Here is an 88,204-nt window from a genome sequence, read left to right as displayed (position 1 = left end):
CGACCGCGAACCCCTTCAACTGGCGCTTCGGACGCATCGCGCTCCACGACCTCCTCCAACGCATCGACCGACGCGACGAGGCCGCAGCCTGAACCCCCGACGAACTAACGAACATGACCACTAGCTCACGGCTGTCGGCAGTCCCAGCCGTTCGGATCCGGAAACGGCATTGCGGGCGGCTACCGCCAGCAGGCCGGTGTCCGAGGCGATGGGCATGAATCGGAAACCGAGCGCGACCATCTTTTCGGACAGATCGAGCTCTCCCGTGTAGATACCCGGGACGACTCCGGCCGCGAGGCACCGGCGTGCTATGTCAGCCAGGATCCCGTGCGGTCCCTCGCCGGTCAGCTCCTCCAGTGTCATTCCCAGGCTCAGGGACAGGTCATAGGGTCCTACAAAAATGCCATCCGGTCCCGTGGCGAGGATCTCGTCCAGGTTGGCCACGCCGTCGGCTGTTTCAATCATCAGGATGCACAACGTGTCCTCCTCCGGGTGGCCGGGGACCGGGTGAGGGTACCGGGGGCTGCGACGGGTCGGACCATAGCTTCGCTTCCCGCGCGGGGGAAAGCGGCAGGCGGCGATGAGTGAGGCTGCCGATGCCGCGTCCTCCACGGTCGGGAAGATGATGCCTCCGGCTCCCGCGTCGAGGACACGCCCAACAGTCCCCATGTCGTGGCTGGGAACTCGGACCATGGACGGTACGGAAAACAGGTGCGCGGCTTCGATCAGCGCCTGCATTTCGTGGGTTTCCGGGCCGCCATGCTGGCCATCGACGCAAATCCAGTCGAAGCCCTCAGCCGCCAGAGTGTCCACGACGGCTGGATCGCGGAAGCTGATCCATGCACCGGGATGGGTCTTGCCGTCGTTGAGGATCAGACGCGGTGTCGGCAGGCCGCTATCCCGTTCACTTTCACCGTAAATCTTCATTTCTTCGTTCTCCTTGTTGCCAAAGTTGTTTGGGACCCGTTATGCGATTCGCACGGAAGGGCACCCTGCCGGCGTAAGCCCGGACAGGGCACCCTTCCGTTCACGTAAACCGGGGAGCAGCCGCGGCGCTACTTCACTGCCGCCTTGCTCGGCGCGGATGCTTCGCCCAGGCTCATGCCCATGGTTTCAGGTGCCAGGTACTGGGAGATGACGGCGCCCAGAACGCAAATTCCGGCAGCCATGACCATGGTGAAGCCGATCCCCAGGCCTGAGACCGACATTGGCAGGAGGAACGTTCCTGCGGCAGCACCGATGCGGGAGACTGCGGTGCCGAAGCCGACGCCAGCCCCGCGGATTTCTGTGGGGAAGACCTCGCCGGGGTACACGCCGGTCAGTGCGGTGGAGATGGCGTTGAAGAAGGAGAAGGTGATGAAGCAGACGAGGATGACGATCGGCGAGACATGCGAAAACAGGCCGATGACCACCAGCGAGACGGCAGCGATCCACATCGGCGGGATGGACAGCTTGCGGCGTCCGACCCGTTCGATAAGGAACATGGCAGCCAGGGAGCCGGCCACAACAACGCCGTTGAGCAACAGCGCGCCGCTCAGGCCGTCTTCGACGCCCAGGCTTTCGAGCACGATCGGGGCGAAGGTGGCGATGGCGAAGTACGGGGTGACGTTGCAGACCCAGAACATGCAGACGAAGATCGTGGAGTTGCGGTACTGGGGGGAAAACAGCTTGCGGAAGCTGGTTTTCCCGCGCTTTTCGTTGGTCATTTCCAGGACATCGGACTCCTCCATGTACTCCTTGGCAATGGCAAGGCCTTCCTCGATGCGTCCCTTGCTCATCAGCCATCTCGGAGACTCGGGTGTGCCGAGCCGGAGCAGGAAGACGATAAGGGAAGGAACCGTGCTCATGCCCAGGATGACGCGCCAGTCAGCGCTAAGTGCCGAGGCCATCCAGTACCCCAGTGCGTAGGAGCCGAGGTAGCCGATGTACCACGCGACCTCCTGGAATGCCAGGAGCTTGCCCCGAAGTTTGGCCGGGGAGAATTCGGCCAGCAGAGGCCATCCGATGGCGTAGTCCGCACCGATGGCCATGCCCATCACGAGCCGGATCACAAACAGCTGCCACGCCTCTGCGACGAAGAACTGCGCTGCTGAGCCGACCAGGAAGATGGCCAGGTCCACGATGAACATCGGCTTGCGGCCGATCTTGTCGGCCATGTAGCCACCGATCGGTCCGCCAAAGAAAATGCCGATCAGGGCAGAGGCGCCAATCAGCCCCTGCCACACAAAGGACAGCTCCAAATCAGCGGTCAAAGCCGGCATGACCAGACCAATCCCCCCAAGGATGAAGCCGTCGATGAACATGCCGCCGGCGATGATCGCGCTGAGCCTGTACAGGAACCGCCTCTTTCGCGGGTCATGTCCCACAGGCGACTGGAGCGATGGTCCGGAGACCGGTTTAACGGATGAATTCACGATGGACTTCCTTGTTCTCGTGCTTAGCGAACTGATGAATGCCGGCCCTGAGTGCACGGCGGGGGAATATGCGGCACCCGATGGGGCCGGGGAGAACGTTCACCTATCGAACGTGGTGATCAAAAATATGGCATGCGCCACATGCGGTGTCAATACCCGTCCGCATATTTCGGCACGGCCGGCGCACCTCTTGACAGTGAGCTGGATTACAATCTAAATTGAACGCAGTGTTCAAAAAATGAACGTTCCAACGAAGTTGTCGCTCTGTCCGGCACGAGTCCAAGGAAGCACCGCTGCCATGAAAAATGAACCTCTGAGCCTTTTCGCCTTCGACGTCTTCGCCCCGTCCCACCTCACATCCGGGTCATGGCGCGCCGAGGGCGACCAGGGCTCCCGCTACACCGACCTGCACTACTGGACTGGTGTTGCGCAAATGCTGGAGAATGCCGGTTTTGACGGGATCTTCTTCGCCGACAACCTCGGTTACCACGATGTGTACGAAGGCAAGGGCGACGAAGCCCTGCGGGACGCAGCCCAGTTTCCGATCAACGACCCGACCCTGCTGATCAGCGGCATGGCGGCCGTAACCAAGCACCTGACCTTCGGCGTGACGTGCTCGGCGACGTACGAGCCGCCCTACATGCTGGCGCGCCGCTTCAGCACGCTGGACCACCTCACCGCCGGCCGGGTCGGCTGGAACATCGTGACCTCATATTCAGAAGCCGCCGCCCGCAACCTCGGCAAGCAGCAGCAGCTGAGCCCCGCTGAGCGGTATGACCTGGCCGATGAGTACATGGAGGTCGTCTACAAGCTCTGGGAAGGCTCCTTCGAAGAGGACGCCGTCGTCCGGGACGCCGAGTCGGCAACCTATGTGGACCCCACCAAGGTGCACCCGATCAACCATGCCGGCCAGCACTTCACCGTGCCCGGCTTCCACCTGTGCGAGCCTTCCCCCCAGCGCACGCCCGTGCTGTTCCAGGCGGGCTCGTCCTCCAGGGGCATGGAATTCGGCGGCAAGCATGCCGAAGCCGTCTTCATCCAGAGCACCTCCGTGGAGGGGGCCAAGCGCACCGTTGCCAAGGTCCGCCAGTCCGTGGCGGACGCCGGCCGCGACCCACGGGACGTCAAGGTGGTCATCCTGCTCACCGTGGTGGTCGCCCCCACCGACGAAGAGGCACAGGCCAAGTACCGGAGGGCCGTGGAGAACGCGCCGGTCGAAGGATGCCTCGCGCGGTTCAGCGGCTGGACCGGCATCGACATGTCGGAATACGACCTGGACGTTCCCTTGAGGTCTGTCGGAACGAAGGCGGGGCAGTCGATGGTGGACATGTTCTCCAAAGCGGACCCGGACCGGGACTGGACCCCGCGCCAGATCGCGGAATTCCTTGCCGTTGGCGGCAGCGGGTCCACCATCATCGGCTCCCCCGAAACGGTCGCCACAGAACTGCGCCGCTGGCGCGACGAGGCCGACGTCGACGGAATCAACCTCAGCTACACGACCAAGCCGGGCGGCTGGGAAGAGTTCATCGAACTGGCCCTGCCCGAGCTGCGCGCCCAGGGGATTGTTGCCCCTGCACGCGCCGAGGGCCAGGAACCGGTAACGCTGCGCGAAAAGCTCTTCCCGGGCCACAAGTACACGCTGGACTCCCACCCCGCCACGGAACACCGCGCCAAGCACCTCAGCGAAGCCACCCGCTGACCGCCGGCCAACCAAGAATTCAACGGAGATACCCATGACTGAACAGACAGACGTAGTCGTCATCGGCGCCGGCGTTGCCGGCCTCATCACCGCCCGTGAGCTCGGCAACCGCGGCCACAACGTGGTTGTCCTGGAAGCCCGCGACCGTCTTGGCGGCCGCTTGTGGACCGATCGCCGCTTGGGCCAGAACCTGGAGATCGGCGGCAACTGGCTTCACTGGACTCAGCCTCATGTCTGGGCCGAGGTCACCCGCTACGGCCTCGAGGTCTCCCGCGGCCCGCGCTCGGAGGAGACGTTCTGGCTCGCCGGCAACGAGGTCCGCCGGGGCAACCTGGACGACTTCATGGCGCTGATCGATCCCGGCATGACCCGGCTGTTGGAAGACACCATGAAGTGGCTCCCCCGACCGGATGCACCGCTGACGGTGGAGAACCTGGCCGAGGTCGACCAGTACAACCTGCAGGAAATGCTGGACAAGCTGGACCTCTCCGAGGACGAGCGGAACGCGAACGAGGCAGCCTGGGTGGGCCACTTCAACGCTCGCCTGGACCAGTGCGCTTATCTCAACGCCCTGCGCTGGACCGCCGCGTCATCCGGCCATTGGCACCTGATGCACGAGGCCTCGGCGATCTTCCGTCTGAAGAACGGCAATGACACGCTGCCTAAGGCGATCGCCGAGGACGCCAACGCTGAGATCCGCCTCGACGCCCCGGTGACCGCCGTCCGCCACAACAGCGGGGGAGCCACCATCACCTACGGCGACGGCCAGGAAATCCACGCCAAGAAGGTCGTCATCACCCTGCCGCAGAACATCCTGCACAAGCTCGATGTCCAGCCCGCCCTGTCTGACGGCAAGCTCGCCGTCAGCCGGGAAAAGACCGCCTCCCAGGGCGTCAAGGCATGGATCCGCGTCAAGGGACCCATCAAGCCGTTCTTCGCCTACTCCGCCCAGGACAAGCCGCTGTCCGTGATCCGCACGGAATTCGTCGGAGCGGACGACGCCGTGCTGGTCGGCTTCGGTGCCGATGCGACCCGCATCGACGTCACCGACATCGAGCAGGTCCAGGAAGCCATCAAGGTGTGGCGCGACGACCTTGAAGTCCTCGAGGTCGCCGGCCACCACTGGATGTCCGACCCCTACGCCGAGGAGACCTGGCAGATCCAGCGTCCCGGCCAGCTCACCAAGTACCACCGGGAACAGCAGGCCAGCGAAGGCGCACTGCATTTCGCCAGCAGCGACATCGCCAACATCTGGGCCGGATTCTTCGACGGCGCCATCGAAAGCGGCCTGCGCGCCGGCCGCAACATCCACGCAGAGCTCCAGGAACAGCCATGAGCGCCCCCGCCCTCGAAGCCCGACCGATCGCCCCGGAGCACTACCGTGCAGTCATGCGGCACCTGCCCACCGGCGTCGCTGCGATCTGCTCCAGCAACCCGGTCACCGGCATCCACAACGCCATGATCGTGGGAACGTTCGCCTCGCTGTCCATGGAGCCGGCCCTGGTGACATTCAGCGTCACGCACGCGTCCACCAGCTGGCCGGAGATCGCAGAGTCCGAGCGCTTCAGCGTCAGCCTGCTCGCAGAAGGCCAGCAGCAGGTCAGCCGCGCACTCTCGGCCAAAGGCTCTGACTAGCTCAGCACGGTGAACTGGTCGGAGTCCCCCTGGGGTACCCCGCATATTCAGGGCTCGCTGGCCTGGTTCGACTGCCGGATCGAGCAGCAGATAGTCGCAGGGGACCACATGATCGTCATCGCCAGTGTCCTGGAGATGACTCCCGGTGAGGGCAACCCCCTCATCTTCCACGGTGGCCGTTTTGGAGGCTTCACCGAGCGCGGCGCCACGCCGTCCCTCTAGGAATCGATCAAGGAAGATTGACATGGATATCACCCCAGCCACAGCCTCAACACCCCCAACGGACATCACTCCCGCCTACTACCGCCAGGTCCTCGGAAAGCTTCCCACCGGCGTCGTCGCCATCACGGGCATCAACGACGACGACGAAAAACTCGGCTTGGTGGTCGGCACCTTCCAGTCACTGTCGCTGGAACCGCCGCTGGTCATGTTCTGCGTCGACAAATCCTCCTCGACCTGGCCGAAGCTGCGCAAACTCCAGAACTTCACCGCGAACATCCTCTCGGACGATCAGATCACCATCTGCCGCTCGCTTTCCCGCAAGGGACCGCGGAAGTTCGAGGACCTTCCTTACACTTCAGGCCCCCTCGGCACTCCCCACCTGGACGGTGCGACCGCCTACATCGACTGCGTCGTCACCGCAGAGGTCGTGGTCGGCGATCACTACATGGTGGTCGGAGCAGTGATCAACATGGAAGAAGGCAGCGGCGACGCCCTGCTGTTCCGGGGCGGCAAGTTCGGCCAGTACCAGCCCATCGTGATTCCGGTCCCGGAAGAAGTAAGGAGCGCATCATGAGCACCACAAGGGAAACAATCCTCAATGCGTGGAACGGGGCATGGGGGGACGGGGACCTGTCCGCGTTCGAAGCACTGCTCGCACCCGGCTACGTCCGCCACTCCAAGTCCGGCAGCGAAGACTACACCCAGCTGCGGAAAACCATCGAGGCCACCCATGAGGCCTTCCCGGATACCACCACCGAAATCCTGCACATCGTCGAGGACGGTAAAACCGCCGCGATCCATTGGCAGACGCACGGCACCCACCAGGGCAGCTTCATGGACGTGCCCGCCACCGGCCGCAGCGTCACGGTCACCGGAGCCTCCTTCCTGCGCTTCGATGACGGGAAGATCGCCGAGGAGTGGGTCGTTTGGGACCCCCGGGAACTTCTTTCCGCACTTGGCATCTGGCACCTGGGCGCCGGCAACTGAACCAAACCCGCAACTGGCAGCGGCCGGGCCACGCCTCGCCGCTTGCCGCCCACTTTCAACACGTCCAGGAGACGCAGCAATGACACTTACCGGATACTCCCTGATCGCAGGGGCACATGTAGCCGGGCCCAATGGCTCGACCTTCGGCACCAACCCGGCCACCAACGAAACACTGGAACCGCCCTACACCCTGATCAATGACGAGCAACTCAAGTCGGCAACCGAGGCGGCCACCGACGCGTTCGAATCTTTCAGCACCCTGGAGCCCGAGCGCCACGCCCGGTTCCTGGAAACCATCGCTGAGAACATCGAGGCCATTGGCGAGGAACTGATCGTGCGGGCCTCGACTGAAACCGGTCTGGGAGTGGAACGACTCCGTGGCGAACGCGCCCGCACCATCGGCCAGTTGCGTCTTTTCGCCGATGTTGTCCGGAAGGGCGATTTCCTCGGCGTCCGTGTCGACCCCGCATTGCCGGACAGGGCCCCGCTCCCCCGCGCGGACATCAGGCTGCGCCAGATCCCGCTGGGACCGGTGGCTGTTTTCGGTGCCAGCAACTTCCCGCTGGCGTTTTCCGTCGCAGGCGGTGACACGGCCTCGGCCCTTGCCGCGGGCTGCCCCGTGATCGTCAAGGCGCACAACGCCCATCCCGGCACGGCGGAGCTTGTGGGCCAGGCCGTGGCGAAGGCCGTCCGCGACCTTGACCTGCATCCCGGCGTGTTCTCCCTCGTGTACGGCTCCGGTTCCAGCATCGGCCAGGCGCTCGTCGCCGACCCCGCCATCAAGGCGGTCGGCTTCACCGGGTCCCGGGCCGGCGGCACCGCTTTGATGCGCACCGCCGCGGCCCGCCTGGAACCCATCCCGGTCTACGCCGAAATGTCCTCCATCAACCCGGTCTATGTCCTTCCCGGAGCCCTGACCGGCGACGTCGAGGCCCTCGCCGGTCAATACGTCACCTCCGTCACCGGCAGCTCGGGCCAGCTGTGCACCTCACCGGGGCTGGTGTTTGTCCCTGTCGGCGAGGCCGGTGACCGTTTCGCCGACGCCGTCGCCCGGAGCATCAGCGGAAACGCCGGCCAGACCATGCTCACGCAGGACATCGCCGCATCCTGGGAACAAGGCTTCAACTCCGTCAGGGCGGTCGCCGACGTCGATTTGATCGGCCGCGGCCAGGCAGGTCCCACTGCAAACGCCCCCGCACCGGCCGTCTTCGGCTCTAACCTCGACGTCTTCGCGAACAACCATGTCCTGCACGAAGAGATTTTCGGCGCAGCCAGCCTCATCGTGCGGTACAAGAACGTGGAGGACCTGATTGACGCCACGAGCAAGCTGGAAGGGCAGCTGACAGCCTCCCTCCACGTGACCGGCGAGGACTACGCCGCCGCCGCGGCACTCATCCCGGTCTTGGAACGGAAGGTGGGCAGGGTCATCATCAACGGATGGCCCACCGGAGTCGAGGTCGGTCACGCAATGGTCCACGGCGGCCCGTCCCCGGCCACCTCCGACTCGCGCACCACCTCGGTCGGCACCCTGGCGATCGACCGGTTCCTGCGGCCTGTCTCCTACCAGAACTTTCCTGAGGAGCTGCTTCCGGCACCCCTGCGGGACGCAAACCCGTGGAAGGTAAACCGGCTGGTCGACGGTCACGCCGAAATCCACCAGGACTGAATCGCAGTCTCCAAACTTCCGGCCCCGGGCATGCCTCGCAACAAGGATTCGTCTCGTCCGGGGCCGGAGATCCATATCAGCAACAGAAGGAACTCCATCTCATGTCTACCATCACTCTCGAAGTCGTTGCGGGCAGCCTCCGCAACGCCAGGCTCCAGGGCCGACCCATCTCGGCACCGACTGAGACCTGGCCTGACTTGGACGCGGACGCAGCGTTTGAAGTGCAGAAGATCAACGTCGCCGATGCAATCGCCAACGGCGACCGCCTCGTCGGCTACAAGCTCGGGAACATTGCCAAAGTCATGCAGGACGCCTTTGGTCTCGACCAGCCGGACTACGGGCATTTGCTTGCCAGCACCTTCGAATACGAGGGGACGACCCTGGAGCGGGATAACTTCATCGAACCCTTCGTGGAACTCGAGCCCGCCTTCGTGCTGGGCAAGCACCTCGGCGGCCGCAACACCACCATCGCCGACGTCATCAACGCCATCGACTACGCTATGCCGGCCATCGAATCATCGACTCCCGCGTCAAGGATTGGGCGATCGGCCTTCCTGACACGCTGGCCGATAACGGTTCCACGGGCGCCATCATTCTTGGCGGAACCCCGCGGCGCGTCACCGATCTGAACCTGCGCGACACCCGCGGCGTTCTGCGGTTCAATGACCGGGAAGTCATCTCGGGAACAACCCGAAACATCCTCGGCAATCCCTTCGCCGCCGTCGCCTGGGTGGTCAACCGGCTCGCCGAGTATGACGTCGAGTTCGAACCAGGACATGTCATCCTTCCCGGCAGCTGCCTGCAAGCCGTCCCCATGCACGAAGCCGGCCGCTGGTCGGGGACCTTCGAAGGCTGGGGCACCGTCGAATTCGACGTCTCGGCGGCCCACTGAACAAAGGCCCACTGAACTAAAAGGACTACGCATGCGCCTAGCCAACATCTCCAGCCGGTTGACCCTGGTCACGCCGGACGGCGAACTTGTCGACGTTTCCGAGGCAACCGGCGGGCGGTTCAGCCCACAAATCCAGGAATGCTACGAACGCCCGATAGGTCCGTTCCTGGTTACGCCCGACGAGTTTGAAGACCCCAACAGCATCGAACTGGGCTGCGCCATCAATGGCGAGGAAGTCCAAAAAGGCAACACCTCGGACATGGTCTTTTCCGTGCCAGAGATCATCGCGCGCTTATCCAGCGTTACACCGCTCCTGCCTGGAGACGTCATTTTCACCGGAGCTCCTCCCGGAGTAGGAGTCGGCCGCGTGCCCCAGCGCTTCCTCGCCCCGGGGGACGAACTGGTCACGTATGCGCGTGGGGTAGGCGAAATGCACCATCGGCTTCAGAAAGCACCGAACTGAACATCGTTCACCAAGGGCGCCCAGCCCACGAAGGAGTCCCATCATGCCCTATGCCATGCAGATCGCCCGCGCGGGTGGCCCGGAAGTGTTCGAACGGGTTGACGTTGCGCGTCCGGTGCCCGGACCAGGGCAGTTGTTGCTGCGCGTGGCTGCGGCAGGGCTGAACTTTATCGAAACGTACCAGCGCTCGGGCGTCTATGCCGTCGACTACCCCCTCGTCCCGGGGGTCGAGGCAGCCGGAACGGTTGAGGAGATCGGCGCCGGAGTCACCGGCTTCGCCCCGGGCGACCGGGTGGCCACGACGGAGGGCACCGGGAGCTACGCGGAGTACATGGTGCTCGACGCCGACAAGGCGCTCCCGGTGCCTGACAGCGTCTCCGACGACGTCGCCGCGGCCCTGCCGGCGCAGGGCATCACTGCCCATTACCTGATCAATTCCAGCTACCGGGTCCAGCCCGGCGACACTGTCCTGACCTATGCCGGGGCCGGTGGCGTGGGACTGTTGCTGATTCAGCTGCTCAAGCTACGCGGCGCCACGGTGATCACCACGACGTCGACCCCCGAAAAGGCGGAACTGGCCAGGGAAGGCGGCGCCGACCACGTCCTGGACTACAACGAGGTCCCCGGCCGCGTCCGCGAGCTGACCGGCGGCCGTGGCGTCGACGTCGTCTATGACGGCATCGGCAAGGACACCTTCGAAGGTTCCTTGGACGCGCTGCGCGTCCGCGGCACGCTGGTACTCTTCGGCGGCGCTTCGGGGCAGGTGCCGCTGTTCGACCTGCAGCAGCTCAACGCCCACGGTTCCCTGACCGTCACCCGCCCCAAGATCGATGACTTCCTGCTCGACGCCGATGAGCGGCGCTGGCGCTCTCAGGAACTGTGCGGGCTGGTCGCCGACGGAACGCTCAAGGTCAGCATCGGTGCCCGTTATCCGCTGGAACAGGCCGGTGAAGCTCACGCTGCCATGGAGTCGCGGGGGACAACCGGCAAAATCCTCCTGCTCCCCCGCGGCCGCTGACAGCCTCGTCTAGATGGAACTAGGGGCCAGGAACGTACGACGGCGGAACGTCCCGCCGTCGTCGGGCTATCCTTCCGCGCTGCCCGCCGGGACCGCCGGCGCCTCACCGGCCGCGGCCTCAGCCCCGCCCGTCTCGTCAGACGCTTCGGGTGGTTCCGGCTTGTAGACCCACGCCACCAGCACCACCGAGATGATCATCAGCAGGAACCACGAGACCAGCTTGTCGAGCGAGACCATGTGCCAGCCGTTCAGCTGGCTGGGGTAGAGCCAGGCCCCGGACCAGGTGGCGATGTTCTCGGCAATCCAGATGAACAGCGCCACCAGCAGGAACGCCAGGACCAGCGGCATCCGGAACTGCCGGCGGAACACCCGGAAGTGCATCACGCACCGGGCGAATATGACCGCGACGGCGGCCAGCAGGACCCAGCGGACGTCGAGGACATAGTGGTGGGTGAAGAAGTTCAGGTAGATTCCGGCGGCCACGATCGCCGTGATCCAGCGCCGCGGATAGGCCGCGAATCGCAGGTCGAAGAGCCGGTAGACGCGCACCATGTAGGAGCCCACCGCCGCGTACATGAACCCGCTGAAGAGCGGTACCGCCCCGATGCGCAGGAATCCCTCGGCCTCGTACGTCCACGACCCGACGTCGGTCTTGAACAGCTCCATCACGGTCCCAACCAGGTGGAAGAGGACAATCACCCGGAGCTCCTGCACGGTTTCCAGCCTCGTGGCAACCATCAGGATCTGGATCACGACGGCGGCGAGGGTCAGGAAATCGTTCCTGGCCAGTGCGGCGTCATCCGGATACCAGAGCCGCGCCGCCAGGATCACGGCGAGGAGCGCGGCGCCAAAGATGCACGCCCAGGCCTGCTTCAGACCGAAGACGGCGAACTCCACGAGCTTCGAACGGATGCCGCTGGCGGGGGCATTGTCCAGGAGCCGGTGTGCACGCTCGTCGATACGGTGCTCTACGGACGTGAAGCTGCGCATTGGTACCCCGTTCCCCCGCCACGAGTGGCAATGTGTTTTCCCTGCCCGCGGCAGACCGCATGGTGTGGCCGAGCCGGTGGCGCGCAATCCACGGTAGCCCAAGACAACCGACGACGGCGGGACCTCCCGCCGTCGTCGGTTTCCGTTTTGAAAGGTGCCCCGAAGGGCGGCCTGCGGCTAGGTTGCGGCTTCCGCCTCCGCCAGTCTGATCATGCGCAGTTCGTCCGTCACCGCACGGGACGGCCAGTGGTCCTTCGCCAGTTGCCTTACCCGGCTCTGATCTGCCGCCGGGAAAAGCCTGTCGAGCACTCCTGCGGCCTGAAGCAGGGCGATCAGTGCCGTGGTCCTGGAATCGGACAGCGAACCGCCGAGTGCGGCTTGGATCTTCTGGAGGAGCGCCGCTTCCGGGGCGTGGTCCTTCTCCGGGTACCGCGTGGACCTGAACAGACCGAGGTGTTTTTCGCCGACATGCTCCACGATGCCCAGTGACGCCATCCCCTCGTAGACACGCTGTACTTCGACGCGGCTCTCCAGCATGGAGACCCACCGCTTGGGAGTGTGTGGCCGTGATTTTTCACGGATGAGGTCCAGCTGGTGCTGGAAGTCCGGCTGCGGGGCGGTGCCGGTGGCCCTGACGTGCTTCCCCTGCAGCCCGATTGCACCGAGCAGGTCCAGCTCGGCCAGTGTTGCCCCTGCCAAAGTGGTCCTGAGTACGTACGCCGGCACGTAAGGTTCCCCGTCCTTGTCGTTCGTTGCCAGAAGGAGGAAAGCCTGGGGAAGGTTCAGCTCTTCGGCCTTCGGTGTCGCAGCGTTCATACCTTCATGGTGGCGCAGTTAAGCAGCCACCACAACGGCGATTTCGGGGCGTCAGGAGCCGTGCCGAGGTGAACAAGTTGAGGATTTACGAGCCTGACACCCAACCCTCTTTCCGCAAACGAAATTGCATAGTACATTTGATGCAATCAGCCTTGCAGAGTGATCTACGTTACAGAAGAGGTCCGGACTTGAACACCAACGCTGTCGATCTTGAAGCTAACGCGGCAGGCGCCAACGCCGCCGGGAACGGTTCCCATGCGTGGCTCGGTGACGCACTTCCGGACGTTCCGCTGTCCAAGGCCCAGAGCCGGGTGGTCGATGTCATCGCCCGCAACCCGCAGCTCTCCTCGTACGCCGACATCGCCGAGATTGCCCAGCGCGCCGACGTCAACAACTCCACAGTGGTCCGCGCGGCGCAGCACCTGGGCTACCGCGGCTGGCCGGACCTCCAGCGGGAACTGCGCTCCCGCTACCTCGTGATGATCTCCACCGAGGACACCCTGACCGAGCACGGCGAACACCGCAGTCCCCTCCATGACGCGCTCAACCACGACATCGAGAACCTCCGCCTGACGCTGGACTCCAATACCGCCGACGACGCCGAGGCCGCCATCGCGGCCATGGCCGCCGCCAAGTCCATCACCGTCGTGGGGCTGGGTTCCTTCGCCGGCCCCGCCAGCGTGATGGCGCACCTGGGCTCAACGATGGGATACCCCATCACGCTCGAGAACCGCGGCGGCGTCCACCTCGCCTCCAGCACCAACACCCTCGGGGAGGGGGACGTCCTGGTGGTCATCAACATGTGGCGTTCCATACGGCAGATCATTGTCACGGCCGAGGCCGCAAAGCAGGCAGGCGCCAAGGTCATTGCCATCAGCGACATGCGCCGCGGCCGACTGGCAGCTGCCGCCGACCACCTCCTGGTGGTGGCCTCGGAAGGGATCTCCTTCTTCCAATCCGTCACCGCCGCAAACTCGCTGGTCTACGGCCTGCTCGCAGGAATGGAGGCAGCACACCCCGAACGCAGCCGTGCCGCCATCCGCCGCACCCAGCAGTTGTGGAAAGACCTGGACATCTACCTCGACTGACCTCCAACCCTCTGACCCGTCCCTAACCACTGAGCTTCCCCAGGAGTACTTCATGAACACCAGCACCGACCGCCGCATAGCCGTCATAGGCCTCGGCGCCATGGGCGGAGCGATGGCCGCGACCCTCCGTCGGGCAGGCTGGGCTGTCACCGGCTTCGACCCCTCCGAGGCAGCCAGGGCCGCCTCGGAAGAAGCGGGAATCGCCACCACGGCCAACATTGAGGATCTGGCCGGGACTCCTTACGCGGTGCTCTCCCTGCCCGCCGCCAGCGTCGTCGAAGCCACGGTGCCCCGGCTTCTGGCTGCTCCGGGAACCGTCGCGATCATTGACACCACCACCTCCGAACCGGCCACCAGCAAACTCATGGCCTCCCTTGCCGAGGCGCAGGGGGCAGCCTTCGTGGACGCTCCGGTCTCCGGCGGCCGCGACGGCGCGGCGACGGGAACACTGAGCGCCTTCGTGGGAGCGACCGGCGCGGCACTTGCCGCGGCGGAGCCCGTCCTGCTCGCGCTCACCGGCGGCAAGTACAGCCACATCGGCGGCCCCGGCAGCGGAAACGTGGTCAAGCTCCTCAACAACGTCCTGGCGGCGGCCAACCTGGTCTCGGTGGGCGAAGCCCTCGGCGTCGCCAAGGCCTACGGCATCGATCCCGCCAAGGCGGCGGCGAGCATCAGCGAGGCCTCCGGCGGCAGCAAGGTCTCCGCGAACATGTACCCCAACTGGGTGCTCTCCGGCACCCACGATTCAGGCTTCTCCCTGGGCCTCATGGCACGGGATGCCGCCCTCGCCGTGGAGGTCGCCGCACAAATCGGCGAAAACCCGGCCCTGCTGGCAGTCGTGGCCAGCCAGTGGCAGGAAGCCCTGGCCGTACTCGGACCGCGTGCGGACTTCACCGAAATCGCCAGGACCGTCGCCCCGGCCATCACCCCTGCCGGCGCACCCAACACCACAGTACCCAACAGCACGGCACCCAACAGCACAGCCGTCGCCTAAGCACCCAGCCATAAAGGAACACCATTGAGCATCACAACAGCACCCACCTCCTCCTCAGCAGCTACCGCCCGAGCGATCCTGGACGCAGCGTTCCCGGCCGGCCTCGGCGCCTTCCTTGACGGCCGGACCGTTCCCGGCAGCGGCGAGAGCATCACGCTCACCGCAGCGGCCACCGGCGAACCTTTTGCCACCTACGCCGACCCCGGAGCCGAGGGCGCCAACGCCATCCTGGATAGCTCGACGGCGGGGGCAGCGGCCTGGGGCGAGATGAACGGATTCGAACGGGCAGCAATCCTGCGCAACGTCAGCCGCGTCGTGGAAGCCCACGCAGAGGAACTTGCCATCCTCGAGTCGGCCACCACCGGAAAGCCCATCCGCGACGCCCGCGTTGAAGCTGCAAAAGTGGCTGAAATGTTCGGCTACTACGCCGGCTGGGCGGACAAGCTGACAGGGCAGACCATTCCCGTTCCCGGGGCGTGGCACACCTACACTGAGCGCGTTCCCTGGGGCGTCGTCGTCGCCATCACGCCGTGGAACGCTCCCCTGTTCACGGCGGGCTGGAATTCCGCCGCACCGCTGGCCGCCGGCAATGCCGTGATCATCAAGCCCAGCGAATTCACCCCGGCCTCGTCGGTCCGGCTCGCCCAGCTGGCCCACGAAGCAGGACTGCCGGCCGGCGTGTTCAACGTCGCGGCGGGACTGGGCCAGACCGTGGGCGCCGCGCTCACCACCGACCGGCGCGTCGGAAAGATCAGCTTCATCGGATCCGTCCCCACCGGGCGCCGGGTGGCAGTCGCGGCTGCGCAGGCCGGGATTCCCGCCCTGCTGGAACTCGGCGGCAAAAGCGCGAACATTGTGTTCGCCGACGCCGACCTTGACCGCGCCGCCGACGGCGCGATCTCGGCCATCTTCTCCGGCGCGGGGCAGTCATGCGTCGCCGGATCACGGCTCCTGGTGGAGCGGAGCGTGCACGCCAAGTTCGTTGAGCTGGTCGCCGACCGGGCCGCGCGGCTGCGTGTCGGCGACCCGCTCAGCGCGGACACCGAAGTGGGCCCGATCATCACGGCCCAGCAGTTCGCCACCGTCACCTCCCTCATCGAGGCCGGACTGCACGACGGCGGCCGCCGGGTCACGGAGGCGACGCTGCCGGACGCCCTCGCCGGGTCCGCACTGGCCGGCGGGCACTGGGTCATGCCCACCCTGCTCGACGGCGTGACGCCCGACAACCGCCTCGAAACCACGGAGGTTTTCGGCCCTGTGGTGGGCGCGGACGCGTTCGACACGGAAGCGGAGGCCATCGCCCGCGCCAACAACACCAACTTCGGCCTGGCCGGAGCCGTGTGGACCTCCGATGTCTCCCGCGCCCACCACATTGCCCGCGAGGTGAAGGCCGGCACGTTCTGGATCAACTCCTACAAGACCATCCACGTGGCAGTTCCGTTCGGCGGCTTCGGCGATTCCGGCCACGGCCGCTCCTCCGGTCCTGGTGTCCTGGACGAGTACACGCAGACGAAGGCCATCTGGGTGCCCACCCGCGCGGCAGGCTCTCCCTTCCCGTCGCTGTCCTACTAGGAGGAGCAGATACTCATGGAACTGACAGAGACAACACCCGCCATGGCTACCCTCCGCGCCGCCCTGGCCGAGGGCGTCGCGGAATGGAGGCCGCGGGTCCAGGCCATGGCGCACGAGATCCACGCCAGCAAGGAAGTCTCCTTCGAGGAGGTCCGCTCGTCCGAAGCGGCAGCAGCGCTGCTGGCCGACGGCGGCTTCGAGGTGGAACACGGCACCGGCGGACTTTCCACGGCGTTCACCGCGAGCGCCGGCAGCGGCGAACTGACGGTGGCCCTGTGCGTGGAATACGACGCGCTCCCCGACATCGGGCACGCGTGCGGGCACAACCTGATCGCGGGGGCCTCCGTCGCCGCCGCCCTTGCCCTGCGGCCCCACGTGGACCAGCTGGGCATCACGCTGAAGGCCATCGGAACGCCCGCCGAGGAACACGGCGGCGGCAAGTCGCTTCTTCTGGAACGCGGGGCTTTCGACGGCGTCGGCCTCGCCCTCATGGTCCATCCCGTCCAGGACGGCGTGACGTACAACCCTGCCGGCACCAGTGCCCAGGCCGTGGGCCGGTACAAGGCGACGTTCACCGGAAAGGCCGCACATGCGGCGGCGGCCCCGCATCTCGCTGTCAATGCCGCGGACGCGGCGGTGCTGAGCCAGGTCGCCGTCGGGCTCCTGCGCCAGCAGATCCCCGGCGACCACCGCGTGGCCCTTTACGTCGCCGAGGCCGGGCACGCCACGAACATCATTCCGGAACGGGCGGTGGTCGAGTTCGAGTGCCGGGCCTTCACCTTGGGGGAATATGAGGCGTTGCTCGAGCGCGTCCGGCGCTGTTTCGAAGGGGCCGCACTGGCCACCGGAACAACGCTGACCGTCGAGGCAACAGAACCCCTCTACGAACCGCTGCTCCAGGACAACGCCCTGGCCGCGCACTGGACCGAGGCAATGGATGCGTTCGGCAAGGACACCTCGCCGTCGGCAGGCATCACCGGCGGCTCCACCGACATGGGCAACATCTCCCAGGTCATTCCCACCCTGCATCCCTGGCTCAGCATCCCGGGTGCGGACGTAGCGATCCACTCGCATGCGTTCGCAGCAGTTGCAGATTCCCCGGAGGCTTACGGGGTGATGTTCGAGGCAGCCACCGCGCTGACCTGGACCATCGCCGCCGCGGCCGCCAGCCCCACCGAAAGAGCACGCTTCATCAAAGCGGCATACCGCCGTCGGACTTTCACCCAGGAAGGCACATCATGAGTACCAGCACCACAACACCGCGGATCGACAAAGCTGGTGCCCGGCTGACGCTTCCGGTCGCCGCGTTGGCGTTCGTCATTGCCGTCGCGGTCCAGCTCATCGGCCAGGCCAAGATCGATCTCGGCATCGGGGCAATCGTCATCTTCCCCATGGTCTGGGGCCTCATCCTGGGACTGTTGGTGTCCATCCAGAAGTTCAAGCCCCTGGGCCTGGATCTGCAAAGGGTCGCCGCCGCCCTGGTGGGTGTGGCCGTTCTGCTCCTGGTGGCCAGGCTGGCGTTCAACATCGGCCCCAGCCTCCCCAGCCTGATCAAGGCCGGCCCGGCCCTGCTGTTGCAGGAAGTGGGCCACCTGCTGGGCACCATCGCGCTGGCCCTCCCGCTGGCTGTTCTGCTCCGGATGGGAAAGGCAACCGTGGGGGCCACGTTCTCCCTTGACCGGGAGCCGTCGTTCGCCATGGTTTCCGAAAAGTACGGTCCCGATTCGGATCAGTACCGGGGCGTCCTGGCCATGTACGTCTTCGGAACCCTTTTCGGCGCGGTGTTCATCACGCTGCTGACCTCCCTCGTGGCCAACTGGAAGATCTTCGACCCGCTGGCCCTGGCCATGGGCGCAGGCGTGGGATCCGGCTCCATGATGGCGGCGTCCTCGGCCAGCATCATCGCGGCCTACCCCGGCGATCAAGAGGCCGTCCTGGGCATGGCGGCAGTCTCCAACCTGATCACCACCATCCTCGGCGTCTACGTCGGAATCTACATCGCCCTGCCGCTGGCGGACCGCTTCTACCGGATCCTCACCCGCAGGCGGACGCGCGAAGCTGCAGCCGTCACAGCGGGGGCTCCCGCAGAGCGCGGCCCGGCTGACATCGAGCGGGAAGCGGCCCAGGCCGAAGAAAACCGGCGGTTCCGCGAGCGGGTCGCAGAATCCTCGGCAGCCATCAGGCTCCCGCTGTGGCTGTCCCTGTCAGTTCTTACGGTCCTCGGCATCGGCACCGCCTCGGTGGCGGCCAAGGGGTTCAGCCTGTCGATAGTCGCCGGGTACGGAATCATGCTCGTCCTGGTCCTGGTCAGCATCGCCCTGGCCAAGCTCACCAAGATCATCTCGGCGATCGTCTACATCACCACCATCGGCGCCTACATCTCCAGCCCCTGGTTCTTCGGCGCGGCAGCGCTCACAGGGGTCATCAAGTCGGTCGACTTCCTCTCAATCGCCACCGTCATGCTGACGCTTGCGGGCCTGTCCCTGGGCAAGGACATCCCGCTGCTAAAAAACATCGGCTGGAAAATCATCCCTGTGGGCCTGGTTGCCATCACGGCATCCTTCCTGCTCTCCACCGTGATCGCGGAGTTCGCCCTGGGTCTATGGCACTAGCGCTCAGGCACTAGCTCGCAGCATCGGCGGGCGTTTTCGCCGCAGCGGTGACACGACGGCGGGACTTTCCCGCCGTCGTCCGCTTGCGTTTTGGTTCCGCGGGGTCACCAGGTGGTGGCCTCCGAACGCGCGGCGAGCCATCGCCCGCTCTTGCGGATGAAGTCCATGGTGAGCTGCAGCGGCCAGCTGGCCCGGGACCCGTAGACCGCCGCGTCCGTGACGATCCTCCCGACGAGCCGGGCGGTGTCACCGTCCACGTGAAGGGACACGTTCCTCTCCTGGGCGTCGTGGTAGACAAACTGCCCGGCCCGCATCTGGGCCAACCACTCCTGCTTGGCCTGGAGGTAGCCCGTCATGTGCGTAAGCGTGAAGTCCTCCGTGAGCAGCTCACCGAGCACGTCGGCGTCGCCGTCCACCATGGCCCGCAGCTGGGCCCGGTAGTTGTCGAGGATTTCCGCCCGGTCCTGCTCCTCTGCATCGCTGGTCATGGCATGCCTTTTCCCTTGTCCATGCCATCAACGCTATGAGCCCCTGCCCCGCCACGGGAGGGCCTGCCGTTACCTGTCAGGGGCCTTGGGGCCGCAGCGCTGCTTGCCTGGGGGAGCGCTGCGATCGGGCGAGACTCGGCAATCGGGCAATTAGTCCATTCGATGTACAATCAGTAGTCCGGCCACGCGCGTGCCAGAATTTCCCGTTTGCCTACTGAAAGAGTTCCTGTGAGTCACCGCAACGACCATGTGGCTTCCCAAACTCGGGAGCCGGACGCGATTCGTGTTGCAGCCGGAGCCGACCGGACCACCACAGCAGTGGAGCGGCCGGCGCGTGATCCCGAGGGACCAACCCGTGCGGCCAGCAAAGACGCAACGGTGGCGGTCTTGCTCGGGCTCCTGGCCGGGCTACTTGGCCTAGTCCCTTGGCTGGTCACCGGCGCGCGCCTGCCGCTGCTGAACTTATGGGGCTCGCAGGTATGGCCGGGACAGATGCCGCTTGCTCTCCTGCCGCTGAGCCAATACGAGAGCACCACGCTTGTGGCCCTCATGACGACGGGCGGGGCGGCCGCCGGCCTGGCCGTCCGGTGCTGGCCCTCCCCGCGACGGCGCCTGGTTATGTGGTGCGCAGCGGGCGGTGTGCTCGCGGTGCAGGTCACGGCGACGATTCAGGCGTTCACGGTGGTGGGCGGCGGCCTGGCTGCCGGGCCGAGATCAATTCTGTACGTGGGCGGCCTGCTGGCCGGAGTGGTAGCCGCAATGGTTGCAGGAATGGTGGCGCTGTTGCTCCTCGCGGCAAAATCCAGGGCTCTGGCGGCCCTGGGTGTGGGCGTCATGGCGGTGCCGTTTGTGTCCTGGGCGGCCGCCGGAGTCACCCACCTGGCAGGGGTGGGCGGCGTCTCCCCGCTGGTCTCTATGCTGTGGCGCTGTTTACCGGCAGTGCTGGTGGGTGTCGCACTGGCGTGGTGCGGACTTCGGCCCGCTGTCCGGGCGCTGGTGTGGCTGGTAGACCTTGCCATGCTCTGGGTGGTTCCGGCGATGTTCACGGCGGTCAGAAGCGTGCTGGGCACACGCGTGCTCGGAGGAGATCTGCAGGAGATGACTGCGATGGGCAAGCAGGTCTTCATGGGAGCGCTCGGGCCAGCTGGCGGGACGGGACCCACAATATTGCTGGCGCTGGCAATCGCCCTGGTGGGGACATTCGTCCGTGCAGCGGCCCTGAACCAATGGCGCGCAAGGTGAGCGCAGTTGCCAGGGCCGGACTCTCGGTTGTCCTTGCCGCCGGCTTGTTCCTGGCAGGCTGCGCCGCTCCGGGGAACCGTGACGCGAGCGTCGGCCACGGGCGGCTGCGTTCGCGGGAGCGTAGGTCTCGATGGGACCGTGCAGGTGGTCGCTGGCGGATACATCAGGGACGGCGGCTGCCTTGCGATGAACGGACATTGAGCCCGTGCTGTTGCCCCACCATCGATAGCCGGGCCGCCCACTACTATTCCAGGTGGCGCTCAGGTCTCCTATGGTCGATGAATGACAACATCACTCGACGCCCTCCCCAAGATCGGGGCACCGGCAACGCGCGCCCTGACCCAGGCCGGTTATACATCGCTCCAAGGGCTCGCAGGCGTCCCCCGTACGGAACTATCCAGGCTGCACGGCGTCGGCCCGAAGGCGATCCGCATCATCTAGGACGCGCTGCAGGAACACGGCCTCGCGCTGAAGTGAACCCGCCGGATGCAGGTGTTCCTACCCGCAGGCGATGGTGTGCTGCCCCTGCGGGAAGGATAGTTTTGTGGCATGACGGCTAGCTACAGGTACGACGTCGAGGTGCTGCACCTTCTCGTGTCGCCGGCGCACGCTTACTTTGGCCGCGCCCGGGAGGGTGCGGCGGACGTCCCCACGACCGATGCCGACCGGGTCGAGCTGGTGGCCGGCAAGGGCATCGTCGGCGACCGGTTCTTCGGCAAGGCCGCGCATATGGATGCCGCCGTCACTGTGTTCGCGATCGAGGCGCTCGAAGCCATGGCCGCGGAGCTGGGCGCGGCACCCTTCGACCCGCTGATGACGCGGCGCAATGTGGTCCTCAGAGGAGCCCACCTGGCTCCGCTGATCGGGAATGACTTCGTGCTCGAATCGCGCGGTGACCTGGTGCGGCTGAAGGCCGGGCGGCCCGCCCACCCCTGCGCCTGGATGGACCAGATGCTCGCCCCGGGCGCCCACAAGGCCATGCGCGGGCGGGGCGGTGTTCGCTGCCAGCCACTCTCGAACGGCATGTTGCACCGCGGGCCGGCCGTGCTGATCAGCCCGGTGCCGCTCGACCCCGGGCGCGCAGGCGAATCCACCCTGCTGCGGCCGTCCCGGCTGCCGTAGTGAGGCGGCAGGCCGCCACAGAGAACGCACGGCCGACGGCGGGACCTCCGCCGTCGTTCGCTTTGCGTTGGCGAAACGGACGCACGGTTCCGCCGGAACGCCCGCCGCGTGGGACGCTGGAGTCATGAGCGGAACAGCACCGTCTGCGCCCGGAGAGCCGGGCCCGGCGGACTCACACCTCGTGGTCGACGCGGCCAACGTGGTCGGGTCCCGCCCGGACGGCTGGTGGCGCGACCGCAGGAAGGCTGCACAGAAGCTCATTGACGGCCTTTCACAGCTGGCGCAGCAGGGCATCGCTTCGGAAGCGGGGGCAGGTGGGGAACGCGCCTGGCCGGACATCGTCGTCGTGACCGAGGGGCAGGCCAACGGCGCCGCCGATCCTCAGGGCCGGGTACGGGTCGTGGCTGCCGAGCGGGACGGCGACCAGGCGATAGTTGATACGGTCCGCGAGCTGATGAGCGGCAACGCGTCGGTGCAGGTGGTGACCGCCGACCGCGGACTCCGGAGCCGCGTCGAGGAACTCGGCGCCGCCGTCGTGGGGCCAAGCTGGTTACGGGCACACCTTCCGCCGGACTGACGGAGCGTTCGAACGGATGCCGCTTGGGCGAGAATGGGCTCCATGACTCGGTATGTGATCACCCCGGACACGGCACTGCGGCTCGCCCGGGACCAGACCCTGATCGGCGACGGGTGCCAGCTTGTCGCCCCGACGCTTCTCCGTTCGCAGGTCCTGTCGCTCCTTTACCAGGCGGTGCGCCGCGGCGAGTTATCGAAAGTGGATGCCTCCCGGCAGCTCGACTACGTGCGGGCCCTGCGCATCAGGCTGCTCGGAGACCTGGTCCTCCAAAGCGTCGCCTGGAAGGTGGCCGACCAGCTTGGCTGGCCGGACACCCTCGACGCCGAATACGTCGCCCTGACCCAGCTGCAAGCCGATGCCCTCATCACCCTGGACGGGCAGCTCGCCCTGGCGGCCCAAGGCCTGGTCACTGTTGCACCGATCGAAGCGCTGTACTGATCCGTCTGCGCTGAGTGTCAGGGATAGTCGCCGCCCGGGCCGGGCAATCAGTATCCATAGGATATTGACTGCCAAATGATGACTGTCATAAGAACAAGGGCCGTGAGGGCGACCGCCCATGTTTCCCGGCGCAACCGCGCACCGGTCCGTTCCCGGTTTGAAGACCGGCGAAATTTCCCGCTACGCGTCGATCTCGACTTGCGCATAATCCTCCCGGTGGAACATTCGACGTTCACGCCAGCCATCCGGGTCCGCACTCGCGGACCCGGATGGAACTTCCTAGCGCAAAATGACGGTGCGGTTGCCGAGGAGCAGGATTCTGCCCTCGCAATGCCAGCGGACGGCATTGCGGAGGGCGGCGCATTCGGCGTCCCGGCCCACTGCCACGAGGTCATCGGCGGTGTACGTGTGGTCCACATCGATGACCTGCTGCGAAATGATCGGGCCCTCATCGAGCTCGGCGTTGACGTAGTGCGCCGTGGCGCCCACGGTTTTTACACCCCGTTCGTAGGCCTGGTGGTAGGGCTTGGCACCCTTGAAGCTCGGCAGGAACGAGTGATGGATGTTGATGGTCCGTCCTGTCAGCCTGGCCGACAGCCCGTCACTCAGGACCTGCATGTAGCGGGCCAACACCACCAGTTCCACGTCGAACGCGTCGACGAGTTCCAGGAGCCGGGCTTCGGCGTCGGGCTTTGTGTCCTTCGTGACCGGCAGGTGGAAGAACGGGATGCCGTGCCATTGGACCAGCCCCTCCTGGTCGCGGTGGTTCGACACCACGGCGACGATCTCCACCGGGATGTCGCCCGTGCGTGCCCTGAAGAGCAGGTCATTGAGGCAGTGGCCCATTTTGGACACCATGACCAGGACGCGGCGTTTGCGGCCGTGCGGTTCCAACTGCCAGTTCATCTGCCACTGCTCCGCCAACGGCGTGAAGTTCCGGCGCAGCTCCTCCGTGCTGACGGACTCCTGCGCCGCGGACTCCCGTGCCGAGGGCTGCCGTGCTGCGGAGAAGTGGACCCGCATGAAGAAGTGCCCCTGCGCCTTGTCGCCGTACTGTTTGATGTCGATGATGTCGCAGCCGTGGCTGAGCAGGAATCCCGAGACCGCGTGGACGATGCCCGGAGCCTCGGCACAGTCGACGGTCAGGACATGCTCCACCGTGGCCGCAGGTTCCTCCGAATTCCGGACGGGACTGTTCAGGGTCTGCGCGGCGCTCGTCTGTGCCGCGATCACTTCTTCACGTCTCCGAATTCCCGAGCGACGGATGACTCCTCTTGCGCCATGTCCTGGGTGAGTTCGACCTGGAACGTTGCATAACGGGCCAGGTGCGCGGGGCGCCGGCGCAGCACGAGCCAGGCGGCGCCGAGCAGGACGAACCAGACCGGCGTGACCAGCAGCGCCGTCAGGGTGTCCGGCTGTGTGGTCAGTGCCCAGAGCACGAAGGCGAAGAACGCGAAGACCACCCAGACCATGGGGACCCCGCCTGGCATCCGGTACTTGGATGCCTCGTGCAGGTGCGGGCGGCGCCTGCGGAAGGCCAGGTAGCTGGCCATGATGATGGACCACACGAAAACGAAGCAGACAGCCGACACGGTGGTCACCATGTCGAAGGCCTTGCCGATGTCCTGTCCCGCGTACATCAGCACCACGCCGGAGAGCAGGAGGACGCAGGACAGGAACAGGGCATTCTGCGGGACCTTGCGGCGCGACAGGGCGCCGAAGACGGACGGAGCGTCACCCTCCTGGGCCAGACCGTACACCATGCGCGAGGTCGAGTAGATTCCGGAGTTGGCCGAGGACATGGCCGAGCTGAGCACTACCAGGTTCACCACGGTGGCGGCGGCGCCCAGGCCTGCCAGGGAGAACATGGCGATGAACGGGCTGTGGCCCGCCTGGAACTGGGTCCAGGGGGTGACGGACATCAGGATGATGAGGGCGCCCACGTAGAAGAGCAGCACACGGATGGGGATGGAGTTGATGGCCTTGGGCAGATTCTTCTCCGGGTCCTTGGCCTCTGCGGCCGTGGTGCCCACCAGTTCAATGCCCACAAAGGCGAAGACTGCGATCTGGAAACCGGCCACGAATCCCATGAACTCGTTCGGGAAGAAACCGCCGTGGCTCCACAGATTCGTGAAGGTGGCCGGTCCGGCGTCGGACTGGAACCCGCTGAAAATCATGAACAGGCCTACCACGATCAGTGCCGCGATGGCGATGATCTTGATCAGAGCAAACCAGAACTCCGTCTCGCCGAACGCCTTCACCGTGGTGAGGTTCAGGAGCAGGAGAATGGCCACGGTGGCCAGGCCCGGGATCCACAGCGGCAGCCCCGGCCAGAGTTCCTTGGAGTACCCGGCAATGGCGATGACATCCGCGATTCCCGTGATCACCCAGCAGAACCAGTAGGTCCAGCCGGTGAAGAACCCGGCCCAGGGACCAAGGAGGTCCGCCGCGAAATCGCTGAAGGATTTGTAGTTCAGGTTGCTCAGCAGCAGTTCGCCCATGGCCCGCATGACGAAGAACAGCATGAAGCCGATGATCATGTAGACGAAGATGACGGAGGGCCCTGCCGCGGATATGGTTTTGCCCGAGCCCATGAACAGTCCGGTGCCGATTGCGCCGCCAATTGCGATCAGCTGGATGTGCCGGTTGCTGAGCTGCCGCTCAAGATGCGGCGTTTGCTGGGAAGTTACGGTTTCAGTTGTCACGTGCTGCTCCTCGAATCAATGCTTGCTGGAGTGCTGCTGGTGCTGGCGCCTGACCCGGCCCGCCGGGAACCGAATCAAGGCTGTTGAAGCTGTAGAGATGAATGCCCGCGATGTCGCCGGGCTGGCTTTCCAGCCCGGTCACCAGGCTGTGCGGCTGGTAGCTGTCGCCACTCAGGAGTTTGCGGGCCAGCGGACCCTTGCGGCTCAGGAACTTCAAAGAACTTCCGACGCCGATCTGCGTCGCCAGGGAGACCAGCTTGGTCCGCGGAACGGACCCCGCCACCCCGGCCCAGACGGGCAGCTGCACGCCTTCGCGGCGCAGGAGCGCCGCGTAATCAAGGATTTTCTGCGCGGAGAAGCACATCTGCGTGACAACGTGAGAAGCCAGGTGCTGCTTGGCCAGCAGGGAGTCCAGCACGTCCACGGGGCCAATGGAGGGGTGGCCCTCCGGGTAGCCCGCGACGCCTGCCCGCATCATTCCGCCGGAGTACTGCGCGATGTCTTCCAGCACCGGAAGGGCGGACTCGTACGGGCCGGCCGGCTGCTTCCGGTCTCCGCCGATCACGAACACTTCGCCGATGCCGGCAACGTCGCAGTCGCGGAGGATTCCGGTGAGGTCGGCACGGCTATGCAGGCTCCGCGCCGCGAGATGCGGGATCACTTTGTAGCCCAGCACGCTCAGCTCCACCGCGGCGCGCATGGTCCGCTCGATGCCGTGATGGGGCAGGCACGTTACGGTGAGCGTTGTGGCCAAGGGCACCAGGGCCTTGACCCGCTCAACGATTCCCTCCGAAGGGATGATTTCAATTCTGATGGGGAACATCATTGGTCCTCTCTGAACATCAGGGTGGGTCTGCGAAGTCAGGCAGTGGCCGCGAGCAGTGAGCTGGCTTCCTGTCGGGTGCTGCCGGAGCTTTCGATGTGCGCCAGTTCGGCCGGGATTTCCCAGCCCTTCTTGCGCATGGCGGTGGCCCAGAGCCGGCCGGCACGGTACGAGGACCGCACGAGCGGGCCGCTCATCACGCCGAGGAAGCCGATCTCGTCCGCTTCCTGCTGCAGGTCCACGAATTCCTGCGGCTTGACCCAGCGGTCCACCGGGAGGTGGCGTTCGGACGGGCGCAGGTACTGGGTGATGGTGATCAGGTCACAGCCGGCCTGGTGCAGGTCCCGCAGGGCCTCGGAGATTTCCTCGCGGGTTTCGCCCATGCCCAGGATCAGGTTGGACTTGGTGACCATGCCCAGGTTCCGGCCCTGGGTGATGACATCCAGCGAGCGGTCGTAGTGGAAGGCGGGGCGGATGCGCTTGAAGATCCGCGGCACGGTCTCGACGTTGTGGGCGAAGACCTCGGGCTTGGAGTCGCAGATCGCCTGGATGTGTTCGGGCTTGCCGGAGAAGTCCGGGATCAGGAGTTCGACGCCGGTGCCCGGGTTCAGTTCGTGGATCTTGCGGACCGTTTCGGCGTAGAGCCAGACGCCCTCGTCGGCGAGGTCGTCCCGGGCCACGCCGGTGACGGTGGCGTAGCGCAGCTGCATCGCCTGGACGGAGCGGGCCACCTTGGTGGGTTCGAACATGTCCACCGGGGAGGGCTTGCCGGTGTCGATCTGGCAGAAGTCGCAGCGACGGGTGCATTCGGAGCCGCCGATCAGGAACGTGGCTTCCTTGTCTTCCCAGCATTCGAAGATGTTGGGGCAGCCGGCCTCCTCACACACGGTGTGGAGGCCCTCCTTTTTGACGAGGTTCTTGAGCTGGACGAACTCCGGGCCCATCTGGACCTTGGCCTTGATCCATTCCGGCTTGCGCTCCACCGGGGTGGCCGCATTGCGCTGCTCGATACGCAGCATCTTCCGGCCTTCTGGTGCCAGTGTCATTGTTCTCTTTCCTTCGTGCGGCGCCGGTAGTCCGGCAGTTGTTGGTGCTGGAGCGGACCTGCCGGTCAGCACTCCACGACGTTGACGGCGAGGCCGCCCATGGCGGTTTCCTTGTATTTGGAGCTCATGTCCTTGCCCGTCTCGCGCATGGTCACGATGACCTCGTCAAGGGAGACCCGGTGCGAGCCGTCGCCCCAGAGGGCCATCTTGGCGGCGTTGATGGCCTTCGCGGCGGCGATGGCATTGCGTTCGATGCAGGGCACCTGGACCAGCCCGCCGATCGGATCGCAGGTCAGGCCCAGGTTGTGCTCCATCGCGATTTCCGCGGCGTTCTCCACCTGCGCCGGCGTGCCGCCCATGACCTCGGCCAGGCCGGCGGCCGCCATCGACGACGCCGACCCCACCTCGCCCTGGCAGCCCACCTCGGCCCCGGAGATGGAGGCCTGTTCCTTGTAGAGGACCCCGATGGCGCCGGCGGTGAGCAGGAACTTCACCACGACGTCATCGCGGTCCTGCTGGGTCGCCTGGTCCATGCCGGGCGCGAAGTGCAGCGCGTAGTAGAGCACGGCAGGGATGATGCCCGCGGCGCCGTTCGTGGGGGCGGTCACCACCCTGCCGCCGGAGGCGTTCTCCTCGTTCACGGCCAGGGCGATCAGGTTCACCCATTCCTGCCAGTACTTCGGGTCCCGGTAGTCGGGATCATGGTCCCGGCTCTCCTTCAGCAGCCGTTCGTGCCAGTCCGGCGCACGACGGCGGACCTTCAGCCCGCCGGGCAGCAGGCCTTCACGCTTGAGGCTGGTTTCCACGCAGCCCTCCATCACCGAGTAGATGTGCAGCAGGCCCTCGCGGATCTCCTCCTCGGTGCGGCTGTCTTCTTCATTGATCCGCATGACATCGCTGATGCCCAGCGACGTGTTCTGGCAGTGCTTGAGCAGCTCCGCCGCGGTCCGGAACGGCAACGGCAGTTCCTTCTTGGACGCCTCAAGTTCCAGCTGAGCCGCGTCCTCCTCACCTTCACGCACGATGAAGCCGCCGCCCACCGAGAAAAAGGTGGCACTGTGCAGCACTTCGCCGTCGGAGTCGGAGACGGTGAAGGTCATGCCGTTGGTGTGCCGCGGCAGGACGGTCAGCGGGCGCAGGATCATGTCCTTCACGCCGTAGGGCAGGGGAACACCGTTCCCATCGCCAGCACCGGCGAGCTGCAGCGTTCCGGTCTCGGCGATGGCCGCGAGCCGCTCCTCCACCTCGTCAGGCAGGATCAGCTCGGGGTGGAAGCCCTCCAGGCCGAGCAGGATGGCCGTCATGGTGCCGTGGCCGTGCCCGGTCGCCGCCAGCGAGCCGTACAGGTCCACCCGCAGCGCCGCCACCCTCGCCAGCTGTCCGAAGGACTTGAGCTCCTCGGCGAACACCGCGGCAGCCCGCATCGGACCTACCGTGTGCGAACTGGACGGTCCTATTCCGATGGAAAAAAGGTCAAAGACTCCAACAGCCATTGCAATTCCTTACTTGGTAAGTGGACGGGCGGGGAGGTAGTCGGGATGGGTGGCGCCTGGCCGGATTCCTCCGCGTGCTCGGTCGCGAAGACGCCCGCTGACCGGACGTGACGCTCCCTTAGACGCACGCTTCCGGAACCCGCCCAGCCACCGCTGCCCCGTCACCAAGGCGACGGCCCCGCCGAGGGGCTGACAGGCCGCGGTTTTCGAAAGCGTGCGTCAAAGCGAGGTACGAGCAGCACGCGTGAAAACTGGGGCCTGCCGGACCCGGAGCCAGCTCCGTTGGAAGTCAGGCGAGGTTCGCCACGGCCGGGTAGAGCGGGTGGGCTTCGGCGAGGGCCTCGACCCGGGAGCGCAGGCCCGACAGGTCGGTGCCGGGCTCGGCTATCAGGGCCTCGGCAATGATGTCCGCGACCTCCGCGAAGGCGGCCTCGCCGAACCCTCGGGTCGCCAGCGCCGGGGTGCCGATCCGCAGCCCCGAGGTTACCATCGGCGGGCGCGGATCGAACGGCACCGCGTTGCGGTTGACGGTGATGTCGATTTCCGCGAGGCGGTCCTCGGCCTGCTGGCCGTCGAGCTCGCAGTCGCGCAGGTCCACGAGCACCAGGTGCACGTCGGTGCCGCCGGAGATCACGTTGATGCCCTTGGCGGTGACGTCCGGCTGGACCAGCCGCTCGGCCAGGATCCGGGCACCGGCCAGGACGCGCTCCTGGCGCTCCCGGAACTCCTCCGAGGCCGCGATCTTGAAGGCCACGGCCTTGCCCGCGATCACGTGCTCCAGCGGCCCGCCCTGCTGGCCCGGGAACACCGCCGAGTTGATCTTCTTGGCGATATCGGCGTCGTTGGACAGGATGATCCCGCCGCGCGGACCCGCCAAGGTCTTGTGCGTCGTGGACGTGGTCACGTGCGCGTGCGGCACCGGGGAAGGGTGCAGCCCGGCGGCAACAAGCCCGGCGAAGTGCGCCATGTCCACCATCAGGTACGCGCCCACGGAGTCGGCGATCCGGCGGAACTCGGCGAAGTCCAGCTGGCGTGCGTAGGCGGACCAGCCGGCCACGATCAGGGCCGGCTTGTGCTCCTGGGCGAGGCGCTCCACCTCGGCCATGTCGATCCGGTGGTCCTCCTCGCGGACCTGGTAGGGGATGACGTTGTACAGCCGGCCGGAGAAGTTAATCCGCATCCCGTGCGTGAGGTGGCCGCCGTGCGCCAGGTTCAGGCCCATGATGGTGTCACCGGGTTTGATCAGCGCGTGCATCACCGAGGCGTTCGCCTGCGCGCCCGAGTGCGGCTGGACGTTCGCGTACTCGGCGCCGAACAGGGCCTTCACCCGGTCGATCGCGAGCTGCTCGATCACGTCAACGTGCTCGCAGCCGCCGTAGTACCGCTTGCCCGGGTAGCCCTCGGCGTACTTGTTGGTCAGCACCGAACCCTGCGCCTGCATCACGGCAACCGCGGTGTGGTTCTCTGACGCAATCATCTCCAGCCCGGTGCGCTGGCGGGTCAGTTCGTCGTCGATCTTGGCCGCGATCTCCGGATCCAGCGCGGACAACTCCGCGTCCAGGGACGGGGAAACGACCTGCTCAAAAGCGGCAGCGACCGCTCCCGTTGCCGGGCTCACAGCTCGCCGCCGTTGGTTGCCGCGTACTCTTCAGCGGACATCAGCGGGCCTTCTTCGGTCACGGCCACCTTGAACAGCCAGCCGGCGCCGTAGGGATCGCTGTTGATCAGCGCCGGATCCGAAACAACCTCATCATTGATCTCGACAACCTCGCCCGTCACCGGTGCGTACAGGTCCGAAACGGACTTGGTGGACTCCACCTCGCCGCAGGTCTCCCCCGCCGTGACGGTCGAACCGACCTCGGGCAGGTCAACATACACGATGTCGCCCAAGGCATCGGCAGCCACTGCGGAGATACCAATCCCCACAGGCCCCGCCCCGTCAGCAGCAACCCACTCGTGCTCTGCGGAGTACTTCAGTTCAGCAACTACTTTGCTCATGTTTTTTCCTTACGTTTGAAATCTTTGGTTCCGTACAGCGACAGGAAACCGAATTCCTCCGTCAAAGCGACGAAGGAGCAGCACGCGTGAAAACTGGGGCCAGCCGATCCCGGAGTCGGGAACCGCTGACAGTCCAGGGACTACTTTTGGCGCTTGTAGAACGGCAGTGCGACGACTTCGAAGGGCTCCGCCTTGCCGCGGAGGTCGATGTCCAGGGCGGTGCCGGGCTCGGTGAACTCGACGTCGACATAGGCCATGGCGATCGGGTAACCCAGAGTCGGGCTGGGCTGTCCCGAGGTCACTTCGCCAACAACGTTGCCGTCCTTGAGGACCGGGTAGTGCCCGCGGCCGGCCCGGCGGCCCAGGCCCTTGAGGCCGACCAGCTTGCGTCCGGTGGTGGAGCCGGCGCCGGCTGTCTTGAGCTCGCTCAGGGCAGCCTTGCCGATGAAGTCCGATTCCTTGGCGAGCGAGACAACCGGGCCCAGGCCTGCGGCGTAGGGGTTGCCTTCGCGGGAGAGCTCGTTGCCGTAGAGCGGCATGCCGGCTTCCAGGCGGAGCGAGTCGCGGCAGGCCAGGCCGGCGGGGATGAGCCCGTGGCCGGCACCCGTTTCCAGCAATGCCTCCCACAGGCCAGCTGCGTCCTCGTTGGGAACGTAGATCTCGAAGCCATCCTCGCCGGTGTACCCGGTGCGTGCCAGCAGCAGCTCCTGACCGTTGATTTCGACCTCAACCGCGGCGTAGTACTTGAGCTCCGTGACCAGCGAGTGCTGTTCGGCGGGGACCAGCGTCAGCAGGATGGCCTCGGCGTTCGGGCCCTGGACTGCGATCAGGGACGTCTGGGCGGACACATCCTCGACGGTGACGTCGAAGCCGCCTTCTTTTCCGGAACGGGCCCGCTCGGCCAGTGCCGCGGCCACCACCACGGCGTTGCCGGCGTTGGGGACCACCAGGTACGTGTCGTCGGCCCGGCGGTAGGAGATCAGGTCATCGATGATGCCGCCGTCTTCCTGACAGATCAGCGAGTACTTGGCCTTGCCGACGGCGACCGCCGACAGCTTGCCTGCCAGGGCATAGTCCAGGAATGCTGCGGCGTCCGGGCCGGTGACCCAGACTTCGCCCATGTGGGAGAGGTCGAACAGGCCGGAGGCGTTGCGCACGGCGTGGTGCTCGGACAGCTCCGAAGCGTACTTCAGCGGCATCTGCCAGCCGCCGAAGTCGGTGAAGGAGGCGCCGGCTTTCTTGTGCTCTTCGTAGAGAGCGGTGTAGTTCTCAGTCATCACGGAATCCTTAGTTTTCGAATTCGGAAAGGGGAGGGCAGGAGCAGACCAGGTTGCGGTCCCCAGCGGCGCCGTCGATGCGGCCGACGGGCGGGAAGTACTTGTCCTGCCGCAGCGTGTGCACCGGGAAGGCGGCCTGCTCGCGCGGGTAGGCACGGTCCCAGTCGGAAGAGACAACGGCGGCGGCCGTGTGGGGTGCGTTGCGCAACGGGGACTTCTCCACAGTGAACTCGCCGTTGGCCACCTCGTCGATCTCCTGGCGGATGGTGATCATCGCTTCGATGAAGCGGTCGATCTCCGCGAGGTCCTCGGACTCGGTGGGCTCCACCATGAGCGTGCCGGCCACCGGGAATGCCAGTGTGGGCGCGTGGAAGCCGAAGTCGATGAGGCGCTTTGCCACGTCCTCGGCGGTGACTCCGGTCCTGGCGGTCAGTTCGCGCAGGTCCAGGATGCATTCGTGCGCCACCAGCCCGCTCTCCCCCGTGTAGAGAACCGGGAAGTGCTCGTCCAGCCGCGCGGCAACGTAGTTCGCCGCGAGCAATGCCGACTTGGTGGCTTCGGTCAGGCCCTGCCCGCCCATCAGCTTCACGTAGGCCCAGGAAATCGGCAGCACGCCGGCAGAGCCGAAGCGCGAAGCGGAGATCGCAACGCCGTGCCCGGCCTCATGCGCGGCCTTGTTGGCATCGCCCGGCATGAACGGCGCCAGGTGCGCTTTAGCAGCAACCGGACCGACGCCGGGTCCGCCGCCGCCGTGCGGGATGCAGAAGGTTTTGTGCAGGTTCAGGTGGGACACGTCGCCGCCGAACTTGCCCGGCTGCGCCAGGCCGACGAGGGCGTTGAGGTTGGCGCCGTCAACGTAGACCTGTCCGCCCGCGGCGTGGATCGCGTCGCAGACCTCGCGGACATCGGCGTCGTACACACCGTGCGTGGACGGGTAGGTGATCATGATCGCCGAGAGGACGTCCTTGTGGGCTTCGATCTTGGCCTGCAGGTCCGCGTGGTCGATGGTGCCGTCAGCGGCGGTGGCCACGACAACGACCTTCATGCCGGCCAGAACGGCGGAGGCCGCGTTGGTGCCGTGCGCCGAGGCCGGGATGAGGCAGACGTTGCGCTGCTGGTCGCCGCGGGAATGGTGGTAGCCGCGGATGGCCAGGAGGCCGGCCAGTTCGCCCTGGGAGCCGGCGTTCGGCTGGATGGACACCTGGTCGTAGCCGGTGATTTCGGCGAGGTCAGCTTCCAGGCCGCCGATCAGTTCACGCCAGCCGTCGGTCTGCGAATCCGGCGCGAACGGGTGGATGGAGGCGAACTCCGGCCAGGAGATGGCTTCCATCTCGGCCGTGGCGTTCAGCTTCATGGTGCAGGAGCCCAGCGGGATCATGGTGCGGTCCAGGGCGAGGTCGCGGTCCGAGAGCTTGCGGATGTAGCGCAGCAGCTGAGTCTCGGAGCGGTGCGTGTTGAACACCGGGTGCTGCAGGAAATCTGAGGAACGCAGCACAGCCTCGGGCAGTTCGAATCCCTTGGCCTCCACAACCGGACCGGCGCCAAAGGCGACGACCACCGCGGAGAGGACCTCCGCCGTCGTGGTCTCATCGACTGACACGCCAACCGTGTCCGCATCGATGAAACGCAGGTTGATGCCCCGGGCCTCGGCGGCGGTGATGACCTTCCGGGCCTTGCCGGGCACGCGGACCGTGACGGTGTCGAAGAAGGACTCGCTCACCAGCTCCCGGCCAGCGACCTTGAGCGTGGCGGCGAGGGCCCGGGCGTTGTTGTGGACGGTCTCGGCGATGGCCTTCAGGCCGTCGGGGCCGTGGTAGACCGCGTACATCGAGGAGACGATGGCCAGCAGCGCCTGCGCGGTGCAGATGTTGGACGTGGCCTTTTCGCGGCGGATGTGCTGCTCGCGGGTCTGCAGGGCCAGACGGTAGGCAGGGACGCCGGCGTTGTCCTTGGAAACGCCGACGATGCGGCCCGGGAGCGTGCGTTCCATGCCTTCGCGCACGGCCATGTAGGCCGCGTGCGGGCCGCCGAAGAACAGCGGCACGCCCAGGCGCTGTGTGGAGCCGACGGCGACGTCGGCGCCCTGCTCGCCCGGAGGGGTGATCAGGGTCAGGGCCAGGAGGTCCGCTGCCACGGTGACCAGGGCGCCCCGGTCTTTCGCCTCTGCGATGACGGCAGACTGGTCCCAGACCCGGCCGGAAACGCCCGGCTGCTGGAGGACGACGCCGTTGATGTCGCCGTCGGGCAGGCCCTGGGACAGGTCCGCAACCTCAACTTCGAAGCCAAGGGCTTCGGCGCGGCCCTGCACGATGGCGATAGTCTGCGGGAGGCAGTCGGCGTCGAGGACGGTCTTGCCGTCGCGGGCCGTCTTATTCTTGTTGGCGCGGCGCATCAAGAGCACGGCCTCGGCGACGGCGGTGGCTTCGTCGAGGAGGGACGCATTGGCGACCGGAAGGGCCGTCAGGTCCTGGACCATGGTCTGGAAGTTCAGCAGCGCCTCGAGCCGGCCCTGGGAAATCTCGGGCTGGTAGGGAGTGTAGGCCGTGTACCAGGCGGGGGCTTCGAGGATGTTGCGGCGGATCACCGGCGGCGTCACGGTGTCGTAGTAGCCCTGGCCGATCATCTGCACGGCCGTCCGGTTCTTGGAGGCCAGCCTGCGCAGCTCGGCGAGCACCTCAACTTCGCTGAGGGCGTTGTCCAGGCTGAGCGGCTTTTCCTGGCGGATGGAAGCGGGCACTGCGTTGTCAACGAGGCCATCTACGCTGTCGTAGCCGACGGCCTTGAGCATGGTGTCGATGTCTGTTTGGCGGCGGGCGCCGATATGGCGGTCTGCGAATGCGGACGGGGACGACTGGATCGTCATTGAGGAACTCCATAATTCAGGTGGCACCGAGGTGCCACGATGATTCGGGTTCCTCCCCGCTCTGTATTGGACCTGAGAGTTTCCGCTTTGCCTGCTCTTGAGCAGCGCGCCACTTGCACCGTCGGTGAGCCCGGTTTCCCGGACTGCTTTCCAGAGTTGCCTTGCCGCGGCGGTACGTGGGCCTGAGAGATTCCTGGGGAGGATTTGCTCCTACGGCGCCTGCTGAACGTACCGGCAGGACTCTCCCGCCGCAGATCATAAGCCGTGCCACTGGTGGGTGACACGGCTCACAGATTATCCCTTCCCCGGGCCGAATGCAAAATTTGCGTCACACGAGAGCGTTCTTTTCCCCCAGCAGGAGGACACGGCGGCCTCCGCCGTGTCCTCCGATTAGCCGACCTGCACGCTTTGGAATTGGCTATTGTCACGCAAGCAGGCAGTTAGTAGTCTTCGGCCAACCGGACTTTCGGCCGCATCAGGCGGCGCCCGGAACGGCGCCGCCGTCAGGGGCTTTGCCCCGTCCATTAAGGCGCCCGGTCACCGCACTGGCCGGCAATGCGGAACACAGGACGCCACGCTTCCATTCAAGGGAGAACCCGATGTTAGGCACCAGAAGCCGCCTCGCCGCGGCCGCTCTTGCCGCCGCCCTCGTGTCCATCGCCGCACCCGCGCAAGCAGCCCCCGCCACGCTCGTGAGCGCGGGGCCGGGAATCCTCGTGGCCGACGGCGCCGCGGTGGATGTTCCCGTCACTTTCGTGTGCGACACCGACCCAGCCCTGATCATCGCAATACCGGTAGTCCAACTCACCCAAAGAGTCAGCGACGGGCGGATCGCCGGCGGCGGCGGAAACGCTCAGCTCAGCTGCACCAAGAAGGCCCAAACAGTCACCATTCGAGTGGTTCCAAATGCGATGGCGTTCAACGCGGGCGCCACCGCAGCTTCGGTCTTTCTGCAAACCTGCAGCGCGCAATTCCAGTGCTCCGCCGTCATTATCAACACCGAAATAGTGCTCGCCAAACCAGCCGACGCCGGGCTTCCGCCCCAAACATAAAACCTAGGAACTGGCCGTCCCGGCCAATTCGTCCTGCCTTCTCGGTTCGTGCTGACGGCCAGTGGAAAGTTCCAGGTCGCGGACGATCCCGTCCACCAGCGATGCCGGATCACCGAGGATGTCCGCGAGAACGTGGGCCTCCTCCGGTCCCAGCGGTTCGAGCGTGGCCAGCTGGGAAGCGAGCAGGCTGCTGGGCATGTACTCGTGCGCCCTGCTGCTCAGCCGGGCGGAGATGGTCGCTGCCTCGCCGGAAAGATGGACGAACACGAGGTCCGGCGCGAAGCTGCGCAGCAGGTCGCGGTAGCTGCGTTTGAGCGCCGAGCAGGCGATGATGCCGGCGCCGGCGCCGCCGGGCGGCGTTGCCAGGGCAGCTCCGATTTCGGCGAGCCATGGCGCCCGGTCATCGTCGTCCAGCGGGATGCCGGCGGCCATCTTGGCCTTGTTGGCGGGCGGATGAAAGTCGTCCCCGTCGAAGAAGGGGACGCCCAGACGCTCCCCCAGCAGGGCGCCGATGGTGGACTTTCCGCAGCCGGATACCCCCATGACAACCAGGGGCGGCAGATTCGTGATCATGATGTTCTTCCTTGAATAGTTCTTGCCGCCTGCGGCGATGCGTGCGGCGTCGGAGGCACTTCCGCTTAGCCGAAGCTCAGCAGCACCTTCCCGGATTCGGCGGAGTTGCGGGCGACGCCGAAGGCTTCGAGCGCTTCTTCCACCGGGTACTCGTGGGTGATGACCGGTTCGATGTGGAGGGTGCCGTCGGCCAGGGCGGCGATGACGTCGTCGATTTCGTCGTTGAAGCGGAAGGAGCCCTTGAGGTCGAGTTCCCGGGTGATGGCCAGGGAGATCAGGACCGGCTGCGGGCCGGTGGGCAGCAGGCCCACCATCACCACGGTCCCGCCCCGGGCGGCGCCCTGGATCGCGGAGGCCAGGCCGTGGTGGCTTCCGGAGGACTCGATCACCACGTCGGCCTCGACGGCGGCGATCGCCTCCGCGTCGTCGGCCGTCAGCACCTCATCCGCTCCTACCGCGGAAGCGATCTCGAGCGGTTTGGCGTGCATGTCGACGGCGACGATCCGGGCCGCCCCGGCCCGCTTCAGCACCGCCACGGCCAGCGCGCCGATGGGTCCGCTGCCGATCACCAGGGCGGTCTTGCCCGCGACGTCACCGGCCCGTGCCACGGCGTGCCAGGCCACACTGGCGGGTTCGATCAGCGCGGCCGTGCGCAGGTCAAGGTTCTCCGGCAGCGCCCGGAGCATCCGCACCGGCAGGTTCACGTACCGGCTGAAGGCGCCGTCGGTGCGCGGGAACCGGGCAGCACTGCCCAGGTAGGTGCAGCCGGGCGAGAGGTTGGGCCGGTCCGCCGGATACCGCGCCGCGCCCGGCCCCGGCGTCGCCGGGTGGACCGCGACGGCGGTCCCCGCGGCGGGACCGGTGCCGTCCGCCGCGGGCCGGACCCGTCGCCATCACCGGAAGCGTGGGCAGCGGCCAGAAGGTCGCCGCCAGCGCAGCCAACACCGTCAAGCGCGTGCACCTGGAACTGGGCGGCAAAGCACCCGTCGTCGTGTTCGACGACGCCGATCTGGAAGCCGCCGCCAAGGGCGTCCGCTCCGCCGGGTTCTGGAACGGCGGACAGGAATGCGGCTCGGCATGCCGTGTCCTCGTCCACGAATCGGTCGCAAAGCAGTTCACCGAACTGCTCGTGCGTGAGGTCAGCGAGATCTCCGTCGGCACCCCCGGCACGGGCGACGACGTCGAAATCGGTTCCATGATCTCCAAAGCCCACTCCCAGAGGGTCCTGGCCGCACTGGACGACGTCCGCAAGGACGGCCTGACGATCGCCGTCGGAGGCAACGCCATAGAGGGACCGGGCTACTTCATCGAACCCACCGTCGTAACCGACGTACCTGCCGGAGCCGCGATCACGAGCACGGAGATCTTCGGCCCGGTCGTGTCCGTGGAGACCTTCAGCACCGACGAGGAGGCCATCACCCGAGCCAACGAAACCCCCTACGAACTCGCCGCCTCGGTGTGGACCACGAACTCCGCCCGCTCACTCTCCGCTCCCCGCCGGCTTGACTTCGGCACCGTCTGGGTCAACTCGCACCTCGTCATTGCCAACGAAATGCCCTGGGGCGGCTTCAAGGGCTCCGGCTACGGCCGGGACCTCTCCGTCTATGCCCTGGAGGACTTCTCCCGCACCAAACACGTCATGTACAACCACGGCTGAGGCTCTTTTCACTATTCCGGCCGCTGCCGGTCATGCACCCCGGATTTCCGGGGTGCATGGTCATTTTGTCGATGCGGTCACCGACGACGGGAAAATCCTCTGGCTGCGGCCCCCTGCACAGGAAGGGTTCAAGCAGCCGGGAGCCGTGAAACCGGCCGGCCTAACCGCCGAGGAACCGCAGCAGGAACGGGACGGTGGCCTGCATCGTCCGGAGATCCCCGCCGCTGGCGGCCTGCTCGCCGAGGTAATCGCCGTGGCCGCCGGGGACGATCAGCAGGCGGGCCCCCGGGATGGCGCCGGCCATCCGCGCGGCATATCCGGCGGTGACAACGTCGCGGTCGGCGCTCACCACCAGCGTGGGTGCTGTGATGGTGCCCAGCTCGTCGTCGGACCATCCGGGGAAGTCCAGGATGCGCTGCCGGTCCAGTTCGAAGAGCCGCTCCAGGTGGCCGGGTTCGGGGTTGAGCCGGCGGTCGGCGTCCTTGTAGGTGTCGGGCATGTCATCGAGGGTGGCCTTCGCCATGCCGTCCCAGAACTCGTCCGGCACGGCATCGCGGCTGGCAAAGGTGGAGGCGGCGATGAGGCGCCGGACAAGGGCCGGACGCCCGAGTGCCAGCGCGATGGCCGTGTGGCCGCCGGCGCTGAATCCCAGCACATCCACGGTTTGCACGTTGAGCTGGTCCAAGACAGCGATGATGTCGCCGGCGGAATCCTCGGCCGTGAGGGCGAGGCTAGTGGGCTGGGTGTGGCCGTGGCCCTCCTCCTCGACGGCAATCACCTGGCGCTGTTCGGCCAGCAGCGGGATGAGATCGGCGAAGTTGGTTCCAATGGTGGAGCCGCCGCCCGGGATGAGGAGCAGCGGCGGTTGGCCGGGCACCGTCCGTCCGTGGACCTCGTAGTACATGCGAAGGCCGTTGTTGTCCGCGAAGCCGTGGGTGAAAGTCACACGGCATCCTAACCCCGGGCGCTTCCGGGGAACAGGGTTCAGGTCCGGGCCCTTAGATTGCGGCTTCTTCCAGCCCCAGCCTGATCATGCGCAGTTCGTCCTCCACCGCACGGGACGGCCAGTGGTTCTTCACCAGCTCATTTGCCCGGTTTTGGTCTGCTGCCGGGAAAAGCCTGCCGAGCAGCCCGGCTGCCTGAAGCAGCGCGATCAGTGCTGTGGTCCTGGCATCGGGCGGTGTGGCCGCCGGAGCCGATGCGACGGGCGGCGTGGCATCTGCCGGCGTGGCGTCCGGCGCGGCACCTGCCGGCGTGGCATCTGCTGGCGGGGCACCTGCCAGCATGGCATCTGCTGGCGGGGCACCTGCCGGCTTAAGGCCGAGCGCGGCTTGGATCTTTTGCAGGAGCGCCGCTTCCGGACCGTGGTCCTTCTCCGGGTATCGCGTGGATTTGAACAGACCAAGGTGTTTTTCGCCGACATGCTCCACGATGCCCAGCGACGCCATCCCTTCGTACACACGGTGCACTTGGCCGCGACCCTCCAGCATGGAGACCCACCGCTTGGGAGTGTGTGGCCGTGATTTTTCACGGATGAGTTCCAGCACGTGCTGGAAGTCCGACTCCGGGGCGGCCCCGGTGGCCCTGACGTGCTTCCCCTGCACCGCGACCGCGCCGAGCAGGTCCAGCTCGGCCAGTATTGCCCCTGCCAACGTGGTCCGCAGTACGTACGCCAGCAGTTCGGGTTCTCCGTCCTTGTCATTCGTTGCCAGAAGGAGGAAAGCCTGGGGAAGGCTTAGGTCCTCAGCCTTCGGTGTCGCAGCGTTCATACCCTCATCGTGGCGCAGTTAGGCGGCCGCCACAACGGCCGTCTTTAGGGGCGGCACGACGGCGGGACTTCCCGCCGTCGTCGGCTTGCGTTTGGTCCCGCTCCCCCACAGCCGACCGGCCGCCGTCGGACTCTCCCAATCAATCAAAATAGTTTGATTGATCCATCCGGATGGATCTATAATTTTGGCGTGAGCTACACCACATCTCCGGATGCGCAGGATGCGGCCCCGGGGTTCCTGCGCCTGGCTGGGCACCCCGTCCGGTGGCAGCTGCTGGGCGAGCTGGCACGCAGTGATCGGCAGGTCCGCGAGCTGACGGCGCTGGTGGGCCAGAGGCAGAGCCTGACGTCCTATCATCTCGGCCAGCTGCGCGCGGCCGGGCTGGTGACCATGCGGCGCAGCTCGGATGACGGACGGGACACCTACTGCAGCCTCAACCTGGCTTTGTATCGCGAACGGCTTGCAGACGCAGGTGCGGCGCTTCACCCCGGCCTGCGGCTGGTCCCGGCTGCGCTGACACCGCCGGCCGGCGGTCCTGGCCGGTCACCCGTCCGGGTGCTGTTCCTGTGCACGGGCAACAGCGCCCGGTCCCAGATGGCCGAGGCGATCCTGGAGCGCGTGGGCGGCCCTGGGATCGAAGCCGCCAGCGCCGGCAGCCACCCCAAAGACCTGCACCCCGACGCCGTACGCGTGATGCGTGAGCGTGGCATTGACATTGGCGGCGCCCGTTCCAAGAACCTCGGTGAGTTTGCCGAGCAGCGGTTCGACTATGTGGTCAGCCTTTGTGACCGCGTACGGGAAGTATGCCCGGACTTCCCTGGGCCTCCTGCGATGGTGCACTGGAGCATGGCCGATCCGGCGGCCGAAGCCGCAGCAGGCCAAGAGAGTTACCCGGCGTTCGTCCGCACCGCGGACGAACTGAATACACGGATCCAGTTCCTGCTTTACCTCATCGAGTACTCCCAATCGAGTTCGGAAAGGAGCTAGAAATGCCCAACGACCTAACGGACATGGTCAGCGTCCGATACATGGTGGACGACGTCGACGCGGCAATCGACTTCTACACAAAGCACCTCGGATTCACCCTCAGGATGAGCGCCGCACCGGCGTTCGCCGACGTCGCACGCGGTCAGTTGCGGCTCCTGCTGAGCGGGCCGACCAGCTCGGCAGGCCGGCCAATGCCGGACGGCACGGTGCCGGCACCGGGGGGATGGAACCGCATCCACCTCATCGTGGGCGATATCGCGGCCGAGGTGGACCGGCTGCGTGACGCTGGCCTCACGTTCCGAAACGACATTGTCAAGGGTCCAGGCGGTCAGCAGATCCTGCTGGAAGATCCGTCCGGCAACGTGGTCGAGTTGTTCCAGCCCGCCGGCGGGTAGGCAGGCATCATTCGCCTGACACGGGGCGGCTCCCTTCCCGGCCTGGTGGGCACGTCGGGAAGGGAGCCGTTTGGGCGTTGCGCGCTGTGCCCGCTGGGCTGGCACGGTCCGTGCGCGCCATTCTTGGTTAGGTCAGGCGGCCGCGGTCACCTCTGCCGGCTGTGCGCCTTCGGGTTGGACGGGCCTTTTGAGTCGCCGCCGGATGAGTTCGGCAACGAGGGTCACCGCGAGATTCGGGGCCAGGGCAATGAGTCCGGAGTCCCAGTTGCCGATCGGGATTTCCGCAAAGGTGATCACGGCGACGGTGACCGTTCCGGTGATGATGCCGGCCATTGCCGGGACGGCCCCGAGCTTGACCTTGCTGGCCAGGGCGGCGGCAATGGCAGGGGCGAGCTGGGTGGTCCCGCCGTAGGTGAGCAGCAGCAGCGCGCCGATGTCCGATTTGGCCAGCCCGAAGAGCAGGGCCAAGCCGACGGCGATGACCACGACGAGGTGGTTCAGGCGGAAGCGGACCTTGGGGTTTTTGAACGTCAGCAGGTTCCTGGCGAACGTCCCAACTCCCGACGCCGATATCCACGCCTATACGCCGCCACCACACAGACCCCGGCGCATCACCGGTGCCACCGATCACTTGAGAGAGGGCTTGACTGCCCGGCTCTCCCCGGAGTGAGCGTCACACCGGCGCTTGCCAACGTTCCTCTGCTGCAACGGCGTCGGGGCGACCCCGCAGTCCGGTGAGCTTCCCGCTGTGGGCAGGTGCGGATGCTCTATGAGGTGAGCCCCCGGAATGACATACTTTGGGCACCGGAGGGTCGTAGGTCACCGACTGATCCTTGTTCAGACTGGATCGCATGGAGGTTGGCGTGGAGCACTCTAGTCGAGGGCGACACTTCTTGGTCGGAGCAATGGCTTGCACGACATTCGTCCTCAGCGGTTGCAGCTCTTCCGAACCCCAAGTCGGCGACACAGGGTCCTCGGCACCCCAGATTGGCGAAACGGGAACCTCCGCAGGCGAAGTTGGCGATACGGGAACCTGGAAGCTACTCAACTCCGCTGAGGTCACTCCGGATTCCACCACCCTCCGGTTGGCGGTAACGCGACTGGGGTGTGCGGGTGGGGTAACCGGGACCGTGCTTGATCCCCACGTGCAGGTCGAGGAGGAGCGGATCGTGATCCGGACCGACGTCGAACCCTTGCCGCCGGGGGCGTACAACTGCCAAGGGAACAACAGCGTGCCCGTGACGGTCGATTTGAAGGAAGCGGTCGGGAAGCGCGAGCTTGTCGATGCAGCATGTCTGGAAGGGCACACCGTCACCTTGGCCAGGTGCACGAACAACGGCGTGCGCTGGCGCCCGTGACCTCAGCCGCATCTGGCCGCTCTGCCCATTCCCGTTTCCTTTGCCACCACGTCGCCTCGTCCTCCTCTGCTTGGCATGGGGCGCACCATCGATTACGCGGCCCTATTGAACCCGAAGTTGTACCAGTCAGAGCAGCGCTGTTCGGCTTCGCTCATGTCGGTGATGAGGTCATCGAATTTTTGCTTCGTGACGGGGTACTCAAGAGGGAGTCCGTCACTAATTTTCCCAGCCTTCGCCACGATTTGCTGGAGCAGGCCGTGGACGTCGACGTTGGGCCAGAAGGACAACCCACCGACAAGCTCCTCCTGAATCATGTACATGTCATCCAGGAGCTGTTCACCGCCGATTTCGTCGGACAGGTAGCCGTCCGGGGTTTCCATGTCGAAAGGGGTCCCCGTGTACATGGAATCCAAAATCACCGCTAGTCGACGGAGCTCCGCGATGCACCGACGGCGCGCGACCAGCCTTCTAACAGCCACCGGCATGATCATGGTGTCTCTTTCGCTAGCCCCAAATGAGAGATCGAAGCCGACATGGCGGTCAGCGATCGATTTCCGCAGTCTACGCTGAACGGTGTGCCTGACAGCCGGACCCACGATCCGGTGACAACACCCGGACGGAGGAGGAAAATACAGGGCAGAGGAGAGCTCATGCTGTTGACGCGAAAGCTGCACGCGGCAGCCATTGCCGCAGCAGTTTTGACCCTGGCCGTCGGAAACCTCACGGGACGCCCAACCGAGCCCGCGCGGATTCCCGCGCTGCACCCGGAACTCGCTGTGAACGCGGCCCCCGACGGCCTGCAGGCCGCAGCCCTGCAGGGATGGGGCCCGGTGGTGGCAGGCGACGAGTTTTCCTACACCGGGGCGCCCAACCCCCGAAAATGGAAGGTTTACGACGGCCCCGGCCACGCGGGCAAAGGAATCCGCAGCCCGAAGGCGTGGATGGTGGCCAACGGGGTGGCCACTGTTAGCGGGAATGCTTACGGCACCACGGGCGGGATGTCGGCAAAATTCGCCCAGCAAAAATACGGCCGATGGGAAGTGCGGATGAGAACCAGTGTGCGGGACCCGAAATACCACCCCGTCCTGCTCCTGTGGCCCAACAACAACACCTCCCCGAACTGCGCTGAAGTCGACTACGCCGAATCGCTCACGGACACCACCCTGATCAAGTTCAACCTGCACTACGCCTGCCCCGGACGAGGCAGCTACCAGTCCCAGGCGGCACGCAAAATCGACACCACCCAATGGCACAACTACGCCGTGCAGTGGAACGCGGCCAGCATCACCGGATACATCGATGGCGCCGTGTGGTTCACCGACACCAACCGGGCACACCTGCCGACGGTCGGAATGCACCAAACCCTCCAACTCGACTGGTTCCCCACCGGCAAACCCACCAAACCAAGTTGGATGCAGACCGACTGGGTCCGCGTATACCGGTGACCGTTCGTGGCAGAAAAGGCTAGCCGCGGGCAAAACGGGCGAAGCCAGCGTGAAGGTCACGGACAATAACGGATCCGGTGCCGAGAAGCTGCGCCTTCGCTCGAAGTTGCGCCACGAGGTCCTCCGTTGGGCGGCCGAATATTTCGATTGTTCTTAGCTTGATGAGCGGTGCCACCGGCGGGAACTTGGGGCCCGCCACCTTCATATGGAACTCCAACGAGGCCGCGTCAGGATGAAGATGGAGGACGCTCATGAGTGATCCGTCCTCTGAGAAATAGACGCAGTAGGAGATGATCCTCGGCTCATTCTGCGCAACGAAGGCAGCGAGTTCTGCCATGGCTGCCTTGAGCTCCCCAAGTTTGCCGGCACGGACCTCGGAGGTATCAAGGTAAGCGATGAAGTCACCCATGGCTGGCGTTCCCCCTGTATGTCCGTCATCGGGTCATTCTTGATCTTCGACGTCTTGGACGGATCGGGACAGCAGGCAGAACTCGTTGCCCTCGGGATCACCCAGTACCACCCAACTGACGTCCGGGCCCTGGCCCACGTTTCTGCGCCGCGCGCCGAGGGCGAGCAGGCGCTCGAGCTCCTCGGCGGTGGACACGCCGTCAGCCCGCAGGTCGAAATGCAGCCGGTTCTTGACGGTCTTGCCCTCGGGCACCGCGACCACATCGATGGACGGCCAGGTCCCATCCTGCGGCGCGATGCTGATGACATCAGTATCCTCTTCGACAACGTGCCAGCCGAGGACGGCGCACCAGAAGTCGGCCACCACCCGTGGCCGGATCGCGTCGATGGCAATGGCAGCTAGTTGGCTGGGCATGGCACCACGATAGCCCAGGAGGTATAGCTACTAGGGGCCGTTCTCCCCGCTCACTATTTTCTTACATCCTGGACGGTGTCGACGATCTCCGCCGGTGAAGTGAGGACCGCGAGATGGTGGCTCTCGAGCCGGCGGACCGACCAGCCGGCCTGCTCGGCTTGATCGGCAAAGGCGTCGTACGCGCTGCTGAGCCTGACGTATGAGCACACCCCGAGTTCGTCCTCATTCATGTCGGGGAGCACTTCGGTGAGCAGGCTGAGAGGCAATCGCGGGCAGGTGTCGACCACGAGTTTGCGCAGCTGTTCATCGGGCAGCATCACTCGAAGTTGCCCCGGGGGCCACCAGGAGGTCCATCGCGGCAGCCAACCCCCGACGGTCATCCCGCGCAACTGCTCGGCTGCAGGGACGGGCAGCACGTCAAGCGCCGACTGTCGGGGATGCGGCAGTCCGGCATCCACAAAGAGGCTGGCAGCCACCGCCACATTCTGCTGCGCAAGGCGATGGGCAATCAGCGGAAGAAGGGGCCCGGCGCCGCTGTGCGCGACCAGGGCAACAGGTCCCTGCCTGACAGCCGCAGCCACCAGCTCAGCTTGCAGCTGGGCATGATTGCCGACTCCGCTCAGAGCTGGAGTCAGGTCGGGAATGTTGGCTTCCTGGCCTCGCTGCCGCAATTCCGCTGCAACCGGATTCCAGATGACCGGACCGACGAGCGGACTGTGAACCAGGAGCCACGTGACCATAGCGGCCATTCTATTGCGGGCCTGTCCCTGCGAACCTATGAACGAGGAACACGTTTCTCTCGGCTCCGTTGGTCTCGGAACTCCGCCCTAAACCTATTCCTTGCTCTCAGCGGGAACGGTTAGGGGCGTGCTGTGGAGTTTCGGACGATGAGACGCGGCTCGGTGCAGCGGTCCACAACTGGCGTGTCCGGGGTGGCGAGGCGATTGAGGGCAGCTGCTCCAGCGCCCCGGCCGAGTTCGCGCGCCTGCATGTCCACAGACGTCAGATCGATCCCGTGGAGTTGGGCGATCCTGGAATTGTCGTAGCCAACAATGGACAGATCCTCCGGTACAGAGAGGCCCGCGGCGTAGCCTGCTTCGCGGAGGCCAAGCGCCATTTCGTCATTGTGCGCAAATACCGCAGTTGGCCGGTCCGTTCCGTTCAGCAGGACGGTTGCAGCGCGTTCTGCCGCCTGCTGGGTGTAGTCGTCTGCGATCACAACCTCGGGAGCGAGTCCGGCATTTTCCATGGTGGCTATATATGAACGACGACGTCCCTCGTGTCCCTCGTACTGCGTAGCGGTGACGTGGGCGATCCGTGTATGCCCGAGTCCGAGCAGGTGCTGCGTTGCAGCCCGTGCGCCCGCCCAGTCATCTGAATAGACACTGTCAACGCCGGCGACCCGGCGGGTGACATTAACGATGGGCACCGAGGCTGCCAACTCCCGCACTCGGGCATCGCTGTCAAGCAAAGTCGCGGCGATGATGATGCCTACCCGAGCCTCGATGAGGGAATCGACGGATCCGCGATCTATCTCGCCTGTGGATTGCGAAACGCTGAGGATGAGCCGGTTCCGGGCCTCACCCACCGCCTCCCGCACACCTTGGAAGATGTCCGCGTAAACCTCGTTCCGGAGGTCCAGGAGGAAGAGCCCGATGGCAGACGCTCGCTTGCTTGCCAGGTCTGCGGCGGCCGCATTGTGCCGGTATCCCAACTGTTTAGCGGCATCGAGGATGGTTTGCCTCATATCGGCGCTAACGCCGGGTGCGCCACGAAACGCGAACGAGACGAGGGTCCGGGAAACACCTACCGCCCGCGCAACATCCTCCTGGGTCACAGGCCGAGGGCGGCCAGGGAAGGCAGCGCGATTCACCTTCCCATCCTTGCATGAACACGAGTTAAACAATTTGTCAGTTTGACCTTACATTTACGTCTTTCGCGCGTTAGTATTGCTGAGATGCGGATCACATCGTCCGCGAAACCCTGACAAAGGAGTCCCGATGGCTACTGCCCATGTGCAAAGCGGAACGTCTAGACCGGCCCCGCTCCCGCCTTTGACCGACGGCCCGCACCGCAAACGTCTTGGCATGGTTGCCCTGGTTGCCACGTTCGGCGGTCTGCTGTTCGGCTATGACACAGGCGTTATCAACGGCGCGCTGCGGCCGATGACCGAAGAACTCGGCCTGACCGCTCTCACCGAGGGAGTCGTTACCAGCTCCCTGCTCTTCGGCGCCGCAGCCGGCGCCGCGGGAGGCGGCCGCCTTTCCGATACCTGGGGGCGTCGAAAGACGATCATCCTCCTGGCCGTCCTGTTCCTCGCGGGCGCCCTGACCTGCGTGTTCGCACCGAACTTCGAGGTCATGGTCATCGGCCGCGTCATCCTCGGCCTCGCCGTCGGCGGCGCCTCCTCGGTGGTCCCGGTGTACCTCGCCGAGCTCGCCCCCTACGAGATCCGCGGATCGCTCGCGGGCCGCAACGAGCTAATGATCGTCATCGGCCAGCTCGCGGCGTTCGTCGTCAACGCGATCATCGGCAACATCTGGGGCGAAAACCCCGGGGTATGGCGCATCATGCTCGCCGTCGCCGCACTGCCCGCCATCGCCCTATTCCTCGGCATGCTCCGGATGCCAGAGTCCCCGCGCTGGCTCATCTCCCAGCACCGCACCCAGGAAGCCCTGGATGTTCTCTCCACAATCCGCTCGCCTGAGCGTGCCGCCGCGGAAATGGCCGACGTCAAGCACCTCACCGAAGAGGAAGAGCAGATGAACCTCTCCGGCTGGGGGCGCACTGAAGAACAAGTGGATCCTGCGCATCCTCCTCGTCGGGATCGGCCTGGGCGTCGCCCAGCAGCTCACCGGCATCAACTCGATCATGTACTACGGCCAGTCCGTGCTCATCGAGGCGGGTTTCGACTCAGGCACAGCGCTTATCGCCAACATCGCCCCCGGCGTCATCGCCGTCGTCGGCGGAGTCATCGGGCTCTCCCTGATGCAGCGCATCAACCGCCGCACCACCCTCATTACCGGCTTTATTCTGACCACGATCTGCCACTTCCTCATCGGCATTGCCTCGATCGCCCTGCCGGTCGGCGACCCGGCACGGCCGTTCGTGATCCTCTTCCTGGTCGTTGCCTTCGTGGGCTCGATGCAGACGTTCCTCAACGTCGCTGTGTGGGTGATGCTCTCGGAGATCTTCCCGCTGCACATCCGCGGCTTCGCGATCGGTATCTCCATCTTCTGCCTGTGGATCGCCAATGCCTTCCTCGGCCTGTTCTTCCCGTCGCTGGTGGCGGCGGTCGGCATCACGGGGACCTTCTTCCTGTTCGGCGTCGTCGGCATCCTGGCGCTGATCTTCATCTATTCCCAGGTCCCCGAAACCCGGGGCCGGACCCTCGAGGCGCTTGAGGAAGACGTCACAACCGGCGCCATCTACATCGTCCACAAAAAATAAGCCAGACGTTCTTGCCGAGCCCAGCTGACCGTCACACGGAATCCGCCAGCGACACCGTGTGGCGGTCAGCAGGGGTCCCGGAAGGTCAACCGCAGTAAGGAGCAAGCAATGACGTTGCAATCCCGGCCTCTCGAGACCGCCCGCCCTCGGAACTGGGCAAGCGCCGATCACCGGTCCTCCACAGTCAAGGGCCGCAACCACAAAGCAGTTCCTGAGTATGAGAAACCTCGGGTGGAAACAGGGGTGGCACGTCTATGGCGGAAGCTGAACAGTGGTGACCGGGTCGAAGTGGTCCGTAAGGAGAAATACAGCAAGAGAGGGACAGTCGACATACGGACCTGTGATGGCAACACCGTGTGGATAATCCTGGATCATGGCATGGGCCGGATCGCCGTAACCGAAGGGGACCCGGTAGCGCTGGTCGCCCTCTAAGACTTAGCCGTTGTGAGTCCTGGCTCTTTGCCGTAATTGGAATACAGCAAATGCTCCTACAGAGGCTAGAACCGCGAAGCTCACCAGCACGACAGTTCCCACCGTCCCGCCGGTGGCCCCTACGCCGGCCAGGCACAGCGCAGCAGTGTAAATCAAAACGACGACGACGCCATTCGACAGGGACGGGTGACTCGCCAAAAGGAATCCAATCCTCGTTCTCTGCAGGCGGGTAGATCTGTGCTGGGGCGGCCTCGCGTAACTGCGCAGACTCCTATTCCATCTACGCCAGAGCACACCCAGTCCGACAAGCGTGAGCAGCGCGACGACGATTAGTGCTATTCCCCCGCCGCTCCGGAACATCAGGTCAGTAATACCGATGCAGGACATGACCGCCGTGAAGATGACAATGATACGGAGGGCTCGTTTGGCAGCCTCGCCTCCAAACAGACGCCAGTCGGGGATTCTCTGGTTCGACATGTTGGCTCCCCCGGTTGCTCAGGATTGCGAGGTGCTTACTTGCTCATCATCACAGCACGAATCCGTTGATCTGGCGATACCGCGCCCGGCCATTTCAGCTAAAGGCCACATGCACGGGCTTGAACCTGAAGGGTCCACCGCACTCGGGTCCGAACGGGTACTCCCCGGTTGATTCAGTTTCAATTGGTAAATCCTGGGCTATGCGGCCACCAGAAGCGGCTACCGCCTCCACGTAAATCGAGGTGACACTAACGGGTGGGTTCAGGTATGGCCGGGCCTGCGGGACCTGCCATTTTCCCTCTGGGTTTCTGGCCACCTGCTCAGGAGTGCATCCATCCCCAAAGCAAGCCACTACTGACTCCGGCGGGGTGGAAAAGGCCAGCTCCACATCACCCACATATGCCCAACCCATAGCTGGACATACCCGGTCTACTTCGGGCATGCGGCCGAGAACGGCAGCAAATACCAACCCGCTGGCAACCGCGCCGAGCGCAAAGAGGAGCCTGCCCCGCCGCTTCATGATGCGAGCTTAACCCGTCATTCGCACCCATGGTTAGGCGTCTTTCGGCGACAGACGACGAGCGGTCAAATAGCCTGGGCAGCAAGCCTGTGGCCAGCCCTCCATAACGCCCGCGGGGAATGCCTCTTCCAATCGTCCCCAGTCGCAGCAACCGCACTAAACGCCCAGGCAGCGGAACGCCTGGCCCTCGCCCGCGCCTGACGGCATTGAGAAATGGTGCCCGCAGGGTGGCAGGATTAAGGGATGGACATCATCGCCTTCCTCGAAGCCCGAATCGCCGAAGACGAAGCCATCGCGCTGGCCGCATCACCCGCGCCCTGGGAATGGTTCGGTGAACCCGGGAGCGACACCGCAGCCCTCTACTCCGCCAACGAACGAACCGTCCTCGACGCCCGCGCCGACCACGCACCCGGCCACCTCGAATGCAAATCCGAGGACCGGGTCTACATCGCGCGGTTCAATCCCGGCCGCATCCTCGCTGAATGCGCCGCCAAACGACAGATGCTGGGCAACGTCCCGCTCGTCACCGATATCCCCAGCGAGGTCGGTGGCACCAGCGAATACGTCCTCATGTGCATGGCAGCCCCCTACAGAGACCACCGTGACTACCAAGACGGCTGGGCCATCGAACTCTGAGACGGCAGCGGCAGCGGCCGGGCAGTAACTGACTGAGCCGGCCTCCGGCCCGCGTCGTTATGCGCCGTGGCTTAGGGGGCGACGGTGTAGGCGCTGCTGATCGCGATGCGGTTATAGGTGTTGATCGTCATCGTCAGCCATGTCAGGGCGGACACCTGACCGGCCGTCAAATGGGTAACGGCTGATTCATACAGTCCCGTGTTGGTGTGGGAATCCTGAATGGTGGTGATGTACTCGGCCAGGGCGAGGGCCGAACGTTCCTGCTCGTCGAAGTACATGCTTTCCCGCCAAGCAGGCAGAACGCTCAGCCGCTCGGGACTCTCGCCTTTCGCCAGCGAGTCCTTGGTATGGATCCGCAGGCAGAACGCGCACCCGTTGATCTGGGAAGCACGGATCTTGACCAGTTCGATGAGAAGAGGTGACAGTCCTTCTGCGAGCGCTGTCTTATCCGCTAGCACCGCCACCGCCGTCAGTGCCCTGTAGAGCTCCGGGTGCCTGCTTCCAACGTTCGTTCGCAGGGTCTTTAATGTGGTGGTCATGGCGTGCCGTTCTCCTGGTTTGCTGATGGTGACTTAGCGCTTGTTTCTGCGCTGGTTCAACCATCCCTCCAGGGCGTTTGCCCGAACGAAAGGAATGGAACGAAATGGCACTGAACGTCCCACCGCAACGGTCGTCAAGTGTGCGCCGGAGCGCCTATTTTCCGCGCCCGGTGGCTCTCCAGATAGTCGGGGTTTGCTGCCCCGTCAATGGCGAAGTGGGTCAGATGCCGCAGAAACGCACCGTCAATGTCCTGTCCGGTTGCGATCAATCGGTGATGGATCGCCCCGTACACAGCGTCGATCACCATAACCAGGTCCACATCGTCGCGGATCTGCCCTCGGCGCTGGCCCCGGAGCAGGATTGCAAGAAATCCCTGCCGGCGCTCGCGCAGCAGCGTCTGCCGGAACTGGACCGCGAACTCCTCACTGCGGATCGCCTCGGCCAACAGGTTAGCGACTGTCGACGCCGCCCCGCCTACCTTCAGGCAGTACGTCAAAGCGACAAGGTACGCATGCAGGTCCCGGGCAACATCATCTATCGTGACGGCGTCGTACGTCAGACGGTCAACCAGGACACTGGCAGCCTTGAGAACCCGCAGCCGCAGCCCGGCCTCGTGCGAAGCAATCAATGGATGTGCGGGATCAGCCGCGCTACGCAGGGCCATACGAAGACCTGACTATCGATCGCCGGCATCGGACCGCCGCGCTGTCCATTCGGTCACTGGCTGCGCTCATCAAGGAATCTTAAGTCCTTTTGTCTCTCGGGGCTCCCGTAGTTCTGGAGCCTACACCCGGAAGGCGCGTTCCTGGCCTTCCTGTGTGGGAGACTCGTCCAGTGATTACCGAACACGCGCTATTGTCTGTCACCCCCGGTCAGGAACATGACTTCGAGCTGGCGTTTAGCGAGGCGCGGCCCATCATCGCTTCGATGGCTGGCTTCCGGGGTTTGTCGTTGTCGCGTTCGATCGAGTCGCCGAACACCTACTTGCTACTTGTTGAGTGGGAGCGGCTCGAAGACCATACAGTTGGATTCCGACAGTCCGAGCAATACGCGAATTGGCGCGCCCTACTGCACCACTTCTACGATCCCTTCCCCGTCGTGGAGCACTACCAGAACGTCCTGTAGGCGGTCGGCCCAGGCTACGGATCGGGGACGACTATCGCAGTTGGATCAGACCAGCATTGGTGGGACGGAACCCGCATGCATCGAAGTAGAAACTCTTCAGGTGATCGTCGAAGTCAACATGAAGCCACTCGCACCCCGCTCCCTTGGAGTTCTCCGTGGCAACGGCGAGGAGTCTTTTCCCGACGCCCTGTCGGCGGGCACGATGTGCCACCAAAGTGTCTTCGATAAACGCGTGCACCTGACCGTCCCAGATCACGTTTACGAAGCCGACGAGCCCCTGATCGTCGCGCGCTGTCACCCACCCCAGGCTGAGGCGCGAGAGCAGGTCAGTCCAATCGTTTTCAACGTATGCGTGATCGAAGCCCTCCGCGTGCAGCTGGTTGATTTCTCCGTTGGTAACCGTCCCGCGCCATTCAAAACTGATCATCATGCTGTACAGCATTGCAGATGCCTCGCTCGTGGCTGGCGCGGGTAATGTAGCCAGATGCCAAACCCCAGCATGACCATTAGGCTCGCCGCCACCACTGATGCGGACGACGTATGGCTTCTTGGCCAGGACTTTGTCCCGACGTTCAGGCCAGAGCGGGAAGCCTTCGACCTAACATTCCGTTCGCTGGTCGAGGCGCCCCGGACGCTCGTTCTTGTAGCCGAACAAAGTGCCGGATCCGTCGTCGGGTACCTGTTTGCCCATTGTCGCGCCACGTTTCTTGCCAACGGCCCTGTTGCCTGGGTTGAGGAGGTTATGGTGGCCGAGCGAGCGCGCCGGCAAGGCATGGGACAGGCCTTGCCGATTGAAGCCGAGTCATGGGCGGAGTCGCAAGGCGCTGCTTATGTCTCGTTGGCAAGCCGCCGGGCCGGCGATTTCTATCTCGCCCTCGCGTATGAGGACGTCGCGACCTTCTATAAGAAGCCCCTCGATTCCCACTAAGGGCACCGAGCGCGGTGTCCCTAGCTGACGGCCTTCTTCACCAGCTCCGTAATCCTTTCCTCATCGGCGGCGGTCAGCGTCGTCAGCGCGAAGGCGGTCGGCCACATGGTGCCGTCGTCGATGTTCGCCACGTCGTTGAAGCCGAACGTTGAATACCGTGTCTTGAACTTGTGCGAGCTTTGGAAGAAGCAGACCACCTTGCCGTCCTTGGCGTACGCGGGCATCCCGTACCAGGTTTTCGGCGTGAGTTCCGGGGCGCTGGCCCTGATGATGGCGTGGAGCCGCTCGGCGATGGCGCGGTCCGACTCCGGCATCTCGGCGATCTTCTCGAGCACGTCGCTTTCGCCGTCCGCCTTGGCGCCGCGCGATCCGCGGCGCGTGGCCGCCTTGAGCTCCTGCCCGCGTTCCTTCATCGCGGCCCGTTCCTCGACCGTGAATCCGTCATACGTCTTGGCAGGCTTTTCCGTGTCGTTCATAGCAGCTTCCTTTCCGCGCGGTCCGATGGGAACCACCCTACTGTCAGGGAGCGGCGCGGCGGCGGCAGACCCCGCCCCTATCCAGCGCTGCGGGTTCCATGCAAGCATGGGCCTCACCGAAAATGCACAGTGAGGGACTCGATGAAATCCAACGAACTGCTGCTGGACTCCTTCGGCCGGATCCGTGAGATCGTAGCCACCACTCTTGAAGGGGCCGACGACGAGTCCCTGGTCCGTCGGCCCGCAGGCACCGGAAACTCGATTGCGTGGCTGATCTGGCACCTCAGCCGGATAGAGGACTCTCAGGTCGCCTCCGCCGCTGGCCTGAAGCAGGTCTGGGCCTCGCAGAAATTTTCCGGCCGCTTCGACCTCCCGCTGCCCGAGCGCGACACCGGCTACGGCCATTCGACTGACCAGGTCGACTCGGTGCAGGCTCCGCCGGAGTTGCTGATCGAATACTACGAGGCCGTTCACCGGCAGACCGTGGAGTTTGTGAAAACTCTCGGCGACGAGGACTTGGACCGCATCGTCGACAGACGCTGGGACCCGCCCGTCACCCTCGGCGTGCGGCTGGTCGGCACTATTGCCGACTGCCTTCAGCATGTAGGGCAGGCCGCGTATGCCAAGGGCCTGCACCCCTCGCACGGTTAGGGGGCAGGCGAACTGCCACTGAGGTGTGGGCGGTGTCGGCGGCCGTAGCTCAGCCCTCGATGTCCGTGCTGAGGCTGAGGTCCCGCCATTGGTCCAGTTCCGTGCGCTCTGCCTGGGCGACGGCGGCAAATGCATCGTAGGCGTCTTTGCCGAGCACCATCAGCGACGGCGGGTTCGCACTTTCGACGATCGCCAGGATGGCTTCTGCGGCCTTTGCCGGGTCGCCTGGCTGGTTGCCGTGGATCGTGTCGTTCTCCTTGCGCCGTTTCCCGGCCGTCTCCGCGTAGTCCGCGAGCGCCGTCGCTGACTGGGTGAGTGAGCGGCCGGCGAAATCCGTGCGGAATGCGCCCGGCTCGACGACGGTGACGCTGATGCCGAGCGGCTGCAGTTCCTTGTGGAGGGATCCGGACAGGCCCTCCAGGGCCGCCTTTGTTGCCGAGTAGTACCCGGACCCGGCCGGTGAGATGCGCGCCCCGATAGAGGAGATGTTCAGGATGGACCCTGCCCTCTTCGCGCGCATGTCCGGGAGGACTGCTTTGATCATGTCGACGGCGCCGAAAACGTTAGTGTCGAACAAACGCCGAATGTCAGCGTCGTCCGCTTCCTCAACCGCCGCTCGGTAGCCGTAGCCGGCATTGTTGACGAGGACGTCGATGCCTCCGAAGCGCGTCCGCGCCTGCTGCACCGTCGAGCTGATCTGTGCCCGGTCGGTGACGTCGAGGGGCAGGGCCAGGGCCGTGTCGGGGAAAGCGGCGGCGATGTCCTGCACCGTGGTGGCGTTTCGTGCTGTGACGACGGCGTTGTGGCCCTGGGCGAGCACTGCTTCGGCGAGGGCCCGGCCGAGTCCGGTGGAGCATCCCGTGATGAGCCATGTGGCCATGAGGGTGTTCCTTTCGTGTTGTGCGCTACGGGCGGACGAGGACCTTGAGGGCCTCGCGGGAATCCATGGCGCGGTAGCCGTCGGGCACCTCGTCCAGGCTGATGGCACGGTCGAAGACCTTGCCGGGGTTCACGGTGCCGTCGAGGACGCCGGGCAGCAGCGTCTCGATGTAGGCACGGACGGGGGCGGGGCCGCCGGTGAGGGTGATGTTCGGGCCGAACATGCTGCCGAAGCCGATCGGCGCATCCTCGTACTGCGGCACGCCGACTCGGCTGATGACGCCGCCGGGGCGGATCACACCAAGCGCCTGGTCGTACGCCGGCCGGTGTCCTACGCACTCCAGCACCGTGTGGGTGCCGTCGCCGCCGCTGATCTCGCGGACCTTTTCGATGCCGGCCTCGCCGCGCTCGGCAACGACGTCGGTGGCGCCGTATTCGATGCCCAGATCGGTGCGGGGCTTGTGCCGGCCCATCAAGATGATCTGCTCGGCACCCAGCTGCTTGGCGGACAGCACCGCCATCAGGCCCACGGCGCCGTCACCGATGACCGTGACAGTGGTCCGCTCGTTGACGCCTGCTTTGACTGCGGCGTGGTAGCCGGTGCCGTACACGTCGGAGAGGGTCAGCAGCGACGGAAGCAGCTCCGAATCCCCACCGACCGGTGCCTTGACCAGGGTGCCGTCGGCGAACGGGACGCGGACGGCTTCGGCCTGGGCACCGCCGATGCCGCCGGAGGCCCAGAACCCGCCGTGCCGGCAGGAGGTCTGCAGGCCCTCGCGGCAGAAGTCGCAGGTCCCGTCGGACCAGGCGAACGGGGCGATGACGAAGTCGCCCTTCTTCAGGGTCGACACATCCTTGCCCGTCTCCTCGACGACGCCGATGAACTCGTGCCCCATCGGGCTGCCCTGCCGGGAAGCGGGCATGCCGTGGTACGGGTGCAGGTCGGACCCGCAGATGCACGAGTGGACGATCCGCACGAGCGCGTCGGTCGGATCCTGGATGACCGGGTCCGGCACGTTCTCCACGCGCACGTCACCGGCGCCATACATGATGGTTGCTCGCATTTGCTGCTCCTTGACTGTTGGCGGTCCCGGGGTCGGAGGTCAGGGTCCATATCCATACAACAGGAGACGGGCCCCGGATGGGAGGGGCTGTTGATACAGGTACTCCCAGTGCCTCCCGCCCATCGTTGACGGCTCCTAGGGTGGATGCATGGCTGGCAGAAGCAAATCATCATGAGCGACGTCATTGTTGTCATCGGAGCCGGATCGATCGGTCAGGCAATCGCCCGGCGCGTCAGCGCGGGCAAGAAGGTTTTGTTGGCGGACCTGAACCCGGGGAACGCCGACGCTGCGGCCGAGGTGTTGGGCAACGCCGGTTTCGAGGTCAGCACAATGACCGTCGACGTGTCCTCGCGCCAGTCCGTTCACGCCCTCGTCGACGCGGCCACGGGATTGGGCGACGTCACGGGTGTCATCCACGCCGCAGGTGTCTCGCCCAGCCAGGCCTCGCCGAAAACCATCCTGGCCGTGGACCTGTACGGGACCGCCGTGGTGCTTGAGGAATTCGGGAACGTCATTGCCCGCGGCGGCGCCGGCGTGGTCATCGCCTCGCAGTCAGGGCACCGCCTGGGTGCCCTGACTCCCGAGGAAAACACCGCTCTCGCGACGACGCCGGCCGACGAGCTGCTGGCGCTCCCCAAGCTTCAGCCCGACGAGGTCACGGACTCCCTCCACGCCTACCAGCTGGCCAAGCGCGGCAACTCGCTCCGGGTGATGGCCGAGGCCGTCCGCTGGGGCAAGCGCGGCGCGCGGATCAACACGATCAGCCCCGGCATCATTTTCACCCCGCTCGCCAAAGATGAGCTCACCGGCCCCCGGGGCGAGGGATACCGGCGCATGATCGAGTTATCTCCGGCAGGACGGGGCGGCACCCCGGACGAGGTCGGCACCGTTGGCGCTCTCATCATGGGCCCCGACGGCGCGTTCATCACCGGCAGCGACTTCCTCATGGACGGCGGCGTCACGGCGCCCTACTTCTACGGCGAACTCGCCCCGCAGTGATCGCCTAATCGCCCCGCGCAGGACCTCAGGGCGGACGACGGCGGGACCTCCCGCCGTCGACCGCTTGCGTTTGGTGCCGGTGCGGAGAATCTCAGTCCGTTTCGGGCCCCGAACAGTAAGGACAGTTCTCGTCGCATTCAACTTCCGGGCGCACGACGAGGGCTGCTATTCGCAGCGGCTTGACCGGGCCTTCAAGCATGGTGGAGGTGGGCCGCGGCGCTCCGGCACTGGTTCTCCTCTACCTGCTGTACTTCGGGCTTCCGGAGGGCGGAGTGACACTGTCTGCCTTTGCCACCGGCGTCATCTCACTGTCCTGGACTCCGTCTCAGGCATCCGGGACCGGCAGGAGGGAACGGTGGCGTTCGGGATGTTCAACAGCGGGCAATACGTGCTCTCCGGCCTCATCCCCGCCTTCCGCGCCCTTTACCCGAATATCCATGTCCGCGTCATCGGATCGAATTCCGCCCAAGTCGCCGACCTTGTTCGCGCAGGCCGCCTTGAAGCGGGCGTCGTAGCGTTGCCGATTGACGCCCGCGGGCTCACCATGGGCGATGTCCTTTGGTCCTGCGAAGCTGCCTACTTCCACACCAAACCTGCATTGACCGAACCGGTCACCATCGAAGGACTGCTGCAGCGGCCGCTGGTCCTGCCGGACTCAGGCTGGGCCCAGAACGACCCCACCAGGCGCCAGCTGAGCGAACGCGCCCAAACTGTCGGTATGCCCTTCATTCCGGACATCGAAGTTGAGACCGGGGCCGCGGCACTCGCCATCGCCGCCAGCGGCACCGCGGCAGCGGTGGCCTCCGTCCCGGTGGCGGAAGCCCTCGGCTACACCAACCGCCTCAACTACGTGAGCCTGGATCCGCCGCTCATCGAAACATTCGCCATCATCAGCCGCGATCCCGCAAGCCTCTCGCCGGCCACGCAGGCAATGATCAAACTCGCCGAAGAGCACATGCGAATGCTCCACCGGCAGTACCAGCCGACCTGACCTGACCGGCGTCGGAGTCCCCCGACGACGGCGGGAGGTCCCGCCGTCGCGCTCTTGCGCTGGGTGTGCAGCGCTACTTCCACTCGAACAGGCGGCCTTCGGACTTGCCGTCGGCCACCTGGTACTCGAACAGGACTGCGATCCCGTTGAGGCTACTCAACTCGTCTGAGGTGGTTTCGTAGAACAATGCCCCGCGCCAGGTGAGTTGACCCGGACCTGTGAAACTACCGACACCGTGGCCGGTGAAGGTTGCAGTCTGCCCGCTTGCGGTGACGACAAAACCGTTTCCGCTGCCGGCGACCGTGCCGCTGGGACGAATCGTGCCGACGTAGGTGACGTTGACGTCAACTTGGGCACCGCAGAGCGTGCCGACCTGATGGTCGGTCACTTCGGTGCGCGGACCGCGACCAACGTCTTCCAGAACCCGCGTGCTGATGGTTTGTCCGTTGAGTTCCCCGATTTGTTCTCCGAGCATCATGATCTCCTTGCCAATTGGATCTGTGCATGGACCGGAACGAATGCCACGTCAACTGGCGTGACGCTCCAATCGTAGGGCGGACACCTCTCGAGGTCGACGTCTGTTCGGTACCCGATTTCATGCTCGTCACCTGGGTGGAAGCACCCGTGTCATGTGTTGCCAGGAGCCACGGACGCGGGCACCAGCCGGCGGCGGTCAGGGCGCCGGTGCGGGCGGGAGGCTCTTGGCGGCGGGTCCCTGGATGACGGTGCCGTCGGTGGCGAACCGCGAACCGTGGCAGGGGCAGTCCCAGGTGGCGTCGGCGCTGTTGAAGCCGACGGTGCAGCCCAGGTGGGTGCAGGTGGCGGAGACGGCGTGGATCTCCCCGGCGGCGTCTTTGTAGACGGCAGTGCTTCCGCCGTTGACTTTGATGACTGCCCCCTCGCCCGGCAACAGGTCCGCCTGGCTGGGCCGGCGGCCGAGTTTGCCGGCCAGGACGGCTGCCACAGTCTTAATGTTCTCCTTCACGAACCGTCTGGCGCTGGCCGCCGGGGTGATCCGGTTGCTGTTGAACACCCGGGCCCAGGGGTTCTCCCGGCCAGTGAGGGTGTCGGTGAGAATGAGGGCGGCGGCGGTTCCGTTGGACAGGCCCCATTTTCGCAGGCCAGTAATCACGAACACGTGTTTGGCGACGGGGGACATGGGTCCCACGTAGGGCAGCCCGTCCAATGGCATGCCGTCCTGCGTTGACCAGCGGTAGGCCACTTTGTCCACGCCCAGGCGGTCGTGGGCGAAGGCGGCGAGCCTACGGTACCGCGCGGCGGTGTCGCCGGCCTCGGACACCCGGTGGCCCTCGCCGCCGGCGAGCACGTAACTCTCGCCGTTGACGCTGGCGGTCAGGATGGAGCGCATCGGGTCGTCGGCACTGATGAACGTGGCGTCCAGCGGCGGCGTGTCCACGCGCCCGGCCACGAGGTAGGAGCGGTGCGGATGGGACCGCAGGTAGAACAGGCCCTGGCCGCCCCACGGCACATTCGTGGCCACGATGATGTCCCGGGCCCGGACGGCGCCGTGCTCGGTATCGACCACACCCGGGGAGCCGTCGCGGACTCGCTGCGCACGCGTCCCCTCGAAGACGAAGCTGCCCTCACCGTTAACTGCACGGGCGAGACCCTGGAGGTATTTCACGGCATGTATTTGCGCCTGCCCGTCGAACCGGACCGCACCCTTGACCGGGAAGGGCAGCGGCACATCATGACTGAAAGTGGCGGGAAGGCCGAGGCGTGCGGCAAGGGCGGCTTCAGCGCGGACGAGTTCAAGCGAGTCAGCGGATTCGGCGTACGTGTAGTTGACGACGCGTCGGAAGTCACAGTCGATGCCCTCCTCGGCCACAACGTGCGCGACGTGGCCGATCGCGGCCTCGTTCGCCTGTCCGTAGATGCGGGCGGTGTCTGTGCCGTGGCTGCCTACGAGTTGGTTGTAGGCGAGACGGTGCAAGGAAGTGACCTTGCCTGTGGTGTGGCCGGTGACGCCGGTTCCGACACGGGCGGCCTCGATGACCGCAACGGTGTGACCGGCGCGTTTGAGCGCCAACGCGGCGGTCAGCCCGGCGATGCCGGCCCCGATGACCACCACGTCGACCTCCGTATCCCCGCTGAGGACGGGATAATCCGTGGTTCCGGCTGTGGCTAGCCAGAGGGAGACGGGTTCACCTTCTGGCCGTTCACTGTTCGATGCGGCATTCACCTCGACACCTCCGGATCACGCGGTAATACTCGGCCGAGTTCAGGCTGCATCAGGAGCCTCCGACGCCGAGGGTGGTCAGCAATACCAGCACAACGGTGGTGGCAGCGAACAGACGTAGACCGTCCCGAGAGCAGATTTCCCGCCCGGGCACGGCCGCCGTCGTCGGTTTTCCACTAACCGGGGGACGCGCTATGTGGCGCTTCCCTTCATCTTCTCCATCGCATCCCGGCCGAGCCAGAGGCCGAGACCGATCATGGCAAGGCCGAGGACCAGATGCAGCCAGTTGTCGGCAGAGTTAAGCGGGACAAAGTTGGCGCCCGCGTTCATGTCAATGACCAGGCCGTAGATCCAAAGAAGCAAATACACAATGCCGCCGCCAAGCAAGAACCAGCGGGCCATCCGGTCCGTCCGGGCCATTGCAATGCCAGCCGCGCCGAACAGCAAATGGACAATGTTGTGCAGCACGGACACCTGGAAGACACCAAGCAGCATGGCCCCGGACTCATGTCCGGCAAAGTTCATGGCGCTGTAATTGGTGGTGATTCCCGGGATGAACCCGAGGACTCCAACCAACAGGAAAACCGCACCAAGACCCAAGGCGGTGTTGTGAAGTGTCAGCCCCATAATGTGGTGGTGCTGGGCAGGGTGTGAAGCGGTAGTCATTAGTCTCCCCTTTCACGCTAATTGCCGGCTCTTCAGATGGAAAACCGGCCGCGGCAAGGAGTCGCAGGAATCCTGCCGACGCGCACATCCTACTCCTGAAAACCGCGCGTGTGCAGGGAAAACAGCGCCAGCGGATATCGAGTGTGTTCTGCGCAAAATCTTCCCAAGTCTTGACTAAACGTTGTAGCTAGCTGCCGCAAACCTTGATCGGGAAAACGGATCATTTTCCCAACAGGCAGCGAAACCAACGGACTGTGAAGCGAGGTCAACAGAATGGCAACGAAAGCAGAGAAATCGAAGTACCGCTACAGCGACTTTTACTGCTTCATGTCGCTTGCGGACTTCACCGCCTATATCTCGCGTGATGACGGCGATGGGGACGGCGGCTTTTCAATCAGCGGGACGAGCGAGCCTGCTCTCTGAAGCACGCATGGAGGAAACGAAGTCATCGTTCGGTTTCGGCCTGGCACCGCATCACATCAAGCGGAGGATTGCTGGCAGACTGAACCAATGAAAGAGGCGCACTTTCCCTCCCGGCGGCCCGGCATCCGGGCGGCCATGTTTGTCGACTTTGACAACGTTTATACGGGTCTCCAGGCTCTGGACCCACTGGCCGCGAAACGGTTCGCTGAAGACCCCAAACACTGGTCGGATGCGTTGGCGGCCGGCAGCTCTGGCGAGAACTCGCGCCGCTTCCTGATCCGAAACTGCTACCTGAACCCCGTGGTGTACTCGAAGTACCGGACTTACTGGACTCGTGCCGGCTTTCGTGTGATCGACTGTCCGTCATTGACGCAGCGAGGAAAGAGCAGCACAGACATCAACCTCGTGCTGGACGCGATGGACGCGCTGTCGGGGAGCGGCGACATTGATGAGTTCTTCATCGCCTCCGCCGACGCAGACTTCACGTCGCTCATCCAGCGTTTCCGGGCCGCCGACAAGATGACCACGGTCATCGCCGCCGGCGCTGTGGCCTTCGCTTACCGCGAGATGGCGGACAGCGTGGTGGAGTCCCACGACTTTGTCGCGATCCTCAACGGAACGACGGCGGAGCCAATCCATGCGGTGGCTTCTGTTCAGCCACAACGAGCGCAGGAGGAAACGAAGGCAAAGCCGAAGGCCAAGGCCAGGACCGTTTCCGCTGCGGTCCGGGAGGTCTGCGACTTCGTTCGCACGGCACCAGGCCCGGTTGCCGGGGCGATGGTGGCCCACCGGGCACTCACGGCGGACCCCTCCCTAAAGACGGACTGGGGCGGCTTTGGAAAATTCGGGACATGGGTGGCACAGATCAGCCAAGGCGTCGAATACACGGCTTCGCGCGGTGGCTGGGTCTGGGATACGAAGAGGTTCTCGAGTGACGACCTGCCTCCCGAAGCTGACATTGAGCCCGGAATCGAGGAACGGGTGACGAGGGTGACCGATGTGCCCGCACTCTCTGAAGCCCAGTTCCGCCAGCTGTTCCAGGCTATGGCGGCGAGGCTCCACGAGCAGCCGGTCAACCGCAGCGACCTGTCACGGCTCGTCAGGGACGACTGTGTCACCGCGGGTCAGCCCGTGTCCCGCGGTGCCGTGAACTTTGTCATCCAAGGCCTGGGCTACGTCAATTTCCAGCTCAATGAAACGGCGACAGCGGAAGGCTTGGCAGCGGCGTGGACTGAGGATGTGGAAGAGCTTTGCCGCGTGGCGCTCATGGAGTTCGACGACGCCGAGAAGGTTGCTTTGCGACGCTGGGCCAGTGGCGGCTTCCTAGACGCCTGACGGCTAAGCGGACGACGGCGGGACTTCCCGCCGTCGACCGCTTGCGTTGGGCGCCGCTCCCCTACACTGGCGCACACAGCACCGAGAGGGCGACCATGGGACCACGAGGCCTGTGCCTGCATATTGACGATGACCGGAACATTCGGAACGTGCCTAGGCTCATCCTGACAACAATGAGGAGCCCGGCATGAAAAGAAAACTCGAAGCCGCCACCGTCGGCCCATTCTCGGCCGGAATCATCAGCGACGGTATCTGCTACCTCAGTGCACAAGGCGGCCTTGACCCGATAACGGGCGCCGTCGTACCCGGCGGAATCAGGGCCGAAACCCGCCAAGCGATGGAAAACATCGCGGCCATTCTCGCCTCCGGCGGGATGACCCTCGGCGACGTCCTGACGGTCACCTGCTACCTCACCGACATAAGCGACTGGCCGGCCATGAACGAGGAATATGCCTCGCACTTCGGCGCGGACCAGATCCTTCCGGCACGAACGGCGGTTGCCGTCGCCGCATTGCCGTTAAACCTCCGCATCGAAATAGCAGCCACCGCCCGCGCACCCCGCTGAGGAGGTTATCAGGCATAAGCTACAAGCAGAACGTCCCAACAACGCAGGGGAGCTCATCATGGACACTGAAACCGCCGAAGTCATCGACCATGATGTCACCACCATCACCTGCGTATGCGGTAACACCGTCGGCCAAGACGGATTGATTCAGGCCAACTCACAAGGCATCCCCGTTTATATCGGAGGAGACACCCCTATCCCCGCAGGGCTGGCCAAATGGCCTGAGGATGAGGACCTCTACACCCTGTGTCCATCGTGCGGCCGCGTGTACCATGACACGGTCATCGAAGAGACAGGGACCGCACCCGTTGCCTTCCGGGTCGATGTCACCGCCGGCCGAATTGCAGAGGCAATCCGAGTCCACTGGCTCAACACCTAGGTCAGACGATAACCGGGTCCAGCCTCATAAGGTTGCGGCTTCCTCCTCCGCCAGTCTGATCAGACGAAGTTCGTCCTCCACGGCACGGGTCGGCCAATAGTCCCTCGCCAGCTCACTGGCCCGGGTTAGATCTGCTGCGGGGAAGAGCTTGCCGAGCAGTCCGGCCGCCTGAAGCAGGGCGATCAGCACTGTGGTCCTGGCATCAGGCGCCTGGGCACCAGGCTTGGCGGGAGCAGGCGTCGTGGCATCGGACGTCCCGGCACCAAGCGTCGCGGCATCAGACGCCCCGGCATCGGGCGCCCCGACATCAAATGCCCCGACATCAGTCCACCTCGCATCAGACACCCCGACGTCAGCCGCCCCGGTCTCGGTCGTCGCCGCATCAACCGCCCCGGCCTCGGTCGCCGTGGAATCCGGTGCCTCGAGATCGGACGGCGCACCACTGAGTGCGGCCTCGATGTTTTTCAGGAGCGCTGCCTCCGGAGCGTGGTCCCTGTGCGGGTACCGCACGGCCCGGAACCGGCCCAGGTGCTTTTCACCGACATGTTCCACGATGCCCAGCGACGCCATTCCCTCGTAAACAAGCTGCACTTCGGCGCGACTGTCCAGCACGGAGACCCACCATTTGGGAGTGCGGGGCCGGGATTTGCCACGGATGAGCTCCAGCTCGTGCTGGAAGTCCGTCTTCGGGTCGGTGCCGGTAGCCCTGACGTATTTCCCCTGCAGCCCGATCGCACCGAGCAGGTGCAGCTCGGCCAATATTGCCCCTGCCACCGTGGTCCTGAGTGCGAACACCGGCACTTCAGGTTTGCCGGTGTTGTCATTTGTGGCCAAAAGCAGGAATGCCTGGGGAAGGCTCAACTCCGCGACCTTGGGTATTTCAGCGTTCATACGAACATCGTGGCGCAGGTGGGCCACCACCACAATGAGGAACTACAAGCGTCCACGCCGCCGGCCGCCAACTCATCGATCATGGATTCGGGAACACGGGTCTTGGGCCGCGGACGTCGTAATGCAGCCCACCACGGCACCGTTGTAATCGCGCACCAGTGCCGAGACGCCGAACTCTTCCGGCGTGGTGAAGCCGGGCAGGACCATGGAGAGTCGACCCTACGCCGCGGTGAACAGTGCCCAGTCATGCAAGGGATCCACCGGTAATGGTGGCCCGGTCTCTCCGGGTCCGGCGCCACGTGCAAGTACGTCCGGCCAGTATGGTGGTTCCCAGTCCTGCTGTTCGCTGGGATAGGAGCGCCCGGCGGGTGAGATCCAGCCGGGTGGCTGGTCCCGGGTGGCGTCGACCGGCCTCCACGCTGTCGCGTGTCTGAGCCGGTGGTGCCTCGGGCATGGCTGACCCAGATTGGTGATGCCGGTGCCGCCTCCCTCGGACCAAGCCAGCAGATGGTCCGCTTCGTTGTCCAAAGAATGGTTGCTGCAGCCGGGAAAAGGGCACCGGCCATCCCGAAGCCGCAACCATTGGCGCATCGTCTTCGGAACCCGGTAGCTGGTGCGTCCGATCTCCAGCGGCGCTCCGCTGCGGGGATCTGTCAGCACCCGCAGGAACGATCCGGCACCATCCGCGACAAGCCGGCGGGCCATGCTCGGCGGAACGGGACCATACCCGTCCAGCGTGGCCGGTTCCGTCACGGCGCCCAGAAGCGATAACACGGGAACGGTCACCAAAACCTGCGCCTTGGGTGACGGAGTTCCTTCGGCCACCCCCACTAGCAGCCAGTCAGCGGCGACGTCTGCACGGAGCTGGGGCAGGGTCCGGGATTCGGCCGGCCCCTGCAGGGCACGCGCCGCTTCCGTGGCACGGGACCACACAGCCGACGCCACATCCGCAGTCACGTAGGCCGAGAGCCAGGCCATGCCGTCCCGGTCCGGGACAAATTCCAGCCGGCGGTCCTCCACACCCTTGCGGTGGCGCGCTTCGATGCTTACAGGATGGTGCCGCTCACGCCAGCTGCGCGCTTTGGCACGGAACCTGCCCGGCACCAGCTGTCCCGCCGGGCAGCCACGCGCAGCAAAGGGGGCTTCGGGGTCCAGGAAATGAGCCTCCAAGGCAGCAGCCGCGGAGGGGTCCAGGCCGGATGTTTCATCACACATCACGCGCGCGTGCTGCCATGAAATGCTCCCTGCACGCAGCGCAGCGAGAGTCAGTGGCAACCCGGTGGTCAGGGTGGCTGACTCCGCCAGGAGCGCCGCCGCCGATCTTTCACTCACAGTCAGGACACAGGCCACCTCTGCTGTCACCGCCATCACTTGGGCGGTGCGCTCCTGCGGGGAAACGGCCGGGGCCGCCATGGCTGCGGCGGCGTTGGCGTATCCGTCGGCGAAGTGCACTTTCAGCGCGGCCATTCCGGCTTCCACCCGGGCCACCGCAGCCATACCGTCCAGGCACGCGTCCGCTTCGTCCTGAAGCGGGTCAGCACCAACCGGGGCCAGGGTCCCGTCCGCGCGACCGGCACATTCAGCCAACGCAGCAAGGGAAACCTCCATGGCCTCCAACGTCTCCGCAACGGCTTTGCATTCCATACCCACAGCATGACTGCAGCCACTGACATTAACGCCGGCGTCAGAGTTGCAGGCAAAGTCAGCCTTCCAGGATCTGCCTGATCCCGAACTCTCCCACAGCGAACATCCGCGGATTATCGTCGGAGTTGCTCAGCATGGCAGTGGACAGGATGAGAGCCCAGCCCCGGGCCCTCATCCAGGTGTCCCTTTCCACTGCGGAGCCAAAGGCGCCCATGAAGCGGTGGCGGGCGCCGGCGTCGAACATCAGCCACCCCACCGCAAGATCAACAGCCGGGTCCCCCGCCCCGACGTCGCCGAAATCGATGACGCCCGCCAGCGAGCCGTCGTCCGCCAGCAGGATATTGCCCGGGTGAAGATCCCCGTGGAGCATCGTCGCCGGGCCATCCCAGGCTTTAGCGGCACAGGCCTGCGCCCACGCCGCTTTCAGCGCTGCTGCCTGCGGGTAGCGTTCGCGGTCCCCGAGCCGTTCCACCACCCCAGAGTCACGGTCCGTCAGGGGCACGCCGCGGAAAGGATTCACCGGGACGCCGGTTTCGGCGGGCACGTGGAGGGACAGGAGGAAATCGGCCAGGCCTTCAGCGGCCGGCCCGCGGTCTGCTGGGCCGACGTCGGCCGCGGCGGTTCCGGGGACCCACCGCACTATGCTCCACGGCCAAGGAAAGTCCGACGTCGGCCGGCCGGCATGGACGGGGACAGGAACCGGAACCGGGGAGCGGCGGGCTATGTCGGGAAGGTAGCGCCGCTCATGCAGTATCAGCGAAACGGCCTCCGCCCTGCGCGGCAGCCTGATGGCCAGGTCGTCGCCGATCCGGAAGGTCGCGTTGTCCCAGCCATTCGCCACCCGCGCTAAAGGACGATCGCCGAGGTCGGGCCGCTGGTCCCGGACGAGGCACTGGACGACGGTGTCACTCACTTCCACCGTTGCCGGTGGCATTCCCGCCATTCAGAGGTCCGCCTTCCTGGTCCCTGCGATGTAATCCGGCCCTTTCCCTTGTCCGAATATAGTTCAAGATCCCGAGAGCAGATGGGGGCGCGGAACGTGGTCAGCGTGGAGGAATTAGAACCAGACGACGGCGGGGACCGCCCGCCGTCGTCTGCTTAAGTAAAGCTGGCTGCTCGAGGCCCTTCAACGATGGCCAGTTGGCCGGTGGTGTCAGGGACGCCAGGAAACTGCACCTGCGGGGCCTCAGCAGCGGCCGCCGGCGACTCCTGCCCAGAGCGCATGCGAAGAAGTGCGACCGCGGAAATGAGGAACCAGGCGATATTGGTGACCACGGACGGCCATGCTTCGTGGAAGGCACCATTGATAATGAAGGCACAAGCACCCAGGAGATTCGAGGTCTGGAAGCCCTTGCCAGCCTTCAGCCACCCCATGGACACAGCCAGGTACGCACTGAGTATCGCAACCGCGCCTGCCCAGCCGGAAATTTCAAACAGCAGTTCCATGATGTCCTTTCAGGGGTGATGTCCGGGTGCCATCCGCTGGGCGGAGTGGAGATGACGGGCAATATGTTTTTGTTTCGGAAGAGGCGCCGTTGCCGTAGGGATCAGGCATCGCTGGAACAGCGTTTTCTCAGCCGTCCGGGCGGGCCCCCATTCGCTGGACGGTCCAGCCTGTATCCCTTGCCTGGACTTTCAAGAGCAATTATGAGGACGACATGACTGTAGATCAATTGCATTCCTCTGAAGATGTGGTTTAGAACTACTTAACATGGGTATTGATCCGTGCCGACTGCGAGTTCTCCTTGCGGTTGCCCGCACAGGCGGAGTGCTCGCCGCGGCTGACGAACTGGGGATTACGCCCTCCGCCGTGTCCCAGCAGCTCAACAAGCTAGAGGACGAGACGGGGCATGCGCTGGTGGTGCGCACACCCAAAGGCTCGGTTTTGACACCCGCCGGCCTGGCCGTTGCAGAAGCCGGCGAAGAGATCGAACGCGCACTCAGCGTCGCCCGCGCCCGGATAGAGGGCGGGGCCAAGGTCGCAGGGGTGGTGCGGGTAGGCGGATTCACCAGCTTTGTCCGCACGGTGGTGATCCCGCGCCTGCCCGAGTGGCGCATCCGGTACGCGCAATTGCAGATCCGGATGGTTGAAGACGACTTCCCTGCCTTGTTACGCATGCTCCGGCAGCGCGCGCTCGACGCCGTTGTGGTCGAGCTCGATTCGATGACGGCCGGCCAACGTTCACTTTCCGCCGGAATGATCGAGGAGCCCCTACTGGACGAGCCCTGGAAACTGGTGGTTCCCGCGGGTGCACTGCTCACCACCGAGAACATCGACCTTGGCCATCTGCCGCTTCCGTGGCTCGGCGTCGACTCCTCAGCCGCCAACGCTTCGGTGCTCGGTCGGATCCGTCAGTCCACGGGCGCCCAGAAGGAGACGGTGCATCAGTACCAGGAAACGCTGACCGCACTGGCACTCGTCGCGGCGGGCGAGGGTGTCGCCATCGTACCCACCTTGGCGTTGAGCGGCGTCAGCCATGACGGGGTGGACGTCTTGGACGTCCCTGGACTGGGCACGCGACGCATCGTCCTGCGACGGTTCGACCGGCGGCGGTCAGCCAGCATGCCCGTGGACACAGTCGCGCGCCTGCTACGGGAATCGGCGGCGGCGTTCGACACGCGGTCGACATCCTGACCGGCCTGTTCGGGGCAGTCCGGCCGAACAGGCGCGTTCGGGAGTGAGCGGACGACGGCGGAATGTCCCGCCGTCGTGCGCTTACTTTTGGTGCCGCTCCCCTACAGCGCCGACCACCGGATTCTCAGCGGTCAGCCCGCGCCCTGGCCCTCGCGGGCCACCTCCTCCAGAATCCTGGCTGTCGGCGACGCCGTCATCAGCTGCCCTATCACCTCCGGTTTGTCCCACACGTCGCTGCGGAGCCGTTCCAGAAAGAGGGTCGCAGCATCCTTGGTGTCGAAGTCGAGGAGCACAGCCACGCTGTTCTGGTCGTCTGTATCCCGGAACAGGCGGACAGACCTGGCGCCCGAGGCGGCGCGGCCTGCAGGATCGCTGTCGAATACTTTCTTGAAAGCCTCATAGTCCCGGACCGGATAGCTGATCTGCAATGTGAACATCGTCGTTCCTTTCCCTCGGGCTGTCAGGTCAAAGATAGGCCTTCCAGCGTCATCCCGGTAGGGCCGAAGGGCGGCCTTGAACAGGTGCTGCGTCGTCCTCCCGCCGTCGTCCGCTTGCACTTGGCATCGCTCGCTGAGCCCATGAACTGGTCCTGCCTTTTGGCGGGTGCGTGCGACGACGCAGCAAGGTCATGCGGCCCCGGAAAGTGCACTCGTTACGGGTTAGGCAATAGTCTGGCCAGATGGGGATCAATGCCGTGAATTCCGGCGAACAGATGGACAGGCAATCGCGCATTCTCGAGGCGGCGCTGGATCTGCTGTCCCGCCATGGGATTTCGGGTGTGAGCATGCGGGCCGTGGCCCGCGAAGCCGGCGTCGCGCTCGGCCTGGTGAACTACTACTACGACGACAAGACGAGCCTGATACGGGCAGCCCTGCGTCGGGTAGACGAGCACGACCTTCTGCTGGTGGCGCCCGACCCATCGTCAGACCCGGAGGAACAGCTGCGCCAGGCCCTGCGGCGAGTGGCAGCCGCTGATCTGCTGACCACCCGCTATCTGTCCCTGCGCCTGCACCTTTGGGCCCTCGCCCAAGCGGACGAGGGCTATGCACAGATCAACGCCGAGGCCTTCGACCGCTATCTCGACGGCCTCGCTGCACTGGTTTCCAACGCCCAACCCGATCTTTCATGGGAGGCATGCAGGGAGCGGGCGGCTGACATTGTCGTCATCCAAAACGGCATGTGGCTGACAACGCTTCTCGGCGTTGATGAGGCCTCTATCCAGCGAAGCATCGCCCGCACGGAGCAAATCGCCTTCGCGCCGCTTCAGGACCACACCATCAAGGACCACGGGCTGCACGAGTCCTGAACCACCGGCAACGGGCAGAGTGAGCTCCACAAGTAGCATTGAACAAATGTTCAAAAAAGGGATTGAACACTCGTTCAATCTCCGCTATTGTCCTTCGTATGACTTACGCCACACCCCTTCGGGACGTCGCCCAAACCAAAAAAACTGAAACAGCATCCACCCTGTTCATCAACGGTGCATGGGAGCCAGCCGCCTCCGGCGCTGTCCGCGAAATCCGCAACCCCGCCGACGGTGAACTGGTGGCCACGGTGTCGGAGGCCGGCCGGGAAGACGCGGAACGCGCCATCGCCGCAGCCCGTGCAGCCTTCGACTCCGGAACCTGGTCGAATGTCCCGGCACCCGAGCGCGGCACCTTTTTGCTCAAGGTCGCCGCCGGACTGCGCGAACGCCGGGAAAAGTTCGCCCGCGCCGAGTCGCTGGACACAGGCAAGCGCATGGTCGAAAGCCGCATCGACATGGACGACATTGCCGCCTGCTTCGAGTACTTCGGCAGGCTCGCCGGGCAGCAGGCGGGCCGCATGGTCGACGCCGGGAACCCCGCTGTCGTCAGCAAAGTCGTCTACGAACCCGTGGGCGTCTGCGGCCTGATCACGCCGTGGAACTACCCCCTGCTCCAGGCGGCGTGGAAGATCGCACCCGCACTGGCCGCCGGCTGCACCTTCGTCCTCAAGCCCTCCGAGCTGACCCCGTCCACGGCCATCCTGGCCATGCAGCTGCTGCAGGACCTCGGCCTGCCGGACGGCGTCGCCAACCTCGTGACCGGACCCGGCGCGGGGGCGGGCGCACCGCTCTCGGAACACCCCGCCGTCGACCTCGTCTCCTTCACGGGCGGGCTGGAGACCGGCAAGCGCATCGCGGCGGCCGCCGCCGGCACCGTCAAGAAGGTTGCCCTGGAGCTTGGCGGGAAGAACCCCAACGTGGTGTTCGCGGACGCGGACTTCGACGCCGCCGTCGACAATGCTCTGAACGGCGCGTTCGTCCACTCCGGGCAGGTCTGCTCCGCCGGGGCGCGGCTGGTGGTGGAGGAATCGATCGCCGAACGCTTCGTGGACGAGTTGGTCCGCCGTGCCCGGGACATCCGGCTCGGCGGGCCATTCGATGACGCGGCAGAAACCGGGCCGCTGATTTCCGCGGCCCACCGCGACAAAGTCCACGCCTATGTCCAGCGCGGCATCCAGGAGGGTGCGCGGCTGCGGACCGGCGGTGCGGCGCCGCAAGGAGAAAAGTACGACGGCGGGTTCTACTACCAGCCGACAGTCCTGGACCGCGTGGAAAGAGGCATGTCCGTGGTCATCGACGAGGCGTTCGGCCCGGTGGTGACGGTGGAAACGTTCCGCACCGAGGACGAAGCGATAGCGACCGCCAACGACACGATCTACGGCCTGGCCGGCGCGGTCTGGACCCAGGATGCCGGCAAGGCGCAGCGCGTGGCATCCCGGCTGCGGCACGGCACGGTCTGGATCAACGACTACCACCCCTACCTCCCCCAGGCCGAGTGGGGCGGCTTCGGCCAGTCCGGCGTCGGCCGCGAGCTGGGCCCCACGGGCCTGGCCGAATACCAGGAAGCCAAGCACATCTACCAGAACACCAGCCCGCAGGTAACCGGCTGGTTTGCTGACCACGGCAAGGAGAACTAGATGCATTACGACAACATCGACGACGTCACCGAGCGCGGGTTCGACTACGTCGTCATCGGCGGCGGATCCGCGGGTGCCGCCGTCGCCGCCCGGCTGAGCGAGGATCCGGACGTTACCGTGGCCCTCGTGGAGGCCGGCCCGGATGACCGCAACCTGCCCGAAATCCTGCAGCTGGACCGCTGGATGGAGCTGCTCGAATCCGGCTACGACTGGGACTACCCGGTGGAACCGCAGGAAAACGGCAACTCCTTCATGCGCCACGCCCGTGCCAAGGTGATGGGCGGCTGCTCGAGCCACAACTCCTGCATCGCGTTCTGGGCTCCCCGTGAAGACCTGGATGAGTGGGAGTCCAAGTACGGCGCCACCGGCTGGAACGCCGACTCCGCCTGGCCGCTCTACCAGCGGCTTGAAACCAACGAGGACGCCGGCCCGGACGCGCCGCACCACGGCGACTCCGGCCCCGTGCACCTCATGAACGTACCCCCGGCGGATCCAGCCGGCGTCGCGCTCCTGGACGCCTGCGAACAGGCCGGCATCCCCCGCGCAAAGTTCAACAGCGGAACCACCGTCATCAACGGCGCCAACTTCTTCCAGATCAACCGCCGCGCGGACGGCACCCGGGCCTCCAGCTCGGTCTCCTACATCCACCCCATCATCGACCGCGAAAACTTCACCCTGCTGACAGGCCTTCGCGCCCGCCAGCTTGTGTTCGACGCGGACAAGCGCTGCACCGGCGTGGACGTGGTGGACTCCACATTCGGCCGGACCCACCGGCTCGCCGCGCACCGCGAGGTCATCCTGTCCACCGGCGCCATCGACTCCCCCAAGCTGCTCATGCTCTCCGGCATCGGCCCCGCAGCCCACCTCGCCGCGCACGGCATCGAGGTCCTGGTGGACTCCCCCGGCGTTGGCGAGAACCTGCAGGACCACCCCGAAGGCGTGGTCCAGTTCGAGGCCAAGCAGCCCATGGTACAAACCTCTACCCAGTGGTGGGAGATCGGTATCTTCACCCCCACCGAGGACGGCCTGGACCGTCCGGACCTGATGATGCACTACGGTTCCGTCCCGTTCGACATGAACACCCTGCGGCACGGCTACCCCACAACGGAGAACGGCTTCAGCCTCACCCCGAACGTCACGCACGCCCGCTCCCGTGGCACCGTCAGGCTGCGCAGCCGCGATTTCCGCGACAAGCCCATGGTGGATCCGCGCTATTTCACGGATCCCGAAGGCCACGACATGCGGGTCATGGTGGCCGGCATCCGCAAGGCCCGCGAAATCGCCGCACAGCCCGCCATGGCCGAATGGGCCGGCCGCGAGCTCTCGCCCGGCGTCGAGGCGCAGACGGACGAGGAGCTGCGGGAGTACATCCGCAAGACCCACAACACCGTGTACCACCCGGTGGGCACGGTCCGGATGGGGCCGGCCGACGACGGGATGTCACCGCTGGATCCCGAGCTGCGGGTCAAGGGCGTCACCGGCCTGCGCGTGGCGGATGCCTCCGTGATGCCTGAACACGTCACCGTCAACCCCAACATCACCGTCATGATGATCGGCGAGCGCTGCGCCGAGCTCATCCGCGCCGGCCACACCGGTGGCGCTGTAAGGAAAGAGGTGGAGCTCAGCCCGTCCTTCGCCTGAGAGGCAAGTTCCGGAGGCTATTGATTTCACCCGCATCCAATGGCGGCTGCGGGTTGCATCGTCGTACTTTTCTGACTTAGGAGTTCACACATTATGGAACCCAGCAAGAGTATTGATTCAAGCGGCATGGACGAATTTGGCTACACCCAGACCCTGGACCGGAGCATCGGCAAGTTTGCCAGCTTCGCCGCAGGCGTCAGTTACATCTCCATCCTTACCGGTGTCTTTCAACTGTTTTACTTCGGTTTTTCCATGGCCGGCCCGGCGTACGCCTGGTCCTGGCCCATCGTGTTCGTCGGCCAACTGATGGTGGCGCTGTGCTTTGCCGAGCTGGCCGGCCGCTACCCCGTGGCGGGATCGGTCTACAACTGGGCCAAGCGGCTCGCGTCGGGGACCTCGTCCTGGCTGGCGGGCTGGCTGCTCCTGCTCTCCTCCATCATGGCGCTCGGATCCGTGGCCCTGGCCCTGCAGCTCACCCTGCCGCAGCTCTGGTCCGGCTTCCAGTTCGTCGGTGACGGCACCGGCCCCTACGACTTCGCCATGAATGGCGTGGTGCTGGCCACCATCATGATCACCATCTCCACACTCATCAATGCATTCGGCGTGAAGCTGATGACCAGGATCAACAGCATCGGCGTCTTCGTGGAGCTGATCGCGGCCGTCCTGCTGATCCTCGCGCTGGGCTGGCATGTTGTGCGGGGCCCGGAGGTCTTTTTCGAAACCAACGGTTTCGGCGAGGGTCACGACCTCGGCTTCTTCGGCGTCTTCCTCATCGGCGCCATGGCTTCGGGCTACGTCATGTACGGCTTCGATACCGCCAGCTCCCTTGGCGAGGAAACGAAGGACCCCAAGCGCACCGCGCCCAAGGCAATCCTACGCGCCGTCACTGCCTCGTTCCTGCTGGGCGGGCTGATCCTGCTCTTCGGCATCCTGGCCGCACCGGACCTGACCGACCCGCAGGTGGGGGCTGCCGACGGCGGCCTGCAGTACATCGTGCTCTCCGTGCTGGGCGGTCCGTTCGGCAAGGCGTTCCTGGCATGCATCGTGGTTGCCGTGGTGGTCTGCACCCTGGCCGTCCACGCCGCTGCCATCCGCATGATGTTTGCCATGGCCCGGGACAACAACCTGCCGTTCAGCAGGCAGCTCAGCAAGGTGGATCCGGTCCGCAGGACCCCCAAGGTCGCGGCGATCGTGATCGGGGTCATGGCCGTCATCCCGCTGCTGGTCAACGTCATGCAGCCGGCTATCTTCACCATCCTGTCCAGCATCAGCATCGTCCTGATCTACCTGTCCTATCTCCTGGTCACGGTTCCCCTGCTGCGGAAGCGGCTGCTGAAGCAGTGGCCGCTGCGGGATGAGCAGTCCGAAGCCGGGTTCACAACAGGCAAATGGGGACTGCCGGTGAACATCCTCGCGGTCCTCTGGGGCGGGGCCATGACGGTGAATCTGGTCTGGCCCCGGCCTGAGATCTACAACTCCGTGCCGCCGTTCGAGTGGTACCTGCAGTGGGGCGGGGTGATCTTCGTGGCCGCCGTGATCATTGGCGGGACCCTGCTCTACCGCCTGAAGATCCGCCACCAGACCGGGGTGCTGGCCGAGCACGCCGCGGCAGTCGCAGCACATCCGTCGTCGGGCGCCGCGCAGTACGAAGCCCCGGAGGACGGACTCGCAGTCAAGATGGCCGCGTCGGAAGCTTCGTAACGCCCCCGGAAGGGTCGACGGCGGCACTCACCTGAGCGCCGTCGTCGGCCCTTTTGCGTCAGTGGCCCCCGTGCATATGAGTGACCTAACGTCACACAACGCGAAGGCATCCGGATCCGGACAAGCACGCCCTACCCTTGACACGTGACTTTGACTAAGATCCGCACCGCCGCCGCGAGCTCCCTCGCCGCCGCAGGTCTCCTGTTTACCCTCGCCGCCTGTTCCACCCCGGCCGCCACCCAGCCGACCACCTCTGCACCGGTGTCCACGGCAACGGCTTCATCCAGCGCAGCCTCCGGGACCTGCGCCGGTGTGAAGGTCATCGTCGATTCGGGCTCCCTGAAGCAGGCGGTCGCTGACACGTCGGTTTGCGTGCCCGTGGACGCGCCGACGCTCGCTTCCAAGGTGCTCGACGAGGCAAAGGTGAAAACCGAGGGCACTGCCGAATATCCCAAGGAACTGGTGTGCCGTGTGAACGGTGTGCCCGCCGCAGACCTCGACATCGCCCACAAGGGCGGCACGTACCGGGAAGAATGCAGCAAGATGCCCGCCGCCTTCGCCTACTGGGCGCTCTGGGTTAAGCCGGCCTCCGGTGAATGGGGATACGCGCAGGAAGGCCTCGCCACCCTGAAGGTGGGCCCGGGAGAGAGCCTCGAGCTGCTCTACACTGTCGACGGCGCACCGGCCACCCCTGCGGCATGACCTTTCGGCCCGCGCCGTTACGCGCAGCGGCGGCTCTCGCCGTCGTTTTCATCGCGGCACGGGTCATCTATCGCATCCTTTTCAACGGGGCGGGCGTTGGTGGACCGGTCCTGCTCAACCTGCCGGCGGTGCCGCTGCCTGCCCCGTACGCCCATGTGGTCCTTCTCGGTCCGGTAACCGCGCCCGGGCTGTGGGAGGCGGTCCTGTCCGCCCTGCCGATTGCCGGGATGTTCCTCGCTTTCGGGCTGCTCAATGCCTGGGTGGACGTGGCCCGCGGCTTCGTGCACCTGGCCCGCCGTGGCCCCATGCAGGGCATAGCCCGGATGCTTGTGGTGGCCTGGGCGGCGCTCCCGGCGCTCGCCGACGCCGTAACCTCCGTACGCCTGGCCTTTCGGTTGCGGGGCGAACGCTTCGGACCCCGCGCCCTTGTGCCCGTGCTCGAGCGCACCCTTGAGCACGCGGGCCGGGTTGCCGCGGCCCTGGAGCTGCGCGGATTCGGGAGCCGCGCAGCCAATCAGCCCATCCGCGGTACCGAGCCACCGCTTCTCGTCCGGGACGCAAAGTTCCGCATCGGCGACGCGCAGGTTCGCGTCGCCGGGTTCACGCCGTCGAGCGGGTCAATCACGGTCATTACCGGGCCGACGGGCTCCGGCAAGTCCACCATCCTGCGGGGTATCGCCGGCATCCTCTCACACGTTGACGGGGGAGAAATTTCCGGCACCGTGCGCGTCGCCGGAACGGACCGTGCCACCACGCCGCCGCGCGATACCGCCCGCCTCATCGGCGTCGTACTGCAGAATCCCCGCGCCGCATTCGCCTCTACCCGGGTCCGGGACGAAATCTCCCTCGCACTTGAGCTGCGCGGCATGGCATCCGGGACCGCCAAGGCCCGGGTGCTGGAGGTCGCTGAGCGGATCGGTGTGTCGGCGCTGCTGGATCGCAATGTCAGCACCCTCTCGGCGGGTGAGGCAACGCTCGTGGCCATCGCCGCCGCCGTGGTGGAGCATCCGGCCCTGCTCCTGGTTGATGAGCCCCTGGCCGACCTTGACACCGCAGCACGCGGACACGTCATCGCCGTGCTCAACGCCCTCGCCCGCGACGACGGTGTCTGCGTCATCGTGGCGGAACACCGGGCGCAGCCGATCGTACCTATTGCCGACTCGTGGTGGACCATCGACGACGGCGCCCTGGTGCCGGGTGCTGCGCCATCCGCTTCCCCGACGGTTGCGCATCCAACGCCGGCACAGCCAGCGGAGCAAGTGCCCGTCCTGACCGCGGCAAATCTCGCGGTGCACCGCAAGGGCACGCCGCTCGTGCGCGACGCATCCCTGACCCTGCACCGCGGTGAAGTGGTGGCCCTGGTGGGGCCGAACGGGGCCGGGAAGTCGTCCCTTCTGGTGGCGCTCGCCCTCGGAGAAGGCACACTCACTGAAGGCACGGTCGGTGAAGGAACGGTCGACGGCGGCCGCGTCGCCCTCGTCCCGGACGCCTCGGACGACCTCTTCACGAGGGATACCGTCGCAGCCGAGCTCCGCGCGGCCGAGCGGCGCGCACGGCGTCGCTCTGACTCACGATCTGCGGATTCAATGCCTGCGATGTCACGCCTTGCGCGCCTGCGGGGAGACGTTCGGATTCCCATTGGACACGAGCATCCCCGGGACCTCTCTGCAGGAGAGCGCAGGATCCTTGCCATCGCTCTGCAGACCATGGACGACCCCCAGGTGCTCCTGATCGATGAGCCGACCCGCGGACTCGACCCTGCCGCGCGCACAGCAGTCTCGGCGGCGCTGCGGGCCGCAGCGGACTCAGGCGCGGCGGTCCTGATCGCCACGCACGACCTCGACTTTGCACACGGCCTCGGCGCCCGGATCCTCCCGATGCGTGACGGCGTCGCCCCCTCAACCGTGGCGGCCAACACGCCGGAACCGCCCCTCCCGCTTCCCCGGCAAGCGGGTGCCGGACCGAGGCCACGGGTCATCGAACAAACAGACACCCGGGGGGCGGCAAGACAGCGCCGCGTCCGGATGCCGCGGGGCGTCGAGCTTGCGGTTCTCGCAGCAGCAAACCTTCTGGCCCTCGCAGCATTCTGTTGGCCTTTACTGGCCGCGGCCCTTCCGGAGGATGCCGCCGCGGCCCTCCCCTATGCGGCGCTGGCCATTGCGCCGCTCGCCGCCGTCGCCATCGTCGTGTCCCTCGACGGCTCGGTCCGCTCCGCACACACGGTGGCCTTGCTCGGTGTCCTGGCCGCCGTAGGTTCGGCGGTGCGGGTGGCGAGCACCGGTGTCGGGGGCGTGGAGGCAGTCTTTATCCTGCTGATCCTGGCCGGCCGGGCCTTCGGGCCCCGTTTCGGCATGCTCCTCGGCGCCGCCACCATCGCCCTCTCAAGCGCCTTGTGGGGTGGCATCGGGCCGTGGACGCCGTTCCAGATCTTCGCCTGTGCGTGGGTGGGCGCGGGGGCCGGCCTGCTCCCCCGGCGGGTGCGGGGCAAGGCCGAACTGTGGATGCTGTGCGGCTACGGCATCCTGGCGTCCTACGTGTTCGGCCTGCTGACCAATCTGTGGTTCTGGCCCTTCGCGGTGGGCGCCGGCACCGGCATCTCCTACGTGCCGGGCGCGCCGCTGGGCACCAACCTCAGCAGCTTCCTGCTCTACTCGCTCGTGACGTCGACGGCGGGCTGGGACACCTTGCGTGGCGTCACCACGATCGTCGGAATCGCTGTGGTGGGGCGGGCCATTCTCGCCGCACTGCGGCGGGTGAAGCCGGTCTCCAGCGTGGGCGGGCAAGCCGGGCAGGCTCACTCCACCCAGGCTAGGGACCGGCTTCAACTCACACCTTGAAGTACTTCGCCTCCGGGTGGTGGAACACGAACGCGTCGGTGGACTGTTCGGGGTGCAGCATCAGCTCATCGCTCAGGACAACGCCCATCCGCTCGGGATGCAGCAGTTCCACTACCTTGCGGCGGTCCTCCATGTCCGGGCAGGCAGGGTATCCGAGCGAGAACCGCGCACCGCGGTAGTCGAGCTTGAACAGGCCGGCCTTATCCTTAGGCTCCTCGGCCTCGAAACCCAGTTCCGAGCGGATGCGTGCGTGCCAGAATTCCGCGAGGGCCTCGGTGAGCTGCATGACCAGGCCATTGAGCTCGTAGTAGTCGCGGTAGTGGTTGCCGGCGAAGAGCTTGGCAGTCACCTCATCGACATTGCCGCCGGCGGTGACCAGCTGCACCGGCAGCACGTCGATCTGACCCGATTCGCGCGAGCGCACGAAGTCGGCGAGGCACAGGTGCCGGTCGCGGCGCTGGCGCGGGAAGTCGAAGCGCAGCCGCTCGGTGCCGATCGGACCGCCTGAGCCGCCGTCGGGGGCGAGCAGGCCCGCGGTGCCGAGTACGCCGTCGCGATCTTCCCCGTGGTGCAGCACCACCACCTGTTCCCCCTCGGAGACCACCGGGAAGTAGCCGTATGCGACGGACGCATCGAGCATTCCCTCGCCGAGGATGCGGTCCATCCAGTACCGCAGGCGCGGCCGGCCCTCGCGTTCCACCAGTTCCTCGTACGAGGCGCCGTCCTCGCCGCGGCCGGGCTTGAGCCCCCACTGCCCCATGAAGGTGGCGCGCTCATCAAGGAAAGCCGCGAAGTCGTGGAGTGCGACGCCGCGCACGATGCGCGTGCCCCAGAACGGCGGCGAAGGCACGTGATTGTCGGAGGCGACGTCGGACCGCCCGGGCATTGCCTCCGGCTCGGTCAGGGTGAGCTTGGCGCCCCTCTGGTGTTTCCGCTTCTTCAGCGCGGGCAGACCGACCTCTGCGGGGTCAGTGCCACGGGCGACCTGCACCAGGGGCTCCATGAGGTCCAGGCCCTCGAAGGCGTCCTTCGCGTAACGGACCTCGCCCTCAAACTGCCCCGCCAGGTCCTGCTCCACGTAGGCGCGGGTAAGGGCAGCGCCACCCAGGATGATCGGCCACCGCTTCGCGAGCCCGCGGGACTGCAGCTCCGCCAGGTTCTCCTTCATCACCACGGTGGACTTCACGAGCAGACCGGACATGCCGATCACGTCCGCGTTGTGCTCCTCGGCCGCGGCGATGATGTCGGCGATCGGCTGCTTGATGCCGAGGTTGATCACCTTGTAGCCGTTGTTGGTGAGGATGATGTCCACCAGGTTCTTGCCGATGTCGTGCACGTCGCCGCGCACGGTGGCGATCACCATGGTGCCCTTGCCCGATGCATCCGATTTCTCCATGTGCGGCTCGAGCAAAGCGACCGCGGTCTTCATCACCTCGGCGGACTGCAGCACGAACGGCAACTGCATCTCGCCCGCACCGAAGCGCTCGCCCACAACCTTCATGCCCTCGAGCAGGTAGTCGTTGATGATGCCGAGCGGGGTCATGCCCTCGGCGCGCGCCAGGTCGAGGTCCTCTTCAAGGCCCTTGCCTTCGCCGTCGATGATGCGCCGCTCCAGGCGCTCGCCGGTGGGCAGCGCCGCAAGTTCCGCGGCGCGCTGGTCCTTCAGCGCTGCGGTGTCGACGCCGGCGAAGAGGTCCAGCATGCTGGCCAGCGGGTCGTAGGTGATGTTGCCGTCGGCGTCGTATTCGCGGCGGTCCCAGACGAGGTCCAAGGCCACCTTGCGCTGCTCCTCCGGCAGTGAAGCGAGCGGCACGATCTTGGCCGCGTCGATGATGCCGCTGGACAGGCCCGCCTGCACGGCCTCGTGCAGGAACACCGAGTTCAGGGCGATGCGCGCTGCCGGGTTCAGGCCGAAGGAGACATTCGAGACGCCGAGCGTGGTGTGGATCCCGGGGTACTTCGCGGTGATCTGCCGGATGGCCTCGATCGTTTCCATGGCATCCCGGCGGGTCTCTTCCTGGCCTGTGGCGATGGGGAAGGTCAGGCAGTCGACGATGATGTCTTCGACGCGCATCCCCCATTCGCCCACCAGGGCGTCGACGAGGCGCGAGGCGATGGCCACCTTGCCCTCGGTGGTGCGTGCCTGGCCGTGTTCGTCGATGGTCAGGGCGATCACGGCGGTGCCGTGTTCCTTCACGAGCGGCATGATGCGCGCGAAACGGCTGTCCGGGCCGTCGCCGTCCTCATAGTTGACGGAGTTGATCACCGGGCGCCCGCCGATGTGTTCGAGCCCGGCTTGCAGCACGTGCGGTTCGGTGGAGTCGATGACGAGAGGGAGCGTGGAGGCCGACGCGAAACGTGAGACGACCTCCTTGATGTCGGCCACGCCGTCGCGCCCCACATAGTCAATGCACACATCGAGCAAGTGCGCGCCATCACGGACTTGCTCGCGGGCGATGTCGACACAGTCGTCCCAACGCTCTTCGAGCATCGCCTGGCGGAACGCCTTCGAGCCGTTCGCGTTGGTGCGCTCGCCAATGGCGAGGTACGCAGACTCCTGGTCGAAATTCACATGATGGTAGAGGGAAGCGATGCCTGCTTCACGCTCGGTGGGGAGGCGGGCGCCGTCGGCGCCCCTCCCGCCGCTGGTGACGGCGGCGCTGCTCCGGAAGGGCGCAAGACGCTCGACGACGGCGGCCATGTGCTCCGGCGTCGTACCGCAACATCCGCCCACGAGGCCCAGGCCGAATTCCCGCACAAACTGCTCGTGCGCGGTGGCGAGTTCGGTGGGCGACAGCGGATAGTGCGCGCCGTCGGCGGTGAGGACCGGCAGGCCGGCGTTGGGCATGCAGGCGATCGCCACGGAGGACTGCTTGGACAGGTGGCGCAGGTGCTCGCTCATCTCATCCGGCCCGGAGGCACAGTTCAGGCCGATGGCGTCGACGCCGAGCGGCTCGAGGGCGGTGAGCGCGGCGCCGATTTCGGAGCCCATCAGCATCGTTCCGGTGGTCTCGACGGTCACTTCGACGAAGATCGGGAGCCGGACGCCGCGGGCCACGATGGCCTGCTTGCAGCCGTTGACCGCGGCTTTGGTCTGCAGGAGGTCCTGGCTGGTTTCGATGAGGAAGGCGTCCGCTCCCCCGTCGATGAGGCCCTCGGCCTGCAGGGCGAAGGTCTGCTTGAGGTAGTCGTAGCTGGTGTGGCCGAGGCTGGGGAGCTTCGTGCCCGGCCCCATCGAGCCCAGGACCCACCGCATCCGTCCGTCTGTTTTTTCTGCCGCCTCAGCACGTTCGCGGGCGATTTCCGCGCCCTTCCGGGCGAGCTCTTCGATCCGGTCGTCGATGCCGTAGTCGGAGAGGTTGGACCAGTTCGCACCGAAGGTGTTGGTTTCGACCGCATCGATGCCCACCGCGAAGTACGCGTCATGGATATCCGCGAGGACATCCGGACGCGTGGCGTTGAGGATCTCGTTGCAGCCTTCCAGCCCCAGGAAGTCGTCCTCGAGCGACAGCTCCCGCCCCTGCAGCATGGTGCCCATCGCGCCGTCGGCAATGACGACCCGGTGGTTCACGGCGTCCAGGAGTTCCTGCGAACGGACGGGGCGGGGGACGGAGTCGATATCAAGCGCAAAACGAGGCATATGAACAGACTACGGGCGGGGCTCAAACATTGGGCCGTGTTTCCGTGTACTACGACGGCGGGTGGCGTGCGGTTCTGCCTTCCACAAAGGCGGAGCGGACGACGGCGGGTCCCGCCGTCGTCCGCTTGCGTTTAATGGAGGTGCTTTACAGCGCGGACCAGCCGCCGTCGGAGGCGAGGATGGCGCCGTTGACGTTGGTGCCGTCGTCGCTGAGCAGGAAGGTGATGGAGGCGGCGAGCTGCGCTGCGGTGGCGGGTGTGGGGACGGTGGCCTGCATCAGCGGGCCGAGGCGTTCGGCTGCGAGCTGGGATCCCCAGTTGGCCACGATGTTGGTGATGGTGGGGCCGGGCGCCACGGCGTTGAAGCGCAGACCCCTCGGCCCGTACATCACGGCCGAGTTCTTGGTCAGGCCGACGACGGCGTGCTTGGACGCGGTGTAGGCGGCGCCGGCGGCGGAACCGCGCAGGCCGGCCTCGGAGGCGACGTTGACCACGGAGCCGGTGCCGGCGTCCAGCATCAGCGGCACCACGGCGCGGGTGAGGCGCATGAGAGCGGTCACGTTGATCCGGAAGACGCGGTCCCAGAGGTCGTCGTCCACCTCGTGGATGGGGGCGAAGTTGTCCATGATGCCGGCGACGTTCGCCAGGGCGTCGACGCGTCCGCCGGCGGCAGCGACGACGGCGGCCACGGTCTCTTCGGTGGAGATGTCGCCGGCCACGGGGACCAGGTCCAGCCCGGCGTTCTCGGCGACCAGGTCGTCCAGGCGTTCCTTGCTGATGTCGGCGGCGATGACGCGGCTGCCTTCCTTGGCGATCCGCAGGGCTGTGGCCTGGCCGATGCCGGAGGCTGCGCCGGTGACGATGACGGTCTTGCCGGCGAAGCGGCCGTTGGTGGTGGCTTCCTGCCACGTAGCTTCGTTGCCCATGATGTCCTTCCAGACGTTGCTGACTGTGATGCCGTCCACCTTATGACACCCTGTGTCATTATGTAAGGGTGAATACTGGTGGGATGCCTTCGGATGCTTTGACGACCGCCGTTCCGCGCTCCACCGGGCGCCCGGCGACGATCGATCCCGACGCCGTGGCCGCCATCGCGCTGCGGCTATTCGCCGAGCGCGGGTACGAGCAGACCTCCATGGAAGACATCGCGCGCGAGGCGGGGATCGGGCGCAAGAGCCTGTACCGCTACTTCTCCAGCAAGGCCGAGCTCATCTGGGGCGGCATGGAGCCGGTGATCGAGGCGTCCGGCCGGGTTCTGGATTCAACCGGCGCTCGTGACGCTTCCGACAGCGATGTCCTGGATGGGCTGCGCGAGGCGGCTGTCGCCGGAGTTGCCGTCCTGCCTGACCTCGCGGTCACGCGGGGCCGGCTGCGCCTGATCGCCGAACACGCTGAACTGGCCAGCCGGAGCTACGAATCCCTGGCGCCGCAGCGGGACCGGGCACGGGCTTACCTTGTTTCTGCCGGGGTTGGCGAGGACGTGGCGGGGTATCTGTGTGCCGCGTTCATCGGGGCGACTTTTGAGGCGTGGATGCAGTGGGCCGCGGGAACCGATCCGGATCCCGTGCCTTATTTGGTGGAGGCTGTTGGGGTGCTGCGGGTGCCGGGCTCATAGCTTCCACGGCCGTCAATCCGGGGCGGCTCACTGTCTCAGTTCCTTTTCGGCCCGTTCCGCGAGGACGGCGAGAGCCAGGGAGAAGCGGCCAGGTAACGGAGAGAGTGCCAGGCGGAGCCAGACGGCGTCCGAGTACGCATCGAACCGGCCCGGACTGACGTGCAGTTCCTCGGCGGCGGCCAGCACCTGCGTGTGAGCCGTCAGATATCTTGCGGGCGTCATGCTGTTATGTCGTAGATGAAGCTCCAGCCGGACGTCCAGGCCGGCCAGATCCCGGGCGGCCTCGTGCCGGGCCGTACTGTCGAAGTCCAGCAATCCGGGCGGGATGTCGCCGTCAGGAACGATGATCTGCTTGTCGTAAAGGTCTCCGTGGGTCCATACCAGCGGATCCGGTGCCGTCCGAAGCAGGTTCATGGCCACATGCTCTGCGGCGGCGCGCAAGGCATCGCGCTGAGACGACAACTCCGGGACGTTTTCATTGTGCCGCAGCCAGTCGTCCACCCGACGACACATTTTCGTGGCTTCCCACTCCGGTGAACGGAGCGGAAGGCTGTCGAGAACGCTTTGCGCTGCGGGACCATAGGAGCCGTTCAGTTCCGCGACCCAGGCGTGCGACCATTTCTCCCACGCCCGGGCGAACGCTTCATCGCCGACGGCGGCGTCCTCCCGGCCCAGCTCGTTCAGAGTCCGTCCCGCGATGGCGCTGAAAACGATGACGTCCTCCTGGGAGCTCTGACGGAGGATTCTGGGTGTTGTGAAGTTGCCGTTGTCCAGTAGGACGTCTATTTGTGCGCAGCGCTCGGCCGGTACGACGGCGCCGCCGGGCTCAAAGATCTTTATGTAGCGGCCCTCCGCCCGGACGACCGCCTGGTGGTGGGGCCAGTACGAAATCAGTTCTCCCTGCTGCGCTTCCCTCCGCAAGGCGGGCAGTCCCGGATCGTCCAACGGGACAAGTTCGAACTGCCCGTGACGCAGATGAGCTCCCCGGACGCCGGGCCGTCCCGGAGTCAGGACCTCCAGTACAAATTCTCCTGGTGTCTTGTCCGGCCATGCCCGCTGAATCAGCCATGTTGTACCGGTATCGTCGTCGGCAGACGCTGGAACGGGGGAGGGCCACTCCATGCCCCCTCCTCCCTGTAACCAGCCACTGTCGCAACCTTCTGCGCTTGAGACGGCCGTCCCTAAACCTCCGCCACCGGAGCCGCGAACTGCGCCGCATACAGCGCCGAGTACGCCCCGCCCGCCTCCAGCAAGGAAGCGTGCGTCCCCTGCTCCACGATCTGCCCTGCCTCCATCACCAGGATGAGGTCAGCGTCGCGGATCGTGGACAGCCGGTGCGCGATCACGAAGCTCGTCCGGTCGGACCTCAAAGCGCTCATCGCCTTCTGCACCAGCACCTCCGTGCGCGTGTCCACCGAGCTGGTCGCCTCGTCCAGGATCAGCACCGAAGGCTGGGCCAGGAACGCCCGGGCAATCGTCAGCAGCTGCTTCTCGCCGGCGGACACATTGGAGCCCTCGTCCTCCAGCACGGTGTCGTATCCCTCCGGCAGCGAGTGCACGAACCGGTCCACGTACGTGGCCTGAGCAGCCTCCAAAATCTCGGCTTCAGTAGCAGTAGGCCGCCCGTACGCGATGTTGTCCCGGATCGTCCCGCCGAACAGCCACGTGTCCTGCAGCACCATGCCCATCCGCGAGCGCAGCTCGTGCCGCGTCATCGCGGTGACGTCCACGCCGTCGAGCGTTATCCGCCCCGCATCCAGCTCGTAGAACCGCATCATCAGGTTCACCAGGGTGGTCTTGCCCGCGCCGGTCGGGCCGACAATTGCCACGGTCTGGCCAGGCTCGGCCACGAGACTGAGGGAAGAAATCAAGGGCCTGTCCGGCGAATAGGAGAACGAGACGTTCTCGAACACCAGCCGCCCCCGCCCGCCGTCCGGCGAACAACCAGGCACAGGGTCCGGCAATTGCTCGTCCGTGTCCAGCAGCTCGAACACCCGCTCCGCGGACGCCACCCCGGACTGCAGCAGGTTGGCCATGGACCCCAGCTGGGCCAGCGGCTGGGTGAACTGCCGCGAGTACTGAATGAAGGCCTGCACGTCGCCCAGCTGCATCGCCCCGGACGCCACCTGCAGCCCGCCCACCACGGCGATCCCCACGTACACCAGGTTCCCGATGAACGTCAGCGCCGGCATGATCAGGCCGCTGATGAACTGCGCCCCGAAGCTCGCCGCGAACAGCTCCCCGTTCTTCTGCCGGAACCGCTCCTCCACCTCCCGCTGCCGGCCGAACACCTTCACCAGCGCGTGCCCCGTGTACGTCTCCTCGATCTGCCCGTTCAGCTCCCCCGTGTGCTTCCACTGCGCCACGAACAGCTTCTGCGACCTCTTGGCGATCAGCGCCGTGGTCACCAGCGTCAGCGGCACCGTCACCAGCGCAATCAGCGCCAGCACCGGCGAAAGCAGGAACATCATCACCAGCACGCCCACCACGGTGAGCAGCGACGTCACCGCCTGGGAGATCGACTGCTGCAGGCTCTGCGAGATGTTGTCCACGTCGTTCGTCACCCGGCTGAGCAGCTCGCCGCGCTGGATCGAATCGAAGTAGCGCAGCGGCAGCCGGTGGATCTTCGCCTCGATCTGCTCGCGCAGCCGGTACACCGTCCGCTGCACCACGCCGTTGAGCACGTACGCCTGGATCCAGCCGAACGCCGATGCCAGCACATACAGCGCCAGCGCCCACAGCAGCACCGAGAACAGCGCCGCGAAGTCGATGCCCGTCCCCGGCGTCAGCGCCATGGCGCCGAGCATGTCCGCCTGCGAATTCTCGCCGGCCGCCCGCAGCCCCGCGATCACCTCGTCCTTGCTCATCCCGGCCGGCAGGTCCTTGGACACTACGCCGGCGAAGATCAGGTTGGTGCCCTCCCCCAGCAGCCGCGGCCCGATCACCGAGAACGCCACGCTCGCCACGGCCAGCGCCAGGACCAGCACCAGCCACAGCCGCTCGGGATGCAGCGTCCCCAGCAGCCGCCGGGCCGACGGCCCGAAGTTCATCGCCTTCTCCGCGGGGACGTTCATCCCGGCGAACGGCCCGCCCCTGCCCGGGCCCATCGGCGGCCGCGGCGGGCCCGCGGGACGTTCCGCGCTCCCCGCGGTGGCACCCGCAGAACGCCCGACGGCGGACGGCCCGCTTCCCGGGGTCTGCCCGGTGCGGCTTGAGGTGCTCATGCCGCCTCCTCCGCCGCCAGCTGCGAGGACACGATCTCGCGGTACGTCTCGGATGTCTCCAGCAGCTCGCCGTGCGTTCCGCGCCCGACGATCCGGCCGTCGTCGAGCACCAGGATCTGGTCCGCGTCCAGGATGCTGGACACCCGCTGGGCGATGACCACTAGGGTGGCTCCGGAGGTGTCGTGCTTGAGGGCCTGGCGGAGCCGGGCGTCCGTGGCGGTGTCCAGCGACGAGAACGAGTCGTCGAAGATATACAGCTCCGGCCGCTTCACGAGCGCCCGGGCAATGGCCAGCCGCTGCCGCTGCCCGCCGGACACGTTGGTGCCGCCCTGCGAGATGGGCGCATCCAGGCCGCCCTCCATCTCCCGGACGAAGTCCTGCGCCTGGGCCGTGGCCAGCGCGCCCCAGAGCTCGTCCTCCGTGGCGTCCGGCTTGCCGTAAAGCAGGTTGCTGCGCACCGTCCCGGAGAACAGGTACGGCCGCTGCGGGACCAGGCCGATGTGCCCCCACAGCAGATCCGGATGCAGCTCGCGCACGTCCACCCCGCCCATGAGCACCGCGCCGCCGGTGGCGTCGAAGAGCCGCGGCATCAGGTTCACCAGCGTGGTTTTCCCCGACCCCGTGCTGCCGATGATCGCCGTCGTCTGCCCCGCGCGGGCGGTGAACGTGATGCCGCTGAGGACGGGCTGCTGGGCGCCCGGGTAGGCGAAAACGACGCCGCGCATTTCCAGCTCGCCGCGGCCGACGCCGTCGGAAGCGCCAAAGCGCCTCGGGTGGGCCGGCGGGCGCACGGACGA

86 protein-coding genes, 3 pseudogenes and 1 riboswitch (1 of these 90 only partly in view) are annotated in these 88,204 nt (G+C 65.7%); of the genes and pseudogenes, 46 read left to right on the top strand and 43 right to left on the bottom strand.

Annotated elements, in window-relative coordinates; all coding sequences use genetic code 11:
- Positions 1-120 precede the first annotated feature (120 nt).
- Both J7I89_RS01500 and J7I89_RS01495 read right to left on the bottom strand, forming a co-directional pair.
- Complete coding sequence (locus J7I89_RS01500) at positions 121-927, bottom strand: HpcH/HpaI aldolase/citrate lyase family protein (RefSeq protein ID WP_214966654.1); 807 nt, start codon at positions 925-927, stop codon at positions 121-123.
- A gap of 128 nt (positions 928-1,055) precedes the next feature.
- Entirely contained in the window at positions 1,056-2,414 is a 1,359-nt protein-coding gene (locus J7I89_RS01495) for an MFS transporter (RefSeq protein WP_308159779.1), read from the bottom strand.
- Positions 2,415-2,712: 298 nt separating this feature from the next.
- Here J7I89_RS01495 and J7I89_RS01490 point away from each other — a divergent pair, with 298 nt between their 5' ends.
- The 10 genes and pseudogenes from J7I89_RS01490 (at position 2,713) to J7I89_RS01450 (ending at position 10,996) form a co-directional block, all read left to right on the top strand.
- Complete coding sequence (locus J7I89_RS01490) at positions 2,713-4,113, top strand: LLM class flavin-dependent oxidoreductase (RefSeq protein WP_214966653.1); 1,401 nt, start codon at positions 2,713-2,715, stop codon at positions 4,111-4,113.
- A 34-nt stretch (positions 4,114-4,147) separates the two neighbouring features.
- Entirely contained in the window at positions 4,148-5,449 is a 1,302-nt protein-coding gene (locus tag J7I89_RS01485; protein ID WP_214966652.1) for an NAD(P)/FAD-dependent oxidoreductase, read from the top strand.
- A pseudogene (locus J7I89_RS01480) lies at positions 5,446-5,970 on the top strand (flavin reductase family protein). Before J7I89_RS01485 ends, J7I89_RS01480 begins: the two are co-directional and overlap by 4 nt.
- 22 nt (positions 5,971-5,992) lie before the next feature.
- Positions 5,993-6,544, top strand: a complete 552-nt coding sequence (locus tag J7I89_RS01475) for a flavin reductase family protein (RefSeq protein WP_214966651.1) — start codon at positions 5,993-5,995, stop codon at positions 6,542-6,544.
- Entirely contained in the window at positions 6,541-6,957 is a 417-nt protein-coding gene (locus tag J7I89_RS01470) for an ester cyclase (protein WP_214966650.1), read from the top strand. Before J7I89_RS01475 ends, J7I89_RS01470 begins: the two co-directional genes overlap by 4 nt.
- Positions 6,958-7,036: 79 nt before the next feature.
- Entirely contained in the window at positions 7,037-8,623 is a 1,587-nt protein-coding gene (locus tag J7I89_RS01465) for an aldehyde dehydrogenase (NADP(+)) (protein ID WP_214966649.1), read from the top strand.
- 101 nt (positions 8,624-8,724) lie between these two features.
- The gene (locus J7I89_RS01460) at positions 8,725-9,252 is read left to right on the top strand and encodes a 2-keto-4-pentenoate hydratase (RefSeq protein WP_251044762.1); all 528 of its coding nucleotides are present in this window, start codon (positions 8,725-8,727) and stop codon (positions 9,250-9,252) included.
- A gap of 101 nt (positions 9,253-9,353) precedes the next feature.
- Complete coding sequence (locus J7I89_RS24915) at positions 9,354-9,515, top strand: hypothetical protein (RefSeq protein ID WP_251044761.1); 162 nt, start codon at positions 9,354-9,356, stop codon at positions 9,513-9,515.
- 31 nt (positions 9,516-9,546) lie between these two features.
- On the top strand, positions 9,547-9,978 hold the full coding sequence (locus J7I89_RS01455; protein WP_214966648.1) for a fumarylacetoacetate hydrolase family protein: 432 nt from the start codon (positions 9,547-9,549) through the stop codon (positions 9,976-9,978).
- 43 nt (positions 9,979-10,021) lie between these two features.
- Positions 10,022-10,996: a quinone oxidoreductase gene (locus tag J7I89_RS01450; RefSeq protein ID WP_214966647.1), complete on the top strand. Its 975-nt coding sequence runs from the start codon at positions 10,022-10,024 to the stop codon at positions 10,994-10,996.
- A gap of 66 nt (positions 10,997-11,062) precedes the next feature.
- On the opposite strand, the gene J7I89_RS01445 is transcribed toward J7I89_RS01450, so the two are convergent.
- Both J7I89_RS01445 and J7I89_RS01440 read right to left on the bottom strand, forming a co-directional pair.
- Positions 11,063-11,986: a DUF817 domain-containing protein gene (locus J7I89_RS01445; RefSeq protein WP_214966646.1), complete on the bottom strand. Its 924-nt coding sequence runs from the start codon at positions 11,984-11,986 to the stop codon at positions 11,063-11,065.
- A 177-nt stretch (positions 11,987-12,163) separates the two neighbouring features.
- Entirely contained in the window at positions 12,164-12,802 is a 639-nt protein-coding gene (locus J7I89_RS01440) for a GPP34 family phosphoprotein (RefSeq protein ID WP_214966645.1), read from the bottom strand.
- Positions 12,803-12,990: 188 nt separating this feature from the next.
- On the opposite strand from J7I89_RS01440, the gene J7I89_RS01435 reads away from it, so the two are divergent.
- The 5 genes from J7I89_RS01435 to J7I89_RS01415 are packed head-to-tail and all read left to right on the top strand — an operon-like array spanning position 12,991 to position 19,068.
- Positions 12,991-13,890 carry a MurR/RpiR family transcriptional regulator gene (locus tag J7I89_RS01435; protein ID WP_214966644.1) on the top strand — a complete coding sequence of 300 codons (900 nt, stop codon included), beginning with the start codon at positions 12,991-12,993 and terminating at the stop codon, positions 13,888-13,890.
- Between the two features lie 52 nt (positions 13,891-13,942).
- Positions 13,943-14,884, top strand: coding sequence for an NAD(P)-dependent oxidoreductase (locus J7I89_RS01430; RefSeq protein WP_214966643.1), 942 nt, complete (start codon positions 13,943-13,945; stop codon positions 14,882-14,884).
- A gap of 24 nt (positions 14,885-14,908) precedes the next feature.
- On the top strand, positions 14,909-16,456 hold the full coding sequence (locus tag J7I89_RS01425) for an aldehyde dehydrogenase (protein ID WP_214966642.1): 1,548 nt from the start codon (positions 14,909-14,911) through the stop codon (positions 16,454-16,456).
- 15 nt (positions 16,457-16,471) lie between these two features.
- Positions 16,472-17,698 (top strand): amidohydrolase, encoded by a 1,227-nt coding sequence (locus J7I89_RS01420; RefSeq protein WP_214966641.1) that lies wholly within the window; start codon positions 16,472-16,474, stop codon positions 17,696-17,698.
- Positions 17,695-19,068, top strand: a complete 1,374-nt coding sequence (locus J7I89_RS01415; protein ID WP_214966640.1) for a DUF3100 domain-containing protein — start codon at positions 17,695-17,697, stop codon at positions 19,066-19,068. Before J7I89_RS01420 ends, J7I89_RS01415 begins: the two co-directional genes overlap by 4 nt.
- Before the next feature lie 104 nt (positions 19,069-19,172).
- On the opposite strand, the gene J7I89_RS01410 is transcribed toward J7I89_RS01415, so the two are convergent.
- Positions 19,173-19,556, bottom strand: a complete 384-nt coding sequence (locus tag J7I89_RS01410) for a nuclear transport factor 2 family protein (RefSeq protein WP_214966639.1) — start codon at positions 19,554-19,556, stop codon at positions 19,173-19,175.
- Positions 19,557-19,784: 228 nt separating this feature from the next.
- Between J7I89_RS01410 and J7I89_RS01405 the strand changes: the two genes are divergently transcribed.
- The 5 genes from J7I89_RS01405 (at position 19,785) to J7I89_RS01385 (ending at position 22,935) form a co-directional block, all read left to right on the top strand.
- Entirely contained in the window at positions 19,785-20,798 is a 1,014-nt protein-coding gene (locus J7I89_RS01405) for a hypothetical protein (RefSeq protein WP_308159778.1), read from the top strand.
- A gap of 282 nt (positions 20,799-21,080) precedes the next feature.
- Complete coding sequence (locus J7I89_RS01400) at positions 21,081-21,239, top strand: helix-hairpin-helix domain-containing protein (RefSeq protein ID WP_214966638.1); 159 nt, start codon at positions 21,081-21,083, stop codon at positions 21,237-21,239.
- A gap of 108 nt (positions 21,240-21,347) precedes the next feature.
- Positions 21,348-21,920, top strand: a complete 573-nt coding sequence (locus J7I89_RS01395) for an MOSC domain-containing protein (protein WP_214966637.1) — start codon at positions 21,348-21,350, stop codon at positions 21,918-21,920.
- A 124-nt stretch (positions 21,921-22,044) separates the two neighbouring features.
- Positions 22,045-22,497 carry a hypothetical protein gene (locus J7I89_RS01390; RefSeq protein WP_214966636.1) on the top strand — a complete coding sequence of 151 codons (453 nt, stop codon included), beginning with the start codon at positions 22,045-22,047 and terminating at the stop codon, positions 22,495-22,497.
- 42 nt (positions 22,498-22,539) lie between these two features.
- Positions 22,540-22,935, top strand: a complete 396-nt coding sequence (locus tag J7I89_RS01385; RefSeq protein WP_214966635.1) for a type II toxin-antitoxin system VapC family toxin — start codon at positions 22,540-22,542, stop codon at positions 22,933-22,935.
- A gap of 279 nt (positions 22,936-23,214) precedes the next feature.
- Here J7I89_RS01385 and purU read toward each other — a convergent pair whose 3' ends face one another.
- The 9 genes from purU to gcvP all read right to left on the bottom strand — a co-directional run bounded on the left by purU (position 23,215) and on the right by gcvP (position 35,140).
- Positions 23,215-24,135, bottom strand: a complete 921-nt coding sequence (purU, locus tag J7I89_RS01380) for a formyltetrahydrofolate deformylase (protein ID WP_214966663.1) — start codon at positions 24,133-24,135, stop codon at positions 23,215-23,217.
- A gap of 29 nt (positions 24,136-24,164) precedes the next feature.
- A complete protein-coding gene (gene cycA, locus J7I89_RS01375; RefSeq protein ID WP_214966634.1) occupies positions 24,165-25,640 on the bottom strand; it encodes a D-serine/D-alanine/glycine transporter in 1,476 nt (491 codons plus the stop codon).
- Positions 25,630-26,466: a methylenetetrahydrofolate reductase gene (locus J7I89_RS01370; protein WP_214966633.1), complete on the bottom strand. Its 837-nt coding sequence runs from the start codon at positions 26,464-26,466 to the stop codon at positions 25,630-25,632. Before J7I89_RS01370 ends, cycA begins: the two co-directional genes overlap by 11 nt.
- 35 nt (positions 26,467-26,501) lie before the next feature.
- Complete coding sequence (lipA, locus tag J7I89_RS01365; protein ID WP_214966632.1) at positions 26,502-27,509, bottom strand: lipoyl synthase; 1,008 nt, start codon at positions 27,507-27,509, stop codon at positions 26,502-26,504.
- A gap of 65 nt (positions 27,510-27,574) precedes the next feature.
- Positions 27,575-29,002, bottom strand: coding sequence for an L-serine ammonia-lyase (locus tag J7I89_RS01360; protein ID WP_214966631.1), 1,428 nt, complete (start codon positions 29,000-29,002; stop codon positions 27,575-27,577).
- A gap of 289 nt (positions 29,003-29,291) precedes the next feature.
- Entirely contained in the window at positions 29,292-30,620 is a 1,329-nt protein-coding gene (gene glyA / locus J7I89_RS01355; protein ID WP_308159777.1) for a serine hydroxymethyltransferase, read from the bottom strand.
- Positions 30,617-31,000, bottom strand: a complete 384-nt coding sequence (gcvH, locus tag J7I89_RS01350) for a glycine cleavage system protein GcvH (protein ID WP_214966630.1) — start codon at positions 30,998-31,000, stop codon at positions 30,617-30,619. The genes glyA and gcvH overlap by 4 nt, the downstream gene beginning before the upstream one ends.
- A gap of 140 nt (positions 31,001-31,140) precedes the next feature.
- Positions 31,141-32,277 (bottom strand): glycine cleavage system aminomethyltransferase GcvT, encoded by a 1,137-nt coding sequence (gcvT, locus tag J7I89_RS01345; protein ID WP_214966629.1) that lies wholly within the window; start codon positions 32,275-32,277, stop codon positions 31,141-31,143.
- A 10-nt stretch (positions 32,278-32,287) separates the two neighbouring features.
- Positions 32,288-35,140 carry an aminomethyl-transferring glycine dehydrogenase gene (gcvP, locus tag J7I89_RS01340; RefSeq protein WP_214966628.1) on the bottom strand — a complete coding sequence of 951 codons (2,853 nt, stop codon included), beginning with the start codon at positions 35,138-35,140 and terminating at the stop codon, positions 32,288-32,290.
- A gap of 160 nt (positions 35,141-35,300) precedes the next feature.
- Positions 35,301-35,398: riboswitch (glycine riboswitch) on the bottom strand.
- A gap of 341 nt (positions 35,399-35,739) precedes the next feature.
- On the opposite strand from gcvP, the gene J7I89_RS01335 reads away from it, so the two are divergent.
- Positions 35,740-36,192: a hypothetical protein gene (locus tag J7I89_RS01335; protein ID WP_214966627.1), complete on the top strand. Its 453-nt coding sequence runs from the start codon at positions 35,740-35,742 to the stop codon at positions 36,190-36,192.
- A 3-nt stretch (positions 36,193-36,195) separates the two neighbouring features.
- Here J7I89_RS01335 and J7I89_RS01330 read toward each other — a convergent pair whose 3' ends face one another.
- Positions 36,196-36,765, bottom strand: coding sequence for a gluconokinase (locus J7I89_RS01330; protein ID WP_214966626.1), 570 nt, complete (start codon positions 36,763-36,765; stop codon positions 36,196-36,198).
- 65 nt (positions 36,766-36,830) lie between these two features.
- A pseudogene (locus tag J7I89_RS01325) lies at positions 36,831-37,649 on the bottom strand (zinc-binding dehydrogenase); the annotation flags it as partial.
- A 20-nt stretch (positions 37,650-37,669) separates the two neighbouring features.
- Between J7I89_RS01325 and J7I89_RS01320 the strand changes: the two are divergent.
- A complete protein-coding gene (locus J7I89_RS01320) occupies positions 37,670-38,422 on the top strand; it encodes an aldehyde dehydrogenase family protein (RefSeq protein WP_308159776.1) in 753 nt (250 codons plus the stop codon).
- A 160-nt stretch (positions 38,423-38,582) separates the two neighbouring features.
- Here the strand turns inward: J7I89_RS01320 and J7I89_RS01315 are convergent, their stop codons facing one another.
- Together J7I89_RS01315 and J7I89_RS01310 are read right to left on the bottom strand one after the other, a co-directional pair.
- A complete protein-coding gene (locus J7I89_RS01315) occupies positions 38,583-39,368 on the bottom strand; it encodes an alpha/beta hydrolase (protein ID WP_308159775.1) in 786 nt (261 codons plus the stop codon).
- A 52-nt stretch (positions 39,369-39,420) separates the two neighbouring features.
- Positions 39,421-40,191 carry a GPP34 family phosphoprotein gene (locus J7I89_RS01310; RefSeq protein ID WP_214966625.1) on the bottom strand — a complete coding sequence of 257 codons (771 nt, stop codon included), beginning with the start codon at positions 40,189-40,191 and terminating at the stop codon, positions 39,421-39,423.
- Between the two features lie 189 nt (positions 40,192-40,380).
- On the opposite strand from J7I89_RS01310, the gene J7I89_RS01305 reads away from it, so the two are divergent.
- Entirely contained in the window at positions 40,381-41,178 is a 798-nt protein-coding gene (locus tag J7I89_RS01305; RefSeq protein WP_214966624.1) for an ArsR family transcriptional regulator, read from the top strand.
- A gap of 2 nt (positions 41,179-41,180) precedes the next feature.
- Complete coding sequence (locus J7I89_RS01300; protein WP_214966623.1) at positions 41,181-41,573, top strand: VOC family protein; 393 nt, start codon at positions 41,181-41,183, stop codon at positions 41,571-41,573.
- A 132-nt stretch (positions 41,574-41,705) separates the two neighbouring features.
- On the opposite strand, the gene J7I89_RS01295 is transcribed toward J7I89_RS01300, so the two are convergent.
- Complete coding sequence (locus J7I89_RS01295) at positions 41,706-42,059, bottom strand: hypothetical protein (protein WP_214966622.1); 354 nt, start codon at positions 42,057-42,059, stop codon at positions 41,706-41,708.
- A 644-nt stretch (positions 42,060-42,703) separates the two neighbouring features.
- On the opposite strand from J7I89_RS01295, the gene J7I89_RS01290 reads away from it, so the two are divergent.
- Positions 42,704-42,931, top strand: coding sequence for a hypothetical protein (locus J7I89_RS01290; RefSeq protein WP_214966621.1), 228 nt, complete (start codon positions 42,704-42,706; stop codon positions 42,929-42,931).
- Positions 42,932-43,023: 92 nt separating this feature from the next.
- On the opposite strand, the gene J7I89_RS01285 is transcribed toward J7I89_RS01290, so the two are convergent.
- Positions 43,024-43,335 (bottom strand): hypothetical protein, encoded by a 312-nt coding sequence (locus J7I89_RS01285; protein WP_214966620.1) that lies wholly within the window; start codon positions 43,333-43,335, stop codon positions 43,024-43,026.
- 246 nt (positions 43,336-43,581) lie between these two features.
- On the opposite strand from J7I89_RS01285, the gene J7I89_RS01280 reads away from it, so the two are divergent.
- On the top strand, positions 43,582-44,376 hold the full coding sequence (locus J7I89_RS01280) for a glycoside hydrolase family 16 protein (RefSeq protein ID WP_214966619.1): 795 nt from the start codon (positions 43,582-43,584) through the stop codon (positions 44,374-44,376).
- Positions 44,377-44,395: 19 nt separating this feature from the next.
- Here the strand turns inward: J7I89_RS01280 and J7I89_RS01275 are convergent, their stop codons facing one another.
- From J7I89_RS01275 to J7I89_RS01260, 4 genes are all read right to left on the bottom strand, one after another.
- Entirely contained in the window at positions 44,396-44,785 is a 390-nt protein-coding gene (locus tag J7I89_RS01275; protein ID WP_214966618.1) for a hypothetical protein, read from the bottom strand.
- 33 nt (positions 44,786-44,818) lie between these two features.
- A complete protein-coding gene (locus J7I89_RS01270; protein WP_214966617.1) occupies positions 44,819-45,199 on the bottom strand; it encodes a VOC family protein in 381 nt (126 codons plus the stop codon).
- 53 nt (positions 45,200-45,252) lie between these two features.
- On the bottom strand, positions 45,253-45,939 hold the full coding sequence (locus J7I89_RS01265) for a hypothetical protein (protein WP_214966616.1): 687 nt from the start codon (positions 45,937-45,939) through the stop codon (positions 45,253-45,255).
- 119 nt (positions 45,940-46,058) lie between these two features.
- On the bottom strand, positions 46,059-47,036 hold the full coding sequence (locus J7I89_RS01260) for a LacI family DNA-binding transcriptional regulator (protein ID WP_308159774.1): 978 nt from the start codon (positions 47,034-47,036) through the stop codon (positions 46,059-46,061).
- 163 nt (positions 47,037-47,199) lie between these two features.
- On the opposite strand from J7I89_RS01260, the pseudogene J7I89_RS01255 reads away from it, so the two are divergent.
- The 3 genes and pseudogenes from J7I89_RS01255 (at position 47,200) to J7I89_RS01245 (ending at position 50,714) form a co-directional block, all read left to right on the top strand.
- Positions 47,200-48,649, top strand: a pseudogene (locus tag J7I89_RS01255) (sugar porter family MFS transporter).
- Between the two features lie 108 nt (positions 48,650-48,757).
- The gene (locus J7I89_RS01250; RefSeq protein WP_214966614.1) at positions 48,758-49,081 is read left to right on the top strand and encodes a hypothetical protein; all 324 of its coding nucleotides are present in this window, start codon (positions 48,758-48,760) and stop codon (positions 49,079-49,081) included.
- Positions 49,082-50,321: 1,240 nt separating this feature from the next.
- Positions 50,322-50,714, top strand: coding sequence for a DUF6221 family protein (locus J7I89_RS01245; RefSeq protein ID WP_214966613.1), 393 nt, complete (start codon positions 50,322-50,324; stop codon positions 50,712-50,714).
- 71 nt (positions 50,715-50,785) lie between these two features.
- On the opposite strand, the gene J7I89_RS01240 is transcribed toward J7I89_RS01245, so the two are convergent.
- Together J7I89_RS01240 and J7I89_RS25875 are read right to left on the bottom strand one after the other, a co-directional pair.
- The gene (locus J7I89_RS01240; RefSeq protein WP_214966612.1) at positions 50,786-51,253 is read right to left on the bottom strand and encodes a carboxymuconolactone decarboxylase family protein; all 468 of its coding nucleotides are present in this window, start codon (positions 51,251-51,253) and stop codon (positions 50,786-50,788) included.
- Between the two features lie 134 nt (positions 51,254-51,387).
- Complete coding sequence (locus J7I89_RS25875; protein WP_214966611.1) at positions 51,388-51,918, bottom strand: TetR-like C-terminal domain-containing protein; 531 nt, start codon at positions 51,916-51,918, stop codon at positions 51,388-51,390.
- 170 nt (positions 51,919-52,088) lie between these two features.
- Between J7I89_RS25875 and J7I89_RS01230 the strand changes: the two genes are divergently transcribed.
- Positions 52,089-52,379: an antibiotic biosynthesis monooxygenase gene (locus J7I89_RS01230; protein ID WP_214966610.1), complete on the top strand. Its 291-nt coding sequence runs from the start codon at positions 52,089-52,091 to the stop codon at positions 52,377-52,379.
- A 31-nt stretch (positions 52,380-52,410) separates the two neighbouring features.
- Here the strand turns inward: J7I89_RS01230 and J7I89_RS01225 are convergent, their stop codons facing one another.
- Entirely contained in the window at positions 52,411-52,821 is a 411-nt protein-coding gene (locus tag J7I89_RS01225) for a GNAT family N-acetyltransferase (RefSeq protein ID WP_251044757.1), read from the bottom strand.
- A 57-nt stretch (positions 52,822-52,878) separates the two neighbouring features.
- On the opposite strand from J7I89_RS01225, the gene J7I89_RS01220 reads away from it, so the two are divergent.
- Entirely contained in the window at positions 52,879-53,307 is a 429-nt protein-coding gene (locus J7I89_RS01220; RefSeq protein WP_251044756.1) for a GNAT family N-acetyltransferase, read from the top strand.
- 20 nt (positions 53,308-53,327) lie between these two features.
- Here J7I89_RS01220 and J7I89_RS01215 read toward each other — a convergent pair whose 3' ends face one another.
- Positions 53,328-53,783 carry an iron chaperone gene (locus J7I89_RS01215; protein WP_214966608.1) on the bottom strand — a complete coding sequence of 152 codons (456 nt, stop codon included), beginning with the start codon at positions 53,781-53,783 and terminating at the stop codon, positions 53,328-53,330.
- Positions 53,784-53,924: 141 nt separating this feature from the next.
- Between J7I89_RS01215 and J7I89_RS01210 the strand changes: the two genes are divergently transcribed.
- Complete coding sequence (locus J7I89_RS01210; protein WP_214966607.1) at positions 53,925-54,434, top strand: DinB family protein; 510 nt, start codon at positions 53,925-53,927, stop codon at positions 54,432-54,434.
- A gap of 49 nt (positions 54,435-54,483) precedes the next feature.
- Here the strand turns inward: J7I89_RS01210 and J7I89_RS01205 are convergent, their stop codons facing one another.
- Positions 54,484-55,314, bottom strand: a complete 831-nt coding sequence (locus J7I89_RS01205; protein WP_214966606.1) for an oxidoreductase — start codon at positions 55,312-55,314, stop codon at positions 54,484-54,486.
- Positions 55,315-55,339: 25 nt separating this feature from the next.
- Entirely contained in the window at positions 55,340-56,377 is a 1,038-nt protein-coding gene (locus tag J7I89_RS01200; RefSeq protein WP_214966605.1) for a zinc-dependent alcohol dehydrogenase family protein, read from the bottom strand.
- A 171-nt stretch (positions 56,378-56,548) separates the two neighbouring features.
- Here J7I89_RS01200 and J7I89_RS01195 point away from each other — a divergent pair, with 171 nt between their 5' ends.
- Positions 56,549-57,376 carry an SDR family oxidoreductase gene (locus tag J7I89_RS01195; protein ID WP_214966604.1) on the top strand — a complete coding sequence of 276 codons (828 nt, stop codon included), beginning with the start codon at positions 56,549-56,551 and terminating at the stop codon, positions 57,374-57,376.
- A gap of 73 nt (positions 57,377-57,449) precedes the next feature.
- Positions 57,450-58,367 carry a LysR family transcriptional regulator substrate-binding protein gene (locus J7I89_RS01190; RefSeq protein ID WP_308159773.1) on the top strand — a complete coding sequence of 306 codons (918 nt, stop codon included), beginning with the start codon at positions 57,450-57,452 and terminating at the stop codon, positions 58,365-58,367.
- A gap of 73 nt (positions 58,368-58,440) precedes the next feature.
- Here J7I89_RS01190 and J7I89_RS01185 read toward each other — a convergent pair whose 3' ends face one another.
- The 3 genes from J7I89_RS01185 to J7I89_RS01175 form a co-directional block, all read right to left on the bottom strand.
- Positions 58,441-58,845: a hypothetical protein gene (locus tag J7I89_RS01185; protein WP_214966602.1), complete on the bottom strand. Its 405-nt coding sequence runs from the start codon at positions 58,843-58,845 to the stop codon at positions 58,441-58,443.
- A gap of 195 nt (positions 58,846-59,040) precedes the next feature.
- Positions 59,041-60,570: an FAD-dependent oxidoreductase gene (locus tag J7I89_RS01180; protein ID WP_214966601.1), complete on the bottom strand. Its 1,530-nt coding sequence runs from the start codon at positions 60,568-60,570 to the stop codon at positions 59,041-59,043.
- A 189-nt stretch (positions 60,571-60,759) separates the two neighbouring features.
- Positions 60,760-61,233, bottom strand: a complete 474-nt coding sequence (locus J7I89_RS01175; RefSeq protein ID WP_214966600.1) for a DUF4383 domain-containing protein — start codon at positions 61,231-61,233, stop codon at positions 60,760-60,762.
- 273 nt (positions 61,234-61,506) lie between these two features.
- On the opposite strand from J7I89_RS01175, the gene J7I89_RS01170 reads away from it, so the two are divergent.
- The 4 genes from J7I89_RS01170 (at position 61,507) to J7I89_RS01155 (ending at position 63,935) form a co-directional block, all read left to right on the top strand.
- Complete coding sequence (locus J7I89_RS01170) at positions 61,507-61,656, top strand: hypothetical protein (protein ID WP_214966599.1); 150 nt, start codon at positions 61,507-61,509, stop codon at positions 61,654-61,656.
- Between the two features lie 87 nt (positions 61,657-61,743).
- Positions 61,744-62,991, top strand: a complete 1,248-nt coding sequence (locus J7I89_RS01165; RefSeq protein WP_214966598.1) for an NYN domain-containing protein — start codon at positions 61,744-61,746, stop codon at positions 62,989-62,991.
- A gap of 187 nt (positions 62,992-63,178) precedes the next feature.
- Positions 63,179-63,556 (top strand): RidA family protein, encoded by a 378-nt coding sequence (locus tag J7I89_RS01160; RefSeq protein WP_214966597.1) that lies wholly within the window; start codon positions 63,179-63,181, stop codon positions 63,554-63,556.
- Between the two features lie 58 nt (positions 63,557-63,614).
- Positions 63,615-63,935, top strand: a complete 321-nt coding sequence (locus J7I89_RS01155) for a hypothetical protein (protein ID WP_214966596.1) — start codon at positions 63,615-63,617, stop codon at positions 63,933-63,935.
- Between the two features lie 24 nt (positions 63,936-63,959).
- Here J7I89_RS01155 and J7I89_RS01150 read toward each other — a convergent pair whose 3' ends face one another.
- The 4 genes from J7I89_RS01150 to J7I89_RS01135 form a co-directional block, all read right to left on the bottom strand.
- Positions 63,960-64,826, bottom strand: a complete 867-nt coding sequence (locus J7I89_RS01150; protein WP_214966595.1) for a GPP34 family phosphoprotein — start codon at positions 64,824-64,826, stop codon at positions 63,960-63,962.
- A 219-nt stretch (positions 64,827-65,045) separates the two neighbouring features.
- Positions 65,046-66,470 carry an HNH endonuclease signature motif containing protein gene (locus J7I89_RS01145; RefSeq protein ID WP_251044755.1) on the bottom strand — a complete coding sequence of 475 codons (1,425 nt, stop codon included), beginning with the start codon at positions 66,468-66,470 and terminating at the stop codon, positions 65,046-65,048.
- A 58-nt stretch (positions 66,471-66,528) separates the two neighbouring features.
- Positions 66,529-67,413, bottom strand: a complete 885-nt coding sequence (locus tag J7I89_RS01140; protein WP_214966594.1) for an aminoglycoside phosphotransferase family protein — start codon at positions 67,411-67,413, stop codon at positions 66,529-66,531.
- Positions 67,414-67,568: 155 nt separating this feature from the next.
- Positions 67,569-67,916 (bottom strand): YgjV family protein, encoded by a 348-nt coding sequence (locus J7I89_RS01135; protein WP_214966593.1) that lies wholly within the window; start codon positions 67,914-67,916, stop codon positions 67,569-67,571.
- 265 nt (positions 67,917-68,181) lie between these two features.
- Here J7I89_RS01135 and J7I89_RS01130 point away from each other — a divergent pair, with 265 nt between their 5' ends.
- A complete protein-coding gene (locus J7I89_RS01130; protein ID WP_214966592.1) occupies positions 68,182-69,105 on the top strand; it encodes a LysR family transcriptional regulator in 924 nt (307 codons plus the stop codon).
- A gap of 131 nt (positions 69,106-69,236) precedes the next feature.
- On the opposite strand, the gene J7I89_RS01125 is transcribed toward J7I89_RS01130, so the two are convergent.
- On the bottom strand, positions 69,237-69,542 hold the full coding sequence (locus J7I89_RS01125; protein ID WP_214966591.1) for a hypothetical protein: 306 nt from the start codon (positions 69,540-69,542) through the stop codon (positions 69,237-69,239).
- Positions 69,543-69,784: 242 nt separating this feature from the next.
- Here J7I89_RS01125 and J7I89_RS01120 point away from each other — a divergent pair, with 242 nt between their 5' ends.
- From J7I89_RS01120 to J7I89_RS01095, 6 genes are all read left to right on the top strand, one after another.
- Positions 69,785-70,411, top strand: a complete 627-nt coding sequence (locus J7I89_RS01120) for a TetR/AcrR family transcriptional regulator (protein ID WP_214966590.1) — start codon at positions 69,785-69,787, stop codon at positions 70,409-70,411.
- A 98-nt stretch (positions 70,412-70,509) separates the two neighbouring features.
- Entirely contained in the window at positions 70,510-72,048 is a 1,539-nt protein-coding gene (locus J7I89_RS01115; RefSeq protein WP_214966589.1) for an aldehyde dehydrogenase family protein, read from the top strand.
- Complete coding sequence (locus J7I89_RS01110; protein WP_214966588.1) at positions 72,049-73,689, top strand: GMC family oxidoreductase; 1,641 nt, start codon at positions 72,049-72,051, stop codon at positions 73,687-73,689.
- 93 nt (positions 73,690-73,782) lie between these two features.
- On the top strand, positions 73,783-75,390 hold the full coding sequence (locus J7I89_RS01105; RefSeq protein WP_214966587.1) for an APC family permease: 1,608 nt from the start codon (positions 73,783-73,785) through the stop codon (positions 75,388-75,390).
- Between the two features lie 144 nt (positions 75,391-75,534).
- Positions 75,535-76,092, top strand: coding sequence for a hypothetical protein (locus J7I89_RS01100; protein WP_214966586.1), 558 nt, complete (start codon positions 75,535-75,537; stop codon positions 76,090-76,092).
- Positions 76,089-78,929: an ATP-binding cassette domain-containing protein gene (locus J7I89_RS01095; protein WP_214966585.1), complete on the top strand. Its 2,841-nt coding sequence runs from the start codon at positions 76,089-76,091 to the stop codon at positions 78,927-78,929. Before J7I89_RS01100 ends, J7I89_RS01095 begins: the two co-directional genes overlap by 4 nt.
- Here the strand turns inward: J7I89_RS01095 and metH are convergent.
- Together metH and J7I89_RS01085 are read right to left on the bottom strand one after the other, a co-directional pair.
- Positions 78,919-82,569 (bottom strand): methionine synthase, encoded by a 3,651-nt coding sequence (gene metH, locus J7I89_RS01090; RefSeq protein ID WP_214966584.1) that lies wholly within the window; start codon positions 82,567-82,569, stop codon positions 78,919-78,921. The genes J7I89_RS01095 and metH overlap by 11 nt on opposite strands.
- Before the next feature lie 145 nt (positions 82,570-82,714).
- Positions 82,715-83,494, bottom strand: a complete 780-nt coding sequence (locus J7I89_RS01085; RefSeq protein ID WP_214966658.1) for an SDR family NAD(P)-dependent oxidoreductase — start codon at positions 83,492-83,494, stop codon at positions 82,715-82,717.
- 83 nt (positions 83,495-83,577) lie between these two features.
- Between J7I89_RS01085 and J7I89_RS01080 the strand changes: the two genes are divergently transcribed.
- Positions 83,578-84,183, top strand: a complete 606-nt coding sequence (locus tag J7I89_RS01080; protein WP_214966583.1) for a TetR/AcrR family transcriptional regulator — start codon at positions 83,578-83,580, stop codon at positions 84,181-84,183.
- Between the two features lie 27 nt (positions 84,184-84,210).
- Here the strand turns inward: J7I89_RS01080 and J7I89_RS01075 are convergent, their stop codons facing one another.
- The 3 genes in view from J7I89_RS01075 to J7I89_RS01065 are tightly spaced (at most 59 nt apart) and all read right to left on the bottom strand, a layout consistent with a single transcriptional unit that may run on beyond the window.
- On the bottom strand, positions 84,211-85,305 hold the full coding sequence (locus tag J7I89_RS01075) for a phosphotransferase (RefSeq protein WP_214966582.1): 1,095 nt from the start codon (positions 85,303-85,305) through the stop codon (positions 84,211-84,213).
- A 59-nt stretch (positions 85,306-85,364) separates the two neighbouring features.
- Positions 85,365-87,407 carry an ABC transporter ATP-binding protein gene (locus J7I89_RS01070; protein ID WP_285290161.1) on the bottom strand — a complete coding sequence of 681 codons (2,043 nt, stop codon included), beginning with the start codon at positions 87,405-87,407 and terminating at the stop codon, positions 85,365-85,367.
- Positions 87,404-88,204, bottom strand: the end of a protein-coding gene (locus tag J7I89_RS01065) for an ABC transporter ATP-binding protein (protein WP_214966581.1). 945 nt of this gene lie beyond the right edge of the window; only the last 801 of its 1,746 coding nucleotides appear in the window; the start codon falls outside the window, past its right edge — the gene reads right to left on this strand; its stop codon occupies positions 87,404-87,406. Before J7I89_RS01065 ends, J7I89_RS01070 begins: the two co-directional genes overlap by 4 nt.

Origin of the sequence: Arthrobacter sp. ISL-5 (assembly GCF_018613835.1) — a bacterium.
In the GTDB taxonomy this organism is placed as follows: Bacteria; Actinomycetota; Actinomycetes; order Actinomycetales; family Micrococcaceae; genus Arthrobacter.
The sequence above is the reverse complement of the archived record's forward strand: the minus strand, read 5'-3'. Positions and strand labels throughout refer to the sequence as shown.

Bases quoted from the DNA above. Each gene is read 5' to 3' on its own strand.
- J7I89_RS01500 (WP_214966654.1), bottom strand. From the start codon at position 927: ATGAAGATTTACGGTGAAAGTGAACGGGATAGCGGCCTGCCGACACCG.
- J7I89_RS01490 (WP_214966653.1), top strand. From the start codon at position 2,713: ATGAAAAATGAACCTCTGAGCCTTTTCGCCTTCGACGTCTTCGCCCCG.
- J7I89_RS01485 (WP_214966652.1), top strand. From the start codon at position 4,148: ATGACTGAACAGACAGACGTAGTCGTCATCGGCGCCGGCGTTGCCGGC.
- J7I89_RS01475 (WP_214966651.1), top strand. From the start codon at position 5,993: ATGGATATCACCCCAGCCACAGCCTCAACACCCCCAACGGACATCACT.
- J7I89_RS01470 (WP_214966650.1), top strand. From the start codon at position 6,541: ATGAGCACCACAAGGGAAACAATCCTCAATGCGTGGAACGGGGCATGG.
- J7I89_RS01465 (WP_214966649.1), top strand. From the start codon at position 7,037: ATGACACTTACCGGATACTCCCTGATCGCAGGGGCACATGTAGCCGGG.
- J7I89_RS01460 (WP_251044762.1), top strand. From the start codon at position 8,725: ATGTCTACCATCACTCTCGAAGTCGTTGCGGGCAGCCTCCGCAACGCC.
- J7I89_RS01455 (WP_214966648.1), top strand. From the start codon at position 9,547: ATGCGCCTAGCCAACATCTCCAGCCGGTTGACCCTGGTCACGCCGGAC.
- J7I89_RS01450 (WP_214966647.1), top strand. From the start codon at position 10,022: ATGCCCTATGCCATGCAGATCGCCCGCGCGGGTGGCCCGGAAGTGTTC.
- J7I89_RS01445 (WP_214966646.1), bottom strand. From the start codon at position 11,986: ATGCGCAGCTTCACGTCCGTAGAGCACCGTATCGACGAGCGTGCACAC.
- J7I89_RS01440 (WP_214966645.1), bottom strand. From the start codon at position 12,802: ATGAACGCTGCGACACCGAAGGCCGAAGAGCTGAACCTTCCCCAGGCT.
- J7I89_RS01430 (WP_214966643.1), top strand. From the start codon at position 13,943: ATGAACACCAGCACCGACCGCCGCATAGCCGTCATAGGCCTCGGCGCC.
- J7I89_RS01420 (WP_214966641.1), top strand. From the start codon at position 16,472: ATGGAACTGACAGAGACAACACCCGCCATGGCTACCCTCCGCGCCGCC.
- J7I89_RS01415 (WP_214966640.1), top strand. From the start codon at position 17,695: ATGAGTACCAGCACCACAACACCGCGGATCGACAAAGCTGGTGCCCGG.
- J7I89_RS01410 (WP_214966639.1), bottom strand. From the start codon at position 19,556: ATGACCAGCGATGCAGAGGAGCAGGACCGGGCGGAAATCCTCGACAAC.
- J7I89_RS01400 (WP_214966638.1), top strand. From the start codon at position 21,081: ATGACAACATCACTCGACGCCCTCCCCAAGATCGGGGCACCGGCAACG.
- J7I89_RS01395 (WP_214966637.1), top strand. From the start codon at position 21,348: ATGACGGCTAGCTACAGGTACGACGTCGAGGTGCTGCACCTTCTCGTG.
- J7I89_RS01390 (WP_214966636.1), top strand. From the start codon at position 22,045: ATGAGCGGAACAGCACCGTCTGCGCCCGGAGAGCCGGGCCCGGCGGAC.
- J7I89_RS01385 (WP_214966635.1), top strand. From the start codon at position 22,540: ATGACTCGGTATGTGATCACCCCGGACACGGCACTGCGGCTCGCCCGG.
- J7I89_RS01370 (WP_214966633.1), bottom strand. From the start codon at position 26,466: ATGATGTTCCCCATCAGAATTGAAATCATCCCTTCGGAGGGAATCGTT.
- lipA (WP_214966632.1), bottom strand. From the start codon at position 27,509: ATGACACTGGCACCAGAAGGCCGGAAGATGCTGCGTATCGAGCAGCGC.
- J7I89_RS01360 (WP_214966631.1), bottom strand. From the start codon at position 29,002: ATGGCTGTTGGAGTCTTTGACCTTTTTTCCATCGGAATAGGACCGTCC.
- gcvH (WP_214966630.1), bottom strand. From the start codon at position 31,000: ATGAGCAAAGTAGTTGCTGAACTGAAGTACTCCGCAGAGCACGAGTGG.
- gcvT (WP_214966629.1), bottom strand. From the start codon at position 32,277: ATGACTGAGAACTACACCGCTCTCTACGAAGAGCACAAGAAAGCCGGC.
- gcvP (WP_214966628.1), bottom strand. From the start codon at position 35,140: ATGACGATCCAGTCGTCCCCGTCCGCATTCGCAGACCGCCATATCGGC.
- J7I89_RS01335 (WP_214966627.1), top strand. From the start codon at position 35,740: ATGTTAGGCACCAGAAGCCGCCTCGCCGCGGCCGCTCTTGCCGCCGCC.
- J7I89_RS01330 (WP_214966626.1), bottom strand. From the start codon at position 36,765: ATGATCACGAATCTGCCGCCCCTGGTTGTCATGGGGGTATCCGGCTGC.
- J7I89_RS01310 (WP_214966625.1), bottom strand. From the start codon at position 40,191: ATGAACGCTGCGACACCGAAGGCTGAGGACCTAAGCCTTCCCCAGGCT.
- J7I89_RS01300 (WP_214966623.1), top strand. From the start codon at position 41,181: ATGCCCAACGACCTAACGGACATGGTCAGCGTCCGATACATGGTGGAC.
- J7I89_RS01285 (WP_214966620.1), bottom strand. From the start codon at position 43,335: ATGTACACGGGGACCCCTTTCGACATGGAAACCCCGGACGGCTACCTG.
- J7I89_RS01280 (WP_214966619.1), top strand. From the start codon at position 43,582: ATGCTGTTGACGCGAAAGCTGCACGCGGCAGCCATTGCCGCAGCAGTT.
- J7I89_RS01275 (WP_214966618.1), bottom strand. From the start codon at position 44,785: ATGGGTGACTTCATCGCTTACCTTGATACCTCCGAGGTCCGTGCCGGC.
- J7I89_RS01270 (WP_214966617.1), bottom strand. From the start codon at position 45,199: ATGCCCAGCCAACTAGCTGCCATTGCCATCGACGCGATCCGGCCACGG.
- J7I89_RS01265 (WP_214966616.1), bottom strand. From the start codon at position 45,939: ATGGTCACGTGGCTCCTGGTTCACAGTCCGCTCGTCGGTCCGGTCATC.
- J7I89_RS01250 (WP_214966614.1), top strand. From the start codon at position 48,758: ATGACGTTGCAATCCCGGCCTCTCGAGACCGCCCGCCCTCGGAACTGG.
- J7I89_RS01245 (WP_214966613.1), top strand. From the start codon at position 50,322: ATGGACATCATCGCCTTCCTCGAAGCCCGAATCGCCGAAGACGAAGCC.
- J7I89_RS01240 (WP_214966612.1), bottom strand. From the start codon at position 51,253: ATGACCACCACATTAAAGACCCTGCGAACGAACGTTGGAAGCAGGCAC.
- J7I89_RS25875 (WP_214966611.1), bottom strand. From the start codon at position 51,918: ATGGCCCTGCGTAGCGCGGCTGATCCCGCACATCCATTGATTGCTTCG.
- J7I89_RS01225 (WP_251044757.1), bottom strand. From the start codon at position 52,821: ATGCTGTACAGCATGATGATCAGTTTTGAATGGCGCGGGACGGTTACC.
- J7I89_RS01220 (WP_251044756.1), top strand. From the start codon at position 52,879: ATGACCATTAGGCTCGCCGCCACCACTGATGCGGACGACGTATGGCTT.
- J7I89_RS01215 (WP_214966608.1), bottom strand. From the start codon at position 53,783: ATGAACGACACGGAAAAGCCTGCCAAGACGTATGACGGATTCACGGTC.
- J7I89_RS01210 (WP_214966607.1), top strand. From the start codon at position 53,925: ATGAAATCCAACGAACTGCTGCTGGACTCCTTCGGCCGGATCCGTGAG.
- J7I89_RS01205 (WP_214966606.1), bottom strand. From the start codon at position 55,314: ATGGCCACATGGCTCATCACGGGATGCTCCACCGGACTCGGCCGGGCC.
- J7I89_RS01200 (WP_214966605.1), bottom strand. From the start codon at position 56,377: ATGCGAGCAACCATCATGTATGGCGCCGGTGACGTGCGCGTGGAGAAC.
- J7I89_RS01195 (WP_214966604.1), top strand. From the start codon at position 56,549: ATGAGCGACGTCATTGTTGTCATCGGAGCCGGATCGATCGGTCAGGCA.
- J7I89_RS01185 (WP_214966602.1), bottom strand. From the start codon at position 58,845: ATGATGCTCGGAGAACAAATCGGGGAACTCAACGGACAAACCATCAGC.
- J7I89_RS01175 (WP_214966600.1), bottom strand. From the start codon at position 61,233: ATGACTACCGCTTCACACCCTGCCCAGCACCACCACATTATGGGGCTG.
- J7I89_RS01170 (WP_214966599.1), top strand. From the start codon at position 61,507: ATGGCAACGAAAGCAGAGAAATCGAAGTACCGCTACAGCGACTTTTAC.
- J7I89_RS01165 (WP_214966598.1), top strand. From the start codon at position 61,744: ATGAAAGAGGCGCACTTTCCCTCCCGGCGGCCCGGCATCCGGGCGGCC.
- J7I89_RS01160 (WP_214966597.1), top strand. From the start codon at position 63,179: ATGAAAAGAAAACTCGAAGCCGCCACCGTCGGCCCATTCTCGGCCGGA.
- J7I89_RS01155 (WP_214966596.1), top strand. From the start codon at position 63,615: ATGGACACTGAAACCGCCGAAGTCATCGACCATGATGTCACCACCATC.
- J7I89_RS01150 (WP_214966595.1), bottom strand. From the start codon at position 64,826: ATGAACGCTGAAATACCCAAGGTCGCGGAGTTGAGCCTTCCCCAGGCA.
- J7I89_RS01145 (WP_251044755.1), bottom strand. From the start codon at position 66,470: ATGGAATGCAAAGCCGTTGCGGAGACGTTGGAGGCCATGGAGGTTTCC.
- J7I89_RS01140 (WP_214966594.1), bottom strand. From the start codon at position 67,413: ATGGCGGGAATGCCACCGGCAACGGTGGAAGTGAGTGACACCGTCGTC.
- J7I89_RS01135 (WP_214966593.1), bottom strand. From the start codon at position 67,916: ATGGAACTGCTGTTTGAAATTTCCGGCTGGGCAGGCGCGGTTGCGATA.
- J7I89_RS01130 (WP_214966592.1), top strand. From the start codon at position 68,182: ATGGGTATTGATCCGTGCCGACTGCGAGTTCTCCTTGCGGTTGCCCGC.
- J7I89_RS01125 (WP_214966591.1), bottom strand. From the start codon at position 69,542: ATGTTCACATTGCAGATCAGCTATCCGGTCCGGGACTATGAGGCTTTC.
- J7I89_RS01120 (WP_214966590.1), top strand. From the start codon at position 69,785: ATGGGGATCAATGCCGTGAATTCCGGCGAACAGATGGACAGGCAATCG.
- J7I89_RS01115 (WP_214966589.1), top strand. From the start codon at position 70,510: ATGACTTACGCCACACCCCTTCGGGACGTCGCCCAAACCAAAAAAACT.
- J7I89_RS01110 (WP_214966588.1), top strand. From the start codon at position 72,049: ATGCATTACGACAACATCGACGACGTCACCGAGCGCGGGTTCGACTAC.
- J7I89_RS01105 (WP_214966587.1), top strand. From the start codon at position 73,783: ATGGAACCCAGCAAGAGTATTGATTCAAGCGGCATGGACGAATTTGGC.
- J7I89_RS01095 (WP_214966585.1), top strand. From the start codon at position 76,089: ATGACCTTTCGGCCCGCGCCGTTACGCGCAGCGGCGGCTCTCGCCGTC.
- metH (WP_214966584.1), bottom strand. From the start codon at position 82,569: ATGCCTCGTTTTGCGCTTGATATCGACTCCGTCCCCCGCCCCGTCCGT.
- J7I89_RS01085 (WP_214966658.1), bottom strand. From the start codon at position 83,494: ATGGGCAACGAAGCTACGTGGCAGGAAGCCACCACCAACGGCCGCTTC.
- J7I89_RS01080 (WP_214966583.1), top strand. From the start codon at position 83,578: ATGCCTTCGGATGCTTTGACGACCGCCGTTCCGCGCTCCACCGGGCGC.
- J7I89_RS01075 (WP_214966582.1), bottom strand. From the start codon at position 85,305: ATGGAGTGGCCCTCCCCCGTTCCAGCGTCTGCCGACGACGATACCGGT.
- J7I89_RS01070 (WP_285290161.1), bottom strand. From the start codon at position 87,407: ATGAGCACCTCAAGCCGCACCGGGCAGACCCCGGGAAGCGGGCCGTCC.